Origin of the sequence: Streptomyces venezuelae (assembly GCF_008642355.1) — a bacterium.
Taxonomy (GTDB): domain Bacteria; phylum Actinomycetota; class Actinomycetes; order Streptomycetales; family Streptomycetaceae; genus Streptomyces; species Streptomyces venezuelae_B.
The window spans coordinates 4032564-4146968 of the sequence record NZ_CP029193.1 but is presented as its reverse complement, the minus strand read 5'-3'; the positions used below and the strand labels follow the sequence as shown (position 1 = coordinate 4146968).

Sequence of the window (114405 nt, the reverse complement as noted above, 5' to 3'; positions counted from 1 at the left end):
GGGCGGTTTGGTTCCCTCGCGGTACGCGCGGGTACGCGCAGGTCAGGCGTCGCGGGTCTCGATGACCACGGACTCGATGACCACGTCGTTGACCGGGCGGTCGGTGCGCGGGTTGGTCTGGGTGGCCGCGATGGCGTCCACGACCTTCTTGCCGGCGTCGTTGGCGACCTCGCCGAAGATCGTGTGCTTGCGCGTCAGCCACGCCGTCGGCGCGACCGTCACGAAGAACTGCGAGCCGTTGGTGCCCGGACCCGCGTTGGCCATCGCCAGCAGGTACGGCTTGTCGAAGGCGAGGTCCGGGTGGAACTCGTCCTCGAACTCGTAGCCCGGCCCACCCGTGCCGTTGCCCAGCGGGTCACCGCCCTGGATCATGAAGCCGCTGATCACGCGGTGGAAGACCGTGCCGTCGTACAGCCGGTCCGTCGTCTTCTTGCCGGTCTGCGGGTGAACCCACTCACGCTCGCCCTGGGCGAGCTCAACAAAGTTCTTGACCGTCTTGGGCGCGTGATTCGGCAGAAGCCGGACCTCGATGTCGCCCTGGTTGGTCTTCAGGGTGGCGTAAAGCTGCTCAGCCACGATCTGCCTTCCGTTGTCTTCTGTGACCCCCCGATCCTCGCACGGACCGGATTGGGACGAGTAGCCACCGACTGGGCGCGCGCCGGACCGATCCGTGGCATTGTCGGCCGAGAGCTCTCCGCTGCAGAGATTTTGCCTGGTTCAGAGACTGAAACGCTCAGAAAAAGGAACTCAGGATGCCGGGGTCAGCTTCCATGACCCGGATGCCCGCCCTCGCATGTCATCGGAGCGATCCGAAAGGCATGATCCCTGAAAGGGTGGAAAGGTGACATACCTATACGCCACCGAGGAGGAGGATCCCGTGACCCGCATCGACAGCGTGCGCGCCGCGACCGGCTCGGCCAAGGACAGCGTGCGTCACGCCGCGGACGCGGTGGCACCTTACGCCGACACGGCCAAGGACCGGGCCACTCACTACGCCCACGAAGCGCGCGTACGACTCGCACCCAAGGTGTCTTCTGCTGCCCAGCAGGCCGCCGAACAGGCCCGCGTGCAGTACAGCGCCCACGTCGCCCCCCGTGTCGAGCAGGCCCGCACCCACGTGCCGCCGAAGGTCGACCACGCCGCGCACGAAGCCGCTGCCCGCACCCGCAAGGCCGCCCGCCAGGCCGCCGACTACTCCAGGCCCCGCATCGAGCAGGCGGTCGCCGCCGCCCAGCCCGTCCGTGAGGAGGCCACTTCGCGCGGCACGGCGGCTCTCGCCGCACTGCGCGGGCAGGTCTCGGCGAAGGAGATCCAGCGTCTGGCCCGCAAGCACGAGCGCAGGGCCAAGAGGGGCCGCCTCGCCAAGCGGCTCGCCGTCCTCGGTCTGCTCGCAGGCGGCGCCGTGGCCGCGTGGAAGTGGTGGGACAAGCAGGCCAACCCCGACTGGCTGGTCGAGCCGCCCGCGGCCACGGAGGTACCCGACAGCACGCCGCTGACCTCGGTCGACGGCAGCGGCCAGGCCGCCCTCGACCCCGAGGTACAGGCCAAGCAGGCGGAAGCCGAGGCCGAGGCGAAGGACCAGGACAAGCGGGGCTGACGCCGCGTACGACGTCGTGGGGCGGGGGACCGGTTGGTCTGCCCGCCCCGCGTTGTTTCACGTGAAACACCGTCGCCGAGTGGTCCCGGGTTGTCCCACCCGGGTGGTCCCTGGTTGGTGCACGGAGGAAGGGGAACTGCTCCTGGCATGGCTGCGAACCAAAGCTTGAACCACGACGAGGCACCTGTCCTGGAAGCGCTGGAGCGCTACCACAAGGTCGACGAGCTCGCCTTCACCCCACCGGGTCACAAGCAGGCGCGGGGCGCCGACCCCCGGGTCAGGAAGGTGCTCGGCGAAGCGGTGTTTCTCGGCGACGTGCTCGCCACGGGCGGACTCGACGACCGGTTGAGCCGCCATCAGATCCTGGAACGCGCCCAACGGTTGATGGCCGACGCCGTCCACGCCGAGCACACCTTCTTCTCGACCTGCGGCAGCTCCCTGTCGGTCAAGGCGGCCATGCTGACGGTGACCGCGCCGCACCGTCGCCTGTTGGTCGGGCGTGACGCGCACAAGTCCGTGATCGCGGGCCTGATCCTGTCGGGCGTCGAGCCTGTCTGGGTGGAACCCGCCTGGGACCCTGAGCGCCACATCGCCCATCCGCCCCCGGCCGAGTCGTTCGAGAAGGCCTTCGCCGCCCACCCCGACGCGGACGGCGCGCTGGTCACGAGCCCCACGCCCTACGGCTCCGCTGCCGACCTCGGCAACATCGCGGACGTGTGCCACCGGCGCGGCAAGCCTCTGATCGTCGACGAGGCCTGGGGCGCGCATCTGCCCTTCCACAGCGATCTGCCGACCTGGGCGATGGACGCGGGCGCCGACATCTGCGTGACCAGCGTCCACAAGATGGGCAGCGGCCTCGAACAGGGCTCGGTCTTCCACCTCCAGGGCGACCTGATCGACCCCGCTGTCCTCGCGTCCCGCGCGGACCTCCTCGGCACCACCAGTCCTTCCGTCCTGCTCTACGCCGGGCTGGACGGGTGGCGTCGCCAGATGGTCCAGCACGGTGAGCGGCTCCTCGGCGACGCCTTGGACCTGGCCGCCCGCACGCGTGCGGCGATCGAGGACATCGACGGCCTGCACGTCGACGACGCCGACGACTACTGCGGCCCGGGCCGTGCTGCCGACCTCGACCCACTGCCCGTCGTGATGGACCTTTCCGCGCTCGGCACCACGGGGTACGCCGCGGCCGACTGGCTGCGCGAGCACCACCACATCGACATGCACCTCTTCGACCACCGCCGGATCAGCGCCCAGCTCACCCACGCCGACGACGAGGCCACCACCACACGCCTCCTCGACGCGCTGCGCGATCTGACCAGGCACGCCGACGAACTGGGCGACGCCCCGAAGGTCGACGTCCCCAGCCCCGCCGACCTGCGTATGCCTCAGGCCGACCTGCCGCGCGACGCCTACTTCGCCCACCCCGAGGACGTACCCGTGGACGAGGCGGCGGGACGCATCGCCGCGGAGATGATCACCCCGTACCCCCCGGGCATCCCCGTCGTCCTGCCCGGCGAGCGGCTGACGGAGCCCGTCCTGACCTATCTGCGGTCGGGCGTACGCGCCGGCATGAACCTTCCCGACGCGGCCGACAGCTCTCTGGAGACGGTGCGTGTCGTACGAGACGAGGGACGGTGAGCACGTGGCCCGCGACACGGACAACGCGGACGACGTGAGCGGCCAGGACGACACGGACGGTCTGCACGACGCTGATGATCTGAATGACGCGACTGGTCTGAGCGGCACGGACGGTCCGGGCGACACGGACGGTCTGGATGACGTGCAGAAGGGCATCGCGGCCTTCACCGCGCTCGCGGACTCGTCCGTGTACGTCGTCACCGCCGTCGCGGACGGGCAGCGCGCGGGCTGTCTGGTCGGCTTCGCGAGCCAGTGCTCCCTGGAGCCCGTCAGGTTCGCGGTATGGCTCTCCAAGGCCAACCACACCTACCGGCTGGCCCTGGCAGCGAGCGCTCTCGCCGTGCACCAGCTGCCACGGGCCCGACACGACCTCGCGGAGCGCTTCGGGTCGCTCTGCAGCGACAGGACCGACAAGTTCGCCGGGCTGCCCCTGGAGGAGGGGCCGGAGGGGACCCTCGTCCTGTCCGACTCCCTCACCTGGTTCGTCGGCCGTATCCACGACCGGTGTGACGGAGGCGACCACGTCGCGTTTCTCCTCGACCCGATCGCGGCCCACGCCCCGGACCCGAACTCACCCGAAACCGTTTCACCACTGACACTGCACGACGCGGGCGACATCACCGCGGGCCATCCCGCATGACGCGACCAGGGCCACCGTGGTCCGTGGTGATTTCCGTGCCGAGCACGGAGTCGGACCTCACCCTGCCCGGGTGAGGCTGGGGGCCACACCACGTCCTCGGCCCACAGGAGCACCCATGAGCACCCCGCCGCGTTCCCGCGCCCAGCGTCGCGACGACACCGAGCACCGGCTCGCCCACGACATCGACGTGTGGGTGGCGAGCGCCTCCCCGGAAGGCACTCCGTACCTGGTTCCGCTCTCCTTCGACTGGGACGGCGAGGCGCTGTGGGTGGCGACCCCGGCCGACAGCCCGACCGGCAGGAACCTGACCGCCACCGGGGCCGCCCGGCTGGCGCTGGGGACGTCCCGGGACGTGACCATGATCGAGGGGGCCGTCCAGACCTTCGAGATCGACGAACCGCCGAGCGGGCAGGCCGACCGGTTCGCCGCACGCACCGACTTCGATCCGCGCGAGCAGAGCGCCCCGTACAACTGGTTCCGCATCGTCCCCCACCGCATCCAGGCCTGGCGGGAGTCGAACGAGCTGCGAGGACGCGACCTCATGCGGGAGTCCGTCTGGCTCGACTGACCACCGGCAACCGGTCACGAAAAATGCCCTCCGACCTTACGTTTCCGCAGGTCGGAGGGCATATCTCGGGTGGAGCCTAGGGGAGTCGAACCCCTGACATCTGCCATGCAAAGACAGCGCTCTACCAACTGAGCTAAGGCCCCGCGACGGTACGCCGAACCGGAACAATCACGTCCCGACGCGCATCGCAGACCAGAGTACCGGGTCACCCCCCGGATCCCGCAAAAGGATTGGGGGTCCCGGTCCACGACCACTCTCCGTAAGATGCTCGACGTGGTTCGCGGCAGCGAACCACGGTCTTAGGGGAAGCGATGGGGAGACGCAATGGACGCCGCACAACAAGACACCACCGCGAGAGCACGAGAGCTCCAGCGGAATTGGTACGGGGAGCCGCTGGGGGCGCTCTTCCGTCGCCTCATCGATGATCTGGGCCTGAACCAGGCACGCCTCGCCGGAGTCCTCGGCCTGTCCGCGCCCATGCTGTCCCAGCTGATGAGCGGTCAGCGTGCCAAGATCGGCAATCCCGCGGTCGTCCAGCGCGTCCAGCTCCTCCAGGAGCTGGCGGGCCAGGTCGCGGACGGCAGCGTGAGCGCCGCCGAGGCCACCGACCGCATGGACGAGATCAAGAAGTCGCAGGGCGGCTCCGTCCTCACCAACACGGCGCAGACCGCGACCAGTTCGGGTGCCCCCACGGTCAAGCGCGTGGTGCGCGAGATCCAGTCGCTGCTGCGCTCCGTCGCGGCGGCCGGCGACATCATCGATGCCGCCGACTCCCTCGCCCCGACCCACCCGGAGCTGGCAGAGTTCCTCCGGGTGTACGGCGCCGGGCGCACCGCGGACGCGGTCGCCCACTACGAGGCGCACCAGAGCTGAGCCGTAGCTGAGCCGTCGACCGGGCCGCGCACGGTCCGGAGGGGGAGCGGAGCGCGACCATGGGTGAGGTCTTCGCCGGCCGGTACGAACTGGTCGACCCGATCGGACACGGGGGAGTCGGGGCGGTCTGGCGCTCCTGGGATCACAGGCGCCGCCGCTACGTGGCCGCCAAGGTCCTCCAACAGAGCGACGCACACGCGCTGTTGCGGTTCGTCCGGGAACAGGCACTGCGGATCGACCACCCCCATGTCCTCGCGCCCGCCAGCTGGGCCGCCGACGACGACAAGGTCCTGTTCACCATGGATCTGGTCGCCGGCGGCTCGCTGGCGCACGTGATCGGGGACTACGGCCCGCTCCCGCCCCCTTTCGTCTGCACCCTCCTCGACCAGCTCCTCTCCGGCCTGGCGGCCGTCCACGCCGAAGGCGTCGTCCACCGTGACATCAAACCGGCCAACATCCTGCTGGAAGCCACCGGCGCGGGGCGTCCTCATCTGCGCCTCTCCGACTTCGGCATCTCGATGCGCAAGGGCGAGCCCCGGCTGACGGAAACCGACTATGTCGTGGGTACGCCCGGCTACTTCGCGCCCGAACAAATGCTGGGCGCAGAGCCGGATTTCACCGCCGACCTCTTCGCCGTCGGCCTGGTCGCTTTGTACCTCCTGGAAGGCGCCAAGCCGGACGCCAAGGCACTCATCGAGTACTTCGCCGAACACGGCACGCCACGGGCCCCGCAGGGCATCCCGGAGCCGCTGTGGCAAGTCATCGCCACTCTCCTCCAGCCGGATCCCCAGACGCGCTTCCGCACCGCCACGGGTGCGCGCAAGGCCCTCGCCTCCGCCGCGGAGATGCTGCCCGAACCGGGCCCGGACGACGAGCTCATCGAGATCTTCGACCAACTCGCGCCACTGCCCGCCGGTTTCGGCCCGCACGGCCCCGTCGATGCCACCGACTCGTACCCGCACCCGCACCCGCGCCCCCGTTCCGCACCTCGCCACGCACGCCGCACCACCGCACCCGAAGTGCCCGAAGCGCCCTCTGCACCGCCCCCGCCTCCGCACCTCCCGCCTCCGCACCTCCCGCCACCGGCGACGGACCCCACGCCCACATCCGGGCCGCCCACATCCGGGCCGCCCACCCCTGCAACGCCCGCCGCCCCCGGGCCGTCACACACAAACGGTTTCCCACTGCCCCCGCCCGTGCAGCCCGAGCCGCCGCAACCGCCACAGCCCCGCTACTCTCCCCAGTCACCGCACACCGCACCTGTGGATCCACCCGCACAGTCACCCACACAGCTGCCCGCGCGCCCGCCCTCTTCCCGACCTCCCCAGCCGTCAACTCCCCCCACTCCGATGCCACTACGGACACCCGACCCCGGTCCCGGGCCCACGCCCCCCGCGCCTGATCCCACGTACGCCTCCGCACAAGCCGTGACGTCGTCAGCCCGCCGCAGCCAGGCCCTCACCCCCGCCGCAGCAGCTTCTACGTATCCGTACACCGCTCAAGCCGCCCAGGTTCCATCTCCGAACCCCCCAATTTCACAGCTCCGGGCGGCACCCCCCACCCCTGCGCCCGCCACCGCCCTCCCCGCCCCCCAACGGCGTCCGGGACCTCCCGCGAAGGTGGCGGTCCCGATGCTGCTCGTGGCGCTGGCCTGCCTCGCTATCGGCGTCTGGGCACTCACGCAGCTCTGAGGTCCTGGCCGAACTCCCTGACAGAAATCCTGACTGCCCACAAGTCCGCTCACCACTTCCGCGGTGGTCAGCGCCGCTCCTGCGGTGATCAGAACCGCTCGTGCGGTGGCCCGAACCGCGCACTCGCCCTCGCCCCGCGTCGCGCGACCAGCGTCCACACCCCGAGAATTCCGAGCAGCACCACTCCGGCCCCGATCCCACCGGCGGCGATCACCGCCATCAGCTCGTGATCGCGCTCACCGCCGCCGCCCCCGTCGTCATCCCCGGCCGCCGCTGTCTCCCCCCGCTGCGCCGCCTCCGCATCCTGCTCGGACACGCCGAAGTCGTCCGCGGGCCGAGGTGACCCCGCGTAAACAGGCCCCCGCCGCGGCGATCCGTCGACGTCCACCCGCAGCGTCAGGTCCAGCGGCGCCTCGCCGAACTTCTCCGCGACATCGGGGCTGAGATGGACCGACACGTAGTACCAGCCGGCGAACCGCATCGCGGCCACCTCATCGGTGAGAGCGAAGCGGTTCTCGTACGCGACCGGCGGCAGCGGCTTCAGGGACGACGACTTCTGCTCGCCGTCGTACGCGGTGTCGGAGTCCTCGACCTCGGCGCGCACAGGGTTGTGGAGTGATGTGACCAATGCGGACGAGACGTATCCCCTGTCCCGTCCAGGCCCGGCCCCCGTCGCCCCGGTTCCGGTCCCCCTCCCGCTCGAACTGCCGAGCTCCGCTGCGACGGAGAGTTGTTGCCCCCAGTCGACGGGTACGCGGTAGAAGAGGGTCTCTCCGGGCTCTATAGCGGCCCCCCAGACCCCCCTCCCCAGTCCTCGCGCGTCGTTGAAGCTCGTGCCGCCCTCGCGCAGGGTGCGCTCCCCCGTAGGCGGTACGGGCGACGCGGAATCCCAAGCTCGTGGCGGCGCCGTCCCACCTTGCCTCCGCGGCACGGGTTCTGACGCCACGTGGAGTTCCAGGTCCCAGTCCTCCCGCGTGGTCGTCGACCGGACGGTCCCCGAGGACCTGGTCCGCTCGACGAGCACGTAATACGTACCGGCGCCCGTACAGCTCTTCTCTCCGTGACCGACCCTGCGCGCCGCCGTTGCGGTGATCGGACGCGGGCTCTCCGAAGAGCCGAACCGCGCCTCTTCCGCATCCAGAGGACTGCAGTTGTTGCCGTCGGAGTCCTGGACGGACACCTCGACCCCGTCGGCGTAGGAGACGTCGGCGTCCGCCTTCGGGAGGGCCGTCACGGATACGTACGCGTTCTCCACCGCTGTCAGCTCCAGACGGTAAAAACGCTGTCCCACGCGCGGGAGGGAGCTTTTGTACGCCCTGCCGGGAGTCAGTCGGCGTCCTTCGACGTTGCTCCTCGCGCCCTCGACGGTCTCGGCTCCTTCAGCGAAGGCGTACGGGGACGAAGGGTCGGACACACCCACGGCTCCGGCCGGCCCGGGGAACAGTCCCACCGCGCACAGCGCGGCGGCCACCGCCACGGCCGGAGCGGCCCGCCCCGAGCCGAAACGCAGCCCTTGGCACCCGTTCAGCCGCCGCCCCATCGCGCGTCACCCCTCGCCGAACCGAACCAAGCCGTCCCACCCGTCCCGACCGTCCTGCCCGTCCGACGCGGCGCGGACACCACCACAGACCGACGACCGTCGCAACCGCGCCACCCCACCACCCCCGCCATTCACACCCGCAACCGATTTATTCGCAGGAGCGAAAGAGGAGGGGTGAACAGCCGGACAGCACAAAGCCCCGGCCGCAGAAGCGACCGGGGCTTGTGAAGTGACTGTGTCGGTACTCACGAACCCGTGGGCACGGAGTCAGTCGCCTCCGTCCACAGATCCTGCTCGGCGCGATCCGCCTGGATCTGGCGGTACACGAGGAGCCCGCCGATGGCGGCCAGTGCGACCAGGAGAAGCTTCTTCACCGCGCGACCTCGTCTTTCCTTGACGTAGGGGACTTCTGGCGCCCGACTATACACACCGAGCGATATCGATCGGTGACCTGGTTGGGCCTCAACTCAGGGCCCGCGGAGAGCAGTAGAAACGGACCCGACAGCTCCGCCAGGCGTTCCGCCGGGCACCCCATCCACTGTGACTTTCGCCGCTTTGACCCTTTCTCGGCACGCTTGGGGCCATCCGGGTGGTGTTCATCTGAACATCGACGCGCCACGAGCGTCGGTCCACCACTCTCGGCGCCGCATACACATGATGAGGAAAGTACGCAAATCGCCCAACCCGAAATGAGGGGCAATGACCGGCAGCAAGGCCAAGGCCATGAAGCTCTGGACCACGATCGTCACCGCTTTCCTCGCGCTCTTCGCCACGATGGGGCTCACCACGACGGCAAGCGCGGCCACGACGGCACAGGAGACCACGAACGCACGCAACGCCACGGTGTGCGCACCGACGCCGACGATGGCGCTCTGGTCGGCCGCGTACGAACGGTCCTTGCCCCCGACGATGAAGCAGCGCATCCGCGCCGAGGCCCATGGCTCGTCCCCCAGCTGCCGGCACCTGCCCACGGTGGACACCGAGGCCGAGACTGATGCCACCGCACAGGAACCAGGCCTCGCCCCGGAGCCGTAACCCCGGACCCGGCCTCAGGGCGCACGCCCCCCTGAATTTCAGAAGACCCCCGGCCACCACAGGCCGGGGGTCTTATTGCGTGCGCGGGCCGGGCGGGGCTTCTTGCGCTGGCGTCTGGCGTCTGGCGTGAGGCGTCTGGCGTGAGGCGTCTGGCCACTGTTGGACGTGGCGCACGCAAGGAAACCCCCGGTCTGCGCACAGCCCCTGGGACACATTCCTCCGAGACCCCCGCCGCCAACCGCGGACACACCCCTGGAAACGCCCGTGGAAACGCCAGAACCCCCAACCGGTCACGGTTGGGGGTTCTGTACTGGTGGGGCTAACAGGATTTGAACCTGTGGCCTCATCCTTATCAGGGATGCGCTCTAACCAACTGAGCTATAGCCCCGCCGCGCTGCGGTGTGTGTCCCGCGCGCTGACCTCTGAAGGTTAGCGCACCTGGGGGCCAGTCCCAAAATCGATACCCGCGCGCGGGAAAGCGAGCGCTACTCGTCCTCGGCCAGGGTCAGCTCGACGCCGCCCACGAAGCCCGCGGAGAGGTTGTAGATGAAGGCGCCCAGCGTCGCCAGAGCGGTCGCCAGGACGACGTCGATGACCGCGATGATCGTCGTGAACATCAGGACGCGCGGCAGCGACAGGAAGGACTGGAGGTCGAAGCCGTTGGACTCGTTCGAGCCCGTGGCCTCGGAGATCGTGCCGCCGACCGTCGAGAAGACACCCATCGCATCCATGACCATCCACAGGACGGCCGCCGCGACGATCGTGCAGATGCCGAGCGCGATGGAGAGCAGGAAGCTGACCTTCATCACCGACCACGGGTCTGCCTTGGCCACCCGCAGGCGCGCCTTGCGCGTGCGCGGGGTCGTGCGCGCTCCCGTGCGCGGCCGGCGCACCGAGCCCGTCTGGGAGCCCTGCTGGTACGCCTGCGGCGGGTGGTAGGGCTGGGACGACTGCTGCTGGGGCTGACGCTCCCCGGGCAACGCCCCACTGGCGCCCCCAGGACCGTTCACACCGCTGGTGCCGCTCACACCGTCGGCACCGCTCGTGCCACCCGCCCCGCTCGCGCCACCAGAGCCGTTCGACCCGCCCGAGCCGACCCCCGGCTTGCCCTTGCCCTTGTTCTTGCTCTTGCCTTTGCCCTTGCCCGCCACGTACGCGGTGTCGTACTGGTCGGAAGTCTGACCAGAAGTCCCTGGCCCTCGGGTGTCCGTCACAGTCCCCCCCTGGGATCCATGAGACTCGTCGGAGTCGTGTGCATCAGTGGCGGAGCCACGGGCACCATCCGTGCCGGTGGTGCCGGTTCGATTCGTCCCGGCGCCCGTGGCTCCGCTCACGATGACTCACTCCTCGCGCTACTCGGCCGAGGAGTCCACGCCCTCGTCCGTACCGGTGGCCGGCTCGGCGGCGTCCGATTCGTCGACGACGATGTCCCCGTCGACTTCCTCGGCCTCGCGCCCGGCCTCGGCGTTACGTGCGATGCCGACCACGGCATCGCGCTTGCCCAGGTTGATCAGTTGGACGCCCATGGTGTCACGGCCCGTCTCCCTGACCTCGTTGACTCGCGTACGAATCACACCGCCGGACAGCGTGATGGCGAGGATCTCGTCGGTCTCCTCGACCACCAGGGCACCGACGAGCTCGCCGCGGTCCTCCACGATCTTGGCGGCCTTGATGCCGAGGCCACCGCGACCCTGAACGCGGTACTCGTCGACGTTGGTTCGCTTTGCGTACCCACCGTCGGTGGCGGTGAACACGAACGTACCTGGACGAACGACATTCATCGAGAGCAGTTCGTCGCCGTCGCGGAAACTCATTCCCTTGACGCCCGAAGTGGCGCGGCCCATCGGGCGCAGCGCGTCGTCCGTTGCGGTGAACCTGATCGACTGGGCCTTCTTGCTGATGAGCAGCAGATCGTCCTCGGAGGAGACCAGCTCGGCGCCGATCAGCTCGTCGTCCGAACCGTCCTCCGTCTCACGGAGGTTGATGGCGATGACACCGCCCGAGCGGGGCGAGTCGTAGTCCTTGAGCGGTGTCTTCTTTACGAGGCCGCCCTTTGTGGCGAGCACCAGGTAGGGCACCGCTTCGTAGTCACGGATCGCGAGGATCTCGGCGATCTGCTCGTCCGGCTGGAAGGCGAGCAGGTTCGCGACGTGCTGTCCGCGGGCCTCGCGTCCGGCGTCGGGCAGTTCGTACGCCTTCGCGCGGTAGACACGGCCCTTGTTCGTGAAGAACAGCAGCCAGTGGTGCGTCGTCGACACGAAGAAGTGGTCGACGATGTCGTCCTGCTTCAGCTTCGTGCCGCGCACGCCCTTGCCGCCACGCTTCTGCGAGCGGTAGTCCTCGGTCTTGGTGCGCTTGATGTAGCCGCCGCGCGTGATGGTGACGACGATGTCCTCTTCGGCGATCAGGTCCTCCATGGACATGTCGCCGTCGAAGGGCACCAGAGCGGAGCGACGGTCCTCGCCGAACTTGTCGACGATCGCCGCGAGCTCCTCGCTGATGATCTGGCGCTGCTTCTCGGGGGAGGCCAGGATCGCGTTGTACTCGTTGATCTTCGCCTGGAGCTCGTCGTGCTCCGCGACGATCTTCTGGCGCTCCAGGGCGGCGAGGCGGCGCAGCTGCATCTCGAGGATGGCGTTCGCCTGGATCTCGTCGATCGCCAGGAGGCCCATGAGGCCCTCGCGGGCGATGTCGACGGTCTGGCTGCCGCGGATGAGCGCGATGACCTCGTCGATGGCGTCCAGGGCCTTCAGAAGGCCACGCAGGATGTGCGCACGCTCCTCGGCCTTGCGCAGCCGGAACTTCGTGCGCCGGACGATGACCTCGACCTGGTGCGTCACCCAGTGCCGGATGAACGCGTCCAGCGAGAGGGTGCGCGGCACGCCGTCGACCAGGGCCAGCATGTTGGCGCTGAAGTTCGACTGCAGGTCGGTGTGCTTGTACAGGTTGTTCAGGACGACCTTGGCGACCGCGTCGCGCTTCAGGACGATGACGAGGCGCTGGCCGGTGCGCGAGGACGACTCGTCGCGGACGTCGGCGATGCCGCCGACCTTGCCGTCCTTGACCAGGTCGGCGATCTTCTGCGCGAGATTGTCCGGGTTGGTCTGGTACGGCAGCTCGGTGACGACCAGGCACTGGCGGTTCTGGATCTCCTCGACCGCGACGACCGCGCGCATCGTGATGGAGCCACGGCCCGTGCGGTACGCCTCTTCGATGCCCTTGCGGCCCACCACGAGGGCGCCGGTCGGGAAGTCCGGGCCCTTGATGCGCTCGATGAGGGCGTCGAGGAGCTCCTCGTGCGAGGCCTCGGGGTGTTCGAGGGCCCACTGCGCGCCCGCCGCGACCTCGCGGAGGTTGTGCGGCGGGATGTTGGTGGCCATGCCGACCGCGATGCCCGCCGAGCCGTTGATCAGCAGGTTCGGGAAGCGCGCCGGCAGGACCGTCGGCTCCTGGTTGCGGCCGTCGTAGTTGTCCGTGAAGTCGACGGTCTCCTCGTCGATGTCACGGACCATCTCCATGGCCAGCGGCGCCATCTTGCACTCGGTGTACCGCATGGCGGCCGCCGGGTCGTTGCCCGGGGAGCCGAAGTTGCCGTTGGAGTCGACCAGCGGCATCCGCATCGACCACGGCTGGGCGAGGCGCACCAGGGCGTCGTAGATGGAGGAGTCGCCGTGCGGGTGGTACGTACCCATGACGTCGCCGACGACGCGGGCGCACTTGTAGAAGCCCTTCTCGGGGCGGTAGCCGCCGTCGTACATCGCGTACAGGACGCGGCGGTGGACGGGCTTCAGGCCGTCCCGTACGTCGGGCAGCGCGCGGGACACGATGACGGACATCGCGTAGTCGAGGTAGGAGCGCTGCATCTCCGTCTCGAGCCCGACGGGCTCGACACGCATGCCCACGCCGGGGACGGCGGGTTCCTCTTCGGGCGTCACAGGGGTGTTCTCGTCGGCCATTGCTGGTCAAAGTCCTTTCGAGGTGCGGCTTGTACGGGCCGACTCAGATGTCGAGGAAGCGAACGTCCTTGGCATTGCGCTGAATGAACGAGCGCCGTGCCTCGACGTCCTCTCCCATCAGCACCGAGAAGAGGTCGTCGGCCTGCGCCGCGTCGTCCAGGGTGACCTGTCCGAGCACGCGGTGTTCCTGGTCCATCGTCGTGATGCGCAGCTCCTCGGCGTTCATCTCGCCGAGACCCTTGAAGCGCTGGACCGAGTCGTCCTTGATGCGCTTGCCGGCCTGGCGGCCGAGCTCCACCAGGGCGTCGCGCTCGCGGTCCGAGTACGCGTACTGGAAGTCGTCCCGCGACCACTTGATCTTGTAGAGCGGCGGGCGCGACAGGTAGATGTGCCCGGCCTCGACCAGCGGCCGCATGAAGCGGAACAGGAACGTCAGGAGCAGCGTGTTGATGTGCTGACCGTCGACGTCGGCGTCCGCCATCAGGATGATCTTGTGATAGCGGAGCTTCTCGATGTCGAAGTCCTCGTGCACACCGGTGCCGAAGGCGGAGATGAGCGCCTGGACTTCCTGGTTGTGCAGGATCTTGTCGACGCGGGCCTTCTCGACGTTCAGGATCTTGCCTCGGATGGGCAGGATCGCCTGGTACATCGGGTTGCGGCCGGACTTCGCCGAGCCACCGGCGGAGTCACCCTCGACGATGAAGATCTCGCACTTCGTCGGGTCGTTCGACTGGCAGTCGGAGAGCTTGCCCGGCAGGGAAGCCGTCTCCAGGAGGCCCTTGCGGCGGGTCAGGTCGCGCGCCTTGCGGGCGGCGACGCGCGCGGTGGCGGCCTGGATGCCCTTGCGGATGATGTCCGCGGCCTCGTTGGGGTTCCGGTCGAACCAGTCCGTGAGGTGCTCGTGCACGACCTTCTGGACGAAGGTCTTGGCCTCCGTGTTGCCCAGCTTGGTCTTGGTCTGGCCCTCGAACTGGGGCTCGCCCAGCTTCACGGAGATGATCGCGGTCAGACCCTCGCGGATGTCCTCACCCGTGAGGTTGTCGTCCTTCTCGCGGAGGAGCTTCTTCTCGCGCGCGTAGCGATTGACCAGGCCCGTCAGTGCGGCCCTGAAGCCCTCCTCGTGCGTACCGCCCTCGTGCGTGTGGATCGTGTTCGCGAAGGAGTACACACCTTCGGTGTACTGCGAGTTCCACTGCATGGCGATCTCGGCCGAGAGGAGGCGCTCCTTGTCCTCGGCCTCGACGTCGATGACGGTCGGGTGGATGACCTCACCCTTGCGGGAGTTGAGGTACTTCACGAAGTCGACGATGCCGCCTTCGTAGTGGTACGTGACCGTGCGGGCCTCGGCGGCCTCGTCGTCGGTCGCCTCGGCCGAGTCCGCACCCGCTGTGGCCTTCGCCGACTCGCGCTCATCAGTGAGTTTGATCGTCAAACCCTTGTTGAGGAACGCCATCTCCTGGAAACGCCGCGCCAGCGTCTCGAAGGAGTACTCCGTCGTCTCGAAGACGTCCGGGTCGGCCCAGAAGGTGACCGTGGTGCCCGAGTCCTCGACCGCTCCGTGCTTGGCGAGCGGCGCCGTCGGGACGCCCAGCTTGTAGTCCTGGGTCCAGCGGTAGCCGTCGCGCTTGATCTCGACCGCGAGCTTGGTCGACAGTGCGTTCACGACGGAGACGCCGACGCCGTGCAGACCACCGGAGACGGCGTATCCGCCGCCGCCGAACTTGCCGCCCGCGTGGAGAACGGTCAGCACGACCTCGACGGCCGGCTTCTTCTCCACGGGGTGCATGTCGACCGGGATGCCACGGCCGTTGTCGACCACGCGCACGCCGCCGTCGGGGAGGATCGTGACGTCGATCGTGTCCGCGTGCCCCGCGAGGGCCTCGTCCACGGAGTTGTCGACGACTTCCTGCACCAGGTGGTGCAGGCCACGTTCACCGGTCGAGCCGATGTACATGCCGGGTCGCTTGCGGACCGCGTCCAGACCCTCGAGGACGGTGATCGCGCTGGCGTCGTACGAGGGCGGGGCCTCGCCGTTCTCGCCTGCGGCGGTGGACGGGATGTTCTCGTTGGGGTTGCCGGAATCGGCCACGAAGCGCCCTTTCTGGCACAGCACAAGCCAAGCTCCCGGCGGTGGCCGGAGCGGCTGCGTCGTTCAGCGATAGTCAGCGTTGCTCGGTGCGTCCCACAAGTGGGGCGGGATTAGCTTCCAGTCTACCGGTAGCGCTGACAGTGATGGGGGTTTGCCGGTACCTGAGTCCTCATGTGCCGCCCTGAACCGGCTGCGGCCGACTCCCCATATGGGGCCCAGGGCTCCAGAACGCTCACAGCGGCACTCAGCGCTTCGGGACGTCAACCCCCAGCTACCGTCGCCGACGGCCTCAGCCGTAGGTGTCTCCGGGGCCCGTGCTGCCGGGTGCGCGCAAGGGGCCGAAGCGGTGCGCGGGGCCCCCGGGGCCGAGGACCTTGATGAGGCGCACGGTGCCGTGGCCGAGGTCCTCGTTGAGGCGCGCGACCAGCTGCGGGGCCATGAGGCGCAGCTGGGTGGCCCAGGCCGTCGAGTCGCACTGCACGGTGAGGACGCGCTCGTCCTCGTCGTACCGCTGGGGGACACAGTGGTTCGCCAGGTCGCCGCCGACGATCTGCGGCCAGCGCCCCATCACACCGCCCACGGCGGCGGGCGTCTCCCAGCCGCGCTCGGTGATCAGACGGTTGATCGCGGAGCCGAGCGGCAGCGGATCGCGCCCGTCGGAGCGCGCGCCGGATCGCAGTCCGCCGCGCCGGGCCTGCTTCTTCTGCTGCGCGGCATCACCACGCGCGCGTGCCTGCTCCTTCGCGGCGCGCAGGGCGACCCGGGCGAGGTCGACGCCGGAGGGCTCGGGGGTCTTCGGGGCGGGCGTTTCCGGGGTGCCCGTGGAACCTGCTCCGGAGGCGCTCTCGAAGGGCTCTTCGGCGCTCATACGCGGTCCACCGTGCCGTCCGTCACATTGAAGCGCGTACCGGTGAGCACGCCCGGCACGTCGTCGTCCACGGCGGCGGTGACGAGGACCTGCTCGCCGGGGGCCACCAGCTCCGCGAGCCGCTCCCTGCGGCGGGCGTCCAGCTCCGCGAAGACGTCGTCGAGTACGAGCACCGGCTCGTTGCCCTCGGCCCTGAGCAGGTCGTACGAGGCGAGCCGCAGCGCCAGCGCGTACGACCAGGACTCTCCGTGGCTGGCGTACCCCTTCGCGGGGAGCTGGCCCAGCTTGAGCAGCAGGTCGTCGCGGTGCGGGCCGACCAGGGTGACACCGCGCTCGATCTCCTGCTTGCGGGCCTCTTCGAGGGCGGCGGTCAGCTGCTCGTAGAGCGCCTCACGCGTGTGGCCGTCGCCGGGAGCCGACGGCCTGTACTCAAGGGAGACCGGGCCCCCACCGGGTGCCAGCTGTTCGTACGCCTTGTCGGCGAGCGGCTGCAGTGCGGAGATCAGGTCGAGCCGCTGGGCGAGCAGCTCGGCTCCCGCGCGGGCGAGGTGCTGGTCCCAGACGTCGAGGGTGGACAGGTCCATGGAGCGGCCGCCGTGGCGCCGTGCGAGGGCGGCCGACTTCAGGAGGGTGTTGCGCTGCTTCAGGACCCGGTCGTAGTCGGAGCGGACCCCCGCCATGCGCGGCGACCGCGCGGTGATGAGCTCGTCGAGGAAACGACGCCGCTCACCGGGGTCGCCCTTGATCAGCGCCAGGTCCTCGGGCGCGAACAGCACTGTCCGCACGATGCCCAGTACGTCACGGGGTCTGACCTGCGAGGACCTGTTGATGCGGGCGCGGTTGGCCTTGCCGGGGTTGAGTTCGAGCTCGACCAGCTGCTGCCGTTCGCCCTGGCGGACCTGGGCCCTGATGACGGCGCGCTCGGCGCCCATCCGCACCAGCGGGGCGTCCGAGGAGACCCGGTGGCTGCCGAGCGTGGCGAGATAGCCGACGGCCTCGACGAGGTTGGTCTTGCCCTGGCCGTTGGGGCCCACGAACGCGGTGACGCCCGGATCGAGAGGGACCTCGACCCGGGCGTACGAGCGGAAGTCGGCCAGCGACAGATGCGTGACGTGCATGGTGTGCGCCGACCTCCCCCGGCCTACTTCTCTTACTGAAGCCTGTGCACAACCGTCGAGGTTGCGCACAGGCTGTGGATCAGTGCTCGCTCTTGGACTCCACCGCGTGGCCCCCGAACTGGTTGCGCAGCGCGGCGATCATCTTCATCTGCGGGGAGTCGTCCTGGCGCGAGGCGAACCGCGCGAAGAGGGAGGCCGTGATCGCGGGCAGCGGCACGGCGTTGTCGATGGCGGCCTCGACCGTCCAACGGCCCTCTCCGGAGTCCTGCGCGAAGCCGCGCAGCTTCTCCAGGTGCTCGTCGTCGTCCAGCGCGTTGACGGCGAGGTCGAGCAGCCAGGACCGGATGACCGTGCCCTCCTGCCAGGAGCGGAAGACCTCACGGACGTCCGTCACCGAGTCGACCTTCTCCAGGAGCTCCCAGCCCTCGGCGTAGGCCTGCATCATCGCGTACTCGATGCCGTTGTGGACCATCTTCGCGAAGTGGCCGGCACCGACCTTGCCCGCGTGGACGGAACCGAAGTCACCCTCAGGCTTCAGGGCGTCGAAGATGGGCTGCACCTTCGCGACGTCGTCCTTGTCGCCGCCGTACATCAGCGCGTAGCCGTTCTGGAGGCCCCAGACGCCGCCGGAGACGCCGCAGTCGACGAAGCCGATGCCCTTGGCCTTCAGCTCCTCGGCGTGCTTCTCGTCGTCCGTCCAGCGGGAGTTGCCGCCGTCCACGACGATGTCGCCGGGCTCCAGCAGCTCGCCCAGCTCGTCGATGGTGGCCTGGGTCGCGGCCCCTGCCGGGACCATCACCCACACCACCCGCGGGCCCTTGAGCTTGCCCACAAGCGCTTCGAGGCTGGGGACATCCGCGAGATCCGGGTTGCGGTCGTATCCGATGACGGTGTGACCTGCGCGGCGGATGCGCTCGCGCATGTTGCCGCCCATCTTGCCGAGGCCGACGAGACCGAGCTCCATCAGAGGTTCCTTCACTAGCGAGGTGGCGTTACGGCACTTTCGTACCTGCGTCCGAGCCTACGCCCGGACGCACGCACACACCTGTGGGCTCAGCCGCTCAGACGTACGGGCATGATCAGGTACTTGTACGCCTCGTCCGCCTCGGCGTCCACGGCCGGCTTGCCGCTCAGAAGAGCGGGCTTCGTCGACGTGGTGAACGACAGCTGGGCGACCGGAGAATCGATCGCGCTGAGGCCGTCGAGCAGGAACGTCGGGTTGAAGGCGATCGAGATGTCGTCGCCGTCCAGCTGGGCGTCGACCCTTTCCACAGCCTGTGCGTCGTCGCTGGAGCCCGCCTCCAGGATCAGCACGCCCTGCTCGAAGCTGAGCCGCACCGGCGTGTTCCGCTCGGCGACCAGGGCGACGCGCTTGACGGCCTCCACGAAGGGGGCGGTCTCGATCACGGCCACCGAGTTGAACTCGGTCGGGAACAGCGTGCGGTACTTCGGCAGGTCACCCTCGAGGAGACGCGTGGTCGTACGCCGTCCCGCACCCTCGAAGCCGATCAGGCCCTCGCCGGCACCCGAGCCGGAAAGGGCCAGGGTGACCGTGTCGCCGCTCGTGAGCGCCTTGGCGGTGTCCAGGAGCGTCTTGGCGGGCACCAGGGCCACAGCGGACGCCTCGGGGTTCTCCGGCTTCCACAGGAACTCGCGGACCGCGAAGCGGTAGCGGTCGGTGGAGGCCAGGGTGACCGTGTCGCCCTCGATCTCGATGCGGACACCGGTCAGCACGGGCAGCGTGTCGTCGCGTCCCGCGGCGATGGCCACCTGAGAAGCGGCAGAAGCGAAGACCTCGCCCGGGACGGTGCCCGTGGCGGTCGGCATCTGCGGCAGTGCGGGGTACTCCTCCACAGGGAGGGTGTGGAGTGTGAATCGCGAGGAGCCGCAGACCACCGTCGCCCGTACACCGTCTGTGGAGATCTCCACCGGGCGGTTGGGGAGCGCGCGGCAGATGTCCGCGAGCAGGCGGCCCGAGACGAGGACCGTGCCCTCTTCGTCGATCTCCGCGTCCACCGAGACGCGCGCCGAGACCTCGTAGTCGAAGCTCGACAGGCTCAGTGCGCCTTCCTCGGCCTTCAGCAGCAGGCCCGCGAGGACGGGCGCGGGCGGCCGGGCCGGGAGGCTGCGCGCCGCCCAGGCCACTGCCTCCGCGAGTACGTCGCGTTCAACCCGGATCTTCACCTAAGCCGCCTCCTGCTGTTGCTGGCTGCTCTCGCCCGCTGGGCCTGTGGCCCTCGTCGTCTGACTCGGTGTCTCTCAGCCATGCCGTGGGAAGGACACCGGGGACCAGTCTGACGCACCGCACTGACAGTCGGTGCCTGTCGGGGTCAAGTCGTGCCGAGAGGTGTCGGAGCTCCGGAGCGAGAGTTGTGCACAGCCCCAGCTTCGAAACCATTTCCCCGGTCTCTCTAGTTGGGAGTAGTAGTAGGGGCTGTGGAAACCGTGGATAACAGCGAAAGCGCTGGTCAGGCCCGGTTTTTTATCCACCGACCCTGTGGGCGGCACCCGTGGACAACCCGGCGTTTCTGTGGACGGGCGAAAGTTCTGCACACCCGGTGCACAGGAAGGGGTCACTTCTCCCCAGCGCTGTCCCCAGCTTTACCCAGCTTCCCCACAGGCCAACCGACCACCTTGGTGTGACGCCTTTCACTCGACTCGGTGAGAGGGCGCGTCGCGTTGCCGAACAGTGGACAGCCGTGTGGAGAAGCTGGGGAAAGCTGGGGACAACGCTCGCCGTCCTGTGGGTCGCCGGTGGACAACTTCATGCACAGCCTGTGGACGAGATTTTTCTCCACAGCCTGTGGACAGTCTTCGTCCACGAATCCACAGACACCTGACCTGGCCTGATGATCTCTCAGCAGGGTCCCCTGTGGACAGCGTCTGGACAACTTCCCGGTCCCCAGGGTGTGGAGGGAAAAAAGTTGCCCAATCTGTGGAGAACACCCGCCTGAGCAGGCGAAATCGAACACAGACGGCTCGCACGCGCGCGTGGGATGACCGCCACGCGCACGAGCCGATGCTGAAAGGGCACCAAAAAGGCGCCCCAGGAGGAGTCCTGGAGCGCCCTCGGCGACGTTCTGCGGAGGCTGTCAGCCGTTCTTGATGCGGTTGGTGAGCTCGGTTACCTGGTTGTAGATGGAGCGCCGCTCGGCCATCAGAGCGCGGATCTTGCGGTCGGCGTGCATCACGGTCGTGTGGTCACGGCCGCCGAACTGCGCACCGATCTTCGGCAAGGAGAGGTCGGTGAGCTCCCTGCACAGGTACATGGCGATCTGCCGGGCCGTCACCAGGACGCGGCTGCGCGAGGATCCGCACAGGTCGTCCACCGTGAGCCCGAAGTAGTCGGCCGTGGCCGCCATGATGGCCGGCGCGGTGATCTCCGGAGCGGCGTCCTCGCCGCCCGGAATGAGGTCCTTGAGGACGATCTCGGTGAGCCCCAGATCCACGGGCTGTCGATTGAGCGACGCGAAGGCGGTCACCCGGATCAGCGCGCCTTCCAGCTCACGGATGTTCCGCGAGATGCGCGACGCGATGAACTCGAGCACCTCCGGCGGGGCGTTCAGCTGCTCCTGCACCGCCTTCTTACGAAGGATGGCGATACGCGTCTCCAGCTCCGGCGGCTGGACATCGGTGATCAGTCCCCACTCGAAGCGGTTGCGCAGCCGGTCCTCCAGCGTGACCAACTGCTTCGGCGGCCGGTCGCTGGAGAGGACGATCTGCTTGTTCGCGTTGTGGAGCGTATTGAAGGTGTGGAAGAACTCCTCCTGCGTCGACTCCTTGTCCGCGAGGAACTGGATGTCGTCGACGAGCAGGATGTCCATCTCGCGGTAGCGCTTGCGGAAGCTGTCGCCCTTGCCGTCGCGGATGGAGTTGATGAACTCGTTGGTGAATTCCTCCGAGCTCACGTACCGCACGCGCGTGCCGGGATAGAGGCTGCGGGCGTAGTGCCCGATCGCATGCAGGAGGTGCGTCTTGCCGAGCCCCGACTCCCCGTAGATGAAGAGGGGGTTGTACGCCTTCGCCGGCGCCTCGGCGACGGCGACCGCGGCCGCGTGGGCGAAACGGTTCGACGCACCGATGACGAAGGTGTCGAAGAGGTACTTCGGATTGAGGCGCGCGGTGGGCTCGCCCGGCCCCGTCGCGGGCGCCGGCTGTGCGGCCAGCGGGCCGGGGGCGCCGCTCGACGAGGTGGGGCCGACGGGCCCGCCCCGGTGCACACCATGGCCGCCGTGCCCAGCGCCACGGGGGCCGCCGTGCTGCTCGGACATGTCATGACGCTCGCGCCGGTCCTGCGGCTCGGAGCGCTGCTGCTCGTACGGCGAGCGCTCCTGGGGCGGCTGCGAGCGGTAGTCGTGCTGAGGCTGCTGCACCGGGTTCGCGTACGGGTCGCGCTCGGGGAAGCCGAGCCGCTGCTGCTGCCAGCCGTAATCGTCCTGGGGCTGCGGCCAGGCGCCGGGGGCCGGGCGCTGATAGTCCGGGTAGGCGGGCCGTGCGGTCGGCATCTGGTCCGACCGGGAGCCGCCCTGGTGCTCATCCGAGGAGCGCCGTCCGTAGCCGTCGTACGTGTCGCGTCCCTGCCCCGAGCCGGGCGGCAGCTCGGGCTCTTCATAGCGGTGCTGATGAGACGGCTGCTGGTGGGACGGTTGCTGGTGGGACGGTTGCTGCGGCGCGGACTGATGCTGGACGGGCGGGGCCGGGGGGCCCGGCTCGCCCACGGAGTCGTCGACCGTGATGGCGATGCGGATCGGGCGCCCGCATTCCCGGCTCAGGGTCTCGCTGACCACCGGCGCGAGGCGGCCTTCCAGTACGCCCTTGGCGAATTCGTTCGGAACGGCGAGCAGCGCGGTGTCCGCGACGAGCGCCAGGGGCTGACAGCTCCGGAGCCACCGCTCGTCCTTCGCTTCGACGCCCTGCCCGCGGCCCTCACCCAGCAGATGTTCCAGAACTCGTGGCCACACTGCGGCAAGATCGGCAGGTACGTCAGCCACAGGGCACGCTCTCTCACGGGTCCCACGAACGTGTGGTTCCTGGGACGGAAATAGGGATGGGGAGAAGGAAGGGAACGAATCGGAGTTCCGTCACGGTAGTCAGGGCGACGGGTACGGTTCAAGTTGTTGTCCACAGGCTGTGCACAGTGTCTCTCCATCACGGTCGGTTTGACCGGATGGCGTAGCCCCGCGTACCGTGACCAGGTCGAGTTGTCGATGGCTGCTGCCGCCTGCCTCCGATGGGCAAAGATCACGATCTGTGATTGTGAAGCGGTGCACTCGGTGCGTATTCGCGAGCTTCTCGTGGGCGCACGGTGACAGCCAGGCGATGTCCCGCCACCACCGAATCATTTCTGGAGCCCCCGAGTGAGCAAGCGCACCTTCCAGCCGAACAACCGTCGTCGCGCCAAGACCCACGGCTTCCGCCTGCGGATGCGCACCCGTGCCGGCCGCGCGATTCTCGCGAACCGTCGTGGCAAGGGTCGCGCCAGCCTGTCCGCCTGATCTCAGTCAGGTCATGACGTCGTGCTGCCTACCGAGCATCGGCTGAGGCGGCGCGAAGACTTCGCGACCGCGGTACGCCGAGGACGCCGGGCCGGACGCCCGCTTCTCGTCGTCCATCTACGTAGCGGCGCAACCGACCCGCACGTGCCAGGGGAGAGCTCTCCCCCGACACGTGCGGGTTTCGTCGTCAGCAAGGCCGTGGGTGGAGCCGTCATACGCAACACCGTGAAGCGCAGACTCCGTCACCTCATGCGCGACCGGCTGGCCCTGGTGCCCCCCGGTAGCCTGGTGGTAGTACGAGCGCTGCCCGGAGCGGGCGACGCCGACCATGCACAGCTGGCCCGAGACCTGGATGCCGCCCTGCAGCGGCTGCTGGGAGGGGGCGCGCGATGAAGTACCCGCTGCTGGCTCTGATCAAGCTGTACCAGTGGACGATCAGTCCGCTCCTGGGCCCGGTGTGCAAGTACTACCCGTCGTGTTCCCGCTACGGCTACCTGGCCATCGACCGGCACGGTGCGATCAAGGGAACGGCGCTCACGGCCTGGCGCATCCTGCGGTGCAATCCGTGGTCGCTCGGTGGTGTCGACCATGTTCCGCCGCGCAAGCGTCCGCGGTGGCACGAGATGCTGCGCGCTTCCTGGCGCGAACGCAAGGGCGGGACCTCCGCCGCAAGCGAGCCGACCGGAGATCTTCCCCCGGGCACGGCCGCCGAGACCGAGACCCCGTCCCATGCTCAAGGAGCCTGATTAGTGGACACGATTGCCAGTCTCTTCAGCTTTATCACGACACCAGTTTCGTGGGTCATCGTCCAGTTCCACTCGGTGTACGGGAAGATCTTCGGTCCCGACACGGGCTGGGCCTGGGGCCTGTCCATCGTGTCCCTGGTGATCCTGATCCGGATCTGCCTGATCCCGCTCTTCGTGAAGCAGATCAAGGCCACTCGGGCCATGCAGACGCTGCAGCCCGAGATGAAGAAGATCCAGGAGCGCTACAAGAGCGACAAGCAGCGCCAGTCCGAAGAGATGATGAAGCTGTACAAGGAGTCGGGTACCAACCCGCTCTCCTCGTGCCTTCCCATCCTGGCGCAGTCTCCGTTCTTCTTCGCCCTGTACCACGTGCTCAACGGCATCGCGACGGGCAAGGAGATCGGCGTCATCGACGGCCCGCTCCTCGAGAGCGCGCGGAAGGCACACATCGTCGGTGCCCCGCTGGCCGCGAAGTTCACGGACAGCGCTGACAAGGTCGCGTCCCTCGGCGCCACGCTGACGGACGTCCGGGTCGTCACCGCGGTCATGATCGTCCTGATGTCGGCGTCGCAGTTCTTCACGCAGCGCCAGCTGATGACGAAGAACGTCGACACCACGGTCAAGACGCCGTTCATGCAGCAGCAGAAGATGCTGATGTACGTCTTCCCGATCATGTTCGCCGTCTTCGGCATCAACTTCCCCGTCGGTGTTCTCGTCTACTGGCTGACCACCAACGTGTGGACCATGGGCCAGCAGATGTTCGTGATCCGCCGGAACCCCACCCCGGGCTCCAAGGCCCAGGCCGCGTTCCTGGAGCGCCTGCAGAAGCAGGTCACCCACCACAAGAAGGTGCGCGGGCGTGGCAACACGAACGTGATCAAGGCGATTGTCGCCAAGGGCCGGGACCGCAACGAGTTCGAGCGCAAGTTCATCAACGGTCTGACCAAGGCGGGCCTCGCGGCCCAGGCCGACGGCACCGTGGTGGAGAGCGAGTCCTCCGTCCTCACCGAGACCGAGGACGGCACCCCCGCGAGCGGCGGCCCGAAGCGCCAGCAGCCCAAGCGTCAGAGCAAGGCCAAGCGCCAGTCCGGCGCCGTCCAGGGTGCGGCCGGAACCGGTGAAGCGGGCGCCACCAAGGCGACCGAGCCGTCCGACGCGAAGCCCTCGCTGGAGAAGACCGCGGCCGAGCCCAAGGACGACTCCCCCCAGACCAAGCAGGCCGGTGGCAACAAGCAGGGCACCCCGCCCGGCTCCGGTCAGCGCAGCCGAGCAAAGTCGGGACAGCGCAAGGGCCAGCAGCGGCCCAAGCACCCGTCCTCCAAGAAGTAGAAGGAGCCCATCCAGTGACGGAAGGCACCACCACCTCCGCCGCAGCTGAGGCCGGCGACACCCTGACCCGCCTTGAGCAGGAGGGGGAGATCGCGGCGGACTACCTCGAGGGTCTGCTGGACATCGCCGACCTCGACGGCGACATCGACATGGACGTCGAGGCCGACCGGGCCGCTGTCTCGATCATCAGCGACAGCAGCAGCCGCGACCTTCAGAAGCTGGTCGGCCGTGACGGTGAGGTCCTGGAGGCGCTTCAGGAGCTCACGCGCCTGGCCGTGCACCGCGAGACCGGTGACCGCAGCCGCCTGATGCTGGACATCGCGGGCTACCGCGCCAAGAAGCGCGAGGAACTCTCGGAGCTGGGCGCCAAGGCCGCCGCCGAGGTGAAGAGCAGTGGCGAACCGGCCAAGCTCAAGCCGATGACGCCGTTCGAGCGCAAGGTCGTGCACGACGCGGTCAAGGCCGCCGGTCTGCGCAGCGAGTCCGAGGGCGAGGAGCCGCAGCGCTTCGTCGTAGTGCTCCCCGCCTGATCGGCACAGCGTTAACCGGCCCCGTCTGTTCGCAGGCGGGGCCGATCTTTGTCAGCCTGATAGACAGCCACCCCAGTGCGGTACGGAAGGACGGTCCCCGTGACGGAGGCAGCGGAGCTCCCCCCGGCGCCGGAAGAGGCCCGGACGGTATTCGGCGAGCGCTTCCCGGACGCGGTCCGGTACGCGGAACTGCTGGCCGACGCGGGAGTCCAGCGAGGTTTGATCGGCCCTCGCGAAGTGCCGCGACTGTGGGAACGGCATCTGCTGAACTGCGCCGTGCTGTCCGAGGTCGTGCCCGAGGGCGTCACGGTCTGCGATGTCGGCTCCGGTGCCGGGCTGCCGGGTATCCCGCTGGCCCTGGTTCGCCCCGACCTGAAGATCACGCTCCTGGAGCCGTTGCTGCGGCGCACGAACTTCCTCACCGAAGTCGTGGAACTGCTCGGTCTCGACCATGTGACGGTCGTGCGAGGGCGTGCCGAGGAGGTCCTGGGCAAGCTGCCGCCCGTCCATGTGGTCACGGCCCGCGCCGTCGCGCCACTGGACCGCCTGGCAGCCTGGGGAGTCCCGCTGCTGCGTCCGTACGGGGAGATGTTGCTCCTCAAGGGCGACACCGCAGAGGAAGAGGTGAAGGCGGCCGGCGCCTCTCTGAGCAAGCTCGGTGCTGTGGACACTTCCGTGCTGCATGTCGGTGAGGGCGTCGTCGACCCGCTGTCCACGGTCGTACGGGTCGAGGTCGGGGAGAGTCCCGGTGGTGTGCGCTTCGCGGCGAAGCGCGCCAAGGCCGCGCGTACCGGTCGTGCACGCCGCCGCCGCTGATCCGTCCTGACGACGAGCCGTACTCCACAAAAGCTGCCAAACGTACCCATACCGGGGTGTCGCACCAGCGACACCCCGGCTGCCGTGCATCGTGTTTCACGTGAAACGTCGCTCACTGCTGCATGGCATCATCAGCCGCGGCCGCGCCGCGGAACCCCGCGACCGTCGACCACTCGGTTCCCTCGATAAGGGCACGGAGTTGTCCACAGAGGTGGATTCGTCCACAGAAGACCGGGCCTCGCTGGTTCACGACCCTCAAAGCATGGGAGGCTCTGTTCATTGCGAGCCTGATGTCGAGGAGAGTGAATCCTTGCGGTCCGACGCCAACATCGCGGGACCGATGACCGATCCGGTCCCCGGTCCCCGTACCGAGTCGGCGGGGGAGGATGTTTCACGTGAAACACCGACCCCGATGGACGACACACCCATCGGTCGTGCTGCCCAACTGGCGGTGGAAGCGCTCGGCCGCGCAGGCGAAGGTCTGCCGCGCCCCGAGCAGACCCGCGTCATGGTGGTCGCCAACCAGAAGGGTGGAGTGGGCAAGACGACGACGACCGTCAATCTCGCCGCTTCACTCGCTCTGCACGGCGCCCGCGTCCTGGTGATCGACCTGGACCCCCAGGGCAACGCCTCCACGGCTCTCGGTATTGACCACCACGCCGAAGTCCCGTCCATCTACGACGTGCTGGTCGAGAGCAAGCCGCTCTCCGACGTGGTCCAGCCGGTCGTCGACGTCGAGGGGCTCTTCTGCGCTCCGGCCACCATCGATCTCGCCGGTGCGGAGATCGAACTCGTGTCACTCGTGGCACGGGAGAGCCGACTGCAGCGAGCCATCCAGGCGTACGAGCAGCCGCTGGACTACATCCTCATCGACTGCCCGCCGTCGCTGGGCCTCCTGACGGTCAACGCCTTGGTGGCCGGCGCGGAGGTGCTGATCCCCATTCAGTGTGAGTACTACGCGCTGGAAGGACTTGGGCAGCTCCTGCGCAACGTCGATCTGGTGCGGGGGCACCTCAACCCGAACCTGCACGTGTCGACGATCCTTCTCACCATGTACGACGGCAGGACCCGGCTCGCCTCGCAGGTCGCGGACGAGGTGCGCAGCCACTTCGGCAAGGAAGTCCTGCGGACGAGCATTCCGAGATCCGTCCGTATCTCCGAAGCTCCGAGCTACGGACAGACGGTTCTCACTTACGACCCGGGGTCGAGTGGCGCCCTCTCCTATTTCGAAGCGGCACGCGAGATCGCGCTGCGAGGGATCGGGGTGCACTACGACGTCCAGCACGCCCACATGGGCGCTCAGAACGACCAGCACAGCATGACGGAGGGGATGCAGTGAGCGAACGACGCAGAGGACTGGGGCGAGGCCTCGGTGCCTTGATCCCTGCTGCCCCGACGGAGAAGCAGCCCCCGCACAGCGCGGGCGGAGGTTCGACCTCACCGACGGCCGTCCCGGTACTGACCGCTGAGCGTGGCGTGGCTGCCGCGAAGGTGACATCGCTCCCGCAGAGCCCTGTCTCACAGAACCCTGTCTCACAAAGCCCTGTTTCACATGAAACGGCGGAGCCACCACAGCAAGCCGCAGAGGCGTCCGAGAGTCAGACCGTGGCCGGTGCGCACTTCGCCGAGCTGCCGCTCGACGTCATCACGCCGAACCCGCAGCAGCCTCGCGTGGTGTTCGACGAGGACGCCCTCGCCGAGCTGGTCACCTCCATCAAGGAGGTCGGTCTGCTCCAGCCGGTCGTGGTGCGGCAGCTGGGTCCCGCGCGCTATGAGCTCATCATGGGCGAGCGGCGCTGGCGGGCGTGCCGTGAGGCGGGTCTTGAGCGCATCCCGGCCATTGTTCGGGCCACCGAGGACGAGAAGCTCCTCCTGGACGCCCTTCTCGAGAACCTGCACCGTGCTCAGCTGAACCCGCTGGAAGAGGCTGCGGCCTACGACCAGTTGCTCAAGGACTTCAACTGCACGCATGACCAGCTGGCGGACCGTATCGGCCGGTCGCGCCCGCAGGTCTCCAACACGCTGCGGCTGCTGAAGCTGTCTCCGGCCGTCCAGCGCCGGGTCGCCGCCGGAGTTCTCTCCGCGGGACACGCCAGGGCACTGCTCTCCGTCGAGGACTCGGAGGAGCAGGACCGGCTGGCGCACCGGATCGTCGCTGAGGGCCTATCGGTACGTGCTGTCGAAGAGATCGTGACGCTCATGGGCTCACGGCCTCAGAGCGCTCCAAAGGCCAAGGGCCCGCGCGCCGGCACCAGGGTCTCCCCGGCTCTCAGCACGCTGGCCACGCGACTGTCGGACCGGTTCGAGACCCGCGTCAGGGTGGATCTGGGCCAGAAGAAGGGGAAGATCGTCGTTGACTTCGCCTCTCTGGAGGACCTGGAGCGCATCCTCAGCACACTGGCTCCGGGAGAGGGACCCGTCCTGAAGAACGGTCTGGCCGAAGACTCCTCGGAGAACGACGGTCCCGAGGACGGCAAGGCCTGATACGCACAGGTCAGCACCGCGGGAGCGGGTCGTGTCCGGTCTGTCCGGAACACGGCCCGCTCTTTGCTTTCCTGCGCTTTCGATGCAATCTCATCGTGGATACGATGCGTTCGGGTATGGCGCATCCACCTGACGGCACCTCATTGGGGAGGCGGGGGCCATGCGAACGATGAGCCGCACCGGACTGATGACCGCGGGCCTCGGGCTGGGGGCGGTCGGCGGCTTCGTCGGCAGTCTGCTCAGGGAACGCAATGCGCTGACAGCCGCTCGCAGCGCGGCGGCCGACGGAAGTGAGGAACCGCCTACATGGGGCGCCGGCTCGTACCGCTCACACTGGACAACCTCCCGGACCTCCCCGAGCGGTGCCGAGGCTGCGTCTTCTGGGAGCTGGACCCGGTCAGCGGCCAGGCCGCGGTAAAAGCCGGAACGCCCGAGCTGGAGAAGGAGGCGTGGATCTCCGCCGTCCTGCTGGAATGGGGGTCCTGTGGCCGCATCGTCTACGTGGACGATGTACCGGTGGGCTTCGTGCTCTACGCCCCTCCGGCCTACGTTCCGCGCTCTACGGCGTTCCCCACGAGTCCCGTGTCGCCGGACGCGGTCCAGCTGATGACTGCCTGGATCATGCCGGGCTACCAGGGGCAGGGACTGGGTCGGGTCATCGTCCAGACGGTCGCGAAGGATCTGTTGCGCAGGGGCTTCAAGGCGATCGAGGCCTTCGGAGACGCGCGGTGGGAGAAGCCCGCATGCGTACTGCCTGCGGAGCATCTCCTGTCCGTTGGATTCAAGACGGTCCGCCCGCATCCTTCCTATCCACGACTGCGGCTCGAACTCCGTACGACGCTCTCCTGGAAGGAAGACGTCGAGCTGGCACTCGACCGGCTGCTGGGGGCAGTACAGAAGGAACCGGTGCTCAGACCGCTGTGACCGAGAAGCAGGACTCTGAACGGCGAATGGACCAGCCCCGGCGGGGACTGGTCCATTCGTGTTTCACGTGAAACATCGCCACTGATTACTCGGCGATGAAGTCCGCCAGGTCCTTCTCGATGGCGGCCTTCGGCTTGGCGCCGACGATGGTCTTGGCGACTTCGCCACCCTGGTAGACGTTCAGGGTCGGGATCGACATGACGCCGTACTTCGCAGCGGTGCCGGGGTTCTCGTCGATGTTGAGCTTGACGACCTGGATCTTGTCCCCGTGCTCCTTGGCGATCGCCTCGAGGGAGGGGGCGATCTGCCGGCACGGGCCGCACCAGGCAGCCCAGAAGTCCACGAGTACGGGCTTGTCGCTCTTGAGGACGACCTCCTCGAAGGAGGCGTCGGTCACGTTCTGCAGGTCGGCCACGGGAGGCTCCTTTTACTCGGTGGTGCGGTGGGGAAGAGGGGTCAGACGGTGACGGCTGCGGTCTCGCTGTCCACGAGGGCAGCGAGGAAGCGCTCGGCGTCGAGAGCGGCGGAGCATCCGGTGCCGGCCGCCGTGATCGCCTGACGGTACGTGTGGTCGACGACGTCACCGGCGCCGAAGACACCGGGCACGTTCGTCCGGGTCGAGGGTGCGTCGACCTTCAGGTAGCCCTCGTCGTCGAGCGTCAGCTGCCCCTTGAAGAGCTCGGTACGCGGGTCGTGGCCGATCGCGATGAACAGGCCCGTCACCGGAAGCTCGGACGTCTCGCCCGTCTTCAGGTTGCGCAGCGTCAGACCGGAGAGCTTCTGCTCACCCTTGATCTCGGCGATCTCGCTGTCCCAGATGAACTTGATCTTCGGGTCGGCGAAGGCCCGCTCCTGCATGGCCTTGGAGGCGCGCAGGGTGTCGCGGCGGTGCACGATGGTCACGGACTTGGCGAAGCGCGAGAGGAAGGTGGCCTCCTCCATCGCGGTGTCGCCACCGCCGATCACGGCGATGTCCTGGTCCTTGAAGAAGAAGCCGTCGCAGGTGGCGCACCAGGAGACACCGCGTCCGGAGAGGGCGTCCTCGTTGGGCAGGCCGAGCTTGCGGTGCTGGGAGCCGGTCGTGACGATGACGGTCTTCGCGCGGTGCACGGTGCCCACGGTGTCCGTCACGGTCTTGATCTCACCGGTCAGATCCACGGCGACGATGTCGTCCGGCACAAGCTCGGCGCCGAAGCGCTCGGCCTGGGCGCGCATGTTGTCCATGAGCTCGGGGCCCATGACGCCGTCCTGGAAGCCGGGGAAGTTCTCCACCTCGGTGGTGTTCATCAGCGCACCGCCTGCGGTGACGGCGCCCTCGAACACCAGCGGCTTCAGCGACGCGCGCGCGGTGTAGAGCGCCGCCGTGTAGCCGGCGGGCCCGGAGCCGATGATGATCACGTTACGGACGTCGGTCACGGCTTGATTCCTCGTCTCTGGGGACTGCTGCGTACTGCTGGTGGGTGCCTGTCTCAGGACTCTCACCCCACCCAACGGATCCTACGGGGCATGCATTCCCGTCCGGGTCCACGCACACGGAAGCCAGCGGAAACAGAGCGGGGAAAGAGACCCGGAAGAGACCTTGCAGTCAGCTCTGCGGGTAAGCGTGCGTCATCAGGACCTTGCCGGCGGGAGGCGAGGACTTGCCCACACAGGCCGCGTCGACGACGTACGCGGACACCTTGGTGCTGTCGGTGTCATGGGGCACCACGACTAGGTAGGCACGCTTGCCTTCGTACGAACCCTCTTCGGCGGCGAGCGGAGTCCTGTCGCCGATACCGCGTTGGATGCACTCCGGCACCTGCACCTGGACCGCGGTCTTCGGAGAGTTCTTCTCGGGGGACTCCGGGCTGGAGCGGGTGTCGAAGGACGGCGTCGAGGTGTCCGTTTTCCCGCCGGTCTTGTCGGAGCCGTTCTTCTTGAGGAGATCGGCGACGCGGCCCCCGATCTTCTGCCCGGAAAACGAGCTGCTCGCCGAGTTCTGTCGCTCGGAGGCCGTTCCTGTCGTCCCGTCGGAGTCGCCGCCCATGGTCTGGATCAGCAGGGACCCGAGACCGATCGCGGCGGCGGTGAAGACAGCGCCGAGCACTGCCGTACGCCGACGTGTGCCGCGCGATCGGCTGCCGCGACCCGGGCCTGTGGCTGCGCGGGCATGGCCCGCGGGACGATCGGGGCCCCCGGAGGAGGCAGGGTTAGACGTTGTTTCACGTGAAACACGTGTCCCGGCAGACGAAGAGGAACCAGGGGAGGAGGACGAGGCTGGCGCAGGAGAGGCGACGGACACCGGCTCGGATGCCTGGCCCTCCGCAAGCAGACCTGCGGAGGTGGTGGAGTCGAGCAGTGCTTCGGCTGCCAGCGCCGCGTCGATACGCCCGGCGACATCGTCCGGCATGCGCGGCGGCCCTGGCAGCGTGCCGAGCAGGCCTCGGATCTCTTCCAGGGAGGCGTGGACGTCGGCGCAGAGTTCGCAGCCGTCCAGGTGCCGACGTAGATCGCTCGTGCGCGACGGGGAGAGCAGGCCCTCGCTCAGATCCGAGATCTCAGCGACGTCCGGGTGTCCGGCCGAGTCGGTCGTATCTGTCACGCTCGCCCACCTCCGCCCTTCACGGCAGCTGAATCGCTTGGTCCTGTATCCCGTGGCCCTGCTGCCGGTGGGACGGATGTCCCCTGCGTCCGGTTCCTTCCTGAGACGGGTTTCCCACTTCTCCCTTCGCCGCTCTCCCCGTCACCGCTGTTCCCGTTGTCCGGAGGCGGATTCGTGCGGAGATGAGTGAGCAGCGGCAGGAGTCTGGCTCTGCCTCGGGCGCAGCGGCTCTTCACCGTGCCTGTGGGCACCTCCAGGACGCGGGCGGCCTCGGCCACCGGGTAACCCTGCATGTCGACGAGGACGAGTGCGGCGCGCTGATCGTGCGGCAGGGTGCCCAGAGCCTCCACCAGTTCCCGGTGGAGGTCGCCGCGCTCGACGGGAGCGGCAGCCGACTCCTCGGGCTCCAGGAGGCTCTCGAGGCGCTCGGCGTCGTCGATGGGGGAGGTCTTGCGGGAGGCCGCCTTGCGTGCCCGGTCCAGGCAGGCGTTCACGGTGATCCGGTGCAGCCACGTGGTAACGGCCGACTGCCCGCGGAAGGTGTGTGCCGCGCGGTAGGCGGAGACCAGGGCGTCCTGGACCGCGTCGGCCGCTTCCTCGCGGTCCCCGAGTGTGCGCAGTGCCACGGCCCACAGCCGGTCGCGATGGCGTCGCACCAGCTCGCCGAAGGCGTCCGTGTCGCCGGCGACGTGAGCGGCGAGGAGGTCCTGATCGCTCATATCTCCGTGCGTGGTGCTGTCCATCGTCGAACCCCCTCCCCCAGTGCGCCGCGGCGGGCCGAGCCCTCAGCCCTTGAGCTTCACGTCCGTGATGGCTTGCTTGTATCCCGCGCCGTAATACCCGTCGACAGGGGAGTTCGGCACCTCGGTCATCCAGAGAAGCACGTACCGCGACTTCACCGGCTTCTTGGCCTTGAGCTTCAAGGTCTGACTCGTCGTGGTGGCGGTCCCGATCTCCTTCATGGACTCGATGTCCGCCGAAGGGGTCAGCGAGTCCGTGGCGTACAGCGAGATCTTGGTTCGGTCACCGCCGTACCGGAGGGCCACCGACGCCTCGGAGACGTCCTGCTCCGAGCCGAGGTCGTAGACGATACCGACGCCGGCCTTGAAGGGGGCGAGCCTCGGGCCTTCTCTGAACGTCTTGGTGCGCCAGAGCGAGGACGCGTCCTTGTCGTACGTGTGGCTGACGCTCGACGGGTCCTGTGTCTTGCCCCCGACGACGAGTTCCTGACCGTTCTCGATATGGATCGGCTTCGTCGGCTTCGGCTGCCCCTTGTCGTCGCCGTCGTTGGTGTGCGTCGTCCCTGGGTCCCCGGAGTTCTCCCGGTCCATCAGGGCGTCCGCCAGCTGCCAGCTGCCGAGGCCCAACGCGGCGATGAGCAGCGCGGAGACTCCCCACTTCAGGACCCTGCCGGTGCGGCTCTGCAGCGGGGGCGGTGGAGTGGGTACGGGCTGGGTGACGCCGGGATGGGCCGCAGGACGGCCGTACGTGCCCTGCTGGTACGTGGTGCGCTGGTACTCGGGAGGCGCGGTGAACACCGGCTCAGGCGGGCGGATGCGGGGCATGTCGCCGATCGCCTTCACCAGCTCCTCCGGCGTCGTGCACGGAGGGTCCTGGCGGGAAGCGGTCGCGCCGTCGTTGACGAGCGCGCGCATGGCGAGCTCCGACAGACCGCGATGGACGCCCGCACGCACCTGATCGGGGGCGATCAGGCCTACGTCCTTGGGAAGCCCGGAGAGTCCGTACGCATCGTTCTCGTACGGCCAGCGCTGGGTGAGCGAGGCGTACAGGAGAGCGCCGATCGCTTCCGTGTCCGTGCGCTGGGGAGTCTCGGAGCTGATGCCGCGCAGCGCCGCGTTCACGGCGAGGCCGCGGATGCGGTACTGACCCGTGGAGGTGCGGAGCACGGCGCCCGGGGTCAGGCGCAGGTGCGCGAGACCCTCACGGTGTGCCGCGGCCATGGCCTGGGAGACCTGGCTGACCAGCTGGTAGGCGTCGTGGGCCTCCAGCGGTCCCGCGGCGAGCAGCGCGGTGAGTTCCGTGGCATCCGGCAGCCACTCGTGGACCACATAGACGAGGTCGTTCTCCTCGACGGCGTCCAGGACCTGCACGAAGCGCGGGTCGCCGAGCAGCGCCGAGGAACGGGCCGCCGCGAGGACCGAGCGGGCCCGCGGATGGTCGGCGGGCAGGAGATGCACCCCGACGGCACGGCGGAGTTTCTCGTCGACGGCACGCCAGCTGCTGAAACCGTCCAGACGGGTGACGCACTCCTCGAGCCGGTAGCGTCTGGCGAGCTTGTGGCCACTGTGCAGTTCTGGGGGTGAGGAGACCCCGCGGCTCTTTGACTTGTCGGTCTCCGCCGCCTCTTCTTCTGCTGCCGTGTCCCGCTCCCGGGTCTGGGCCACCCCGTCGGCCGTGGCCTGTTCCGCCTCTGCGGTCAGCGGCTCGTCGCCGCTGGTGTCTGCCACGTCGACGGCAGCCGTGCTCCGTTCCGCCACCGTCGTTCCTGCCTCCCCATCCATTGCGTTCGTCGGACGCCAAAGCCAATTGTGCCCACAGTCCGGCGCTATGCACGACACACGGTGGCCGACGATGGTTGTGCGGGCCCGCTCATCTCACCGACCGAGACGGCCGCGGACCATGCCGACCATGGAGTTGAGCTCCGCGATCCGCATCTTGCGGGCGGCCACGAAGAAGACACCGAGAAGTGCGATGCCCCCGGCGACCAGCGCCACGAAGGAGCTGAGCGCCCCGGTGCCCATCACCCTCAGGATGGCGAAGCCGATGCCGCCACCGACGATCGCCGCCGGGATCGAGGCACCGAAGAGTCGGGTGTACGTACGTGCCACCTGGGCGCCGTCCAGATCGCCGCCCAGCCGCACGCGCAGCCGACGCCAGGCCACACCGACGCCGACCGCGTAGGCGAGGCCGTAGGAGGCGGCCATGCCGACCACGGCCCACCGGGCGGGCAGGACGAAGAAGCACAGGGCCGAGGCCGCGGCGTTGACGGCCGCCACGATCACGGTGTTGTAGAAGGGCGTGCGGGTGTCCTCGTAGGCGTAGAAGCCGCGCAGGACGACGTACTGGACCGAGTACGGAATCAGGCCGAGCCCGAACGCCATCAGGGTGTAGCCGATGTTCTGTGCGCCCGAGCCGGAGCCCGCGTACAGCAGGGTGGCCATCGGAACGCCGAGGGCGAGGAAGGCGAACGCGCACGGCACGATCGCCACGGCGGAGGTCCGCAGGCCGTACGAGATGTCGTCCCGGACGGCTGCGGGGTCGTCGTCGTTCGCGGAGCGGGAGATGCGGGGCAGGACCGCGGTCATCACGGAGACCGTGATGATGGCCTGCGGCATTTGCCACAGCAGCAGCGCGTAGTTGTACGCGGTGATGCCGGTGCCCGAGTAGCCGTGGTCCTCGGCCGTCGCGCCGGCGCTGGTGGCGAGCTGGGTCACGACGATCATGCCGAGCTGGTTGGCGAGGACGAAGAAGAACGTCCACTTGGCGAGGCGCGCGGCCTTGCCGAGGCCCTGTCCGCGCCAGTCGAACCGGAGCCGCAGCTTGAAGCCCGCCTCGCGCAGGTACGGCAGCATCGACAGCGCCTGCACGGTCAGGCCGAGCAGGGTGCCGATGCCGAGGAGCCGTACGCCGTCGGGCGTGATGCTGCTCGCGTCGACCTCGGAATCGGTGAAGCTGCCGAAGGCCCAGATGAAGGCGCCGAACGTCGCGATGACCACGATGTTGTTGAGGACGGGGGTCCACATCATCGCGCCGAAGCGGCCGCGGGCGTTGAGGATCTGCCCGAGCACGACGTGCAGGCCCATGAAGAACATCGTGGGGATGCAGTACCGGGCGAAGGTGACGGCGACGTCCATCTTCGCGGGGTTGTCGGCGATCGTCGGTGACATCATGCGGATGAGCGCGGGTGCCGCGATCACGCAGATGACGGTGACGGCCGCGAGCAGGACCATCACGAGGGTCAGAAGGCGGTTGGCGTAGCCCTCGCCCTCGTCCTCGTCGTTCTTCATGGCCCGCACGAGCTGCGGGATGAACACCGCGTTCAGGGCGCCGCCTCCGACGAGGACGTAGATCATCGTCGGGAGGACGTTGGCGACCTGGTACGAGTCGTTGAGCGTGCCGACGCCGATCGCGGCGGCCATGACCAGGGTGCGCAGGAAGCCGGTGAGGCGGGAGACGATCGTCCCCGCCGCCATGAGCGCGCTCGACTTCAGCAGGCTGGATGCGCGCCCGCCCGACTTGGCCGAGGGTGCCGGCGCGGGCGCGGGCGCGGGCGCGGGCGCGGGAGCGGCCACGGGCGCGGCTGCCGGGGCGGCCGCGGGGTTCGGGACGATCGGCTGGTCGGCCGGCGTCTGTCCGCCGTGTGCGGGCTGTCGGTAGTCGTTGCCCTGGGGGTAGCCCTGGTCCTGGGGGTAGTTGTTGCTCTGGGGGTAGCCCTGGCCCTGGGGGTAGCCGTTGCCGTCCCCCTGCCCATAGCCGTCGTTCTCGGGGTAGCCGCCCTGCTGATACGCCCCTTGCGGGTATCCGCTCTGGTGGTACCCGGCCTGCGGGTGGCCGGGTTGTGGGTAGCCGCCCTGCTGCCGGTACTCGTCGTGCTGGTACTCGTCCTGCTGGTAGGCGGACTGCTGGCCGCGGTATCCGCCCGGTTGCTGGTCACGGAAGAGGTGAGCGAACGCGTCCGGCTCGTGGCGCTCCTCGCCGGCCTGGGTGACCAGGTCGTCGACGCCCACGAACTGGGTCGTGCGGGCGTCGTCGCCGTACGGGAGGTGCCGGGTCGGGCCCTCCGGCTCGGGAGCCGGGGTCTGTGCCCACACGCGCGGGTCGGGTGCGTGCTGCGGGGAGGGCGGCTGGGCGTAGAGCGGAGGCTGCTGCTGGTATGTGCCGGGCGGGGGCGGAGGGTGCGCCGCGCGGTCGTAGAGCGCCTCGGACACCGGGTCCTGGGCGGAGAGGTCCTGTGCCCGGTAGGGATCCTGGTCGTAGGCGTCCTGGAGATAGATGTCAGGCGCGGGCTGCGGGGGTACCTGCCCGTGCTCGGGGGAGCCGGGCGGCGGGCCTCCGGGCGAGGCGGAGCCGCCCGAGCCCTGGCCACGGTCACCGTCGTACGGCGCGTTCATGGTTACCCCACCTCATCGTCCCCGGGCCCACCGGCCACGACATCGCTCAACGGTCCACTCTCTCACCCGTGTCCGACGGGTCGGTGCTTTCGGGAGCGGTGTCCGGTGTCGGGTCACTCGGGTGCTCGGGGTCGTCCGCTGCGGGGCCGCCGCCGGATTCACCCTCCGGACCGTGGTCCGGACCGTCCTGTGAACCCTGTGCCGGGCCCTCGTCCGGACCCTCCTGCGCGCGCTTGCGGGCCGCACGCTTGCGCTGGGTGTACATGCGGAAGCCCGCGAGCACGAGCAGCAGGAGTCCGCCCGCGATGACAAGCATCACGGTGAGGGTGACCTCGGTGACGTTGACGTCGAAGCGCACGGCGTCGCCGTAGGGCTCTCCGTCCTCGGTGTAGAGCTGCGCGTACACAGGGACCGGGCCATTGGCATTGGCCGTGGTGGTGAACTTCACGGACTGGGAATGCCCGCCCGCGATCTTGATCTGCTTCTCCTCGAACTGCCCGCCGCCGATTTTCAGGCGAGTGGGGTTGTTGGAGGAGAGGCGCAGGACCAGGTGGTCGACGCCCTGCACGAGGTTGTTCTGCACGGACACCGGGATGGTCGCGCTGCGGCCGGAGAGCTTCGCGTCGGACCTCTGGACCAGCGACACCTGCTTGGTGAGCTCCTGGAGATACGCCCACACGCTCTGCCGGTAGGAACCCCCCTCTCGCGGGCGGCCGCGCCAGGATGTCGACATCTCGCGGTCTATGGCCCGCCCGAAGGGGGTCACCACTCGGTCCTTGGCGGTGAGGATCACCTGGAAGCGTTCGAGCGTGTTCTTGGTGTTCTGGATCTTCTCGAAGGCGGTACGAGGCAGTTCCTGCTTGCGCAGTGCGGCCGGGTAGGCGGCGGCCGAGGGCACCCGGGTGGTGGCCTGCGGGTCGGGCTTGGCCTTCGCGGCGGCGGTCAGGCCCTGCGACTGAGACCACTTTCCCTCCGCGAGCGAGCTGAGCGCCTTCGCCATGGTCTGCGCCTGGCTGACCGACGGCATGCGCTGCGGAGCGACCACGATGCTCCGCTGCCTGTCGGGGTCCTGCAGGTTGATCATCAGGCTCTGGGCGAGGAACTCCTGGACGGCCAGAGTCGAGTTCTCCCCCACGGTCATGTCGCCCTGGAAGGCGGTGGAAAGCCGCGCGTCGGCGACCACCGCGGTGGTGCCGCCGCCGATGGGCCGGGCCGCGGACGGCGAGTACTGCAGGCCGTTGGTCTCGCGCAGGCTGTCGCTGCGGGCGATGACCGTGTGGGCGCCGGCGGAGGTGGCCACGTCGACGATCGACGGGTCGATGGCTCCGTCGGCGGGCCAGGCGAAGTCGGTGCTGGGCGTCACCTGGAGGATCGTGGTGACCGCCTTGTAGCCCGCTTCGGTGGCCTCCTTGAGATGACCGAGGGAGCCGCTGACCGCCTTGCCGGTGTGCGCGAGGGAGGCGAGGTCGGGGTCGGCGTAGGGGAGCGCGACGACCTTCTTGTCCTTGACGGCGGTCTGGAGGTCGTTGAGCCACTGGCCGGCGACCGACTGCTGCTTGCCCGCCCGGGTGGTCTTTCCGTCGGGGTTCTCGATCCGGTAGTTCTTCGTCATCGCCTCGACCGAGGCGAGCAGGTCCGGATCGATGACCCACGTGACGTCCAGACGGCTGCCGAGAGACAGCAGCTGGTCCAGGCGTCCGCCGGGGGCCAGCTCGTCGGCGAGGTCGTCGTTCTTGAAGACGGGCGTCTGCTGTTCGTCGGAGCCGGTCCTCGCCGTGAGGTGCGTTGAGGTGGTGAGCGGCCACAGGTACGTGGTCTTCGTCTTGGTGTCCGGGGCGTCGGGCTGCCACGGCAGGAAGGTCCGCTCGATGCCGAGCACCTGGGGGTAGGGCTGAGCGGCGCTCTGGCCGGTGAGGGTGACACCCAACTGGTAGACGCCGCTGGTGCTCAGTGAGAGCGCCTTCACCGGCACGGAGATGCTGAAGTCCTGTCGCACGCCCGGCGTGAGCTTGGCGATCTTCTCGACGTACTTCCCGCCGACCTCCGAACCGTCAACACCTGGTTGAAAGCCCGTGCGCTTCGCGGCGCTGTCGATCTCGCTGCGGCTGCCGAGCGGCGACCCGACGCGGAGCCCGACCTGTGCCGCCGTCACTGTCTGCTTGCCGTTGTTGGTGACCGTGCCCGAGACCGTGAGGGTGTCGTCCTCACCGGGGGCGGTGGGGGTGAGCGCGTTCAGGGAGACATCGACGGTGCGGGAGCCGGTGGCATCGGCCTTCACACGTGACGCCGCGGTCTCCGCCTTGGCGCCGGGTCCTGAGGCATGCGCCACGGGGCCCACCGGCGTCTGCAGCAGTCCGGCCAGCAAAGGGGTTCCCACCAGCAGTGCTGCGGTGCGCCGCAGCCACCGGCGGGCAGGTGAGGGGCTCGTCCCCGGAAAGTCTGCCGCCTCGGCCACGCGTTCGCCCGTCCCTCGTCGTCAGTGGTCGTCGGTTGTGCGTCCACGCATGGTAACGATGCGCGCTGTGACGAAGTGCCGCGGACTGCTCCACGTGATGGGAAGACGCGCCGGGGCGGCTGCGCGGGGCCCGGCGGGCGCGGCGGTATTCGGGTCGGCCGCGGGCGCGCGGGGCACGTACCCTTTTCTGTTGTGCCGAACGCCAATGAAGAGAATCCCAGCGCCCTGAGCCAGGTGCAGCGCCGCGCGGTCAGCGAACTGCTGCGCGTCTCCCCTGTCGCGGACGACCTCGCCCGCCGTTTCCAGGAGGCCGGGTTCTCCCTCGCCCTGGTCGGCGGCTCGGTCAGGGACGCCTTGCTGGGCCGGCTCGGCAATGACCTGGACTTCACGACCGATGCCCGCCCCGAGGACGTGCTGAGGATCGTCCGGCCGTGGGCCGACGCGGTGTGGGAGGTCGGGATCGCCTTCGGCACGGTCGGCAGTCAGAAGGACGGCTACCAGATCGAGGTGACCACCTATCGGTCGGAGGCGTACGACAGGACCTCGCGCAAGCCCGAGGTGTCCTACGGCGACTCCATCGAGCAAGACCTCGTGCGCCGTGACTTCACCGTGAACGCGATGGCCGTCGCGCTCCCGGAGAAGGAGTTCGTGGACCCGCACGGTGGGCTCGACGACCTCGCGGACCGTGTGCTGCGCACCCCTGGCACGCCCGAGGACTCCTTCTCCGACGACCCGCTGCGGATGCTGCGGGCCGCGCGCTTCGCCGCGCAGCTGGACTTCGAGGTGGCTCCGGACGTCGTCGCAGCGATGAAGGCGATGGCCGAGCGCATCGACATCGTCTCGGCGGAGCGCGTACGGGACGAATTGAACAAACTGATCCTCTCCGCGCACCCGCGCAAGGGTCTCGCTCTCCTCGTCGACACGGGCCTCGCCGACCGAGTGCTCCCTGAGCTCCCCGCCCTGCGCCTGGAGCGGGACGAGCACCACCGTCACAAGGACGTGTACGACCACTCGCTGATCGTCCTCGAGCAGGCGATGGATCTGGAGACGGACGGCCCCGACCTGACGCTGCGGCTCGCTGCGCTGCTGCACGACATCGGCAAGCCGAAGACGCGGCGCTTCGAGGGCGACGGTCGGGTCTCCTTCCACCATCACGAGGTGGTCGGCGCCAAGATGGTCAAGAAGCGCATGACGGCGCTCAAGTACTCGAACGAGCTCGTGAAGGACGTTTCGCGCCTGGTCGAGCTCCACCTGCGCTTCCACGGCTACGGCACGGGAGAGTGGACGGACTCGGCCGTACGCCGCTACGTACGCGACGCGGGCCCCCTCCTGGAGCGCCTGCACAAGCTGACCCGCTCCGACTGCACCACCCGCAACAAGCGCAAGGCGAACGCCCTGTCTCGTGCGTACGACGGCCTGGAAGAGCGCATCGCCCGCCTCCAGGAGCAGGAAGAGCTGGACTCGATCCGTCCCGACCTGGACGGCAACGACATCATGAAGGTCCTGGACGTGAAGCCGGGCCCGGTGATCGGTCAGGCCTACAAGTTCCTCCTTGAGCTGCGCCTCGAGAACGGCCCGATGGAACGGGACGCGGCAGTCGCGGCGCTCAAGGAGTGGTGGGCCGCACAGAGCTGAGGGGCCGACGGTGTTTCACGTGAAACACCCACTCCCCGAAATATGCCGATGGGCGTTGTTTCACGTGAAACCGTGAAGCAACGCCCATCCTTCGTTCTCGTTACGCCTTCTTCAGGCAGAGTACGACGTTGTGGCCCTTGCCCGACTGGTAATAGGCGACCTCGGACGTCTTGACCGTCTCGCACTTGGAGCTGTCGCTCGTACCGTCGAACTTCTCGACGACCTCGAACTCGGCATCACTTGAGCCGCAGTCGACCTCTTCCAGCTCTGGCCGGATCTGCGTGCCCTTGTTGTGCATGCAGCTGCCGACGCTGGTGGACTCGGCGTCGCTCTTGCCCATGTACCACTTGCCGACGCCTATGAGAATCGCGACCAGGATGAAGCCGCCGATGCGCAGAAGCAGCTTCTTGGCGCCACCGCCACGACGGGGAGCAGGCGGCGGGGGCACGGGCCCGCCCTGGTTGAAGGCCGGGTAGGGGGCCGTCGGCCCGCCCGGCTGGCCCTGCTGCGGCGGGTACGGGGCCGGGGGAGCCTGACCGTACGGAGCGACACCGCCCTGGGGCTGGCCATAGGGGTTCTGGCCCTGGGGCGGGTACGGAGTCTGGCCCTGGGGCGGCGGAGTGGTCACTTTGGGGGTCCCCCTCGAACGAGAGCGCGATGGCGCGAATACGACGCCCGTAAGTTATCCGGGTCCACCGACATCTCTGTAGCCCAGAGGGGCTCTGTGTCACTGATGTGACACTTATTGCGCGCCGAAACGGGTCATACCGCCAGCAACCGCCGCGTAGAGCAGAGCCACCACCAGCACCAGCGGGACCGAGCGGCCGTCCGGTGGCAGCATCAGGGCCGCCACTCCTGCCGCGCCCACGAACGCGACATTGAAGAGCACGTCGTAGATCGAGAAGACCCGGCCGCGGAAGCCGTCGTCCACCGAGGACTGCACCACCGTGTCCGTGGCGATTTTCGCGCCCTGGGTCGTCAGACCGAGGAGGAAGGCGGCGACCAGGAGAGGGGCGGGTTCGAAAGGGAGACCGAGTGCGGGTTCGAGGAGCGCCGCCGTTGCCGCGCAGGTGACGATCCAGCCGCCTGGGCCAAAGCGTCCCACCGCCGCAGGCGTGACCACGGCTGCCACGAAGAACCCCGCACCGGAGATCCCCACCGCCAGACCGAGCAGCGCGAGCCCGTCGGCTTCCGTCGACGTCCAGGCGTACCGGCACAGCATCAGGACCATGACGGTCAGCGCGCCGTAGCAGAAGCGCAGCACCGTCATCGCGGCCAGCGCGCGGGCGGCCGCGGGGCGTTGCGTGAGATGGCGCACCCCCGCTCTCAGCCCGCGTGCCGTGCCGGCGAGCGCGGTCGCGAGCCGGGGCTGGACCAGGTCCGGGTCCGGGCCGAGCAGTTCGCGTGCCATGCGGAGCGAGGCGAGCGCCGCACAGAGATACAGGGCGGCGCCGCAGAGGACCACGGCCGCATCCGAGTCCGAGGCCACCAGACGGATCACGAAGGCGAGGCCGCCGCCCAGGGTCGCGGCGAGCGTGCCCGCGGTCGGTGAGAGGGAGTTCGCGAGGACCAGCCGGTCGGCGTCGACCACCCGGGGCAGGGCGGCCGAGAGCCCCGCGAGGACGAAGCGGTTGACGGCGGTGACGCAGAGGGCGGAGGCGTAGAAGAGCCAGTCGGGGACGTCGCTCAGCATCAGGACGGCGGTCAGGGACGCCAGGGCGGCCCGCAGGAGGTTGCCGTACAGGAAGACCTGGCGGCGCGGCCAGCGGTCCAGCAGGACGCCGGCGAAGGGGCCGACGAGGGAGTACGGGAGGAGCAGCACGGCCATGGCGGAGGCGATCGCTCCGGGCGAGGCCTGTTTCTCCGGGGAGAAGACGACGTACGTGGCGAGTGCGAGCTGGTAGACACCGTCCGCGCCCTGGGAGATCAGCCGTACGGCGAGCAGCCGTCGGAAGTCCCGCAGTCGCAGCAGTATCCGCAGGTCACCGACGACAGCCATGGATCACAGCCTCACATACGAGGAGGGTCCCCGGGCGGAATGCCCGGGGACCCTCGACAAGCGACAAGGAGAGGGCTGTTTAGCGCTCGACCTCGCCCTTGATGAACTTCTCGACGTTCGCGTAGGCCTCGTCGTCGAAGTACTGGACCGGCGGGGACTTCATGAAGTAGCTGGACGCGGAGAGGATCGGGCCTCCGATGCCGCGGTCCTTGGCGATCTTCGCGGCGCGCAGGGCGTCGATGATGACGCCGGCCGAGTTCGGGGAGTCCCAGACCTCGAGCTTGTACTCCAGGTTCAGCGGGACGTCGCCGAAGGCGCGGCCCTCGAGGCGGACGTACGCCCACTTGCGGTCGTCGAGCCAAGCGACGTAGTCGGACGGGCCGATGTGGACGTTCTTCTCGCCCAGCTCGCGGTCCGGGATCTGCGAGGTGACGGCCTGCGTCTTCGAGATCTTCTTGGACTCGAGGCGGTCGCGCTCGAGCATGTTCTTGAAGTCCATGTTGCCGCCGACGTTGAGCTGCATGGTGCGCTCGAGACGGACACCGCGGTCCTCGAACAGCTTCGCCATCACGCGGTGCGTGATGGTGGCGCCGACCTGCGACTTGATGTCGTCGCCGACGATCGGGACACCGGCCTCGGTGAACTTGTCCGCCCACTCCTTGGTGCCGGCGATGAAGACCGGGAGAGCGTTGACGAACGCGACCTTGGCGTCGATGGCGCACTGCGCGTAGAACTTCGCGGCGTCCTCGGAACCGACGGGCAGGTAGCAGACGAGGACGTCGACCTGGCGGTCCTTGAGGGTCTGGACGATGTCGACCGGGGCCTCGTCGGACTCCTCGATGGTCTGGCGGTAGTACTTGCCCAGGCCGTCGTAGGTGTGGCCGCGCTGGACGGTGACGCCCTTGTTCGGCACGTCGCAGATCTTGATGGTGTTGTTCTCGCTGGCGCCGATGGCGTCCGAGAGGTCGAGGCCGACCTTCTTCGCGTCGACGTCGAACGCGGCGACGAACTCGACGTCACCGACGTGGTAGTCGCCGAACTGGACGTGCATCAGGCCCGGGACCTTGGTGTCCGGGTCTGCGTCCTTGTAGTACTCGACGCCCTGGACCAGCGAGGCGGCGCAGTTGCCCACGCCGACGATGGCTACGCGAACCGAACCCATTCCGGTTGCTCCCTGTGTGATCTCGGTATTCCGGATGAGACCCGGCGGAACGCTGGGTCTCACTTGGCGGGGTCATCGGACGGATCCGGCGGCGGGTCGTTCTCCCGCCGCCGGGGCAGGCCCGCCGACTCCCCAGATGTGCTGTTCTGCTGAGCGGAGCTGCCGGGGGCGGGCCGTTGCTGGTCCCGTCCCGCTCGCTCGCTCTCGATGAGCTCGTTCAGCCAGCGCACTTCGCGCTCCACGGACTCCATGCCGTGCCGCTGCAGCTCAAGCGTGTAGTCGTCCAGGCGCTCCCGGGTACGGGCCAGGGAGGCGCGCATCTTCTCCAGGCGCTCTTCGAGGCGGCTGCGGCGGCCTTCGAGCACCCGCATCCGGACATCTCGCGAGGTCTGCCCGAAGAAGGCGAAGCGGGCGGCGAAGTGCTCGTCCTCGTACGCGTCGGGGCCGGTCTGCGAGAGCAGATCCTCGAAGTGCTCCTTACCTTCCGCCGTCAATCGATAGACGATCTTGGCGCGACGCCCCGCGAGCGGAGCTGCGAGGGCGTCTTCGGGGGCGCTGCCCGACTCCTCGATCAACCAGCCGTTGGCGACCAGCGTCTTGAGGCAGGGGTAGAGCGTCCCGTAGCTGAAGGCACGGAACACCCCCAGCGACGTATTGAGTCGTTTACGCAGCTCATAGCCGTGCATCGGGGATTCGCGGAGCAGACCGAGGACGGCGAATTCCAGGATGCCGGAGCGCCTGCTCATCTTCGCCTCCCGTCTTCCGCGGTCCCTCAGTACGGCCTTTATGCCGAGCTGATGTATCGACTCGATACATCGAGACGATAGAACGGCGATCCGGTTGAGACAAGAGGGGGCACGGTGAACGGCGTCACATCACCGATTCGTAGGAAGTAACTTGCCTGATTTGGGGTGAACTTCGGCTCTAAGAGGGTTTTGACGGTGCGTAGTCTGTGCGCCATGCATGCCGCCGGGAACCAAGTGACGTCAGGGAGCGTCGTGGTCCTCGGTGTAGTGCGGGCGCGTTCAGGAACGGGCGCTTCCGCACTTCGGGGGGACCGGAAACCAGCCGCCGTTTCCAGGCGTGGACAGCTGCGCCTGCCCGAGGAGTAATCGTTCGATGAGCGAGCACCGTCGCAAACCGCCGCAGCCGCAGGGCGGCGGACGCGCCGCGGCCAGGCGCGGCACCCCAGGGGCGCCGTCGGGTCGACGCGCGGCACCGCGGGGCGACACAGGATCACCCTCTGCCTCCTACGGAGGGCCGGGGCCCGGTTCCGGGGCACCCGACGACGGGGGCCGCCCTTATGGCGGCAGGGCCGAGGCCCGGCGCGCCGCACAGCGCAGCGGTTCGGTCGGCGCGGGCGGCGGACGCCGCAGGGCGCCCGACGGTGGCGGGCGCGCGGGTGGCGGTGGCGGTCGTCGTGGCGGTGGGTCCGGCGGATCGTCCGGGCCGGGCCGTGGCAGGGGCCGGGGTGCGGAGCCGCCCCGTAAGAAGCGGTTCATCGACTATCCGCGAGCGGGCAAGTCCGGAGGGCGCCGCTGGGTTCCCTCGTGGCGTCTGGTCACCGGCGTGTTCCTCGGCTTCTTCGGCGGTCTGATGGCGGTCGCCGGCATCTCGTACGCCCTGGTGGAGGTGCCGGAGGTCGACAAGGCGGCCAAGGCCCAGAACAACGTCTACTACTGGGCCGACGGCAAGCAGATGGTCGCGACCGGTGGTGAGCGCAACCGCCAGATCATCGACTACGACGACATCCCCAAGGAGATGCGCTTCGCCGTCATGTCGGCGGAGAACAAGACGTTCGAGAAGGACAAGGGCGTCGACCCGATGGGCATCACCCGTGCCCTGGTCAACATGGCCAAGGGCGGGCAGACCCAGGGTGGCTCCACGATCACCCAGCAGTACGTGAAGAACGCGCGGCTCGGCGATCAGTCGCAGACGTTCACCAGGAAGTTCAAAGAGCTCTTCATCTCCATAAAGGTCGGCCGGACGGTGTCCAAGGAGGACATCATGGCCGGCTACCTCAACACCGCTTATTACGGGCGTGGGGCGTACGGCATCCAGGCGGCGGCCCGGGCGTACTTCAACAAGGAAGCCAGCGAACTGGATCCGAGCGAGTGCGCCTTGCTGGCGACCGTGCTGAAGGGCGCCACGTACTACGACCCGGCCGGCTACCCCGAGATCGATCCCGCGGCCAACAAGCAGGACAACACCGCGCGCGCCAAGAAGCGCTGGCAGTGGATCCTGGACGAAGAGGTCAAGGACGGCCACCTGACGAGCGAGCAGCGGGCCAAGTACACGAAGTTCCCGAAGCTGCAGAACCCGCGGTCGAACATGGACCTGGCGGGCCAGACGGGTTACCTCGTGGACCTGGCCAAGGCGTACGTCATCAGGAACACCAACATCACCGCCGAGCAGCTCCAGCGGGGCGGCTACGAGATCCACACGACCTTCGAGAGGAAGAAGGTCGAGGAGCTTGAGAAAGCGGTGAACAAGGTCCGCAAGGAGAAGATCAAGCCGAAGGTGCGTCCGGAGAAGGACACGCACGTTCAGTTCGGTGGCGCCTCCGTGGACCCGAAGGACGGCGCGATCAAGGCCATCTACGGCGGTGAGGACGCGACCAAGCACTTCACCAACAACGCCGACCAGACCGGTGCCCAGGTCGGTTCGACGTACAAGCCGTTCGTGCTGGCCGCTGCGTTCAAGTACGGCGTGCGCGATCCCGACGGGCCGGAGGAGCAGAGCGAGTCCGAGCGCACCATCGTCAACCCGAAGAGTCTCTACAGCGGCAAGAACGAGCTGAAGATCCAGAAGTACAACGGTCAGGTCTGGACGGACCGCGACGGCAAGCAGTGGAACCAGAAGAACGACGGCAACCAGTCCTACAACCGTCCCAGCTTCCAGATCGACCTGCGCGAGGCGATGAGGGAGTCGGTCAACTCGGCGTATGTGCAGCTCGGCATGGACGTCGGCCTGGAGAAGGTGAAGCAGGCGGCCATGGAAGCCGGTCTCAAGGACGACAGCTCCATGGCCGGCGCCACGTACCCGTCCTTCTCCCTCGGTACTTCGTCGCCGAGCGCGATCCGGATGGCCGGTGCCTACTCGACCTTCGCGGCGAGCGGCAAGCAGAACGAGCCGTACTCGGTGAAGGAAGTCGAGCACGAGGGCGACACGGTCTACCGGCACGAGAAGCAGACCAAGCAGGCCTTCAGCCCTGAGGTCGCCGACAACGTGACCGACGTGCTGCGGACCGTCGTGGAGAAGGGCACCGGTACGTCCGCCAAACTCGTCGGCCGCCAGGTCGCCGGCAAGACCGGTACGACCGACGGCAACAAGTCCGCCTGGTTCGTCGGCTACACCCCGCAGCTGTCGACCGCGGTCAGCATGTACCGGCTCGACGACGACGAGAGCAACAAGAAGCGCAAGTTCCTGGAGATGTTCGGTACGGGTGGCGAGGAGAAGATCCACGGCGCCTCGTTCCCCGCGCAGATCTGGCACGACTACATGGAGAAGGCGCTCAGAGGGAAGCCCGTCGTGAACTTCCCGGTGCCCGGGCCGATCGGCAAGGTCGTCGGTGAGACTCCGCCTCCGCCGCCCACGCCGACGAAGACCGAAGAGCCGGAGGAGACCAACTCTCCGACGCCCACGGAGACGGAGTCCTCGAAGCCGCCGACGGAGTCGCCGGATCCCGGTGAGTCCTGTGACCCGTTCGACTGGGACTGCAAGCACAACGGCGGTCAGGAGAACGGCGGTGCCGACGGAGGCGTCGACGGCGGAACCGGCGGGGAGTCGCCGCCTCCGACGGAGGACCCGATCGGCGGTGGTGGCCCCAACGGCGGAAATGGCAATGGCAATGGAGGGGGCGGAATCTTCGGCGGTCCTTCGGACTGAGCCGAGGTTGCCGGAGCAGCCCGGCGGGTTGCCGGGGGCGCTCCCCCACGGACGTTTCACGTGAAACGAGGGCCGTCGCACCGATGGGTGCGGCGGCCCTCTCCGTGTTCCCAGTCGCGTACGGCAGGATGGCAGGCATGCCCAGTGCAGACCCCAGCGCAGAGACGCCGCGCACGAGCGCGTACGAGCCGGTGAGCCCGCAGGAGCAGGAGCCGGTACGTCCCACGAGAGAGGACGAGGTCGCCCGGTCCGGCAGTGAGCTGGTGGGCGGCCCGGTCGGCCGGAGAGTGCTGTTCGCGGCGTCCTGGTGGACCCCTGTGCGCGTCATCGCCCTCCTCGCGCTCGGGATGTTCGCGCTCGGGATGATCCAGAAGATGCCGTGCTACAACGGTGCCTGGTTCTTCGGGGCCAGCTCGCAGTACACGCACGCGTGCTACTCCGACATCCCGCATCTCTATCAGGGACGCGGCTTCGCCGACGGTCTGGTGCCGTACTTCGACCGGCTGCCCGGTGACATGGAGTACCTCGAGTACCCGGTCCTCACCGGGGTGTTCATGGAGATGGCGTCCTGGGTGACGCCCGGCAGCGGATCCATCCAGCACCAGGAAAAGATCTACTGGATGGTCAACGCCGGGATACTGATGGCCTGCACCGCGGTCATCGCCGTGTGTGTCGCCCGCACCCACCGGCGCCGCCCCTGGGACGCACTCCTTGTCGCCCTGGCGCCGGCCTTCGCGCTGACCGCCACCATCAACTGGGACCTGCTCGCCGTGGCGCTCACAGCCGCCGCGATGCTGATGTGGTCGCGCTCGCGTCCCGTCGCCTTCGGAGTGCTCCTCGGGCTCGCCACGGCCGCAAAGCTGTATCCGGTGCTCATCCTGGGGCCGCTGCTGATCCTGTGCTGGCGTGCGGGCAGATGGCGGGCGTTCGGCACCGCGCTGCTGGGCACGGTGAGCGCCTGGCTGGTCGTGAACCTGCCGGTGATGCTGCTCGCGAGCGACGGATGGTCGAAGTTCTACACCTTCAGCCAGGAACGCGGCGTCGACTTCGGCTCCTTCTGGCTGATCCTCTCCCAGCGGATGGACTCCCCGTTGACCACCGACACGGTCAACACCCTGGCCACCGCGCTGATGCTGCTCGCCTGTCTGGGTGTCGGGGCCCTGGGACTCACCGCGCCACGACGCCCGCGCTTCGCACAGCTGGCCTTCCTGGTGGTCGCCGCCTTCATCCTCACCAACAAGGTCTACTCGCCGCAGTACGTCCTGTGGCTGATCCCCCTCGCCGCTCTCGCCCGGCCACGCTGGCGCGACTTCCTCATCTGGCAGGCGTGCGAGGTCGCGTACTTCCTCGGCATCTGGCTGTATCTGGCGTACACGACGAGCGGAGACGCCCACAAGGGGCTGCCGACCGAGGGGTACCAGCTCGCCATCGTCGTGCACCTCGTGGGGACGCTGTACCTGTGCGCCGTGGTGGTGCGCGACATTCTGATGCCGGAGCGGGACGTGGTGCGGCTGGCAGGGGACGACGACCCCTCGGGAGGCGTCCTGGACGGCTCCCGGGACGTCTTCGTGCTGGGCACCGCCCGTTACGCGGGCAGGGCCGCCCTGCACACCGCACAGGCCCCCACCGTGAAGTGGGGGTCGGCAGCAGACGTGCCGCGCTGAGGAAGCCGCGCACACGCGGAAGGGCCGGTACGAAGCGTCGTCGTACCGGCCCTTCCGCGTGCTGGATCGATCCGCCTCAGCGGTCGATGATCCGGTCGAACTGCGTCGTGGTGTGCCGCAGATGCGCCACCAGCTCCTCGCCGACCTTCGGTTCCGGGGCGTCCGAGGGCACGAAGAGGATCGAGACCTGCATGTGCGGCGGCTCCGCGAACCAGCGCTGCTTACCTGCCCAGACGAACGGCGAGAGGTTGCGGTTGACGGTCGCGAGACCCGCCCGCGCCACGCCCTTGGCCCGCGGCATCATGCCGTGCAGCGCCTTCGGCGCCTCCAGGCCCACACCATGCGAGGTGCCGCCCGCCACGACGACCAGCCAGCCGTCGGACGCGGCCTTCTGCTGGCGGTAGCCGAAGCGATCGCCCTTCGCGACAGCGGTGACGTCGAGGACGGCACCGCGGTACTCGGTGGCCTCATGATCGCCGAGCCAGAGGTTCGTGCCGATGCGGGCACGGAACCGCGTCTGCGGGAACTGCTGCTGCAGGCGGGCCAGTTCATGCGCCTTGAGGTGGCTGACGAACATGGTGTGCAACGGCAGGCGGGCCGCGCGCAGACGGTCCATCCAGCCGATGACCTCCTCGACGGCGTCGGAGCCGTCGGTGCGGTCCAGCGGCAGGTGGATCGCGAAACCTTCGAGGCGTACGTCCTCGATGGCGGCGTGCAGCTGCGGAAGCTCCTGCTCGCTGACGCCGTGGCGCTTCATCGAGGACATGACCTCGATGACCACGCGGGCGCCCACGAGGCCGTGCACGCCGTCGATCGACGACACGGAACGGATGACGCGGTCGGGCAGCGGCACCGGCTCCTCGCCGCGCCGGAACGGGGTCAGGACCAGCAGGTCGCCGCTGAACCAGTCCTTGATCCGAGCGGCCTCATAGGTGGTGCCCACGGCGAGCACGTCGGAGCCGAAGCGCGTGGCTTCCTCGGCGAGGCGCTCATGACCGAAGCCGTAGCCGTTGCCCTTGCAGACCGGGACGATGCCCGGGAACTGCTCCAGCATGTGCTTCTGGTGTGCCCGCCAGCGCGCGGTGTCGACATAGAGCGTGAGCGCCATGGCTGGATCCCGGAACCTTTCTCGTGTCTGCGGTGTATCAGAGTTATGGAAGGAAATTGTGCGGGATCAGCGGCGCGACATGTAGATGTCCAGCGCCTTGTGCAGCAGCTTGTTGAGCGGGAAGTCCCACTCGCCGATGTACTCGGCGGCCTCGCCACCGGTGCCGACCTTGAATTGGATCAGGCCGAAGAGGTGGTCGGTCTCGTCCAGGGAGTCGGAGATGCCGCGCAGGTCATAGACGGTGGCACCCATGGCGTACGCGTCGCGGAGCATCCGCCACTGCATCGCGTTCGAGGGCCTGACCTCGCGCCCGATGTTGTCCGAGGCGCCGTAGGAGTACCAGACGTGCCCGCCGACGACGAGCATCGTGGCGGCCGACAGGTTCACGCCGTTGTGCCGCGCGAAGTACAGCCGCATGCGGTTCGGGTCCTCGGAGTTGAGGGCCTGCCACATCTGCTGGAAGTAGCCGAGAGGACGCGGACGGAACTTGTCGCGTACGGCGGTGATCTCGTAGAGGCGCTGCCACTCGGGGAGGTCGTAGTACCCACCCTGGACGACCTCGACGCCGGCCTTCTCGGCCTTCTTGATGTTGCGCCGCCACAGCTGGTTGAAGCCCTTCTGGACCTCGTCCAGCGAGCGGTTGGCCAGCGGCACCTGGAAGACGAAGCGGGGCTGGACGTCACCGAAGCCGGCGCCGCCGTCCTCGCCCTGCTGCCAGCCCATCCGGCGCAGCCGGTCGGAGACCTCGAAGGCACGCGGCTCGATGTGCGTGGCCTCGGTGTCCCGCAGCCGCTTCACATCGGGGTTCTGGATGCCCGCCTTGATCGCCGGAGCGTCCCAGCGGCGGATCACGACCGGCGGACCCATCTTCACGGAGAAGGCGCCCTGCTGCTTCAGATGCGCCAGCATCGGCTGCAGCCACTCGTCCAGGTTCGGGGCGTACCAGTTGATGACCGGGCCCTCGGGGAGGTACGCGAGATAACGCTTGAGCTTGGGCAGCTGCCGGTAGAGCACCAGGCCCACACCGACCAGCTGACCGGTCCTGTCGTCGAACCAACCCAGGTTCTCCGAGCGCCATTCGCTCTTCACGTCAGCCCATGCCGGGACCTGGCAATGACTCGCCGACGGCAGTGTCTGGATATACGCCAGATGCTGCTCGCGACTGATGGTCCTCAGGGTCAGACTCATTCGGGGCGCTCCTCGGGCTGGTGTGTCCCCATGGGTTCAGGGGCTCCGGCTCTCGCGCCGAAGCCTACTGCGCCCTGCGAGCGACCCGTCTGGGCGTACGGAACTAAGGCCCCCGGCCGCTCGCGCGACCGGGGTGCGTCGAGGGCGTCAGCCGACGACACCGCCGAAGAGCCCGCCGTGCGCCATGCCAAGGAAGAAACCGATCGCGGCGGCTCCGAGACCCAGGATCAGGCCGAAGCGCTCACGCGTCGTCACCGAGATGAACTGGCCGTATGCGCCCGTGACGATCCCGATCAGACCCGTCCACGAGCTGATCAGGTGGAGGTTGTGGAACATCGCCGTCACGAAGGCGATCACTCCGAGCACCAGGGTCACGCCGAGCAGCGCGTCCTGGAGCGGATGAGCCTTGCCGTCCGTGGCGAAGAGGGCGGAGTTCGGTCGCATTACCTGTGCCATGAGAGGCACCTCCTGCGGAAGGCGGCGCATCGTAGCGCCATAGACACCCGATGTGTACAGATTCTGCCCGTCCCCCGCCGGATTTCAACCGGAAGCCTCGGTGCGGGTACTCTGTACCGTCTGCACCGGTGTCTGCCCTGGCCACGACATGAACCCCGCTCGCGGGAGCCGATTGTCAGTGGCGGCCGATACCGTTGCGTACGCATCACGACCCTCCTGCCACGGAACGACCGTGGCCGCTGAGTCCAAAGGAGGTGGGTTCCACATGCGTCACTACGAAGTGATGGTCATCCTCGACCCCGATCTCGAGGAGCGCGCTGTCTCCCCGCTGATCGAGAACTTCCTCTCCGTCGTCCGTGAGGGCAACGGAAAGGTCGAGAAGGTCGACACCTGGGGCCGTCGTCGTCTGTCCTACGAGATCAAGAAGAAGCCCGAGGGCATCTACTCGGTCATCGACCTGCAGGCCGAGCCTGCGGTCGTCAAGGAGCTCGACCGACAGATGAACCTGAACGAGTCGGTCCTCCGGACCAAGGTCCTCCGTCCCGAGATGCACTGAGCTTCCAGCTCAGCAGCACCCGGGAATCGAGTAGCAGCAACAAGCAGCCAGCAGCAATCCCGCCGAGAGGTTCCCCATGGCAGGCGAGACCGTCATCACGGTCGTCGGCAATCTTGTCGACGACCCCGAGCTGCGCTTCACCCCCTCCGGTGCGGCGGTCGCGAAGTTCCGTGTCGCGTCCACCCCCCGCACCTTCGACCGTCAGACGAACGAGTGGAAGGACGGCGAAAGCCTCTTCCTCACCTGCTCGGTCTGGCGTCAGGCGGCGGAGAACGTCGCGGAGTCGCTCCAGCGAGGCATGCGCGTCATCGTGCAGGGCCGGCTGAAGCAGCGGTCCTACGAGGACCGTGAGGGCATCAAGCGCACGGTCTACGAGCTGGACGTCGAGGAAGTCGGCGCCAGCCTGAAGAACGCCACGGCCAAGGTCACCAAGACCACCGGCCGAGGCGGCCAGGGCGGTTACGGCGGCGGTGGCGGCGGCCAGCAGGGCGGCGGCTGGGGCGGTGGCTCCGGCGGCGGTCAGCAGCAGGGTGGCGGCGGTGCTCCCGCCGACGACCCCTGGGCGACCGGTGCGCCGGCCGGCGGCGGCCAGCAGCAGGGCGGCGGCGGTGGCGGCTGGGGCGGAAGCTCCGGCGGCTCCGGTGGCGGCTACTCGGACGAGCCCCCCTTCTAAGCCTCACGGCTTTTCGGCCTCCGGGCCGAGGGTGGGCCGTAACCCCACTTCTTGATCACACAGGAGAAACACCATGGCGAAGCCGCCTGTGCGCAAGCCTAAGAAGAAGGTCTGCGCTTTCTGCAAGGACAAGGTCACGTACGTGGACTACAAGGACACGAACATGCTGCGGAAGTTCATTTCCGACCGCGGCAAGATCCGTGCCCGCCGCGTGACCGGCAACTGCACGCAGCACCAGCGTGACGTCGCCACGGCCGTGAAGAACAGCCGTGAGATGGCGCTGCTGCCCTACACGTCCACCGCGCGATAAGGGAAGGGTGACCGACTAATGAAGATCATCCTCACCCACGAGGTCTCCGGCCTCGGCGCCGCCGGCGAGGTCGTAGACGTCAAGGACGGCTACGCCCGCAACTACCTGATCCCGCGGAACTTCGCGATCCGCTGGACCAAGGGTGGCGAGAAGGACGTCGAGCAGATCCGTCGTGCTCGCAAGATCCACGAGATCGCGACCATCGAGCAGGCCAACGAGATCAAGGCCCAGCTCGAGGGCGTCAAGGTCCGCCTGGCCGTCCGCTCCGGCGACGCCGGTCGTCTCTTCGGTTCCGTCACCCCGGCCGACATCGCTTCGGCGATCGAGGCTGCCGGTGGTCCGAAGGTCGACAAGCGCCGTGTCGAGTTGGGCTCGCCGATCAAGACCCTGGGCGCCCACGCGACGTCCGTGCGTCTGCACCCCGAGGTTGCCGCGAAGGTCAACGTCGAGGTCGTCTCCGCCTAAGCACTGCGCTTGGCAGAGCTGAAGCAATCGTTGGGCCGCACCCTCTGGGTGCGGCCCAACGTGTTTCGTGGAACGTGGTGCGCGCTCTGTTTCACGTGAAACAGAGCGCGGGCCCGCTTGTCGCGCTCAGCGCGTGGCGCCCGTGACGAGCCAGCGGCCGGAGCGGGAACGCAGCCACAGCGTCAGCATCCGGACCGCCATCATCAGCGTCATCGCGCCCCACAGAGCGGTCAGCCCGCCGCCGAAGGTCGGTACGAGCAGGGCGACGGGCGTGAAGACGGCCAACGTGGCGATCATTGCCCAAGCCAGGTACGGGCCGTCGCCCGCTCCCATCAGGACGCCGTCCAGGACGAAGACGATGCCGCAGATGGGCTGGGCGAGCGCGATGACGACGAGGGCGGGCAGGGCCGCGTCCTGGACGTCTCCGTCGCCAGTGAAGAGCGGGATGAACACGGGCCGCGCGAGGACGACCAGCAGGCCGAGGACCACCCCCGATGCGATGCCCCACTGGACCATGCGACGGCAGACGGCGCGGGCGCCGTCAGGATCATCGGCTCCCAGGTAGCGCCCGATGATCGCCTGCCCGGCGATGGCGATGGCGTCGAGTGCGAAGGCCAGCAAACTCCACAGGGAAAGAACGATCTGGTGGGCGGCCACGTCGGAATCGCCGAGGCGGGCGGCGACGGCGGTGGCGATCATCAGGATGGCGCGCAGCGAGAGCGTACGGACGAGAAGCGGCGCACCAGCTTGCGCGCAGGCCCGGATGCCGGCGGCGTCCGGGCGCAGTGAGGCGCCGTGGCGTTTGGCGCCGCGTACGACGACGTAGAGATACACGGTGGCCATGCCGCACTGGGCGATGACGGTGCCCCAGGCGGAGCCGGCGATGCCGAGGTCCGCGCCGTAGACCAGACCGACGTTCAGGACGCCATTGGCGACGAAGCCGCCGATGGCGACGTACAGCGGGGTCTTGGTGTCCTGCAGTCCGCGCAGTACACCCGTGGCGGCGAGCACGACGAGCATGGCGGGGATGCCGAGCGAGGAGATCCGCAGATACGTGACGGCGTACGGGGCCGCTGTGTCGGAGGCGCCGAAAAGGTCGACGAGAGCGGGGGCGGTGGGCAGGACGACCGCGATGACGGCCGCGCCGAGGAGCAGCGCGAGCCAGATGCCGTCCATGCCCTGCCGGATGGCGGCCTGGAGATCTCCGGCGCCGACCCGACGGGCGACGGCGGCCGTGGTGGCGTATGCGAGGAAGACGAAGATGCTCACCGCGGTGGTGAGGAGCGCCGAGGCGACGCCGAGGCCGGCCAGTTGGGCGGTGCCGAGGTGCCCGACGATGGCGCTGTCGGCGAGGACGAAAAGGGGCTCGGCCACGAGCGCGCCGAACGCGGGGACGGCGAGCGCGATGATCTCTCGGTCGTGCCTTCGCCGTGCGGCTTTGGGCGCCGCGGGAGCCTGTGTCATACACACCAATCTAATCTTCCACAGGTAAGAGATGCAATGGCACTGGGACCCTTACTCAGTCGCCTGTCGGGCGGGTCGTCGCGCGCCGTTTGCGGCGATCTTGGGCCGACTGGGAAAGTTTTTCTTCTGCACAGCCGGTGGACGGGAAACCAGCAGGTCAGGGTGGTTTTCAGGAACCTGCTGAGGGCTTGTTCACAGGCCTGTCCACCGGGCCGTGCACAGGTTTGGCGGAGTTCTCCACAGCATCGGGCCCGTCATCCACACCGCCTGTGGATAACCAGATTGGCTGACGGTGCCCACAGGCCTACCGTGGTCCGGCGCCCGCCTCGTCGTACGACCTCGGAAACCCCGGAGAACCGACGCGTCAGAACCGGAGTTGGGCCCGCTTATTTGTCAGTGTCGTGCCGTACGAAAGAGGGGCACGGCGAGGTCCGCGCGGCGGACGGGAGGAGGTGGCCCGGTGAGTATCTCCGAGCCTTTGGACGACCCCTGGGCCGACAGCGGTCCCAGTGACCGTCTGCCCGTCTCCCGCCAGCGCCGCGACGGCGGCGGCGGTCGGAGCCGCGACGAACAACACGATCGTGGCCGGGAGGGCGGCTGGGACAGCGGAGGCTCGTCGTTCGAGCGTGTTCCCCCGCAGGACCTCGACGCGGAGCAGTCGGTGCTCGGCGGCATGCTGCTGTCCAAGGATGCGATCGCCGACGTCGTCGAGGTCCTCAAGGGCCATGACTTCTACCGGCCGGCGCACGAGACGATCTACGCCTCGATCCTGGACCTCTACGCCAAGGGCGAGCCGGCCGACCCGATCACCGTCGCGGCCGAGCTCACCAAGCGGGGCGAGATCACCAAGGTCGGTGGCGCGTCGTACCTGCACACGCTCGTGCAGACGGTGCCGACAGCGGCGAACGCGGAGTACTACGCGGAGATCGTCCACGAGCGGGCGGTGCTGCGCCGCCTCGTCGAGGCCGGCACGAAGATCACCCAGATGGGATACGCGGCCGACGGCGACGTCGACGAGATCGTCAACAGCGCCCAGGCCGAGATCTACGCGGTCACCGAGCAGCGCACCACCGAGGACTACCTCCCGCTCGGCGACATCATGGAGGGCGCCCTCGACGAGATCGAGGCGATCGGTTCGCGGTCAGGCGAGATGACCGGCGTGCCGACCGGGTTCACCGACCTCGACCAGCTCACCAACGGCCTGCACCCGGGCCAGATGATCATTATCGCGGCACGTCCCGCCATGGGTAAGTCCACGCTGGCCCTCGACTTCGCACGGGCCTGTTCGATCAAGCACAACATGCCGAGCGTGATCTTCTCGCTCGAAATGGGGCGCAACGAGATCGCCATGCGTCTGCTCTCCGCCGAGGCGCGCGTGGCCCTGCATCACATGCGCTCCGGCACGATGACCGACGAGGACTGGACGCGCCTCGCCCGGCGCATGCCGGACGTCTCGGCCGCCCCCCTCTACATCGACGACTCCCCGAACCTGTCGATGATGGAGATCCGCGCCAAGTGCCGCCGCCTCAAGCAGCGGAACGACCTGAAACTCGTCGTCATCGACTACCTGCAGCTCATGCAGTCGGGCGGATCCAAGCGGGCCGAGAGCCGCCAGCAGGAAGTCTCGGACATGTCGCGAAACCTTAAGCTCCTCGCCAAGGAGCTGGAGCTGCCGGTCATCGCCCTCTCGCAGCTGAACCGTGGTCCCGAGCAGCGCACCGACAAAAAGCCCATGGTCTCCGACCTGCGTGAGTCCGGCTCGATCGAGCAGGACGCGGACATGGTGATCCTGCTGCATCGCGAGGACGCGTACGAGAAGGAGTCGCCGCGCGCGGGCGAGGCGGACATCATCGTGGGCAAGCACCGTAACGGCCCCACGGCGACGATCACCGTCGCCTTCCAGGGGCACTACTCGCGCTTCGTGGACATGGCACAGACCTGACGTGCCCACATGTAGACCCGGGGGGGGAATCAGATGACGATGACCCGGCGTCCGCGTGTGTGTCCGGCCTGACTGTCTGCCTGGGCCGCGGCCGCCTCGGTGAGCTGGTACGTCTTCTCGACCGGGATGTGGAGTCGTCCCCGCGCGATGAGGTCGGCGGCCTCGGCGAGGGCCTGCGGCACGTTGCCGGTCACGCCGGAGAACCGGACGCCGTGTTCCGGTGCGGTCAGATCGGCGATGGAGATCACCTTCTGGGGGTCTCCGGTCAGTTCGACGAGCTCGGGGATCACACCCGAGCCGGCCAGATCGAGCGCGGCGTCGACGTGGCCGAGTTGTCGGACTCGCTTGACCCAGCCCTCTCCGTAGCTCGTGGCGAGCGCACCCAGGCTGCGCAGGTAGTCCTGGTTGGCGGCTCCGGCCGTGCCGATCACCGTGATGCCACGATCACGGGCGATCTGCAGTACCGCTGATCCGACGCCCCCGGACGCGCCGCTGACCAGCAGCGTCTGTCCGGGCTGCACACCGGACTGACGAATGATGCGCAGCGCGGTCTCCACCACGGAGGGGTACCCGGCCGCTTCTTCGAAGGTCAGGTTCTCGGGCATGCGGGCCCAGGCCGACAGCACGGCGAATTCGGCGTACGTGCTCGATCCGCGCCCGAACACGCGGTCGCCGACCTCGACCGTGGTGACGCCCGGGCCGATTTCGTCGACCAGTCCGGCGGCGTCCTGCCCCGTTCCTGAGGGCAGGACGCTCGGATGGGTCTGGCGAGCCTGGCGGGACTGATCGCGCTGATCAGGCTGGTGGAACTGGCCTTCGCGAATCCGCCAGTCGACGGGGTTCACCCCCGCTGCGCGCACAGCGACCCGTATCTGGCCGGGGCCCGCGTGGGGTTCCTCGGCCTCGGTGAGGTGCAGGACTTCGGGACCGCCGAACTCGGCGAAGCTGACTCTCTTCATGCCGCCGAACGTAACACTAACGGTTAGTGTTTCGGAACAGTTGCACCTTTGGATTTGATAGCGTCAATGCCATGACCGCCCCGACGACGCCGTCCGGATCTGCCTTGCCGAGCAGGCCCACCGCCCAGCCCGGACCGGGCACACCGACCGGACGGCGGGAGCGAAAGAAGGCCGCCACCCGTCAGAAGATCGCCGACACCGCTATGCGGCTCTTCTTGGAGCGCGGCTACGACACGGTGGGCATCCGGGACGTGGCAGCCGAGGCCGACGTCGCCGTCACCACGCTCTTCTCCCACTTCGCCTCCAAAGAGGCTTTGGTGTTCGAGCGGGACGACCATTTCGAGCAGCGCCTCACACAGGCCGTCACCGGCAGGGGGCCCCATGAGCCGCTCATCCCCGCGCTGCGCCACGAGATCCACGCGATGGTCCGGCACTGCACGGCGGACGGGACCGCCGCGATCTACCGCATGATCGACGAGACCCGTGCGCTGCGGGAGTACGAGGAGTCGATGCGGCTGCGCCACGCGGAGTCCCTGGCGACGGCCATCGCCGCCGATCCCGAGCTGTCCAGGACCACGACGGCCTGCCGCGCGATCGCGCGGTTCGTGGTCGACGCCTACGCCCTGGCCCGCGAGGCATCCGACCCGCAGGCCGCCGTGGACGAGATCTTCCGGATGATCGAGGCGGCCTGGGAGATCGCCTGATCCCCGCCGTTCGATCCCCGGGAAACTCCGGGCTCAGAACGCGCTGAGCCCGGTGAGTTCGCAGGAGAGGTCCCAGAGCCGCGCCGCCGCCCCGGGGTCGACGGCCCACGGCTTTACGCCACCGATCAGCATGTCGTCGGTGAGGGCCGGTTCGGCGATGTCGCAATCCTGGCAGTACGCCCCTCCCCGGTTCTCCAGCAGTGGTGAGGTCGCCGCCCACACAGTCGTCGCCGCGCCCTGCTCGGGGCTCTTGAAGCCGACGGCGGGTGTCCCGCCCGGAGTCACCCAGCCCTGCGCGAGCCACTCTTCGCGCGGGATGTGGCGCTGCAGCGGGGTGAGGATGCTGCCGGGGTGCACGGCGAAGGCGCGCAGGCCGTGGTCGGCGCCCAGGCGGTTCAGGTGCACGGCGAAGAGGGCGTTGGCGGTTTTGGACTGGGCGTAGGCCAGCCAGCGGTCGTAGCTGGCGTCGAAGTGCGGGTCGGTCCAGCGGATGTCGGAGAGGAAGTGTCCGGAGGAGGCGACGGTGACGACGCGGGCGCCGTCCGGAGCGAAGGCGGGACGCAGGCGGTGGGCCAGCGCGAAGTGCCCGAGGTGGTTGATGGCGAAGTGCGCCTCCCAGCCGGGACCGACGCGTGTCTCGGGGCAGGCCATCACACCCGCGCCGTTGATGAGGATGTCGAGTGGGCGGCCGGTGCCGACGAAGCGTTCGGAGAAGACGCGGACACTGTCCAGGTCCGCGAGGTCGAGGGCGTGCACCTCGGTCCGCGGCAGACCGCGCAGAGCGTGTTCGGCCGTTTCCGGGCGCCGAGCGGGGACCACGACGTGGGCGCCGGCGTGGACGAGAGCGCGGGTCGTGGCGAGCCCGAGGCCCGAGTAGCCGCCGGTCACGAGAGCCGTGGTGCCCGCCAGGTCCATCCCTGCGAGGACATCGTCGGCCGTGCTGTGGGCGCCGAAGCCCGTACCGAGCCTCCGCTGTTCGGTGATCATGTTCTCGACGCTAAAACCTAGACTGTGCGCTAGGTCAAGAGCCGTCTGATGCGCGGCGTACGGTCCCCTCATGAGCGAGTATCCGGGCGCTGTGCCCGTGGAGAACGGCGGTAGCGGGGGTGGCCTGTCCATAGGGAAGGTCGCCGAGGCGACCGGCCTGAGCGTGCACGCCCTGCGGTTCTTCGAGCGGGAAGGGCTCTTCCTGCGCGAGATCCCGCGGACCGGCGGAGGACAACGGATCTATGAGCAGGCGGATGTGGACTGGCTCCTGCTGTGCGGGCGGCTCCGTGTCTCCGGCATGCCGATCGCCACGATCAAGAAATTCGCGGCGCTCGTGCGGTCCGGCCCCGGCAACGAGCGGGAACGCCTGGCGCTGCTACGGGAGCACGAGCGCGATGTACGCACGAAGATCGACGACCTGAACGCCTGCCTGGAGGTCATCCATGGCAAGGTCACCACCTACGAGCAGCACCTACGCGACGGGACGGCCGTCGGCCTGTGGTCGCCCCGGCCACTCACATCTCCGCGTCGCGATTCGTCGGTGCAATGACGGACCACAACGACGCCTCTGCGGCCAACAGCGGCGCCGGGCAGACGCTTGAGGAGAAAACTCATGCAGGCTCGTATGCAGAACCCCGCCTTGATCATCCCTGAGGCCATGACAGCCTTGCTGAGCCTGTCCCAGATCTCCAGGAAGCAGGGGCTGTCCCAGGCGACGATCGAGCTGGTGCAGCTGCGCGTGAGTCAGATCAACGGAAGCAGCGTCTGTGTCGAGGGGAACGCGCGCAGTGCCGTCGCAGCGGGCGCCACAGACATGCAGTGTCTTTCGGTGGCTGCCTGGCGGAGTCTCCCGTGCTTCACGCCTGCGGAACGCGCCGCCTTCGCCCTCGCCGAGGCCGCCACCCGACTCGCGGACCGTCCCGATCCGGTGCCGGCGGCGGTCTGGGACGAGGCTGCGCGGCACTTCACCGAGCGGGAGCTGGCGGCACTCGTCCTCGCCATCGGCGTGGCCAACATGCTCAACAGGATCAACGTCCTCACGCGGCGCCACGCCGGATCGCAGCCCTGGGAGTGTTGACGGATCCTGGGCGTGCTGACTGACAGGTCCTGGGGGGGGGCGACAGGTCCTCGGCATGCTGAGAGGGGCCGAATTCGCTCGACGGACGGGCGTCACCCGGGTGAACTGGTCCCATGACAACACCCCGTGAAGAGCTGCTCCCCTCCACCCGCCGAGCCCTGCTGCACCGCGTCGCCACCGCTCAGACAGAGGGCCGGTCTCCCTCGCTGGTGGCCGCGGTGGCCCGGGACGGCGAGTTGGTGTGGGCCGGCGGCCGCAGCATGGTGGACGGGCACGAGCCGGACGAGAACGTCCAGTACCGGATCGGTTCGATCACCAAGACCTTCACCGCCGTACTGGTGATGCGGCTGCGCGACGAGGGCGTACTGGACCTCAACGACCCGCTGGAGAAGCACCTGCCGGGCACCGGAGCAGGAGAGGCCACCATCGCCGAACTCCTGGCGCACACCGGCGGGCTGGCCGCCGAGACCCCCGGCGAGTGGTGGGAGCGCACCCCTGGGACAGATCGACCGGAGCTCGCGGACGTCCTCGGCGAGGCGCCCTTCAAACATCCCGTCGGCAGGCGCCACCACTACTCCAACCCCGGTTACACGCTGCTGGGTTCGCTGGTCGAGGCGTTGCGGGGCGCTCCGTGGGAGGACGTGCTGCGCCGCGAGGTGCTCGAGCCCCTGGGGCTGACCCGTACCAGTGCGCAGCCCCAGGCTCCGCACGCCGACGGCTGGGCCGTGCACCCGTGGGCGGACGTGATGATGCCGGAGCCCGCGGAGGACCTGGGCCTGATGGCTCCGGCCGGGCAACTCTGGTCCACGACGGCCGACCTCGTGCGGTTCGGGCACTTCCTGGTGACGGGCGACGACCGGGTCCTCGGCGCCGATTCCGTACGGGAGATGCGGACTCCGGCAGCACCGCTGCCGACCGGTGAATGGGACAGGGCGTACGGCCTGGGAGTGGACCTGCTGCGGTGGGACAAGGGCAGCCTGGCGGGGCACGGCGGGTCACTGCCGGGCTTCCTGGCCGCCCTGTGGGTGAGCGAGGCGGACGGTGTGGCCGCTGTCGCGCTCGCCAACTGCACGTCCGGACCGCCGGTGGCGGCGCTGGCCATCGACCTCGTGAAGATCGTTTCCGAGGCCGAGCCGCGGATTCCCGAGCCGTGGCGGCCGCTGTCCGAAGTCGATCAGAAGGTGTTGGAGCTGGCGGGCCCCTGGTACTGGGGGACTCAGGTGCTCGTGCTGCGTCTGACGGCCGAGGGCGGTGTGGAGCTGGGGCCGTTGTCCGGTTGGGGGCGCCAGGCTCGGTTCCGGCCCAACGGTGACGGCACCTGGACGGGGCTCAACGGGTACTACGCGGGGGAGCTGTTGGAGGCCGTGCGGCGGCCCGACGGTTCGGTGAGCCACCTCGACCTGGGGTCGTTCGTCTTCACCCGGGAGCCGTACGACGAAGGGGCACCGATCCCGGGCGGCGTGGACCCGCAGGGGTGGCGCGGCTTCTAACTCTGCGGTTTTTCCTCCGGGTCTTTGCTCTGTCGCGATGCGATCGAGGAGGCGGGCCTGTTTCACGTGAAACAGGCCCGGCCGCACGGCTGTCATGGCTGAGGTGGCCTCAGAGGGGCATCTTGAACCCGACATGCGAGGCCTGGAATCCGAGCCGTTCGTAGAAACGGTGGGCGTCGGTGCGTGTGACATCGGACGTCAGCTGCACCAACTGGCAGTTCTGGCGCCGGGATTCCGCTATGGCCCATTCGATGAACCGGGTGCCGAGCCCGCTGCCGCGCTCGTCGGCATGCACGCGCACCCCTTCGATGATCGAGCGGGTGGCACCCTTACGGGAGAGTCCCGGAACGATTGTGAGCTGAAGCGTGCCGACGACGCGGCCCTCGCGTTCGGCTACGACCAGATGCTGGTTCGGGTCGCCGTCCAGTCGCTCGAATGCCGTGACGTACGGAGTGAGGTCGTCCGGTGATTCACGTGTCGCCCCCAAGGGGTCGTCGGCGAGCATGCCCACGATGGCAGGCAGGTCCGCGGCAACGGCGGGGCGTATCTCAAGATCTCCCATGGTGCGCAGCCTAAGGGGGCACCTAGGCGTGTGGTGCGCAGCCTATGGGCACCTACGCGCGCAGTGTTTCGACAGCCTTGACCAGCGGGGCGAGCTCCGGGTTCCGCGCGGCCTCGTCGAGCGCCTCGCGCAATGCCGCGTCGTTCGTGGGGCGCGCTTGCGCGAGAAGCGCGGCACCGGCCTCACTGACGTCGGTGTAGATGCCACGGCGGTCCGTGGGGCACAGATAGCGGGCCAGTAGGCCGCGCTCCTCGAGCCGGGTCACCAGGCGTGTGGTCGCGCTCTGGCTCAACACCACCGCATCGGCGACCTGCTTCATCTGCAGGTGGCCACCCTCGCCGTCGTGCTGGCGGTTGAGCACGTCCAGAAGGCTGTACTCCCGCACGCTCAGGCCGTGCTTGGCCTGCAGGGCGCGCTCTACATGCGCCTCGATCTTGCCGTGGAGCAAGGAAAGGGCGCACCAGCTTTGGGCGAGCGCGGTCAGTGCGGGGTCTGTCGCTGTCATGGCTCTTGGTCCTCCGTCCCGGAGCGGCTGCACCCAGAGTAGTCCACCGATGCAATATCCAGCGGTTGCATATAGCCCGCGTCTGCAACTATTGTGGACGCACGTTAAGCGCACCTGCAATCGTTTGGAAGGTAGATCCATGCCTCTCGCGCTTCTGGCCCTCGCGATCGGGGCTTTCGGAATCGGAACCACCGAGTTCGTGATCATGGGGCTGCTTCCCGAGGTCGCGGGTGACTTCGGTGTCTCCATCCCGACGGCCGGCTTCCTCGTGACCGGCTATGCCCTCGGCGTCGTGCTCGGCGCCCCCCTGATGACCGCTCTCGGCACGAGGATCCCGCGCAAGCGGATGCTGATGCTGCTCATGGGCCTCTTCGTCGTCGGCAACCTGCTCTCCGCCGTGGCTCCCGTCTTCGGCGTGATGCTGGCCGGCCGCGTCGTCGCCTCGCTCGCCCACGGTGCCTTCTTCGGCATCGGCTCGGTCGTCGCGGCCGAGCTGGTGGCCCCCGAGAAGAAGGCCGGAGCCATCGCCATGATGTTCTCCGGTCTCACGGTCGCCAACGTGGTCGGCGTTCCGCTCGGGACGCTCGTGGGCCAGGCCATCGGCTGGCGGATCACCTTCGTGATCGTCGCCGCCCTCGGCGTGCTCGGCCTGTTCGGCATCGCCCGGCTCGTACCGGACCTGCCCAAGCCCGAAGGCGTACGGCTGCGTGACGAGTTCGGTGCCTTCCGCAACGTACAGGTGCTGCTCGCCATGGCGATGACGGTGCTCGGCTTCGGCGGCGTCTTCGCGGCCATCACCTACATCACGCCGATGATGACGGACGTCGCCGGTTACGCGGACTCCTCGGTCACCTGGCTGCTCGTACTCTTCGGGCTCGGCATGGTCGGTGGGAACCTCGTCGGTGGCCGGTTCGCGGACCGCGCGCTGATGCCGATGCTGTACGTGTCGCTCGGCTCCCTCGCCCTGGTGCTCGCCCTGTTCACCCTCACCGCGCACAACAAGGTCACGGCCGCCGTGACGGTGCTGCTGATCGGAGCACTGGGCTTCGCGACGGTGCCGCCGCTGCAGAAGCGCGTCCTGGACTACGCCTCGGGCGCCCCGACGCTCGCCTCCGCCGTCAACATCGGCGCCTTCAACCTGGGCAACGCGCTGTCGGCCTGGCTCGGCGGCCTCGTCATCTCCGCCGGCCTCGGCTACACCGCTCCCAACTGGGTCGGCGCGGTGCTCGCTGCCTCCGCCCTCGTCCTGGCCTTCGTCTCCGCCGCCCTCGAGCGCCGCTCCACGGCGCCCGGCCCGATCGTGGCCGGTGCGGTACCTGTCGAGCAGCGGACGCCCGTCCACCACTGACCCCACGCTCCCGAACCACTTCCCCCACAGCCCCCTTCAGTCCCCCCAGCACAACCCCGCTAGGAGAACCCCCTCATGAGCACCACCACCCCCACCGCTGCTGCCCCGCTCACCATCGGGGATGCCGAGGCCCTCGTCACCGCGGCCCACCGTGCCGCCGAGGAAGCCGGTGTCACGGTCAGCGTCACCGTCCTCGACGCGGGAGGCCACCTCCTCGCCTTTCGACGCGACGACCGGGCCGTCCTGATCTCCGGTGAGACCAGCACCCGCAAGGCGTACACGGCCCTCCAGTTGAACGCTCCGACCGCCGACCTGGTGGACGCGGTCCAGCCCGGCGGTCTCTTCCACACCCTTCCCACCGCGCTCGACCGCCCCCTGCTCTTCATCGCGGGCGGCGTTCCGGTCCACCGTGACGGCCGACTGATCGGTGCGGTCGGTGTCGGTGGTGGCGCGCCCGAGCAGGACCACGGCTTCGCGACGGCCGCCGTCGAGGCCCTCGTCTAGCAGTCCGAGGTGTACGCGTAGGGGCGTACGAGAAGGCCCGCTACCGGTGCACCCGGGAGCGGGCCTTCTGCTTGGGGGAGGAGGGCTGCGACCCGTGGTGGGATCAACCCGCCGCGACGGTCAGTGGCGCGAAGCGACGGGTCCAGTCGCCGGGCAGCTCCGGCACGCCGTACGCCATCACGGCGTTGAAGGCGACGGATTCGAGGCCGTTCTCCTTCACCCAGGCCAGCAGTTCCTCGTGCCGTACGTCGATGTCGGTGCGGAGCGGCCGGTCGGTACCGGCGCCGAGGGAGGTGATCAGGGCCTTCGCGGTCTCGGTGTCCCGCGCGACGAGCGGACCCACGACATGAGTCGCCATGTTGGGCCAGGCACCCGCGTATCCGACGATCTCGCCGTCGGCCTCCGCGACCCGCAGCTGATCCGTGAAGGCGGGGAGCCGGGTGATCACATGCATGCGGTCGTGACCGAAGACCTCGGTATCGAGGCGGAGGATGGACGTCAGGTCTTCCGCGGTGGCCGGCCGGGTGGCGACATCAGTCTGGGCGTCCGTATTTCCGGCCGGGGTGAAATGTCCCATGACCATCTCGGCCCGGCCGATCACCTCGAATCCCAGCTGTTCGTAGAGGGGGCGGCCGTTCGGGGTCGCGTGCAGGGTCAGCGGGATGGAGCCCGCTTCCTCGACCGCGTTCTGCATCAGTCTGCGGCCGACGCCCCGGCGGGCGTACCGCTCGGCTACGAGGACCATGCCGATCGCCGCGAGGGCGGGACGCCCGGGAGGGCCGTACTGGGTCACTACGTAGGCGCCCATGAGGCCGTTGCCGTCAGGGGCGTCGATGCCGTAGCCCGTTCCGGCCGACAGCAGCAGGCCCCACTTGTGTTCTTCACGGGGCCAGCCCCGGTCCTCGGACAGATCGGCACAGACCTGCAGATCGCGGGGGGTCAGTCGGCGGATGGGCGGTGCGGAGAGGGAAGGTGTCGACACGCGGGCCAGGCTGTCTGACGTACATCCTCTGCGTCCAGCCGTTTGTGGGCAGAACCACGTAGCTTTCGGCCACGGTTCAGCTGCTCGTTTCACGTGAAACATCACGGCGAGCGCCAACCGCGACCAGTAGCCTCGGCCTACATGGCACGCCTACACCTCTTCGACTTGGACGGGACGCTGCTGCACGGCACAGCAGCTCCGGTGGAGATATCGCGGCAGCTCGGCTTGGACGCGGAGATTGCGGAACTGGAACGGGAGTTCGTGGCGGGGCACCTGGGCTCGCCCGAGTACGCCGAGCGCGTGCACGCCCTGTGGGCAGAGCTCACGGAGGCGCAGGTGACGGCAGCCTTCGAAGGAGCGCCCTGGCTCGACGGGATCCGGGAGACCTGGGCCGAGATCCGTGACGGCGGTGACTACTGCGCGGTTATCTCCCTCTCACCGTCTTTCTTCGTGGAGAGGCTCGCCGGGTGGGGTGCGCACGCCGCGCACGGGTCGCTCTTCCCGACCGTGCCGTTCACCGAACCCGTGAATCCGACGGGCATTCTCGACGCCGCGGCCAAGGTGAAGATCGCGGACCGTCTCTGTGAAGAGTTCGGGGTGGGCAGGAGCGACTGTGTCGCGTACGGCGACTCGCTTTCCGACCTCGAGTTGTTCGGAGCAGTGCCGGTTTCCGTGGCGGTCAATGCGGATCAACGGCTGGTGAGCCTGGCCACCCACTCCTACGTCGGGCGTGATCTGCGCAAGGCGTACGAATTGGTCCGGCACGACCGGTAATTGAGGCAATTGACAGGCAGTCCCCTTGAATTCGAGGCCGAGGAGACGGGGACTTGTGCGTTCGGCGGCTGCCGGTATGGTCGATCAAGGTCTGTGCCGGGTGCGTCTCCTCACACTCCGGAGCGCGGCGCGCAGGTGAATGAAGCCTAACGGGGCATAGAGATCGAGAACCCGTACTTCCTGTTATGCGACCGAGGCGTCTGCGAGGAATGGGATGCTGCGATGAGGGGACTGCGGGCAATGTCACATTTTCGACCTACTTGTCCGTAGGGTCCGGGGGCCCGGGGTTCAATGTGGCCCTATCGACCACCGGGGCAGAAGAGCGGGAAGAGCGCGGCCAGAAGGGGCAGACGCAGAGCGGGGACAGCAGGCAGCTTCCGGCAGGGAGTGCCCAGACCGACCGAGAGATGTTCGAGGCGAGGCACAACATGGACGCTCCGACCACCACGTCGGCCGATGACGGCACGCCAGGCGAGGGCGGCGGCTGGTTCACCCCGCGCAAGCCACCGAAGGGACCGGAGGACGAGCGAATAACCACTTCCCCGGAAGCTCCGGAGAACCGTGAGGCTCGGGAAGTCGCGGCCGCGGTGGCTCCGGATATCCGTAGAGCCTCGCAAGCCCCAACAGCTCCCGAACCCCGTGAGGCCCCGCAGGCTCCTGAACCACAGGCTCCGGGACCACAGGCTCCGGGACCCCCGCAGGCGGCACAACACCGGGTGCCGCCCCCGCAGGCCCAGTCCACCGCGCCCCCGATATCCGTCCAGCAGGCGAAACCGGAGGGGAAGGTCTCCGCGGACGCCCTCCTGGTGCAGCGCACGATGGCCGAGATAGAGCCCGTCGCCGACAAGGTCACCTCGTACTTCTACGCGCTGCTCTTCACCCGCCACCCGGATCTCCGCGCCCTGTTCCCCGCGGCGATGGACACCCAGCGGGACCGCATCCTCAAGGCACTGCTGACCGCGGCCGAGCACATCGACCACACCGACGTGCTCGTCGCCTATCTGAAGAACCTCGGGCGCGGACACCGGAAGTACGGCACCCAGGCCGAGCACTATCCGGCCGTCGGCGAGTGCCTGATCGGTTCGCTGAGCCGGTACGCGAGCGCGACCTGGAACGAGGAGACGGAGGCCGCCTGGGTCCGGACGTACACGACGATCTCCCAGATCATGATCGACGCGGCGGCCGAGGACGAGCTGCGCGCCCCTGCCTGGTGGTTCGCCGAAGTCGTCTCGCACGATCTCAGGACCCCTGACATCGCTGTCGTCACGGTCCGGCCCGACCAGCCGTACCCCTTCCTCGCAGGGCAGTACACGAGCCTGGAGACCCCCTGGTGGCCCCGGGTCTGGCGGCACTACTCCTTCGCGTCGGCCCCACGCCCGGACGGACTGCTCTCCTTCCACGTCAAGGCCGTGCCGGCCGGCTGGGTCTCGAACGCCCTGGTGCACCACGCCCGCCCCGGAGACATCCTGCGGCTCGGCCCGGCAACCGGTTCGATGACCGTCGACCACACCACCGACAGCGGACTGCTCTGTCTGGGCGGTGGCACGGGCATCGCACCTATCAAGGCCCTCGTCGAGGACGTCGCCGAGCACGGCAGACGGCGCCCCGTGGAGGTCTTCTACGGAGCACGCACCGACCATGACTTGTACGACATCGACACGATGCTGCGCCTACAGCAGTCCCACCCCTGGCTCGCTGTCCGGCCGATCGTCGACCAGCGGGCACAACTGCCGGACGCCGTCCGCGAGTACGGCCCGTGGAACGAGTACGACGCGTACCTCTCGGGACCGCCCGGCATGATCCGCAACGGCGTGGACGCCCTGCGGGACATCGGCATTCCGGAAGGCCGGATCCGCCACGACTCGGTAGAGGAACTGGTGGCCTCGGACTAGGCAGACCTAGCCCAGGTCGGGGGCGTGCATCGCGCGGACGCCCTCGATGTTGCCGTCCAGATAATGCCGCAGGGACAGCGGTACGAGATGGACCGAGGCGATTCCGACTCTGGTGAACGGCACATGCACGACCTCGTACTCGCCGCACGGCTCCTCGACCTCGGGGCCGTGCCGCTGACCGAGGTCCATGGACTCCAGGCGGCAGACGAAGAAATGCTGCACCTTTACGCCGGTCGCGCCGCCGTCCTCACCAATGTGCTCGACGGTGTCGACGAAGCACGGCACAACGTCGGTGATCTTGGCGCCCAGCTCCTCATGGACCTCACGGTGGAGCGCGTCGACGACAGAGTCGTCCTCCGCCTCCACACCGCCTCCCGGAGTGATCCAGTACGGATCGACGCCCGGCTTGGTGCGCTTGATCAGGATCAGGTCGTCTCCGTCCAGCAGGACGGCACGTGCGGTGCGCTTGACCACGGGTCGGACGGTCATGGGGGAAATGTGGCCCGGACTGTTCCACGTGAAACATCGTGAACCAGCCGCGCCCCCATCAAGCCCAGTCGGTTGCGGCACGCACCAACCATTCGTGCGCCCGCGCGATATGCGGCATGACGAGTGTCCCGGTGCGCACCGACAGGAAGTATGTACGCAGAGGGGGCACGGCGGGGTCGTGCAGCGCCACGATGTCGCCCCGTTCCAGAGCCGGCGCGCACAAGTAGCGGGGCAGCACGGCAAGCCCCGCGCCTGCGGTCACACAAGCTAGGACGGCCCTCAGGTCCGGCACGATGACGAAGCCCGACGCCGTGGGGCGTGCGTCGAAGACAGCCGTCCAGTAGCGGGAGACGAATGGCAGCGACTCGTGGACCTCGACCACCGGGATGTCCCGGAACGACGCCGCTGTCCGGCGCCCCAGCCTTCCGTCCGCGATACGGGCCGCCCAGCACGGCTCTGCGACCAGGACGTGCTCCTCGTCGCAGAGCGGCGTCGCGGTGAGCAGCGGGCCGCGTGGCCGAGCCGTGGCGATGGCCAGGTCGTGGTGACCTGCTGCCAGCCCTTCCAGGGCCTCCTCCGCGTTGCCGAACGAGGTACGCAGAGCGTAGCTGTGGCCGTCCTGAGAGGTCAGGGCAGTGAGGGCAGGCAGGGCACGCTCAGCGGTGAACTCCGGGGGTCCCGCGAGGTGCAGGGTGCGTACCGCAGAGCCCGAGTCGAGTCCGGTTTCGGCAATCTCCACCAGAGCGTCCAGATGGGGTGCGGCCTTGTGCGCGAGTTCGTCGCCGATGCTCGTGGGCGTCACCCCGCGGGCCTGACGCAGGAAGAGCGGGCGGCCCAACTGCCGCTCCAGAGTGCGTATCTGAGAGGTGACCGCGGGCTGCGAAAGACCGAGCAGCGCTGCGGCACGCGTGAAGGACCCGGCCCGGTGCACCGTCACGAAGGTGCGCAGCAGGGCCAGATCCATGGCGACGCGCCTCCCCTTCGTGCCCTCAGGGTGCGTCCAACCATAAATATGCCGATAGCTTTCTGTCGCTACTGTGATTGGACACTGACACAGAGTCAACTAGCCTTGTTGGCGCGGTTCTCCGCGCGCAGAACCGGAACGGTCCGAGCCACGAGGGGGGAGGCTCGGACCGTTCGTTGTGCGTAGCCGCAGCGAGTCCCTCGCACGGGGCTGCTTCTGCCCCGCGCGGTAGGCCTCCCCGCCGTCCCGATGGGCTTCCGCGCCGCACGGTTGGCCCCCCGCCTCACCGGCGGGCTTCCGCGCCGCACGGTTGACTCCCCCGCCTCACCGGCGGGCTTCCGCGCCGTACCGGCTGCTCCTCGCACCGGTCGGCGCGACTGCCGAATCCGCTCAGTCGGCCGCTTCGGCCGACTCGTCCAGCGCACGCAGCACGTCCGCCACGAGGTCGTCGGGATCCTCGGCGCCCGCGGAGAAGCGGATGAAGCCCTCCGGAACGGCGTCGCCACCCCAGCGTCCGCGGCGCTCGGCCGTCGACCGCACACCGCCGAAGCTCGTCGCGTCGTCGACCAGTCGCAGCGACTCCAGGAAGCGCTCGGCACGCTCCCGCGTGGACAGCGTGAACGAGAGCACGCACCCGAAGCGGCGCATCTGCCGCGCGGCGACCTTGTGGGAGGGGTCGTCGGGCAGCCCGGGATATCGCAGTCCGGCCACTTCGGCGCGCTCGCGCAGGGCCTGGGCGAGGACGAGGGCGTTCGCGTTCTGCCGGTCGGCCCGCAACTGGAGCGTGGCCAGCGAGCGATGCGCGAGCCAGGCCTCCATCGGACCCGGAATCGCACCGACGATCTTGCGCCAGCGCCGCACCGACGTCGTCAGTTCCGCGTCACGGCAGGCGACGTACCCCAGGAGGATGTCGCCGTGACCGGTGAGCATCTTGGTGCCGCTGGCCACGGCGAAGTCCGCGCCGAGTTCGAGTGGACGCTGGCCGAGCGGCGTCGCCAGGGTGTTGTCGACCGCCACCAGCACGCCACGTGCGTGTGCCGCTTCGGCCAGGCGCCGCACGTCGCACACGTCGAGGCCGGGGTTGGACGGCGTCTCGATCCACAGCAGCTTGGCACCGTCCAGGACGTCGAGCTGCGCGTCGTCGCCGGTCGGGGCGGTGCGCACCTCGATGCCGTATGCCGTGAGCTGCTCGCGGACCAGCGGAAGGACCTGATAGCCGTCGTCCGGCAGGACCACCGCGTCCCCCGCGCGCAGTTGCGAGAAAAGGACCGCCGAGATCGCCGCCATGCCGGAGGCGAAGACCAAGGTCTCGACGTCCGACCCCGCGTTCGACCCCGCGTCCGGCGCCTCGAGCTCGCCTATGGCGCGCTCCAGGTGTGTCCAGGTGGGGTTCTCGTCACGCCCGTACGCGTAGCCGCCTGTGGGGTCGCCCGGCAGATGAAAGTGCGCGGCGAAGACAGGACCGGGCAGCGTCGGCTCGTGTTTCACCGGGGCGGGCAGCCCGACCCGGACCGCCCGCGTGCCGTCGCCGAGGACCGCACGGCTGTCGTCACCGGAGGCCGCCCGTGTGTCCTCGCCGGGGACCGCGTGCGTACTGCCGCCCGGCACCGCCCGAGTGCCGTCACTGCAGGCCATGCGCGTGTCGTCACCGGAGGCCGCCCGCGTGCCGTCGCCGAGGCCGGCTCCGCTGCCGCCCTTGCGTCCCGATTCCGTCATGCCGCCCGCCTCTCCACTGCTGCACGTACAGCGTCGAGCAGGCCTTCGCTCGCCGCCTCCACCATTCTCGGACACACCCCGGACTGCTCGGTCAGTCAGTCGTCGTCGGGCAGGACGACATGCAGCGCCCAAGACACGATCGAGATGATCAGGCCGCCCAGAACGGCGGTCCAGAAGCCCTCGACGTGGAAGCTGACATCGAGCTTGTCGGCGAGCCACGAGGTGAGCAGCAGCATCAGGGCGTTGACCACGAGGGTGATCAAGCCGAGGGTCAGGATGAACAGAGGGAAGGTGAGGACCTTCACCACCGGCTTGACCAGGAAGTTCACCAGCCCGAAGAGCAGGGCGACGACGATGAGCGTGCCGACCTTCTTGCCCGTGCTGTCCCCGGTCAGGGTGATCTTGTCGAGCAGCCACACGGCGACGGCCAGGGCCGCAGCGTTGGCGATCGTCTTGACTACGAAATTCTTCATGTGTCTGATCGTGGCAGACACGGGCCCGGAACGGTCGGCCCGTGAAAGCCCGCGAAGGACCGCGAGCAGCCCACGGCGAGCAGCGGCAACACGGTCATCAGCAAGGGGAGTACGAAGGCGATGAAGGCTTTCCGACTGGACGAGCTGGAGGCGGAGCGCGCCGCGAACGACGGCGCGTATCTGCAGTTCCTGCGGGAGAGAAACATGTCGGTCGGGCTGTACGCGCTGAACGCCGGCGACACCGACCCGCAGCAGCCGCACCGGCAGGACGAGGTGTACATGGTCGTCAGCGGTCGCGCGGCGATCACTGTGGGAATGGAGACGACGCAGGTGGCGCGGGGCAGCGTCGTCTATGTGCCGGCCGGTGTCGCCCACAAGTTCCACCACATCAGCGAGGATTTGAGGGTGCTGGTCGTGTTCTCTCCCCCGGAGTCCTGACGAGCCCTTACCTCGTCCGCCGTCCACCACGGACTGCTCCGCTCTCCCCCTCAGGTCGACCTCCTCAGGGCTGCGACCTCGGGGTTCCCTAGGGGTTGGATCAGGGGAGGACAAGGGATCCGAGGCCCCCGCGGAGCCCGTCGGCGCTCTAGCATCGAATGCAAGAAGCCGGGAACCCTGCGGAGATTCAGGAAGCAGAGCGGAGAGAGGTAAGGACGATGGCAACCAAGGAGATCTTTGCGGGAATGCCGTGGTGGGTGAAGTGGGTGGCCGTTCCGGTCGTCGCACTCGTCGTGTTCGGCAGCTTGATAGCGACCGTGGTCGGATTCGTGGTCGGTTTGCTCTTCAAGGCGCTCATATTTGTAGCCTTGGTCGGCGGACTCATCTATGTCGTACGGAAGTTCATATCCGGCTCGTCCTCCTCCCGCACGGACTGGTGAATTTCCCCGAAAGTTCCCTCGGACGGGGGAAGTTTCCCGGTGAGGCACCGTAAGACGGCTGCCGAGGATTAGAGTCCGAAATCCGACGTGGGGGTCGACCCCCCACGGACGGGCGCACGTACGTACACCGCTCCTCCCTCGCTACCGGGCACGGGCGGGCGGGCTTCACGCGCTTCGGGAGTGAACCTTGGCCGCGGTCGACACCACCAGCTCACCGGTGGACACCACCAGCTCACCGGTCGACACAAGCACCGACCCCGCCGTCGGCCCCACCCTCATCGGCTCCGTGCAGCGGGCGATGCGGCTCCTGGAAGCCGCCGCGTCGCACCAGAGCGGGGCACCCGCCAAGCAATTGGCGCGAGAAGCGGGCCTCGCCCTCCCCACCGCGTACCACCTGCTCCGCACCCTGACCCACGAGGGGTATCTGCGCCGGGACAAGGGCCTGTTCGTGCTCGGTGAGGCAGCCGAGCGGCTGAGCAGCAGCGGAGCTCAACAGAAGCGGCACGCACGGATCAACGAGACTCTGGCGCACCTGCGGGACACCCTCGGCGTCCCCATGTACTTCGCCGTCTACCGAGAGGGGGAGATCGATGTCGTGGCTGTCGCGGACACCCCGGGAAACCCCGCCGTCGAGGAGTGGGCGGACTTCCGGGAGACCGGGCACGCCCACGCGATCGGACAGTGCCTGCTGGGCCAACTCGACGACGAGGCACGGCAGAACCACCTCGACCGCTACCCGGTTCAGTCGATCACGCGCTACACGGTCCGGGACGATCGGACGTTCATCCGGCGGCTCGACTCCATGGAGCGCATGCGGCCCGTCCTGGAGCGGCAGGAGTACGCGCTCGGGACACTCTGCGCGGCGGTCCCGATCATGGCCGGCGACACCGCGGCGACCATGGCCATTTCTGTCTCCTCCTCGCAGGCCGACCGACTGCTGCCGGCAGCTGAGAAGTTGCAACGGGAGATCGGAAAGCTACTAGGGACACTCGCTTTCTCTATCAGCATCTGAAAACTCACTCCTTGTGATGCGGCGTTCACGTTAAGCAAGATGCGGAGGGTGTCAGGGAGCTGGTTCCTGGCCGCTTGAGGGCCATGAGGGCCAAGTGACGGGGTAGGGCGCGCGATGGGCGAGACCGAGACGGTACAGGCAGAGGTCATGATGAGCTTCCTCGTTTCCGAGGAGCTGTCGTTCCGCATCCCGGTGGAGCTGCGCTACGAGCTCGGGGATCCCTATGCCGTGCGGCTGACGTTCCACCTGCCGGGGGATGCCCCGGTGACCTGGGCCTTCGGGCGGGAGTTGTTGATCGACGGGGTGGGCAGGCCGTGCGGGGACGGAGATGTGCGCGTCGAGCCCACCGATTCCATGATGTTGGACGAAGCCCTGATCAGACTTCAGGTCGGCGGGGACCAGGCGCTGTTCAGGGTGGGCATCCCCCCGCTGCTCGCCTTCCTCGACCGGACGGACAAGTTGGTGCCGCTGGGGCAGGAGCGGGCGCTCGCCGACTTCGATGCGCACCTCGACGAGACGCTCGACCGCATCCTCGCGGAGGCCCAGAGCGCGGGTTGAACTACTGACGTCAACGGGCGCAGGGCGACAGCATTTTGGTGCATTTTCGCGAGGCCGACGCTCTGTGAGTTCGGAAGCTAACGCTTGCGGCGCCGTCCCTTCCCTCCGCGGGAAGCTCGGGTCGCCCCGGCCGTCGAAGGCCGGCCGGGGGCAGTGGAATGGCCGGGGGCGGTGGAGCGGCCGGGCACGGTGGAGCGGTCGGGGATGGTGGAGCGGTCCGCCGAGACGACCAGGGCGGCCAGCGCGGTCGTCACCGGTACCGAGGCGACCAGGCCGATGGAGCCGATCAGAGTGCGCACGATCTCCTCGGCGACCAGCTCACTGTTGGCCACCGTGCCCACGCTGGACTGGGCGATGGAGAAGAGGAGGAGCAGGGGCAGCGCGGCGCCCGCGTAGGCGAGGACGAGGGTGTTGACGACCGAGGCGATGTGGTCGCGGCCGATGCGGATGCCCGCGCGGTACAGGCCGCGCCAGCCCATCGTCGGGTTGGCCTGATGCAGTTCCCATACCGCTGAGGTCTGGGTGACCGTCACGTCGTCGAGGACGCCGAGCGAGCCGATGATGACGCCCGCGAGCAGTAGACCGCTCATGTCGATGGACGGATACAGGCCGTGGATGAGGCCGGTGTTGTCATCAGTGTTGCCGGTGAGAGCGGCCCAGCCGATGAAGAGCGAGCCGAGCAGGCCGATGAGGAGGAGGGAGATGAGCGTGCCGAGTACCGCGACGGAGGTCCTGGCCGTCAGGCCGTGGCAGAGATAGAGCGCGATCAACATGATGGCGCTCGCTCCGATCACCGCCACGACCAGGGGATTCGAGCCCTGAAGGATCGCCGGCAGGATGAAGAACGTGAGGACCATGAAGCTGATGGCGAGGGCGACCAGGGCCATCACGCCACGGAGCCGGCCCACGACGACGACGGCGAGCGCGAAGATTCCGGCGAGCAGCGCCATCGGGATCTTGCGGTTCACGTCGGTGACGGAGTACTGCAGTCCTTCGGGGGCCTTGGGCTCGTAGGCGACCACCACCTCTTGGCCCTGCTTCAGCTGGCGCGGAGAGTCCGGCTGGATGATCTCCGTGAAGGTGCGTCCCTTGTCCTCACCGCTGGTGACCTCGACGGTGGCCTTCTTGCAGATGCCCGTGGCCGTGGACTGCGCGGACTGGCCCTCGGCGGTGGAGGTGTCGCCGTTCGGCGGGGTCTGCGAGGGGCTGAGGTCCTTGCAGGGCAGCTCCTGCACCTTCGTGACCTTCGCCGCCTGTGTCTGCCGGTCGAAGCCGACGCCGGTGCGTTCGTGGCTCGGCGTGCCTCCGGGCCAGAGCACCACGAGTCCGACGACTACGGCGGTGGCGAAGGGGATCAGTACGGCCGCGATGACCTTGCGGAGGTGCTGGGAGACCGGCGCGGCCGGGCCGTGGCTGTGGGAATGCCCGTGTCCGTGGCCGTGTCCATGGCCCTCCGGAGGCGTCCCGGAGACGGGCGGCTGCGGGGGTGGCGGGGGCGGCGGCTCTGTGGTGGTCACTGCCCGATCATCGCAAGAACGGGAGGGGCCCTCTGTTCAGCGCGCCCGACATGACGCTAGCGTGGAGCCACCTTTGCAATCGCGGGAGCTCGGAGCACCGGGCTGAGAGGGCGCTGACCTCCGTACGAAGCGGCACAAAAGTGCACGAGCCGTACGGGATTCGCTGCGTCGACCGCCGAACCTGTTACCGGGTAATGCCGGCGTAGGGAGTAGGTCTCATGACCACATCGGACGCACGCACGCCTGCCTCGACGCAGAACGACCAGAAGGACCAGAACGGTCAGGTCCGGAGCGACGAGGCCGGGAAGTCCATCGGCTGGCACAAGGCGTATGTCGAGGGTTCGCGCCCCGACCTGCGTGTGCCGGTCCGCCAGGTGCACCTCACCAATGGCAAGGCCGTCACCCTGTACGACACTTCAGGTCCGTACACCGACCCGTCGGCCGAGACCGACGTCCGCCGCGGGCTGCCGCCGCTGCGGGAGAACTGGATCATCGCCCGCGGCGACACGGAGGAGTACGTGGGCCGTCCGCCGCGTCCCGAGGACGACGGCATCAAGCACACCTCGCCCCGCGGCGGGCTCAAGAACCTCGACGCGGTCTTCCCCGGCCGCCCCCGCCAGCCGCGGCGCGGCCGCGACGGTCAGGCGGTGACGCAGCTCGCGTACGCCAGGCGCGGCGAGATCACGCCCGAGATGGAGTTCATCGGGATCCGCGAGGGCATGGACCCGGAGATCGTGCGGGAAGAGGTCGCCGCGGGCCGCGCGGTGATCCCCGCCAACGTGAACCACCCGGAGATCGAGCCGATGATCATCGGCAAGAAGTTCCTGGTGAAGGTGAACGCGAACATCGGCAACTCCGCGGTGACCTCCTCCATCGAGGAGGAGGTGGACAAGATGACCTGGGCGACCCAGTGGGGCGCCGACACGGTCATGGACCTCTCCACCGGCCGCAACATCCACACCACTCGCGAATGGGTCCTGCGCAACTCCCCCGTGCCGATCGGCACCGTCCCCCTCTACCAGGCCCTGGAGAAGGTCGACGGCAAAGCCGAGGAGCTGACCTGGGAGATCTACAAGGACACGGTCATCGAGCAGGCCGAGCAGGGCGTGGACTACATGACGGTCCACGCGGGCGTGCGCCTGCCGTACGTACCGCTCACCGCGCGCCGCAAGACCGGCATCGTCTCGCGCGGCGGTTCGATCATGGCCGCCTGGTGCCTCGCGCACCACAAGGAGAGCTTCCTCTACGAGCACTTCGAGGAGCTCTGCGAGATCCTCGCGGCGTACGACGTGACGTACTCGCTCGGTGACGGCCTGCGGCCCGGCTCGATCGCGGACGCCAATGACGAGGCGCAGTTCGCCGAGTTGCGGACACTCGGGGAACTCAACACGATCGCCAAGCGTCACAACGTACAGACGATGATCGAAGGCCCCGGTCACGTCCCGATGCACAAGATCAAGGAGAACATCGACCTCCAGCAGGAGATCTGCGAAGAGGCGCCGTTCTACACGCTCGGCCCGCTGACCACGGACATCGCGCCCGCCTACGACCACATCACCTCCGGCATCGGCGCCGCGATGATCGGCTGGTGGGGCACGGCGATGCTCTGTTACGTCACGCCGAAGGAGCACCTGGGCCTGCCCAACCGCGACGACGTGAAGACGGGCGTCATCACGTACAAGATCGCGGCGCACGCGGCGGACCTCGCCAAGGGGCATCCGGGCGCGCAGGACTGGGACGACGCCCTTTCGGACGCACGCTTCGAGTTCCGCTGGGAGGACCAGTTCAACCTGGCCCTCGACCCGGTCACGGCGCGGGAGTTCCACGACGAGACCCTGCCGGCCGAGCCCGCGAAGACGGCGCACTTCTGCTCGATGTGCGGGCCGAAGTTCTGCTCGATGAAGATCTCGCAGGACATCCGGCGCCAGCATGGCGGTGACCTCGGCTCCGAGGACATCGAGGCGGGCATGGAGCAGAAGTCCAAGGAGTTCGCAGCCGCGGGCAACCGGGTCTATCTGCCGATCGCCGAATAAGAGCGATCGTCGACTGAGAGCGATCGCCGACCGAAGCTCCGTGGTCCCGCCCCAGAGGGGCGGCGGGGCCACGAAGCGGGTGGTACAGCCCCGTAGCGGTGCGGTTCGGCCGACCCGCTACTCCGGCTTGTGGTCGGGCCCGCCGAAGTCGGGGCTGGAGAAGTCGGGGCTCGAGTAGCTCGGGCGCGGGCCCGCCGGGCCGCCCTCCGGGCTGCTGAACCCCGGCCTGTGGTAGCCGAGTTGGGGCATGCGGCCGGCTGCGCCGGTGCCGCCGGGCTTCCCCGACGTCGTACGGGCGGGAGCACTGCCCGGCTCCGTCAGGGCCTCCCGGAGGAACGGCACGACGCCCCGCTCGAGGAGCGCCCGGCCCCAGTCTTCCCTGGCCCGGGACACCTCCTCGTGCCGCTCGCCGTGGAGCCCCGCCGGGAGCGAGGTGGACCCGTTGCGCAGGGCGGTCAGGAGCAGACCGACCGCTGCGACCAGGATGCCCCCCGCGGTGAGCGCGCCGAACAGCCATCCCGCGGTGAGCAGGGTGTCCGCGAAGGCGGGCTCGGGGTTGAGCATCTTCAGGATGTAGCCGACGAGCAGGAATATCGCGGCGGCCGTCCCCGCGAGAACGGGTGCGAGGACCGCGACCACGGCGATCGCCCCGGCGCCCGCGGCTGCCGCCGGTTCGGCGACCTCGCCCATCGTGGTGGCGAGGCCTACGCCGCCGGAGCCCGACTCCGCGGCGCTCTGTCCGCTCCCTTCGCGGATCGAGGTGGATGTCGGTCGAGGTTCGCGCAACTCCTCGCGAACCTTCACGTAGTGCGCGTACTCGGCCGCGGCGGCGGCCGTGATCAGTGCTGTCGCGTTCAGGGCCATGGTGCGCAGTTGTTCGGTGTTGAGCCGCCGGCCCACTGCGGCGAGTTCGGGACGGTCAGGTGCGGTGCGCAGCGCCTCGTCGAGGATCCGCTCGTACTCGGGGCGGTCCTCATTGAGCAGGTGTGGAGCGCTGTTCATGTGCATCCCCCGATGCTCCGTAGGGCTGAGGCTCGCATGGCTACGAGCCGTTGGGCAGAAACGGAGGGGAGCCTGCTACGGATAAGCCGATGGTAGAGCCGTGACGGCACGCGGTGACAGGGGGTTTCCGGAAATTGCCCCCCTGGCCAGCGTGATCGTGTAGGGGGGCGCCTGCTCGCTGAACGGTCAGACAGACAGCGGGAGTTGGCAGACCAGCAGCTTTCCGGCCATGGTCACTCCGCCGTCCATGGCGATGGCCAGACCGTCGGCGTAGACGTGCGGTCCCTCGATGACCGGACCCGCGCCGTCCGACTCGTCCTCGGAGCCGACGTCACCCAGGAGGTAGGGGATGGGGCTGTGGCCGTGGACGATGCGCGTGCCGCCGTACATGTCCAGGAGTTCGCGCACGGCCGAGGGGCCCGACTCGTCGCGGAACGCGAAGCGCTTGGTGAACTTGCGGAAGAGGTCCCAGCATTCGTCCGCGTCGTTGCGCGTGAGGGTCTCCCGGATGGTGTCGTTCACCGCCTCGATCGAGTCACCGTAATCCAGATAGGCGGTCGTGTCGGAGTGCACGAGCAGGTGGCCGTCGGCCTCCTCCATCGCGTCGAGGCGTGCCATCCACTGGAGGTGGTGGTCCTCCAGACGCTCCATGTCGGTCTTCTGCCCGCCGTTCAGGAGCCAGGCGGCCTGGAAGGTGGCGGTGCCGGCGCCCGAGTTCACCGGGGTGTCGCCGAAGCGTTTGGCGCCGAGCAGGAGCAGCTCGTGGTTGCCCATGAGCGCCTTGCAGTAGCCGCCGGCGGCGGCGGCCTCCGCGGAGAGACGCATCACGAGGTCGATGACGCCGATGCCGTCGGGCCCGCGATCGGTGAAGTCGCCGAGGAACCAGAGGCGCGCGTTGCCCGCGGACCAATTGCCCTCGGCGTCGAGGAGGCCCTGCTCCTGGAGGGCCGCGACGAGCTCGGCGAGGTAGCCGTGGACGTCGCCGACGACGAACAGCGGGCCGTACTCCTCGCTCGCCCGCGGCTGCGGGGGCTCCGGCATGACCTGCACCTGGACGGTGTCGCCGCGGTTGATGACGGGCAGGTCGCGCTGGGTCGGGGTGTATCCCTCGTCCGGCGCGGTGCCTGGCGCGCCGGGGTTCACCGGGGCGGGTCCGGTCGTCTCATGGATGTACGCGGGAACGCGGAAGTCGCGCAGCGTCGCCGTCCGCACATCGGGTCCCTGACCGGCCCCCTGAGTCATCGACCCCTCCACCACCATTGCGCCGCATCTGCACCGAGATCGGACTGCTTGGTCGCAGCGGCCCGCGGTGTCGTCCGCCCATCATAGGAATGCGGCTCCCGCTGTGTGGTGCACCAGGGGTGGTGAATCGGTGCCGGACCCTGTTTCACCGCGGTTTTCTCCCGAATTGGGCAGAGGTTTCCCCGCTGGTGGCGGATTGGATGCCTGCCTCTGCCCGCGTCGGGGTGGGGGCGGGAGCGATCAGCCGGAGCCGGGCGAGCGGGGCGGGCTGACCGTCGTGCGCGGCGGCCGTCGCTCGGACGAGGTGCGCACGATGAGTTCGGTCGGTATCACCTGCTCGACCGGACGGCCCGAGTCGAGGCCTTCGATGGCGTCGATCAGCAGCTGTACGACGGCTGTGCCGATGCGCCGCGGCTTGAGGGAGAGCGTGGTGATGGGCGGTTCGGTGGTGGCGTACACCGTCGACTCGCTGCAGCAGACGAGCAGCAGGTCGTCGGGGACGCGCAGGCCGTACCGCCGGGCGGCGGCGAGCAGATCGGTGCCGTTGGGGTCGAAGAGTCCGTAGACGGCGTCGGGCCGGTCGGGCCTGGCGAGCAGCCGGTCGGCGGCGACGGCGCCCGCGCACGGGTCGTGCGCGGGATAGGACTCGTAGACCGGGTCCTGCCCGACGCGTTCGCACCAGCGCAGGTAGGCGGTCGTGGACAGGTGGGTGTACGTGTCCGTGGTGGTGCCGGTGAGCAGGCCGATCCGGCGGGCGCCGGCGGCGGCCAGGTGGTCGAGGATCTCCAGGACCGCGGCCTCGTGGTCGTTGTCGACCCAGGCGGTGACCGGCAGGGACCCTGCCGGGCGGCCGTCGGAGACGACGGGCAGGCCCTGTCGGACCAGCTCGCTGACCACGGGGTCGTGGTCGGAGGGGTCGACGACCACGGTGCCGTCGAGCGCGACGTTGGACCACACGTCCACGGGGCTGCGACGGGAGGTGGCGGGCAGGATGACCAGGGCGTAGCCCCGGGCGAGGGCGGCCGATGTGGCGGCTCTGGCCATCTCGGCGAAGTAGGCGAATTCGGTGAAGGTGAAAGGTTCATCCCCGTACGTCGTCACGGTCAGGCCGATGAGGCCGGACTTGCCGGTACGGAGGGTGCGGGCCGCGGCGGACGGGCGGTAGCCCAGCCGTTCTGCGACCTCGCGGACGTGGCGTCGGGTGGCGTCGGGCAGCCGACCCTTGCCGTTGAGGGCGTCGGAGACAGTCGTGATGGAGACACCGGCGGCGGCGGCGACGTCTCTGATGCCCGCTCGACTCTGCCGGTTGCCCCGGCGTGCGGTCTCCGCTCGGCTCACCTGGTGCTTCCCTGCTGCTGTCATGGCAGGCCGATAGTAGGGCTCATGGGGGTGGGTAGCAGGGGCGCATATTCACTCGTTGACAGGCACGTTTCTGCATGGCTGGAGCGGGTCAATGACCTTGGAATGCAAGGGAGTTATGGGGTTCAAGGGGTTGCTGCCCCTGATCGTCACGCGCGGGCCTGCCAAAGGTGTCAGGTCTCGAAGAGGTCTCAACTCACCTTCACGAGGGACGCGCGCCACGGAGTGAGCCACCGGCGCGTGGGGGAGCAGGGGGCGCTCCCCCCTCTCCGCGCGCCTCGCGAAGGGGGCGGATCCGGAGGGTTCGTACGCGGATTCCGGCAGCCCATTCGCAGCGGGGCCGAATCCTCATAAGGTGAGCAGTATTCGAACTGATGTGACGGCAAGAGTGTGAACGGCCCAGAGGAGGACTGCGGTGAGCGAGACGAACCCGAGGCTGCGCGCCGAGCTTGAGGGGATCCCCACCTACAAGCCGGGCAAGCCCGCTGCGGCGGCCGACGGTCCCGCGGCCTACAAGCTGTCCTCCAACGAGAACCCCTATCCGCCGCTGCCCGGCGTGATGGAGAGCGCACTCGCCGCCGCCGGGTCCTTCAACCGCTACCCCGACATGGCGTGCACGGCCCTGATGAGCGAGCTGGCCGACCGCTTCGGGGTGCCCACGTCGCACATCGCCACCGGCACCGGTTCCGTCGGCGTCGCCCAGCAGCTCCTCCAGGCCACCTCGGGGCCGGGCGACGAGGTGATCTACGCGTGGCGTTCCTTCGAGGCGTACCCGATCATCACGCAGGTCAGCGGTGCGACATCGGTGCGGGTACCGCTGACGGACGGCGAGGTGCACGACCTCGACGCGATGGCCGACGCCATCACCGACCGCACCCGGCTCATCTTCGTCTGCAACCCCAACAACCCCACGGGCACCGTCGTCCGTCGGGCCGAGCTGGAGCGGTTCCTCGACCGCGTGCCGAAGGACGTGCTGGTCGTCCTGGACGAGGCGTACCGCGAGTTCATCCGCGACCCCGAGGTGCCGGACGGCATCGAGATCTACCGCGACCGCCCGAACGTCTGCGTCCTGCGTACGTTCTCGAAGGCGTACGGTCTCGCGGGGCTGCGCGTCGGCTTCGCGGTCGCCCACGAGCCGGTGGCCGCCGCGCTGCGCAAGACCGCGGTGCCCTTCGGCGTGAGTCAGCTCGCGCAGGACGCGGCGGTGGCGTCGCTGCGCGCCGAGGACGAGCTGATGGGCCGGGTGGGTTCGCTGGTCAACGAGCGCACGCGGGTGGTCGAGGCGCTGCGCGGGCAGGGCTGGACGGTGCCCGAGACGCAGGCGAACTTCGTGTGGCTGCGGCTCGGGGACCGTACGGCGGACTTCGCGGCGGCGTGCGAGAAGGCCGGCGTGGTCGTGCGGCCGTTCGCGGGCGAGGGAATGCGGGCCACGATCGGCGAGACCGAGGCGAACGACATCTTCCTGCAGGCGGCGGAGGCCTTCCGCAAGGAGCTGTAGGGCTTACTCCGTAGGGGACCTGCGGAAGCCCGGCCTGTGGAGCGCTCAGACGCGTTCGACCCGTACGGGGTCGCCGGCGCGCACCGAGGCCAGCGTCCCCGGGTCGCCGTCGATCTGCCCCAGGAGGTTGCAGGGGCTCGCCAGCCGGCACTCGGCGCCGTGTGAGATCGGGGTCGGCCCGTAGGGGAGCGCGAGGGCGTCGCCGTCGGTCCAGAAGGCGACCGTGCCGGGCTCGACGACCTGCCGGGCGTCGGATTCGCGGGGGACGCTGACGCCCGTGTCGAAGTAGACCTCTTCGCCCCAGGTGTTGGCGGTGGCGGAGAGCGGCAGGACCTTGCCGAGCGCCTGACTGGTCGGAGTCTCGGCGAGGGTCGCGGTGACGTGGCCTGCGGGCCAGGAGATCCGTATCTGCATGGCGCGGATTCAACAATATGTTGAAGTTCTTGGGAAGGCCCCGGGCGGTGTCCGGGGCCTCTTCCGTGTCCTCCTTCGATGCTCCGACGGCGCGGATCGACCGTTTCCGTCGGTAAGGGGGACCCCCTTTCGGGTTTCGACGGCCCGTACGACATAATGCTTGTGAATGTGAACGCGTTCACAAGCGTGCCCCGGTTCGTCCCGAGATCGGTGGGAAAAAAGGGACGACTGATCGCTGTGGGCACGGCGAGTAAGGAGAGACGCAGTGGACCTGGCTCTGGCGCCGGAAACCCTGGCGCGATGGCAGTTCGGCATCACGACCGTCTACCACTTCCTGTTCGTCCCCCTGACGATCTCGCTCGCCGCGCTGACGGCGATCCTCGAGACGGCATGGGTGCGGACGGGCAAGGAGCACTACCTCAGGGCGACGAAGTTCTGGGGAAAGCTGTTCCTGATCAATATCGCCATGGGCGTTGTCACGGGCATCGTGCAGGAGTTCCAGTTCGGCATGAACTGGTCCGACTACTCCCGCTTCGTCGGTGACGTCTTCGGGGCGCCGCTCGCCTTCGAGGCGCTGATCGCCTTCTTCTTCGAGTCGACCTTCATCGGCCTGTGGATCTTCGGCTGGGACAAGCTGCCGAAGAAGCTGCACTGCGCGACGATCTGGATCGTCTCGATCGGCACCATCCTGTCGGCGTACTTCATCATCGCCGCCAATGCCTTCATGCAGCACCCGGTCGGCTACAAGATCGTGGAACGGGACGGCACGAAGCGCGCGGAGCTCACCGACTTCGCGAAGGTGCTGTTCCAGGAGACGACGCTCGTCAACTTCTTCCACGTCATCTCGGCGGCCATTCTGGTCGGCGGCGCCTTCATGACCGGCATCGCCATCGTCCACCTGCGCAAGAAGCAGCACATCCGCACCATGCGGATGTCGATGCGGCTCGGCCTGGTCACCGCGTTCGTCGGCACCCTGCTCACCGTCGTCAGCGCCGACACCCTCGGCAAGGTGATGTACGAGCAGCAGCCGATGAAGATGTCGGCCGCCGAGGCGCTGTGGGAGACAGAGAAGCCGGCGCCGTTCTCGCTCTTCGCGTACGGCGATGTGGCCAAGGGTCACAATGACGTCGCCATCGAGGTGCCCGGTGTCCTGTCCTTCCTCGCCAAGAACAACTTCGACGCCGAGATCCCCGGCATCAACGACCTCAACAAGCAGGCGCAGGAGAAGTACGGGCCCGGCGACTACCGGCCCAACATCCCCACCGCCTACTGGTCGTACCGCTGGATGATCGGCTTCGGCGGGGTCTCGATGGCGCTGTGCACCGCGGGCCTGTGGCTGACGCGTAAGAAGTTCTGGCTCGCGCCCGAGCACCGCACAGGCGCCGACGACATCCCCAAGCTGATGCTCACCAAGAACACGGAGCTCTCGCCGAAGCTCGGCACCTGGTGGTGGCGGCTCTCGCAGTGGACGTTGATCTTCCCCCTCATCGGCACCGCCTGGGGCTGGATCTTCACCGAGACGGGACGGCAGCCCTGGGTGGTCTACGGAGTCCTGCGCACCCGGGACGCGGTCTCCCCCGGGGTCTCGCAGGGCGAGGTGCTCACCTCACTCATCGGATTCACGCTGATCTACGCCATCCTCGCCGTGATCGAGGTGAAGCTGCTGCTCAAGTACGTCAGGAAGGGCCCGCCCGAGCTGACGGAGGCGGACCTCAACCCGCCCACCAAGATCGGCGGTCCCGGCTCGGGCAAGGGCACCGGTTCGGACTCCGATTCCGATTCCGACGCCGACCGGCCCATGGCCTTCTCGTACTGAAGGAAGGAGCGACGCGGACATGGAACTCCACGACGTCTGGTTCGTACTGATCGCCGTCCTGTGGATCGGCTACTTCTTCCTGGAGGGCTTCGACTTCGGGATCGGCGTTCTGACCAAGCTGCTCGCCCGCGACCGGGTCGAGAAGCGGGTCCTCATCAACACCATCGGCCCCGTCTGGGACGGCAACGAAGTCTGGCTGCTCACCGCGGGCGGCGCGACCTTCGCCGCCTTCCCCGAGTGGTACGCGACGCTGTTCTCAGGCTTCTACCTGCCGCTGCTGATCATCCTGATCTGCCTGATCGTGCGCGGTGTCGCCTTCGAGTACCGCGCCAAGCGACCCGAGGAGCGCTGGCAGACCAACTGGGAGCACGCGATCTTCTGGACCTCGCTGATCCCGGCGGTGCTGTGGGGCGTCGCGTTCGGCAACATCGTGCGAGGCGTGAAGATCGACGCCAACAAGGAGTACGTGGGCACCTTCTGGGACCTGCTCAACCCGTACGCGATCCTTGGCGGCCTGGTCACCCTGACGCTCTTCACGTTCCACGGCGCGGTGTTCGCCTCGCTGAAGACCGTGGGCGACATCCGGATGCGGGCGCGCAAGACGGCGCTCGGCCTGGGACTCGTCACGGCTGTTCTCGCCCTCGGTTTCATGATCTGGACCCAGGCCGACAAGGGCGACGGCAAGAGCCTCATCGCGATGATCGTGGCGGCGGTCGCCCTGGTGGGAGCCATCGCGGCGATCAGAATCGGCCGTGAGGGCTGGTCGTTCGCGCTGTCGGGGATCACGATCGCGGCGGCCGTCGCGATGCTCTTCCTCACGCTCTTCCCGAACGTCATGCCGTCGTCGCTGAACGAGGAGTGGAGCCTCACGGTCACCAACGCCTCGTCCAGCCCGTACACCCTGAAGATCATGACGTGGTGCGCGGGCATCGCGACGCCGGTCGTGCTGCTCTACCAGTCGTGGACGTACTGGGTGTTCCGCAAGCGGATCGGGACGCAGCACATCGCGGACGCCGCGCACTGACTTGCTTGACGATGCCGCGCACTGAGGCCGTTCACCGTTTCTGTTGGAGGGTGTGTTTCACGTGAAACCGATCGACCCGCGCCTGCTCCGGTACGCCCGCGCCACTCGCTTCTTCCTTGTCGCGGTCGTGGTCCTGGGGCTGGCCGGGGCGGGCCTGGTCGTCGGGCAGGCGATGCTCATCGCCGAGATCGTGGTGGGCGCCTTCCAGGAAGGGCGTTCCGTAGGTGACCTGAGCACTCCCCTGGTGCTGCTCGCGGTGGTCGCGGCGGGGCGGGGGCTGGTCTCCTGGCTGACCGGGCTCGCCGCGCACCGGGCGAGCGCGGCGGTCAAGTCCGAGCTGCGGGGACGACTCCTGGAGCGGGCGGGGGAGCTCGGACCGGGGTGGCTGACCGGACAGCGGACGGGTTCGCTCGTCTCGCTGGCGACACGTGGCGTGGACGCGCTCGACGACTATTTCTCGCGGTACCTGCCGCAGCTGGGGCTCGCGGTGGTGGTGCCGGTGGCGGTGCTCGCCCGCATCGTCACCGAGGACTGGGTGTCGGCGGCGATCATCGTCGTGACGCTGCCGCTCATCCCGGTCTTCATGATTCTGATCGGCTGGGCCACGCAGAACCGGATGGACCGCCAGTGGCGGCTCCTCTCGCGCCTGTCGGGGCACTTCCTCGACGTGGTCGCGGGACTGCCGACGCTGAAGGTGTTCGGCCGGGCCAAGGCGCAGGCAGAGTCGATCCGCAAGATCACCGGTGAGTACCGGCAGGCCACCATGCGGACGCTGCGCATCGCCTTCCTCTCGTCGTTCGCCCTGGAACTGCTCGCGACGATCTCGGTCGCGCTGGTCGCGGTGACCATCGGCATGCGGCTCGTCCACGGCGAGATGGAGCTGTACGACGGACTCGTCGTCCTCGTCCTCGCCCCTGAGGCCTACCTGCCGCTGCGCCAGGTCGGTGCGCAGTACCACGCGGCGGCGGAGGGGCTCTCGGCCGCCGAGGAGATCTTCGAGGTCCTGGAGACCCCGTTGCCGGCTGCCGGGACGGCGGCGGCGCCGTCCGGTGTCCTGAGCGTGGAGGGCGTCACGGTCCGGTATCCGGGGCGGACGGCCGATGCGGTCTCGAAGGCGTCCTTCGAGGTGGCACCCGGGGAGACCGTGGCGCTCGTGGGGCCCAGTGGAGTGGGCAAGTCGACGCTGCTGAACGTGGTGCTCGGCTTCGTGCGGCCCGTAGAGGGGCGGGTGTGTGTCGGGGGCGTCGATCTGGCGGATGTCTCGCCGGAGCGGTGGCGCGAGCGCGTCGCGTGGGTGCCGCAGCGGCCGCACCTGTTCGCCGGGAGCGTCGCGGAGAACGTACGGCTCGCGCGGCCGGACGCGGACGACGCGCAGGTGCGGGAGGCGCTTGGGGACGCGGGTGCGCTGGAGTTCGTGGACGCGCTGCCCGACGGGGTGGAGACCCTTCTCGGAGAGGACGGTGCCGGGCTCTCCGCAGGACAGCGGCAGCGCCTCGCGCTGGCCCGCGCGTTCCTCGCGGACCGGCCCGTGGTGCTCCTCGACGAGCCGACGGCCGCGCTGGACGGCGGGACCGAGGCGGGCGTGGTGGAAGCGGTGCGCCGGCTGGCGGTCGGCCGGACGGTGCTGCTGGTCGTTCACCGGCCCGCGCTGTTGGCCGTGGCGGATCGTGTGGTGCGGCTGGAAGTCGGGGAAGGGGAGGCCTCACCGGTTGGTGACGGCGGCGGAGTCGTCTCACCGGCTGCCCGCGCCGAATCCGGGTCGGCGGTTCGTGGCGCAGAGGGCGTCGCCGGGGACGTGGTGACGCCTGGCGTTCCGAAGAGCCGGCTCAGGAGCGGGTCGGAGGCATCCCGTTCGGGGACCGGGGTGCTGGCCAGGGTCCGGGACGCCGCCCAGGCACGGCGCGGACAGCTGGCGCTCGCGCTGCTCCTGGGAAGCCTCGCGCTCGCGAGTGCCGTCGGGCTCATGGCCACTTCCGGGTGGCTCATCTCGCGGGCCTCGGAGCAACCCCCGGTGATGTACCTGATGATCGCCGTGACGGCGACCCGCGCCTTCGGCATCGGCCGTGCCGTCTTCCGGTACGCCGAGCGCCTCGTCTCGCACGATGCCGTGCTGCGGATGCTGGCCGACACCCGGGTCGCCGTCTACCGGCGCCTGGAACGGATCGCCCCGGCGGGACTGCGCGGGGCGCGGCGCGGCGACCTCCTCTCGCGGCTGGTCGCCGACGTCGACGCGCTGCAGGACTACTGGCTGCGCTGGCTGCTTCCCGCCGCCTCGGCGGCCGTCGTCGGCGCGGGAGCCGTCGGGTTCACCGCCTGGCTGCTGCCCGAGGCGGGCGCCGTGCTCGCCGCGGGGCTGCTCGCCGCGGGTGTCGCCGTACCGCTGGTGAGCGGTGCCGTGGCGCGCCGTGCGGAGCGAAAGCTGGCTCCCGCGCGCGGGGTGCTCGCCACGCGTGTCGCCGATCTGCTCACGGGAACGGCCGAGTTGACCGTCGCGGGTGCGCTGAAGCGGCGTACCGCCAAGGCCCGCGAGGCCGATGCCGAGCTGACCCGCATCGCCTCCCGGGGCGCCACCGCGACCGCCCTCGGCGACGGACTCGGCGCCCTCGTCACCGGGCTCACCGTGGCCGCGGCCGCGCTCGTCGGCGTGCAGGCCGTCCACGACGGGCGGCTCAGCGGTGTCGCCCTCGCGGCGGTCGTCCTCACCCCGCTCGCCGCCTTCGAAGCGGTGATGGGCCTGCCGCTCGCCGTGCAGTACCGCCAGCGGGTCCTGAAGAGCGCTGAGCGGGTCTACGAAGTCCTCGACGCACCCGTACCGGTACCCGAGCCCACCGAGCCCGCCGAGGCGCCACAGACGCCCTTCCCGCTGCGCGTCCAGGGACTGCGCGCACGGTACGAGGGTCAGGACCGGGACGCGCTCGCGGGCGTCGGCCTCACGCTGGAACGGGGACGTCGGATCGCCGTCGTCGGTCCCTCCGGATCGGGCAAGACGACGCTGGCGCAGGTGCTCCTTGGATTCCTCGGCGCGTACGGAGGGACGTACACGCTCGGCGGGACGCGCGCGCTCGGAGGCGATGGTGCGGCCGCGCTGGACGGGGACACCGTGCGCCGCATGGTCGGCCTGTGCGCGCAGGACGCCCACATCTTCGACAGCTCCGTGCGCGAGAACCTGCTGCTCGCCAAGAGGGACGCCACGGACGACGAACTGCGCGACGCCCTGGAGCGCGCGCGGCTCGACCGCTGGGCCTACGCGCTGCCCGACGGGCTCGACACCCTCGTCGGTGAGCACGGAGCACGGCTCTCCGGAGGACAGCGGCAGCGGCTCGCGCTGGCCCGCGCGCTCCTCGCCGACTTCCCCGTCCTCGTGCTCGACGAGCCCGCCGAACACCTCGACCTGCCGACCGCCGACGCCCTGACCGCTGACCTCCTGGCCGCGACCGAGGGGCGCACGACGCTGCTGATCACGCACCGGCTGGCCGGGCTCGACGCCGTGGACGAGGTGATCGTCCTGGACGCGGGCCGGGTGGTGCAGCGTGGCACCTACGCGGAGCTGGCGGCGGAGGAGGGGCCGCTGCGGCGGATGCTGGACGTGGAGAGGGCGGCGGATCTGCTGGTGGCCGGGTGATGGCGGCTCGTGGCGAACGGTTGCCGGACACGGTGCGGGTGGCTGCGAACGGTTTCGACTTTCCCCTGTAAATAGGACTTACTAGGCTCAAAGGCATGTCAGCACCCTCGGCCTCCGCCGACTCCCCGCTCCCCGACGGCTCACCGGATTCGGTGGAAGCCGCGGCGGCGCGGGCGACCCACAGCCTCCAAGGGCTGTCCCCCGAGCTGACGTCGCGGGTGCCGCAGCTCCTCGAAGCGATGCGGTCGGTCGGCACCGGCCTCGAACTGCACACCACCCTGGACCGCATCTGCGAGACCGCCGCCGAACTCGCGGACGCGCACTACGCCGCGATCGGCGTCGTCGCCGAGGACGGCGAAGGCCTCTCCGACTTCGTGTACCACGGCATCGACGAGGCGACCGCGGAACGCATCGGGCGCCTGCCGGACGGGCACCGCGGGCTCCTCGGCGCCCTCATCCACCAACCGAGGACGCTGCGCCTCGCGGACCTCTCCGCCGACCCGCGCTCCTGCGGCTTTCCGGCCCACCATCCACCGATGCGGACGTTCCTCGGCGTCCCCATCCGCGTCCAGGGGGAGATCTTCGGAAACCTCTACCTGACCGAGAAGCGCGACGGCGCCGAATTCAACGACTACGACGTGCACATGGTCCGTGTCCTCGCCACGGAGGCGGGCATCGCCATCGGCAACGCGCGCCTCTACGAAGCGGCCAAGCAGCGCGAACGGTGGATCGACGGCTCCGTGGCCGTCACCACCGCGCTGCTGTCCGGCAGCGACGCCGAGGAGGCGCTCGCGGTCGTCGCCGAGCAGGCCAGGCACCTCGCGGACTCCGCCGCAGGCATCGTTCTGCTGCCCGACGACGAGGGCGGCATGGAGGTCGTCGCGGTCTCCTCCGACGAGCCCAACGGGGCACTGGGCCTGGTCGTCCCCCCGGAGAGCCGCATCGTCGCCGACCTCCTCGAAGGAGAGTCGGTCTTCATCGACGACGCGGCGTCCGACCCCCGCATCATGACCGAGATCGCCCGCGCCTACGGGCCCGTCATGATGCTGCCCCTCCAGAGCGACGGCCGCGTCCTGGGGACACTCGTGACGCCCCGCGCGCGTGGGGCGCGCCCTTTCAGCGAGGCCGAGCGGACCCTCGCGACCCAGTTCGCCTCGCAGGCCGCGCTCGCGCTGATGATGGCCGAGGCCCAGCGGGACCGGGAACGGCTCGCGGTGTACGAGGACCGCGACCGGATCGCGAGAGACCTGCACGACCTCGTGATCCAGCGGCTGTTCGCCACCGGGATGATGCTGGAGAGTGCCCAGCGCAGGTCCGTCGTGCCGGAGGTGCAGGTCGGTGTCGGCAGGGCCGTCGACGAGCTCGACGTGACGATCCAGGAGATCCGCACGGCGATCTTCGCGCTGCAGCAGGGCCCCGCGGAGGCGCCGTCCGGGCTGCGCACGCGCGTCCTGCGGGAGATCAACATGGCCGCCGTGCCCCTGGGCTTCAAGCCCTCACATCACTTCGTCGGTCCGGTCGACGCGGTGGTCGGCGAACTGACGGGCAAGAACCTCATCGCGGCGCTGCGGGAAGCGCTGTCCAACGCCTTCCGGCATGCGCAGGCCGCCCGTATCGACGTCGTGGTGGACTCGACCGTGGTCCTCGCGGACGGGCAGCACGGCGTGCGTCTGACGGTCGCCGACGACGGGGTGGGCATCGCGGAGGGCGGTCGGCGCAGCGGCCTGAAGAACCTCAAGAGGCGTGCCGAGTCGCTGGGCGGCGACAGCTGGTACGGGGCGGGCATCGGTGAGGACGGCGGCGGCACGACGGTGGTGTGGGAAGCGCCGTACTGAGCTCGCTCCGGCGCTGTGCCGGCCGCCCCTGTTCGGCGGTAGGCGTCTGGGCCGTACGGGGCACCGCACCGCCTGGTGCACGGGCCCGACGGGACCCGTGCCGCCCCGGCCTGCGCTACGGCTCGGGGCAGGGTCAACGGGTTCTCGACAGTCACTGCAGGCATGGTCGGTACCTTCTGTCTGGCGGAGCGTGGGGTCACTGTGTGAACCCTGAGCCGCCGCCAGCCGCCAGCCGCCAGCCGCCAGCCGCCAGCCGCCAGCCGCCAGCCGCCAGCCGCCAGCCGCCAGCCGCCAGCCGCCAGCCGCCGTCAACCGTCATCGAGCCGCCGTCGGCCGTCGTCAGGCGCCGTCCGAAGCCCGCCGGTCCGCCACGATGCGCTCGATCACGACCGCCACTCCGTCGTCGTTGTTGGCGACCGTGCGCCCGGAAGCCGCGGCGATGACGTCCGGATGTGCGTTGCCCATCGCGTACGACGTGCCCGCCCAGGCGAGCATTTCGATGTCGTTCGGCATGTCTCCGAAGGCGACGACCTCCTCGGGGGTGATGCCGCGCTCGGCGCAGCACAGTTCCAGGGTGCTCGCCTTGGAGATGCCCGGGCCGCTGATCTCCAGGAGTGCGCTGGGGCTCGACCGGGTGACCGTCGCCCGGTCGCCGATGGCGGCGCGGGCGAGGACCAGGAACTCGTCGGGCGCGAGACCGGGGTGGAAGGCGAGCACCTTCAGGACGGGCTGCTCGGCCACCGCGGGGTCCGCGAGGGTCTCGGCGAGGAGCTTCTCCGCGGGCGCGACGCTCTCGCCCGGCTCCATGTGCAGCGGCGGGTACGTCTCCTCGTGGTGCAGCCCCCCGGTCCGCTCGATCGCGAAGGACGTGCCCGGCGCGGCGGCGCGCAGCCGGCGCACGACGTCGAGCGCGCACGCCCGCGACAGCTCGCGGACCTTGACGAAACTGTGCGTGCCGGGGCCGCCGTGCAGGTCGACGACCGCGGCGCCGTTGCCGCAGATGGCGAGGCCGTGGCCGTGGACGTGGGCACTGACGACGTCCATCCAGCGGGCCGGGCGGCCGGTCACGAAGAAGACCTCGATCCCCGCTGCCTCCGCCGCGGCGAGGGCGGCGACCGTACGGTCGGAGACCGTCTTGTCGTCGCGCAGCAACGTTCCGTCCAGGTCCGTCGCGATCAGCCGGCACCGCGGCCGCGGTGCGGCCGGGCTGCCGGCTGCGGGGGCGAAGGGGGCCGGGGCCCGGGGCCCAGGGGTAGCTGAGGTCACGCCGTCGATTGTCCCGCACCAGGCTGCACGGGCGTGCGCTGGGGCGCACATCTGAGTGGGCGGGCGCACTCCGGGCCCCCGTAAGCTCTGAGGCATGAGTCTGCGCCTGAGCACCGTGATTCTCCCCGTGAACCGCTGGAACGAGGGCGGCCGCGATCAGTGGCTGCGGGCCGAGGAGCTCGGCTTCCACACGGCGTACACGTACGACCACCTGGCCTGGCGCACGTTCCGCGACGGCCCGTGGTTCGGCGCGCTGCCGACGCTGACGGCCGCCGCGGTGGTCACCGAGCGGCTGCGCCTCGGGACACTCGTCACGTCGCCCAATTTCCGGCACCCCGTGACGCTCGCCAAGGAACTCATCTCACTCGACGACATCTCCGGCGGACGGATCACGCTCGGCATCGGAGCGGGCGGCAACGGCTTCGACGCGACGACCCTGCTCAAGGCCGACGAGGAGCCGTGGACCCCGCGCGAGCGCGCCGACCGCTTCGGCGAGTTCGTGCCGCTGCTCGACCGGCTGCTCACCGAGGACGCGGTGACGTACGAGGGGACCTTCTACTCGGCGCGCGAGGCGCGCAACATCCCTGGCTGCGCGCAGCGGCCGAGGCTGCCCTTCGCGGTCGCCGCCACCGGCCCGCGCGGACTGCGGCTCGCGGCACGGCACGGGCAGGCATGGGTGACCACGGGGGACCCGAAGCTCTACGAGTCGGGGACGCCCGAGGAGTCCCGCGAGGCGATCCGCGGCCAGGTCGACAAGCTGGGCAAGGCCTGCGCGGAGGCCGGCCGCGACGTGACCGAACTCGACAAGATCCTTCTGACGGGCTTCACCCCGGACCGCAACGGCCCGCTGCAGTCGCTGGACGCCTTCGTGGACTTCGCGGGCCGCCACCAGGAACTCGGCTTCACCGAGCTCGCCGTCCACTGGCCGATCCCCGGCTCCGACTTCGCCGCCGACCAGTCGGTGTTCGAGCGGATCGCCACCGAGGCGACCGCCCAACTGGGCTGAAGCGGCCCCCGGGGCTGAAGCGGCCCCCCGGGGGGCCCGGTCTCGTCCGGGGGGCTCTCAGCGCGGCTCCGGGAACCGCAGGAAGCCGGGCGGCACCGCGGCCGTGAGCCAGACTCCGTTGGCGCTGACCTGGAAGACGTGTCCGGCGCGGTGCATGGCGCCCGCGTCGACGGACAGGACGACGGGCCGTCCCCGGCGGGCACCGACGCGGGTCGCGGTCTCGCGGTCGGGCGAGAGGTGCACGGCGTGCCGGTTCATGGGCCGCAGGCCTTCGGCGCGGATCGCGGCCAGGTGGGCGGCGACGGTCCCGTGGTAGAGGTACGCGGGCGGGGCCGCCGGGGGCAGGTCCAGATCGACCTCGACGGAGTGGCCCTGACTCGCGCGGATCCGGCCGCCCTCGACGGCGAAGCGCTGCTTGTCGTTGACGGCCACGACGTGGTCGAGCTCTGCCCGGGTGACGGGGAAACGGTGGGCTGCGGCCGCGGCGAGAAGCGCGTCGATCTCCACCCAGCCGTTCGCGTCGAGGGTGAGGCCGATCCGTTCCGGACTGTGGCGCAGGTGTCTCGACAGGTACTTGGACACCTTCACGGTGCGCTGTTCGTCCGCGGTGCGGGGTCCCTTTCCTGCGGGACGTCCTTCTTTCATGGGTTCAGCGTCTCGGTCATCCGTTCTCCGCGCACTCGATTTTCGTCCATCGATTTTTCATCGAGAGATTCCGGCCCAAAGGTTTGATCCACAGCCAAGTCAAGTTATCCACAGGCCAGTTGGCGATTCTGGGGACAACTGCCGTGCCATTGGCGGCATTTGCCCAATTCAGCTAATTCTGCCCGGGTTTCCGGCAAAGGCGTCCAACCGGCGTGTCTGTACTTCGCGTTCAGCGGCCGCGGCGATGAACGCAGCGGCGTTGTCCTCGCCAACCAGCGCTCGCACGGCCTGCATTGTGGATGCCGGAAGGGCCACATAGTGCGGCTCCTCCGCCGCGCGCGGCGCCTCCCCCGTCTCCAAGTGCTGACGCAAATGCTTTGTGGCGAACAGCCGCATGGCACGGGCGAGTTCGGCGTCCACCGACTGCTGGGCGAGCGGGCGCAGTTTGCGTACGAGGGAAGCCGCTTCGGCCGCGTCCGCCTCCGTCGGCGGATGATGGTCGAGGTAGCGCGCGAAGACGTGCTCGGTCGTGAACTCCAGGAAACGCGCGGCTATGTGCTCGACCTGGCCCCTCAACTCCCGCAAATGCCCCGATATTGCGAGGAGTGGTACACCGGCCGCGTACAACTCCACGGCCACGGACAGCTCTTGCGGGCTCGGCACCAAGTACTCGTCCTCGCGTCCCGGAACCGGCTCCAGCACACCGAGCGCGACCGCGTCGGCCACCGCCGCCTCGTCCGGAGTGCCGCCGAACGCCGCGTCGAGCTCGGCCCGGGTGATCCGGTCGGCCTTCTCGTCCGTCCACGGCCCGTCGACCTCGGCGACCAGCCCGAGCACCCCGCCGAGGCCGCGCCCGGCGTCCCAGGCCTCCAGGAGCTCCTTGATGGAGGCCAGGGTGTAACCGCGATCCAGCAGGTCCGCGATCTGCCGCAGCCGTGCCAGGTGCGCGTCCCCGTACACGTTGGCCCGGCCGCGGCGCTCCGGGCGGGGGAGCAGACCGCGGTCCTGATAGGCGCGGATGGTCCGGACCGTCGCGCCGCTGTGGTGCGCCAGATCCTCGATGCGGTACTCCACGCTGCCCGTCCTCCGTGCTGACTCGTGCCGAAACCCTGCGCCGAAAGCCGGGCCGGGCGGCGGGGGCCGACCCACGCGGCGCCCCCTATGCGGTGGCCGTCCGGCCGATGGCGCCCGCCGCCACCCGCGCCGCGGGCGACTGCGCCAGGTACTCGACGGCCTTGCGCAACGAGCCTTCCTGCGAGGGATGGTACGACCGTCGCAGGTAGCGCGGTATCGCCGTGCCGAGCTCACGCCAGGTGGGCAGCAGACCCTTCCCGACCGCCCGGTTGTGCTCGGCCAGTGAGTACCGCGGACGGCCAGCGAGTCGAGGGTCGTGGCGGATCAGACAGGCAGTGCCCCACACCCACAGGTACAGCATCACCGGCGCCGTGACCGTCATGCCCGCGACGCGTCGGGCATATCGGGGCAGGCCCCGTCCGCCGCAGTGCTGGAACATGTCGAAGGCGACCGCGCGGTGCTCGACCTCCTCCGCGCCGTGCCAGCGCAGGAGGTCGAGCATCACCTCGTCGGACCCCGCGCGGTCGAGGCCCTCGGCGTGCAGGACCCAGTTGCCGAGGACCGCCGTGAACTGCTCGATCGCGGCGATGATCGACAGCCGGAAACGCAGCCACTCCTGCGTCGGCACCGGCGCGCCAAGCGGCGGCCGCTCCCCGAGGAGCTTCTCGAAGAGGAAGTCGACGTACTTCGTGAAGGCGGTCGTGTCGAGGTGTTGGGCCGCCAGGTGGTCCAGCACGTGCGCGTGCTGCACGCTGTGCGTGGCCTCCTGGCCCATGAATCCCTTCACGTCGGCCCGCAGCACCGGATCGGTGATCAGCGGCAGGCCTTCCTTGAAGACCTTCACGAACCACCGCTCCCCCGCGGGGAGCAGCAGGTGCAGGACGTTGATGACGTGCGTGGCGGTCGGCTCGTCCGGTATCCAGTGCAGCGGTGTCCCGTCCCATTCGAACGAGACCCGGCGCGGAACGATCGCGTAGTGCTCCTCGGCGCCTGTGCCCGGCCCCTTCTCCGTGTTCACAACGGCGGCTCCAGTCGGGCGATCGCACGCAGGGCCTTCGGGCTGAGGCGCGACATGAAGCGGGCGCCGCGCGCCTCGGGGGTGACCGGGACCACCGCCTGGTTCTTGACGACGGCGTGCAGGATCGCGTCGGCGACCTTCTCCGGCGGATAGTTCCGCAGGCCGTACAGCCGGGCGGACTTCTTCTGGCGGCGCTTCTCCTCGTCCGCCCCGACGCCGACGAACCGGGACGTCGACGTGATGTTGGTGTTCACGAAGCCCGGACAGATCGCGGAGACGCCGATGCCCTGGTCCGCGAGCTCCGCGCGCAGGCACTCGCTGAGCATCAGGACCGCGGCCTTCGAGGTGCTGTAGGCGGGAAGGGACTTGGACGGCTGGTACGCCGCCGCCGACGCGGTGTTCACGATGTGGCCGCCCTGCCCGCGCTCTGCCATCTGCTTGCCGAAGAGGCGGCAGCCGTGGATGACGCCCCACAGGTTGACGTCGAGGACCTTCTTCCAGTCGTCGCCCGTGGTGTCGAGGAAGGAGCCCGCGAGACCGATGCCCGCGTTGTTCACCAGGACGTCCACCACGCCGTACTCCGCGGCGACCCGGGCGGCCAGCTTCTCCATGGCCTGCTCGTCGGAGACGTCGACCGCCTCACCCCAGGCGTCCGGGGCGCCTATCAGGCGGGACATCTCCGCGGTGCGCGCCGCGCTCTCGGCGTCCCGGTCGACGGCCACCACGCGCGCGCCCGCCTCGGCGAACGCGAAGGCGGTGGCCCGCCCGATGCCGCTGCCCGCCCCGGTGACCAGGACGAGCTGACCGCCGAAGCGGTCGGCGTGCTTCCCGGTGGCGGCGCTGTCCCGGGTGGGCAGGCCTTCCTCGTTGGACGTGACGAACTCCCCGATCCACGCGGCCAGCCGGTCGGGCCTGGTGCGCGGCACCCAGTGCTTGGCGGGCAGGGTGCGCCGGACCAGCCGCGGGGCCCACATCTCCAGCTCGTCGTAGAGCCGCTCGGACAGGAAGATGTCCCCGGAGGGCGTGATGAGCTGCACGGGTGCGTGCGCGTACGCATCGGTGCGCGGCCTGCGCAGTCGCGCGCGGATGTTGTCCCGGTAGAGCCAGGCGCCGTGCGCGGCGTCCTGGGGCAGCGACGCCGTCGGATAGTCGCCCGCGGGGACCTTCTCCATGCGTTGCAGGATCTTCGGCCACTGCTTGCCGAGCGGACCGCGCCAGGCGAGCTCGGGGAGGGCGGGGGTGTGCAGCAGGTACACGTACCAGGACTTGGCGCCCTGGCCGAGGAGCTGGCCCACCTTGCGCGGCGTCGGCCGGGAGACGCGCTTCTTGATCCAGTGGCCGAAGTGGTCCAGCGAGGGCCCCGACATCGATGTGAAGGACGCGATGCGGCCCTCCGTCCGCTTGACCGTGACGAACTCCCAGGACTGCACCGAACCCCAGTCGTGCCCGACCACGTGCACCGGCCTGTCCGGGCTGACCGCGTCGATGACCGCCACGAAGTCATCGGTCAGCTTCTCCAGGGTGAAGCCGCCGCGCAGCGGCCGCGGAGCCGTCGACCTGCCGTGCCCCCGGACGTCGTACAGCACGACGTGGAAGTGGTCGGCCAGGCGCTCCGCGACCTCGGACCACACCTCCTTGGAGTCCGGATACCCGTGTACAAGCACGATCGTGGGCCGCTCCGGGTCGCCGAGCTCGGCGACGCACAGCTCCACGCCGCCCGTCCGGACCCACCGCTCACGCGCGTCCCGCAGGCCCCTGCCTCCGGCCGTGCCCTCGCCGGTGCCCTTGGTGCTGTCTCCGGTCGTCATGCGGCGGCCCTCTCCTCAGCCCAGCGCCGCACATGCGGCAGATCGTCGTCCAGCCAGAACGCGCTCTGTTCGGGGTCCTTGGAGTCGGTGACGACGAGGATCTCCTCGAACTTCGCGCCCGTACCCCGGAAGCCGAGGTGCGGTTCGACCGCCCAGAGCCCCTTTCGGGGCGGGTGGTCGGAGAATTTGTACGGGGACCACAGCGGCGACCAGCCGTCCCTGTGCCCGTGCAGGGCGTCGCTCGCCAGGCCCTTCAGCGACTGCGTACCGAACCCGAACAGGTGCGGCGTGAAACGGCGTTCCCTGACCCGGTCGACCTTGTGCGCGATGACGCCGAAGGGATACGCCCGATGCCGGTTCGCGTATCCCTGGCGGACCATGAGGCGGTCCACGTCCTCGTAGATCTCACGGAGCGGGCGGCGCTCGCGGACCTCGCGCAGGATCAGCTCGCGGTGCGCCTCCAGGTCGGCGAGGAGCTTGTCGTGCACCGGGTTGAGGCCGAGACAGCCGGAATAGCCGATGTCCGCCGTGAACCCCTTGTACACCGGGGCCATGTCGAGGATGAACGGCATCCCCGGCTCCAGCCTGCGGTTGGTCGGGAAGAACTGCAGCGGGACACGGAAGTTCACGAACGCCGTACGGTCGCCGAACCAGGCGAAGGGCAGATGGAACCAGTCCCGTACGCCCCGCTCGCGCAGCCACTCGCGCTGCATCCGCGCCGCCTCGCGCTCCGTCACACCCGGTTTGAGCTGTGCCGCGACCGCCTCCGCGCACGCGTACGCCAGGGTCTGAACCTCTCTGAACCCCCGCAGTTCCGCGGAGAGTTCGCCTGTCACTGCTGAGGTCATGCCACCGTCCGTCCCGAGTCCGGTCTTCCCGTGTCCGGTCCATCGCCGTACGCGGTCGTAACTTGACACTGATGAATGTGACAATGCCCGGCGGCTACGTCAATAGTTCTGTCCAACCCCGCGGGGAAGGTCCGGAAGAACCCTCAGGGGTCGACTTCAGGACGACCCTTACGGGCCCGTAATACTCCAGAGTGAGAGCGGGTCAGGCCCATGGTCTGACGACCCGTTGTGGTGTGCGCCACTACGTTCGAACCGTGACTGTGATCGCGACCGAAAGCCTGAGCAAGCGGTTCCCCAGGGTGACCGCGCTTGACCGGCTCTCCATGGACATCGGGCCCGGTGTGACCGGACTCGTCGGAGCCAACGGAGCCGGTAAGTCCACACTGATCAAGATCCTGCTGGGTCTGTCCCCCGCCACGGAGGGCCGCGCCGCCGTGCTCGGACTCGACGTCGCCACCCGAGGCGGCGAGATCCGCGAGCGCGTCGGCTACATGCCGGAGCACGACTGCCTGCCCCCCGACGTCTCGGCCACCGAGTTCGTCGTCCACATGGCACGCATGTCCGGCCTCCCGCCGACCGCCGCCCGCGAACGCACCGCGGACACCCTGCGCCACGTCGGCCTCTACGAAGAGCGGTACCGCCCCATGGGCGGCTACTCGACCGGCATGAAGCAGCGCGTGAAGCTCGCCCAGGCGCTCGTCCACGACCCCCAGCTGGTCTTCCTCGACGAGCCGACGAACGGCCTCGACCCGGTCGGACGCGACGAGATGCTCGGCCTGATCCGCCGCGTCCACACCGACTTCGGCATCTCGGTCCTCGTCACCTCGCACCTCCTCGGCGAGCTGGAGCGCACCTGCGACCACGTCGTCGTCATCGACGGCGGCAAGCTCCTGCGGTCCAGCTCCACCACCGACTTCACGCAGACCACGACGACACTCGCCGTCGAGGTCACGGACAACGACGAACACCCCGACGGCACCCGGGCGCTGCGCGACGCGCTCCAGGCACGTGGCATCGACACCGAGACCGGCGGCGAACTGCCCGGCGCCGGGCACACGATCCTGCTCACCGCGGAGGGCGAGGAGACGTACGACATCGTGCGCGACCTCGTCGCCGACCTCGGCCTCGGCCTGGTCCGCATGGAACAGCGCAGGCACCACATCGCCGAGGTCTTCAAGGACGAGCCGCGGCAGGAGCCCGAGACCGAACGCGCGGCCGCATGGGCGGCCACCGCCGCCGCACAGCAGAAGGAGGGAGGGGCGCGATGAGCACCGAGTCCACCCAGATCCACAACATCGGCTACCGGAACTACGACGGCCCCCGCCTCGGCCGCGCCTACGCCCGCCGCTCGCTCTTCTCGCAGAGTCTGCGCGGCGCGTACGGACTGGGGCGTTCCGCCAAGTCCAAGGTCCTGCCGATGATCCTCTTCGCGGTGATGTGCGTGCCCGCGGCGATCATGGTGGCTGTCGCCGTGGCCACCAAGGCCGACGACCTCCCCGTGGACTACACGCGCTACGCCATCGTCATGCAGGCCGTCATCAGCCTCTTCCTGGCCGCCCAGGCCCCCCAGACCGTGTCGCGCGACCTGCGCTTCAAGACCGTCCCGCTCTACTTCTCACGGCCCATCGAGCGCGGTGACTACGTCCTGGCGAAGTTCGCCGCGATGACCTCGGCCCTCTTCGTCCTCACGGCCGCCCCGCTCCTCGTGCTCTACGCGGGAGCCCTGCTCGCCAAGCTCGACTTCACCGACCAGAGCAAGGGCTTCGCACAGGGACTGGTCTCCGTGGCGCTTCTCTCCCTGTTCTTCTCCGGCATCGCGCTCGTCATCTCGGCGATCACCCCCCGCCGCGGCTTCGGCATCGCCGCCGTCATCGCCGTCCTGACCATCACCTACGGAGCGGTGTCCACCGTCCAGGCCATCGCGTTCGAGCAGGACAGCAGCGCCGACGCCATCAGCTGGCTCGGGCTCTTCTCGCCGATCACGCTCATCGACGGCGTGCAGACCGCGTTCCTCGGCGCGACCTCCGCCTTCCCCGGAGGGGAAGGCCCCTCGTCCGGCGTGGGCGTTGTCTACGTAGTCGTCGTCCTCGGCCTCATCGCCGGCTGCTACGGCGCGATGATGCGCCGCTACCGAAAGGTCGGGCTGTGAGCACGATCAATATTGACCATGCCTCCCGCTGGTTCGGGAACGTGGTGGCCGTCAACGACATCACCATGAACATCGGCCCCGGCGTCACGGGCCTCCTCGGCCCGAACGGCGCGGGCAAATCAACCCTCATCAACATGATGGGCGGCTTCCTCGCCCCCTCCACCGGCAGCGTCACCCTCGACGACAAGCCGATCTGGCGGAACGAACAGATCTACAAGGACATCGGCATCGTCCCCGAGAGGGAGGCCATGTACGACTTCCTCACGGGCCGCGAATTCGTCGTCGCCAACGCCGAGTTGCACGGACTCGACGAACGGGCCGCCAAGAAGGCGCTGGCCACGGTCGAGATGGAGTACGCGCAGGACCGCAAGATCTCCACGTACTCCAAGGGCATGCGCCAGCGCGTGAAAATGGCGTCCGCACTGGTCCACGACCCGGCCGTGCTGCTGCTCGACGAACCCTTCAACGGCATGGACCCGCGCCAGCGCATGCAGCTGATGGAGCTCCTGCGCACCATGGGGGGCCAGGGCCGCACGGTCCTCTTCTCCTCGCACATCCTCGAGGAGGTGGAGCAACTGGCCTCCCACATCGAGGTGATCGTCGCCGGACGCCACGCGGCCAGCGGCGACTTCCGCCGCATCCGCCGGCTCATGACCGACCGGCCCCACCGCTATCTGATCCGCTCCAGCGACGACCGCGCCCTGGCCGCCGCGCTGATCGCCGACCCTTCGACGGCCGGCATCGAAGTCGACCTCAAGGAGGGCGCCCTGCGCGTCCAGGCGGTCGATTTCGCGCGGTTCACCACGCTGCTGCCCCGGGTCGCCCGGGAACACGGCATCCGGCTCCTCACGGTCTCGCCCTCGGACGAGTCCCTCGAGTCGGTCTTCTCCTACCTCGTCGCGGCCTGAAGGGAGCCCTCATGTACGACCCCACTGTCGCCCGGCTCACCTACCGGGCCCTGCTCGGCCGCCGCCGGGCACTCATCCTCTTCGCCCTGCCCGTTCTGCTGATCGCCATCTCCGCGGCGGTACGCGGCTTCAGCGGCGCCGACGACCAAGTGGCCGTCGACGTCCTCGGCGGCTTCGCGCTCGCCACGATGGTGCCGATCATCGGCGTCATCGCGGGCACGGGCGCGATCGGCCCGGAGATCGACGACGGCTCCGTCGTCTACCTGCTCTCCAAGCCTATCAAGCGGCCCGCGATCATCTTCACCAAGCTGATCGTCGCCATCGCCGTGACCATGGCGTTCTCCGCGATCCCCACGTTCGTCGCGGGGATGATCCTCAACGGCAACGGCCAGCAGATCGCCGTCGCCTACACGATCGCGGCCCTCGTCGCCTCGATCACGTATGCCGCGATCTTCCTGCTCCTCGGCACGATCACCCGGCACGCCGTGGTCTTCGGGCTCGTCTACGCCCTGGTGTGGGAGGCCCTCTTCGGCTCGCTGGTCTCCGGAGCGCGCACCCTCAGCGTCCAGCAGTGGTCCCTCGCGGTGGCGGAGAAGGTCGGCAAGGGCGACCTGATCACCTCGGACGTCGGGCTGACGACCGGGGCGGTCCTGCTGCTCGCGGTCACGGTGGCCACCACCTGGTACGCCGGCCAGAAGCTCCGCTCGCTGACGCTGGCGGGCGAGGAGTAACCGGCTTCTTGAAGAAGTGACCGACTTTTATTCGGTGGCGGTGAAGTCGGCGCGCGGGCAGAGTAGTTGGTGCCACCGCGCCGGGGGAACCCGGCGCTCACCTTCTGGGAGAGGAGCCGGCGCGACCGCCACCACGGTCCGTCGAGTTCCCGGCAGGGCAGTCGTGAGAGGCTCCGGAGCGGTTGTCCGCTCCGTCGAGTCCGCGCACGGGGGAACTGCCCGGGGCGGCCGCTTCGAGCGCGCAGAATCCGCATCGCTGCGCGGGCCGCCCCCCCCAGAGGGGGCCAAAAACTCGGCGGAACAGGACCGGAGCGGGCCTCAGCCCAGCAACCGCTCCAGCACCACCGCGATGCCGTCCGCCTCGTTCGACGTCGTCACCTCGTCGGCGACCGCCTTGAGTTCGTCGTGGGCGTTGGCCATGGCCACGCCGTGCGCCGCCCAGGCGAACATCGGGATGTCGTTCGGCATGTCGCCGAACGCGATCGTGTCCACGGCCTTCGCACCCAGGCGCCGCGCGGCCAGCGAGAGGCCCGTCGCCTTGGAGAGGCCCAGCGGCAGGAGTTCGACTATGCCCTCGCCCGCCATGGTCACGCCGACGAGATCCCCCGCGACCTGGCGTGCCACGTCGGTGAGCGCGTCGTCACCCAGACCGGGGTGCTGGATGTACAGCTTGTTCAACGGCGCCGCCCACAGGTCGGCGATGTCCGTGAAGGGCGTCGCGGGCAGCGGGCCGTCCTGGACCGTGTACCCCGGGCCGACCAGGACCTCGCCGTCGATGCCGTCACGACTCGCCGCGAGCGCCAGCGGGCCGATCTCCGCCTCGATCTTGGCGAGCGCCAGACCGGCCAGCTGCCGGTCGAGCGTCACCGAGGTCAGAAGACGGTGCTCCCCCGCGTGGTAGACCTGCGCGCCCTGACCGCAGACCGCGATGCCGTCGTAGCCGAGGTCGTCGAGGATGTGGCGGGTCCAGGGCACCGCACGGCCGGTGACGACGATGTGCGCCGCGCCCGCCGCGGTCGCCGCGGTGAGCGCGTGGCGCGTACGTTCCGACACCGTGTCGTCGGGGCGCAGCAGCGTCCCGTCGAGGTCGGTCGCGACCAGCTTGTACGGGAAGGAGGGCGTGACCGGAGCTGGGTGGCTCACTTGGCGATGGGCTCCAAAATCTCTCGACCCCCGAGGTACGGACGCAGGACCTCGGGCACCACCACGGAGCCGTCGGCCTGCTGGTGATTCTCCAGGAGGGCCACGATCGTCCGCGGGACGGCGCACAGCGTGCCGTTCAGCGTCGCGAGAGGCTGCACCTTCTTGCCGTCGCGCATGCGCACCGACAGGCGGCGGGCCTGGAAGCTGTCGCAGTTCGAGGCCGAGGTCAGCTCGCGGTACTTGCCCTGGGTGGGGATCCACGCCTCGCAGTCGTACTTGCGCGAGGCCGACGCGCCGAGGTCACCCGTCGCCACGTCGATCACCTGGAAGGGCAGACCGAGGCCGGTAAGCCACTGCTTCTCCCACTCCAGGAGACGCTTGTGCTCGTTCTCCGCGTCCTCCGGGTCGACGTACGAGAACATCTCGACCTTGTCGAACTGGTGGACGCGGAAGATGCCGCGGGTGTCCTTGCCGTACGTGCCGGCCTCGCGGCGGTAGCAGGGCGAGAAGCCCGCGTACCGGAGCGGGAGCTTGCCCGCCTCGATGATCTCGTCCATGTGGTACGCCGCGAGGGGGACCTCGGAGGTGCCGACCAGGTAGTAGTCGTCCTTCTCCAGGTGGTACACGTTCTCCGCGGCCTGACCGAGGAAGCCCGTGCCCTCCATCGCGCGGGGACGGACCAGCGACGGCGTCAGCATCGGGATGAACCCGGCCTCCGTCGCCTGGGCGATCGCCGCGTTGACGAGGGCCAGCTCCAGGAGGGCGCCGACACCTGTCAGGTAGTAGAAGCGCGAGCCGGAGACCTTCGCGCCGCGCTCGACGTCGATGGCGCCGAGCGCCTCGCCGAGCTCCAGGTGGTCCTTGGGCTCGAAGCCCTCGGCGGCGAAGTCGCGCGGGGTGCCGATGGTGTCGAGGACGACGAAGTCCTCCTCGCCGCCGACCGGGACGTCCGGGTGGACGAGGTTGCCGAGCTGCTGCAGGAGCCGCTTGGTCTCGTCATCGGCCTCGTCCTGGGCGGCGTCGGCGGCCTTGACGGCGGCGGAGAGCTCGCCCGCCTTCTTCAGGAGCTCCTGCTTCTCCTCGGGCGCCGCCTTGGGGATCAGCTTGCCGAGCGCCTTCTGCTCGGCGCGGAGCTCGTCGAAGCGGAGGCCGGACGACCTGCGCCGCTCGTCGGCGGAGAGCAGGGCGTCGACGAGCGCGACGTCCTCTCCACGGGCGCGCTGGGAGGCGCGAACACGGTCGGGGTCCTCACGGAGCAGGCGAAGGTCAATCACCCCTCAAGGCTACCGTCGCCCGGTTCCGGCCCACGACTCGATATTCCGTTGCGTACGTTATGCCCGTTTTGCCGGAATGTGAATTTATGGGTCAATAAAAAGGGCGGCATTCCCCGAAACGGGGCAGAGTGTGCGCGCCGCTTTGACCGGAACCCCTTGCGGGGAGCGGAACTTGGGCTGCCCGTCCACCGCTGTTGTCCACAGGAATCAGGGGGTCCGGACGGTTATCCACAGGGTGTGCGAAAGATCTGTGGATGTTGGAACATCCCATTCCGTGAGCTGTTCATGCGCCCGGGGAATCCCTTCCCAAACCACCCGCACACCCACTTTCGAGTGGAAATACCTCGCTCCAAAGAGTTGATCAATGGAAAAGAGTGGACGAGGGGTGACGTGCGGGACTGTGGACGTTCTTGGGCGCTCCAGGGCGATTTGTCGACCATGTCACGCTTCGTTGTCGACTTGTCCCCAGGTCGAGACACAAGCCTGTGGATAACTTCTGTGGATAACGTAAATCTGCAGGTAGGACCGGAGTACGAGCGCGGGGGCGGCTAGAAACGTCCGTCCTGGCAGCGCGTCAGCCAGTCCGACGCGGCCATGAACTCGGGGTCCGTCGTACCGGGCCGCGGCGGCGTGACGTCCTCCGTCGCCACCCCCGCCCTCGGATACGACCCGAGGAAGCGCACCTGCGGGCAGATCCGCTTGAGCCCCATCAGGGCCTCGCCGACCCGGCGGTCCGTGATGTGCCCTTCGGCATCCACCGAGAAGCAGTAATTGCCGATGCCCTGACCGGTGGGCCGCGACTCGATCCGCATCAGGTTGACGCCGCGGACCGCGAATTCCTGGAGCAGTTCGAGCAGGGCACCGGGGTGGTCGTCGCCCAGCCAGATGACGACCGAGGTCTTGTCGGCGCCCGTCGGCGCGGCGGGGCGGGCCGGACGGCCGACCAGCACGAAGCGGGTCTCGGCGTTCGCCGCGTCGTGGATCTCGCTGACCAGTGCCTCCAGGCCGTACGTGGCCGCCGCGAACTCACCCGCGAAGGCCGCGTCGAACCGGCCCTCCTGGACCAGCCGGGCACCGTCCGCGTTCGACGCCGCCGACTCCCACACGGCGTCCGGCAGATGAGCGGCCAGCCAGTTGCGGACCTGCGGCTGGGCCACCGGGTGACCCGTCACCGTCTTGATGTCCTTCAGCTTCGTGCCGGGCCGCACGAGGAGCGCGAAGGCGATCGGCAGGACGACCTCGCGGTAGATCATCAAGGGCGCACCCTTGGCGAGCTCGTCGACGGTGGTCGTGACGCCGCCCTCGACCGAGTTCTCGATCGGCACCAGCGCGGCCGCCGCCTCACCGCTGCGGACCGCGTCCAGCGCGGCGGGGACGGAGACCATCGGGACGAGCTCCCGGGTGGCCGCCTCGGGCAGCGTACGGAGAGCCGCCTCGGTGAAGGTGCCCTCGGGGCCCAGGTACGTATAGCGCGTCGCCGACATACCGTCACCCTAATGCGCCGCGCGTGGCGTGGCTCACGCGTCTCACCCAGCGACCCGGCTCACCCCTCCAGCAGCCGCTGCCCCACATACTCGCCCTTCCCCGCCCCGCCCGGCACCGCGAAGAGCCCGCTCGCCTCGTGCCGGATGAACTCCGACAGGGCGTCCCCCCGGTCGAGCTTGCGCTGCACCGGGACGAAGCCGCGCATCGGGTCCGCCTGCCAGCAGACGAAGAGCAGCCCCGCGTCCGGCTCGCCCTTGTCGTCGAAGCCGTCGTGGTACGAGAACGGGCGGCGCAGCATCGCGGCGCCCCCGTTCTGGTCGGGCCGGGTGATGCGGGCGTGCGCGTTGGCCGCGATGACGACCTTGCCGTCCGGGCCCGTCTTGTCGAGCTTCGGCTCGGTGGTCTCCGTACCGCCGGTCAGAGGGGAGCCATCCGACTTGTGCCGGCCGATCACCGCCTCCTGCGCCTTGGTGCCGAGCTTCTCCCAGTCGTCGAGGAGCATCCGAATGCGGCGTACGACGACGTAGGAACCGCCCGCCATCCACGCGGGGTCACCGTTCGAGGGCACGAAGATCCGCTCGTCGAAGTCCTTGTCCGAAGGCTTCGGGTTGTTCGTGCCGTCGACCTGGCCCATCAGGTTGCGGGTGGTCATCGGCCGCGCGGTGGCGCCCGGCGAGCGGTTGAAGCCGTTCATCTGCCAGCGCACCCGCGCCGTCCCCGACGCCTCCTGCTGGATCGCGCGCAGGGCGTGGAACGCGACCAGCGGGTCGTTCGCGCCGATCTGCACCCACAGGTCGCCGTTGCTGCGCGCCTTGTCGAGGTGGTCGGAGGAGAAGTCGGGCAGCGGGTCGAGCGCGGCCGGGCGCTGCTTCTCCAGACCTGTGCGGGAGAAAAAGGAGGCGCCGAATCCGAACGTGACGGACAACGAGGACGGGCCCGCGTCCCGGGCGACGGCCGTGTCCCGGCCGTCGGCGGGCTCGCCCGCCATCAGCCGCTCTGCCGTGGCCGACCAGCGGCGCAGCAGCGCCGATGCCTCCTTTCGGCCCGCTCCCGCCGTCAGGTCGAAAGCGATCAGATGGCCGCGGGACTGCAGAGGCGTGGTGATGCCGGGCTGATGTTTCCCGTGAAACATCACCTGATCGGAGCCCAGGGAGGCCAGCTCCGTCTTCGCGCCGGCGGCCGCGGCATCCGCGGTGTCGGAGGGCGCCGCCGCGTACCCGACGGCACCGCCCGCCGCGCCGAGCGCGAGGCCCGTCGCGCCGGCGGTGCCGAGCAGCCGCCGCCTGGAAATCCCGTTGTCCGCCATGGTGGTTGTTCCGTTCAGCCGATCTGCGCGTTCTTCTTCACGGTGACCTGGTCGATGTCGGAGGTCCGCACCGTCACCGCGATCTTCCATGTGCCTGCCATAGGGACCTGCACGCCGTTCGCACTCCAGTGTCCGGTGGCGATGTGGTCCGGAGCGACGGGCAGCGGGCCGACGTCCTTGGCCTCGTTGGTGAGGGAGACCTTCACCTCGGGGACGTCGAAGGCGCTGCCGTTGGGCCGCTTCACATAAAGGTGCAGGGTGTTGCTGCCGGTGCGGCCGGGGTCGAGGTCCAGCTGCACGGTGCCCTTGCCGTCGGTGCCGCCCGTGTCGAACGGCACCTTGAGCTGGAGGGGGCCCGAGCGCTGCGCGGCCGCCGCAGTCGTGGCGTTGGCGGCCTCCTCCTCGGTACGGCCCGGCTCGGTCGCGGTGAGGAACGTCGTCACGCCCAGCAGGACCACGGCGATGCCCGCCTCGGCGAGCACCGAGCGGCGCAGACCGGAGCGGTACGGGTCGGCGTCACGGATGCGCTTCTCGCGGGCGCTGTCCATGGCGGCCTGCTGGCGCGCCAGCTGGGCGGAGCGCTCGGGGTCGTCACCGTCCTGTCCGGAGGCCGGCACGGTGACCGGCTTCATGGCGGGCTTCGCGGCCGGTTTTCTCTGGGGCTTCTTCGACGTCTGCCTGGACGCTTGCCCGGACGTCTGCTTCGTGCGCTGTTCGACGACCACGGCGGCCGCGGCCTCCGGGGCGAGACCGCTCGCCTCGGTGGCGATCCGCCCGGTCCACCGCCGCGACACGGAGGCGACGCCCACCAGGACGACGACCAGTCCGATCTTGACGAGGAGCAGCTGCCCGTACGAGGTGCCGGTCAGCGCAGACCACGAGCCGACCTGCCGCCACGCCTGGTAGGTGCCGGTGGCGGCGAGCACGACGACGCTGGTGAACGCCACGGTCGAGAACCGCTGCACGGCCGAGGCCTCCACCGCGGTCGTCCGGAACAGCGCGACGAGCAGCGACGCGAGCCCGCCGAGCCAGGCGGCGACGGCCAGCAGGTGCAGCACGTCGACGGGCATCGCGATGCCCGCCTGGATGCCGGTCGAGGCGTGCTCTGCCATGGCCCACGTCGCCGCGATGCCGAGGGCGACGACAGTGCCGCCGATGGCGAGCCCGAAGGTGAGGTCCTTCTTCTCGGCGGCCTGACCGGGCCCCTCACGCTTCACGTACGCCCCGAAGAGCACCGCGATGAACAGCGCGGCGGCGGCGAGCAGCAGCAGCCGGGAGACCAGGGCCGCGCCGGTCTTGGTGTTCAGGACGTCGCCGAGCTTGGCCATGTCGAAGGCGTCCCCGAGCTTCCCGGAGCCCGTGTAGGGGGCGCGCAGGAGCAGCAGGACGAGGGTGGAGGCGGTGAGTGTGACCCAGCCGGCCGTCACGAGCCGCTGCACGGGCCGCACCCCCGCGCCCCGCGGCCAGCAGCCGAGGACGAACGCGGCACCTCCGACGAGCAGGATGAACCCGGCGTACGACAGGTAGCGCGCGGTGTCGTAGAGGCCGCCGACGAGGCCGCCGCCCGCCTCCTGGTCGGGCAGCGCGACCTTTGTGTCGGAGGGCGCGCCGATGGAGAACGTGTAGGCGCCGGCGACCGGGTGGCTGTCGGCGGAGACGACTTGGTAGGCGACGGTGAAGGTGCCGTCGGGCAGGCCCGGACGCAGTTTCACGCCGTACGTGTTGGCGCCCAGGTCGGTCGTCTTGTCGGTGTCGACGCGTTTGCCGGACGGGTCGAGCACCCGCACGGACCCGTCCGACATGGCGACCTTCTCGGAGAAGGTGAGCTTGACCTGGTCGGGGGCCCGGTCGACCACCGCTCCCTGCTTCGGGTCGCTGCCGGTCAGCGCGGCGTGCGCGGACGTGGGCGCGGCACCGGCGAGGAAGAGCCCGGTCATGGCGAGGAGCACCAGCAGAAGCTGCCAGAGGCGCGGGGGCCTGGAGCGGGGAGCGATGGTCTGCATCAACGGTCCGTCCCTCAGTGCGACTTGTGCGACGTGTGCGAGGCGTTGCTGTCGTGCTGCCCGGGGTTGTACGTCGCTTCCTTGACCGGAACCTCGACCGTGATCGGGTCCGACTTCTGGAAGTGCAGTGTCAGAGCGACCTTCTCGCCCTTCTTGAGCTTGTGGTCGAGCTTCTCGAACATGACGTGGTTGCCGCCGCTCACGAAGGAGAGCTCGCCGTTCGCGGGCACGTCGAAGGACTTCTCCTCCTTCATCGCGCCGCCCTTGGTGCTGTGCAGCGTGACGGCTTTCGCGATGTCGCTGGTGGCGGAGGTGAGCTTGTCGGCGGCGCCCTTGTTGTCCAGCGTGAAGAAGCCCGCCGCCATGTCGGCCATGGTGGGCTCGGGGACGTAGGCCCCGCTGACCTCGATCGCGGGCTTCTTCGCGGTGTTCTTGGAGCCGGAGCCCGAGTCGTCACCGCAGCCGGTGAGGGCGAGGGCGGCGGTCAGTGCCAGGGCTCCGCCGGTGAGTGCGCGGTGCTTGGTGGTGCGGTGGTTCACGGGGTCTGTCCCTTGAGGAGCTTGGGGAGGTCCTTGGTGTAGTCGCCTGCGGTGGCGTCCTCTCCGTAGAGGACGTATCCCGCGTCGTTCTTCGGCGAGAACGCGAGGACTTGCGTGCCGTGCATCGAGACGATCTTGCCGTTCTTGTCCTTCTTGGACGGCTCGATGCTGATGGCGAGCTGGCGTGCGCCGGCCTGGATGGTGGCGAAGTCGCCCGTCAGACCGACGAAGTCGGCGTCCACGCCCTTGAGCCACTTGCCGAGCTCGGCGGGGGTGTCGCGCTCGGGGTCGGTGGTGACGAAGACGACCTCGAGCTTGTCCTGGTCGGCCTTGGGCAGTGCCTTCTTGGCGACCGCGATGTTGTTCATCGTGAGCGGGCAGACGTCGGGGCAGTGCGTGTAGCCGAAGTAGATCAGTGTCGGCTTGCCCTTCGTCTCCTCGCGCAGGTCGTACTTCTTGCCGTGCGTGTCGGTGAGGACGAGGTTCGGCTTCTTGTACGGCTTGTCGAGGACCGTGGCGGCCTTGCCGGAGTCGGTCTCCGCGGAGACCTCGGCGACCGGTTTCTTGTCGTCACCGCCGCCGCAGGCGGTCAGGGTGAGGGCGGCCACGGCCAGCAGGGCAGCGGCGGCGAGCTTCTTGTCGGTGCTCTTGGGGCTCTTGGTGCTCTTGGTGCGCATACGAAAATGTCCCAGATGTGAGGGGGCCGGGGTGCGCCGGGGCGGCTGTGTGCCGCGTCGGCGCACCCCGAGGGGGCTCAGCCTGCGGCTCAGCTCGTGGCGCGGCGACGGCCCGCGAGCACGCCGAACGCGACGCCCGCGACACCGATGACGATGCCGACGATGCCGAGCACGCGCGCGGTGGTGTCACTGCTGTCGGAGGAGTCCGCCGACGCGCTCTCGGTCTTGCCGCCCTTGTCGTCCGCCTTGGCGGGGTCGGCGGCGGCGCCGTGCCCGTCGGACGCGGCGGTCAGGGCGAGGGCGGGGGCCGGGTGCTCCGGCTCCTCCTGGCCCTTCTGCTGCGGCTCGATCCAGCGGACGACTTCCTTGTTGTCGTACGTCTGGACGGCCTTGAAGACGAGTTCGTCGGCGTCCTCGGGGAGCTGGCCCATGGAGACCGGGAACTTCTGGAAGGTGCCGGGCTGGATGCCCTTGCCGTCGGCGGTCCAGGTGACCTTGGAGACGGCCTCGTCGATCTTCTCGCCGTGGATCTCCAGCGGCTTGTCGAGCTTGGCCTTGGTGACCTTCGCGGTCCAGCCGGGAACGGGCTGCGTCATGACGGAGGCGAGCGGGTGCTCGCTCGGGAAGGACACTTCGAGCTTGTTGGTCGAGGCGTCGTCCATCTCGTTCGGCA

General features: G+C 69.0%; 101 protein-coding genes, 2 tRNA genes and 1 riboswitch (1 of these 104 cut by a window edge). Of the genes, 47 read left to right on the top strand and 56 right to left on the bottom strand.

Annotated elements, in window-relative coordinates; genetic code table 11:
* Positions 1-42: 42 nt before the first annotated feature.
* Positions 43-576: a peptidylprolyl isomerase gene (locus DEJ47_RS19190; RefSeq protein WP_150169968.1), complete on the bottom strand. Its 534-nt coding sequence runs from the start codon at positions 574-576 to the stop codon at positions 43-45.
* Between the two features lie 301 nt (positions 577-877).
* Between DEJ47_RS19190 and DEJ47_RS19185 the strand changes: the two genes are divergently transcribed.
* The 4 genes from DEJ47_RS19185 (at position 878) to DEJ47_RS19170 (ending at position 4443) form a co-directional block, all read left to right on the top strand.
* Positions 878-1597 carry a DUF5324 family protein gene (locus DEJ47_RS19185; RefSeq protein WP_150169966.1) on the top strand — a complete coding sequence of 240 codons (720 nt, stop codon included), beginning with the start codon at positions 878-880 and terminating at the stop codon, positions 1595-1597.
* A 147-nt stretch (positions 1598-1744) separates the two neighbouring features.
* Positions 1745-3235 carry an aminotransferase class I/II-fold pyridoxal phosphate-dependent enzyme gene (locus tag DEJ47_RS19180; protein ID WP_150169964.1) on the top strand — a complete coding sequence of 497 codons (1491 nt, stop codon included), beginning with the start codon at positions 1745-1747 and terminating at the stop codon, positions 3233-3235.
* Positions 3210-3875 carry a flavin reductase family protein gene (locus DEJ47_RS19175; protein ID WP_317850819.1) on the top strand — a complete coding sequence of 222 codons (666 nt, stop codon included), beginning with the start codon at positions 3210-3212 and terminating at the stop codon, positions 3873-3875. The genes DEJ47_RS19180 and DEJ47_RS19175 overlap by 26 nt, the downstream gene beginning before the upstream one ends.
* A gap of 115 nt (positions 3876-3990) precedes the next feature.
* Positions 3991-4443, top strand: a complete 453-nt coding sequence (locus DEJ47_RS19170; protein ID WP_150169962.1) for a pyridoxamine 5'-phosphate oxidase family protein — start codon at positions 3991-3993, stop codon at positions 4441-4443.
* Between the two features lie 70 nt (positions 4444-4513).
* Here DEJ47_RS19170 and DEJ47_RS19165 read toward each other — a convergent pair.
* Positions 4514-4586 (bottom strand) — tRNA-Ala (locus tag DEJ47_RS19165).
* Positions 4587-4767: 181 nt separating this feature from the next.
* On the opposite strand from DEJ47_RS19165, the gene DEJ47_RS19160 reads away from it, so the two are divergent.
* Complete coding sequence (locus tag DEJ47_RS19160; protein ID WP_055527494.1) at positions 4768-5316, top strand: helix-turn-helix domain-containing protein; 549 nt, start codon at positions 4768-4770, stop codon at positions 5314-5316.
* A gap of 59 nt (positions 5317-5375) precedes the next feature.
* Positions 5376-7007 (top strand): serine/threonine-protein kinase, encoded by a 1632-nt coding sequence (locus tag DEJ47_RS19155; protein ID WP_150169960.1) that lies wholly within the window; start codon positions 5376-5378, stop codon positions 7005-7007.
* Positions 7008-7095: 88 nt separating this feature from the next.
* On the opposite strand, the gene DEJ47_RS19150 is transcribed toward DEJ47_RS19155, so the two are convergent.
* Positions 7096-8298: a hypothetical protein gene (locus DEJ47_RS19150; protein ID WP_150169958.1), complete on the bottom strand. Its 1203-nt coding sequence runs from the start codon at positions 8296-8298 to the stop codon at positions 7096-7098.
* Positions 8299-8792: 494 nt separating this feature from the next.
* Positions 8793-8921 (bottom strand): DLW-39 family protein, encoded by a 129-nt coding sequence (locus tag DEJ47_RS19145; protein ID WP_003999697.1) that lies wholly within the window; start codon positions 8919-8921, stop codon positions 8793-8795.
* Positions 8922-9246: 325 nt separating this feature from the next.
* Between DEJ47_RS19145 and DEJ47_RS19140 the strand changes: the two genes are divergently transcribed.
* Entirely contained in the window at positions 9247-9582 is a 336-nt protein-coding gene (locus DEJ47_RS19140) for a DUF6344 domain-containing protein (protein ID WP_150169956.1), read from the top strand.
* Positions 9583-9893: 311 nt separating this feature from the next.
* Here DEJ47_RS19140 and DEJ47_RS19135 read toward each other — a convergent pair.
* The 9 genes from DEJ47_RS19135 to dnaA all read right to left on the bottom strand — a co-directional run bounded on the left by DEJ47_RS19135 (position 9894) and on the right by dnaA (position 22604).
* A tRNA-Ile gene (locus tag DEJ47_RS19135) sits at positions 9894-9970 on the bottom strand.
* Positions 9971-10067: 97 nt separating this feature from the next.
* A complete protein-coding gene (locus DEJ47_RS19130; RefSeq protein ID WP_150169955.1) occupies positions 10068-10916 on the bottom strand; it encodes a DUF3566 domain-containing protein in 849 nt (282 codons plus the stop codon).
* Positions 10917-10934: 18 nt separating this feature from the next.
* Positions 10935-13538, bottom strand: a complete 2604-nt coding sequence (gene gyrA, locus DEJ47_RS19125) for a DNA gyrase subunit A (protein WP_150169953.1) — start codon at positions 13536-13538, stop codon at positions 10935-10937.
* Positions 13539-13581: 43 nt separating this feature from the next.
* Positions 13582-15651: a DNA topoisomerase (ATP-hydrolyzing) subunit B gene (gene gyrB / locus DEJ47_RS19120; protein WP_150169951.1), complete on the bottom strand. Its 2070-nt coding sequence runs from the start codon at positions 15649-15651 to the stop codon at positions 13582-13584.
* 265 nt (positions 15652-15916) lie between these two features.
* Complete coding sequence (locus DEJ47_RS19115; RefSeq protein ID WP_150169950.1) at positions 15917-16495, bottom strand: DUF721 domain-containing protein; 579 nt, start codon at positions 16493-16495, stop codon at positions 15917-15919.
* Positions 16492-17613, bottom strand: coding sequence for a DNA replication/repair protein RecF (recF, locus tag DEJ47_RS19110; RefSeq protein WP_150169948.1), 1122 nt, complete (start codon positions 17611-17613; stop codon positions 16492-16494). Before recF ends, DEJ47_RS19115 begins: the two co-directional genes overlap by 4 nt.
* A 79-nt stretch (positions 17614-17692) precedes the next feature.
* Positions 17693-18577: a phosphogluconate dehydrogenase (NAD(+)-dependent, decarboxylating) gene (gene gnd / locus DEJ47_RS19105; RefSeq protein WP_150169946.1), complete on the bottom strand. Its 885-nt coding sequence runs from the start codon at positions 18575-18577 to the stop codon at positions 17693-17695.
* A gap of 89 nt (positions 18578-18666) precedes the next feature.
* On the bottom strand, positions 18667-19797 hold the full coding sequence (gene dnaN, locus DEJ47_RS19100; protein WP_150169944.1) for a DNA polymerase III subunit beta: 1131 nt from the start codon (positions 19795-19797) through the stop codon (positions 18667-18669).
* A gap of 908 nt (positions 19798-20705) precedes the next feature.
* Positions 20706-22604 (bottom strand): chromosomal replication initiator protein DnaA, encoded by a 1899-nt coding sequence (gene dnaA, locus DEJ47_RS19090; RefSeq protein ID WP_150169942.1) that lies wholly within the window; start codon positions 22602-22604, stop codon positions 20706-20708.
* 366 nt (positions 22605-22970) lie between these two features.
* Here dnaA and rpmH point away from each other — a divergent pair, with 366 nt between their 5' ends.
* The 9 genes from rpmH (at position 22971) to DEJ47_RS19045 (ending at position 29937) form a co-directional block, all read left to right on the top strand.
* Entirely contained in the window at positions 22971-23108 is a 138-nt protein-coding gene (rpmH, locus tag DEJ47_RS19085; protein ID WP_006381191.1) for a 50S ribosomal protein L34, read from the top strand.
* Between the two features lie 21 nt (positions 23109-23129).
* Positions 23130-23501: a ribonuclease P protein component gene (gene rnpA / locus DEJ47_RS19080; RefSeq protein WP_150169940.1), complete on the top strand. Its 372-nt coding sequence runs from the start codon at positions 23130-23132 to the stop codon at positions 23499-23501.
* The gene (yidD, locus tag DEJ47_RS19075; protein ID WP_150169938.1) at positions 23498-23854 is read left to right on the top strand and encodes a membrane protein insertion efficiency factor YidD; all 357 of its coding nucleotides are present in this window, start codon (positions 23498-23500) and stop codon (positions 23852-23854) included. Before rnpA ends, yidD begins: the two co-directional genes overlap by 4 nt.
* 3 nt (positions 23855-23857) lie before the next feature.
* Entirely contained in the window at positions 23858-25183 is a 1326-nt protein-coding gene (gene yidC / locus DEJ47_RS19070; protein WP_150169936.1) for a membrane protein insertase YidC, read from the top strand.
* A gap of 14 nt (positions 25184-25197) precedes the next feature.
* Positions 25198-25713 carry a protein jag gene (locus DEJ47_RS19065; RefSeq protein ID WP_150169934.1) on the top strand — a complete coding sequence of 172 codons (516 nt, stop codon included), beginning with the start codon at positions 25198-25200 and terminating at the stop codon, positions 25711-25713.
* Positions 25714-25812: 99 nt separating this feature from the next.
* Positions 25813-26529 carry a 16S rRNA (guanine(527)-N(7))-methyltransferase RsmG gene (gene rsmG, locus DEJ47_RS19060; protein WP_150169932.1) on the top strand — a complete coding sequence of 239 codons (717 nt, stop codon included), beginning with the start codon at positions 25813-25815 and terminating at the stop codon, positions 26527-26529.
* A gap of 262 nt (positions 26530-26791) precedes the next feature.
* Entirely contained in the window at positions 26792-27868 is a 1077-nt protein-coding gene (locus DEJ47_RS19055; RefSeq protein ID WP_150169930.1) for a ParA family protein, read from the top strand.
* Complete coding sequence (locus DEJ47_RS19050) at positions 27865-29013, top strand: ParB/RepB/Spo0J family partition protein (RefSeq protein WP_150169928.1); 1149 nt, start codon at positions 27865-27867, stop codon at positions 29011-29013. Before DEJ47_RS19055 ends, DEJ47_RS19050 begins: the two co-directional genes overlap by 4 nt.
* 306 nt (positions 29014-29319) lie before the next feature.
* Positions 29320-29937, top strand: coding sequence for a GNAT family N-acetyltransferase (locus DEJ47_RS19045; RefSeq protein ID WP_150169926.1), 618 nt, complete (start codon positions 29320-29322; stop codon positions 29935-29937).
* An 85-nt stretch (positions 29938-30022) separates the two neighbouring features.
* On the opposite strand, the gene trxA is transcribed toward DEJ47_RS19045, so the two are convergent.
* The 7 genes from trxA to DEJ47_RS19010 all read right to left on the bottom strand — a co-directional run bounded on the left by trxA (position 30023) and on the right by DEJ47_RS19010 (position 40105).
* Positions 30023-30352 (bottom strand): thioredoxin, encoded by a 330-nt coding sequence (trxA, locus tag DEJ47_RS19040; protein ID WP_055565802.1) that lies wholly within the window; start codon positions 30350-30352, stop codon positions 30023-30025.
* A gap of 41 nt (positions 30353-30393) precedes the next feature.
* A complete protein-coding gene (gene trxB / locus DEJ47_RS19035; RefSeq protein WP_150169924.1) occupies positions 30394-31353 on the bottom strand; it encodes a thioredoxin-disulfide reductase in 960 nt (319 codons plus the stop codon).
* 169 nt (positions 31354-31522) lie between these two features.
* Positions 31523-32023, bottom strand: a complete 501-nt coding sequence (locus DEJ47_RS37535; protein ID WP_317850818.1) for a hypothetical protein — start codon at positions 32021-32023, stop codon at positions 31523-31525.
* Positions 32024-32514: 491 nt separating this feature from the next.
* Positions 32515-33261, bottom strand: a complete 747-nt coding sequence (gene sigM, locus DEJ47_RS19025) for an RNA polymerase sigma factor SigM (RefSeq protein ID WP_150169920.1) — start codon at positions 33259-33261, stop codon at positions 32515-32517.
* Positions 33262-33303: 42 nt separating this feature from the next.
* Entirely contained in the window at positions 33304-35016 is a 1713-nt protein-coding gene (locus DEJ47_RS19020) for a protein kinase family protein (protein ID WP_150169918.1), read from the bottom strand.
* Between the two features lie 117 nt (positions 35017-35133).
* Positions 35134-37650 (bottom strand): murein biosynthesis integral membrane protein MurJ, encoded by a 2517-nt coding sequence (murJ, locus tag DEJ47_RS19015; RefSeq protein ID WP_150169916.1) that lies wholly within the window; start codon positions 37648-37650, stop codon positions 35134-35136.
* Between the two features lie 46 nt (positions 37651-37696).
* The gene (locus tag DEJ47_RS19010) at positions 37697-40105 is read right to left on the bottom strand and encodes a DUF6049 family protein (protein ID WP_150169914.1); all 2409 of its coding nucleotides are present in this window, start codon (positions 40103-40105) and stop codon (positions 37697-37699) included.
* A gap of 192 nt (positions 40106-40297) precedes the next feature.
* Here DEJ47_RS19010 and DEJ47_RS19005 point away from each other — a divergent pair, with 192 nt between their 5' ends.
* Positions 40298-41740, top strand: a complete 1443-nt coding sequence (locus DEJ47_RS19005) for a CCA tRNA nucleotidyltransferase (protein WP_150169912.1) — start codon at positions 40298-40300, stop codon at positions 41738-41740.
* A 100-nt stretch (positions 41741-41840) separates the two neighbouring features.
* On the opposite strand, the gene DEJ47_RS19000 is transcribed toward DEJ47_RS19005, so the two are convergent.
* The 4 genes from DEJ47_RS19000 to DEJ47_RS18985 all read right to left on the bottom strand — a co-directional run bounded on the left by DEJ47_RS19000 (position 41841) and on the right by DEJ47_RS18985 (position 45647).
* On the bottom strand, positions 41841-42368 hold the full coding sequence (locus tag DEJ47_RS19000; protein ID WP_150169910.1) for a hypothetical protein: 528 nt from the start codon (positions 42366-42368) through the stop codon (positions 41841-41843).
* A 114-nt stretch (positions 42369-42482) separates the two neighbouring features.
* On the bottom strand, positions 42483-43739 hold the full coding sequence (locus tag DEJ47_RS18995; protein ID WP_150169908.1) for an MFS transporter: 1257 nt from the start codon (positions 43737-43739) through the stop codon (positions 42483-42485).
* 79 nt (positions 43740-43818) lie between these two features.
* Positions 43819-44901 (bottom strand): inositol-3-phosphate synthase, encoded by a 1083-nt coding sequence (locus DEJ47_RS18990; protein WP_150169905.1) that lies wholly within the window; start codon positions 44899-44901, stop codon positions 43819-43821.
* Positions 44902-44960: 59 nt separating this feature from the next.
* Positions 44961-45647, bottom strand: a complete 687-nt coding sequence (locus tag DEJ47_RS18985; RefSeq protein WP_150169903.1) for a PadR family transcriptional regulator — start codon at positions 45645-45647, stop codon at positions 44961-44963.
* 373 nt (positions 45648-46020) lie between these two features.
* Between DEJ47_RS18985 and DEJ47_RS18980 the strand changes: the two genes are divergently transcribed.
* Positions 46021-48789 (top strand): transglycosylase domain-containing protein, encoded by a 2769-nt coding sequence (locus DEJ47_RS18980; RefSeq protein WP_150169901.1) that lies wholly within the window; start codon positions 46021-46023, stop codon positions 48787-48789.
* Positions 48790-48917: 128 nt separating this feature from the next.
* Positions 48918-50453 carry a glycosyltransferase 87 family protein gene (locus DEJ47_RS18975; protein WP_161236626.1) on the top strand — a complete coding sequence of 512 codons (1536 nt, stop codon included), beginning with the start codon at positions 48918-48920 and terminating at the stop codon, positions 50451-50453.
* Positions 50454-50529: 76 nt separating this feature from the next.
* Here DEJ47_RS18975 and DEJ47_RS18970 read toward each other — a convergent pair whose 3' ends face one another.
* The 3 genes from DEJ47_RS18970 to DEJ47_RS18960 all read right to left on the bottom strand — a co-directional run bounded on the left by DEJ47_RS18970 (position 50530) and on the right by DEJ47_RS18960 (position 53205).
* Positions 50530-51561 (bottom strand): alanine racemase, encoded by a 1032-nt coding sequence (locus DEJ47_RS18970; RefSeq protein ID WP_150169897.1) that lies wholly within the window; start codon positions 51559-51561, stop codon positions 50530-50532.
* Positions 51562-51627: 66 nt separating this feature from the next.
* Positions 51628-52749, bottom strand: a complete 1122-nt coding sequence (locus tag DEJ47_RS18965) for a lipid II:glycine glycyltransferase FemX (protein WP_150169895.1) — start codon at positions 52747-52749, stop codon at positions 51628-51630.
* A gap of 147 nt (positions 52750-52896) precedes the next feature.
* Positions 52897-53205, bottom strand: coding sequence for a hypothetical protein (locus DEJ47_RS18960; RefSeq protein WP_150169894.1), 309 nt, complete (start codon positions 53203-53205; stop codon positions 52897-52899).
* A 265-nt stretch (positions 53206-53470) separates the two neighbouring features.
* On the opposite strand from DEJ47_RS18960, the gene rpsF reads away from it, so the two are divergent.
* The 4 genes from rpsF to rplI all read left to right on the top strand — a co-directional run bounded on the left by rpsF (position 53471) and on the right by rplI (position 55209).
* Positions 53471-53761, top strand: coding sequence for a 30S ribosomal protein S6 (gene rpsF / locus DEJ47_RS18955; protein WP_016644628.1), 291 nt, complete (start codon positions 53471-53473; stop codon positions 53759-53761).
* Positions 53762-53837: 76 nt separating this feature from the next.
* A complete protein-coding gene (locus tag DEJ47_RS18950; RefSeq protein ID WP_150169892.1) occupies positions 53838-54434 on the top strand; it encodes a single-stranded DNA-binding protein in 597 nt (198 codons plus the stop codon).
* Between the two features lie 73 nt (positions 54435-54507).
* A complete protein-coding gene (rpsR, locus tag DEJ47_RS18945; protein ID WP_003949403.1) occupies positions 54508-54744 on the top strand; it encodes a 30S ribosomal protein S18 in 237 nt (78 codons plus the stop codon).
* An 18-nt stretch (positions 54745-54762) separates the two neighbouring features.
* Complete coding sequence (gene rplI / locus DEJ47_RS18940) at positions 54763-55209, top strand: 50S ribosomal protein L9 (protein WP_150169890.1); 447 nt, start codon at positions 54763-54765, stop codon at positions 55207-55209.
* A 126-nt stretch (positions 55210-55335) separates the two neighbouring features.
* Here rplI and DEJ47_RS18935 read toward each other — a convergent pair whose 3' ends face one another.
* Positions 55336-56673: an MATE family efflux transporter gene (locus tag DEJ47_RS18935; RefSeq protein ID WP_150169888.1), complete on the bottom strand. Its 1338-nt coding sequence runs from the start codon at positions 56671-56673 to the stop codon at positions 55336-55338.
* A 460-nt stretch (positions 56674-57133) separates the two neighbouring features.
* Here DEJ47_RS18935 and dnaB point away from each other — a divergent pair, with 460 nt between their 5' ends.
* Positions 57134-58615: a replicative DNA helicase gene (dnaB, locus tag DEJ47_RS18930; protein WP_150169886.1), complete on the top strand. Its 1482-nt coding sequence runs from the start codon at positions 57134-57136 to the stop codon at positions 58613-58615.
* Between the two features lie 29 nt (positions 58616-58644).
* Here dnaB and DEJ47_RS18925 read toward each other — a convergent pair whose 3' ends face one another.
* A complete protein-coding gene (locus tag DEJ47_RS18925) occupies positions 58645-59574 on the bottom strand; it encodes an NADP-dependent oxidoreductase (protein WP_150169884.1) in 930 nt (309 codons plus the stop codon).
* Between the two features lie 71 nt (positions 59575-59645).
* Here DEJ47_RS18925 and DEJ47_RS18920 point away from each other — a divergent pair, with 71 nt between their 5' ends.
* Positions 59646-60278 carry a TetR/AcrR family transcriptional regulator gene (locus DEJ47_RS18920; RefSeq protein WP_150169882.1) on the top strand — a complete coding sequence of 211 codons (633 nt, stop codon included), beginning with the start codon at positions 59646-59648 and terminating at the stop codon, positions 60276-60278.
* A 33-nt stretch (positions 60279-60311) separates the two neighbouring features.
* On the opposite strand, the gene DEJ47_RS18915 is transcribed toward DEJ47_RS18920, so the two are convergent.
* Positions 60312-61265 (bottom strand): SDR family NAD(P)-dependent oxidoreductase, encoded by a 954-nt coding sequence (locus DEJ47_RS18915; protein ID WP_150169881.1) that lies wholly within the window; start codon positions 61263-61265, stop codon positions 60312-60314.
* A gap of 70 nt (positions 61266-61335) precedes the next feature.
* Between DEJ47_RS18915 and DEJ47_RS18910 the strand changes: the two genes are divergently transcribed.
* The 3 genes from DEJ47_RS18910 (at position 61336) to DEJ47_RS18900 (ending at position 63833) form a co-directional block, all read left to right on the top strand.
* The gene (locus DEJ47_RS18910) at positions 61336-61815 is read left to right on the top strand and encodes a MerR family transcriptional regulator (RefSeq protein WP_150169879.1); all 480 of its coding nucleotides are present in this window, start codon (positions 61336-61338) and stop codon (positions 61813-61815) included.
* 63 nt (positions 61816-61878) lie between these two features.
* Positions 61879-62343 carry a carboxymuconolactone decarboxylase family protein gene (locus DEJ47_RS18905; protein WP_150169877.1) on the top strand — a complete coding sequence of 155 codons (465 nt, stop codon included), beginning with the start codon at positions 61879-61881 and terminating at the stop codon, positions 62341-62343.
* Positions 62344-62456: 113 nt separating this feature from the next.
* On the top strand, positions 62457-63833 hold the full coding sequence (locus tag DEJ47_RS18900) for a serine hydrolase domain-containing protein (protein WP_150169875.1): 1377 nt from the start codon (positions 62457-62459) through the stop codon (positions 63831-63833).
* A gap of 109 nt (positions 63834-63942) precedes the next feature.
* Here the strand turns inward: DEJ47_RS18900 and DEJ47_RS18895 are convergent, their stop codons facing one another.
* Both DEJ47_RS18895 and DEJ47_RS18890 read right to left on the bottom strand, forming a co-directional pair.
* Positions 63943-64395, bottom strand: coding sequence for a GNAT family N-acetyltransferase (locus DEJ47_RS18895; protein ID WP_150169873.1), 453 nt, complete (start codon positions 64393-64395; stop codon positions 63943-63945).
* A gap of 52 nt (positions 64396-64447) precedes the next feature.
* Positions 64448-64900, bottom strand: coding sequence for a MarR family winged helix-turn-helix transcriptional regulator (locus DEJ47_RS18890; RefSeq protein ID WP_150169871.1), 453 nt, complete (start codon positions 64898-64900; stop codon positions 64448-64450).
* Between the two features lie 139 nt (positions 64901-65039).
* Here DEJ47_RS18890 and DEJ47_RS18885 point away from each other — a divergent pair, with 139 nt between their 5' ends.
* Together DEJ47_RS18885 and DEJ47_RS18880 are read left to right on the top strand one after the other, a co-directional pair.
* Positions 65040-66248 carry an MFS transporter gene (locus tag DEJ47_RS18885; protein ID WP_150169869.1) on the top strand — a complete coding sequence of 403 codons (1209 nt, stop codon included), beginning with the start codon at positions 65040-65042 and terminating at the stop codon, positions 66246-66248.
* 75 nt (positions 66249-66323) lie between these two features.
* Positions 66324-66752, top strand: a complete 429-nt coding sequence (locus tag DEJ47_RS18880; RefSeq protein ID WP_150169867.1) for a GlcG/HbpS family heme-binding protein — start codon at positions 66324-66326, stop codon at positions 66750-66752.
* Positions 66753-66855: 103 nt separating this feature from the next.
* Here DEJ47_RS18880 and DEJ47_RS18875 read toward each other — a convergent pair whose 3' ends face one another.
* Complete coding sequence (locus DEJ47_RS18875) at positions 66856-67734, bottom strand: GNAT family N-acetyltransferase (protein WP_190415459.1); 879 nt, start codon at positions 67732-67734, stop codon at positions 66856-66858.
* A gap of 141 nt (positions 67735-67875) precedes the next feature.
* Between DEJ47_RS18875 and DEJ47_RS18870 the strand changes: the two genes are divergently transcribed.
* Both DEJ47_RS18870 and DEJ47_RS18865 read left to right on the top strand, forming a co-directional pair.
* A complete protein-coding gene (locus DEJ47_RS18870; RefSeq protein WP_150169863.1) occupies positions 67876-68508 on the top strand; it encodes an HAD family hydrolase in 633 nt (210 codons plus the stop codon).
* Positions 68509-68915: 407 nt separating this feature from the next.
* The gene (locus DEJ47_RS18865) at positions 68916-70400 is read left to right on the top strand and encodes a globin domain-containing protein (protein WP_150169860.1); all 1485 of its coding nucleotides are present in this window, start codon (positions 68916-68918) and stop codon (positions 70398-70400) included.
* A 6-nt stretch (positions 70401-70406) separates the two neighbouring features.
* On the opposite strand, the gene DEJ47_RS18860 is transcribed toward DEJ47_RS18865, so the two are convergent.
* The 4 genes from DEJ47_RS18860 to DEJ47_RS18840 form a co-directional block, all read right to left on the bottom strand.
* Complete coding sequence (locus DEJ47_RS18860) at positions 70407-70889, bottom strand: NUDIX domain-containing protein (RefSeq protein ID WP_150169858.1); 483 nt, start codon at positions 70887-70889, stop codon at positions 70407-70409.
* A 58-nt stretch (positions 70890-70947) separates the two neighbouring features.
* The gene (locus tag DEJ47_RS18855) at positions 70948-71853 is read right to left on the bottom strand and encodes a LysR family transcriptional regulator (RefSeq protein ID WP_150169856.1); all 906 of its coding nucleotides are present in this window, start codon (positions 71851-71853) and stop codon (positions 70948-70950) included.
* A 390-nt stretch (positions 71854-72243) separates the two neighbouring features.
* The gene (locus DEJ47_RS18850) at positions 72244-73569 is read right to left on the bottom strand and encodes a cystathionine gamma-lyase (protein ID WP_223828409.1); all 1326 of its coding nucleotides are present in this window, start codon (positions 73567-73569) and stop codon (positions 72244-72246) included.
* Between the two features lie 95 nt (positions 73570-73664).
* Entirely contained in the window at positions 73665-74042 is a 378-nt protein-coding gene (locus tag DEJ47_RS18840) for a phage holin family protein (protein WP_150169854.1), read from the bottom strand.
* A 120-nt stretch (positions 74043-74162) separates the two neighbouring features.
* Here DEJ47_RS18840 and DEJ47_RS18835 point away from each other — a divergent pair, with 120 nt between their 5' ends.
* The 4 genes from DEJ47_RS18835 (at position 74163) to DEJ47_RS18820 (ending at position 76490) form a co-directional block, all read left to right on the top strand.
* The gene (locus tag DEJ47_RS18835; protein ID WP_150169852.1) at positions 74163-74480 is read left to right on the top strand and encodes a cupin domain-containing protein; all 318 of its coding nucleotides are present in this window, start codon (positions 74163-74165) and stop codon (positions 74478-74480) included.
* Positions 74481-74698: 218 nt separating this feature from the next.
* Positions 74699-74920, top strand: coding sequence for a DUF5326 family protein (locus DEJ47_RS18830; RefSeq protein WP_150169850.1), 222 nt, complete (start codon positions 74699-74701; stop codon positions 74918-74920).
* A 298-nt stretch (positions 74921-75218) separates the two neighbouring features.
* Positions 75219-75932 (top strand): IclR family transcriptional regulator, encoded by a 714-nt coding sequence (locus tag DEJ47_RS18825; RefSeq protein ID WP_190415792.1) that lies wholly within the window; start codon positions 75219-75221, stop codon positions 75930-75932.
* A gap of 114 nt (positions 75933-76046) precedes the next feature.
* Positions 76047-76490: an SsgA family sporulation/cell division regulator gene (locus tag DEJ47_RS18820; protein ID WP_150169848.1), complete on the top strand. Its 444-nt coding sequence runs from the start codon at positions 76047-76049 to the stop codon at positions 76488-76490.
* 77 nt (positions 76491-76567) lie between these two features.
* Here the strand turns inward: DEJ47_RS18820 and DEJ47_RS18815 are convergent, their stop codons facing one another.
* Positions 76568-78007 carry a YibE/F family protein gene (locus DEJ47_RS18815; RefSeq protein WP_150169846.1) on the bottom strand — a complete coding sequence of 480 codons (1440 nt, stop codon included), beginning with the start codon at positions 78005-78007 and terminating at the stop codon, positions 76568-76570.
* A 71-nt stretch (positions 78008-78078) separates the two neighbouring features.
* Positions 78079-78233, top strand: a riboswitch (TPP riboswitch).
* Between DEJ47_RS18815 and thiC the strand changes: the two genes are divergently transcribed.
* Complete coding sequence (gene thiC, locus DEJ47_RS18810; protein ID WP_150169844.1) at positions 78226-80040, top strand: phosphomethylpyrimidine synthase ThiC; 1815 nt, start codon at positions 78226-78228, stop codon at positions 80038-80040. It overlaps the preceding riboswitch by 8 nt.
* 117 nt (positions 80041-80157) lie before the next feature.
* Here the strand turns inward: thiC and DEJ47_RS18805 are convergent, their stop codons facing one another.
* From DEJ47_RS18805 to DEJ47_RS18795, 3 genes are all read right to left on the bottom strand, one after another.
* On the bottom strand, positions 80158-81048 hold the full coding sequence (locus tag DEJ47_RS18805) for a hypothetical protein (protein ID WP_150169842.1): 891 nt from the start codon (positions 81046-81048) through the stop codon (positions 80158-80160).
* A 180-nt stretch (positions 81049-81228) separates the two neighbouring features.
* A complete protein-coding gene (locus tag DEJ47_RS18800; RefSeq protein ID WP_263398922.1) occupies positions 81229-82299 on the bottom strand; it encodes a metallophosphoesterase in 1071 nt (356 codons plus the stop codon).
* 225 nt (positions 82300-82524) lie between these two features.
* Positions 82525-83646: a LacI family DNA-binding transcriptional regulator gene (locus tag DEJ47_RS18795; RefSeq protein ID WP_055565761.1), complete on the bottom strand. Its 1122-nt coding sequence runs from the start codon at positions 83644-83646 to the stop codon at positions 82525-82527.
* A 412-nt stretch (positions 83647-84058) separates the two neighbouring features.
* On the opposite strand from DEJ47_RS18795, the gene hisC reads away from it, so the two are divergent.
* Positions 84059-85141, top strand: coding sequence for a histidinol-phosphate transaminase (hisC, locus tag DEJ47_RS18790; RefSeq protein WP_150169838.1), 1083 nt, complete (start codon positions 84059-84061; stop codon positions 85139-85141).
* Positions 85142-85186: 45 nt separating this feature from the next.
* Here the strand turns inward: hisC and DEJ47_RS18785 are convergent, their stop codons facing one another.
* The gene (locus tag DEJ47_RS18785; protein WP_150169836.1) at positions 85187-85555 is read right to left on the bottom strand and encodes a cyclophilin-like fold protein; all 369 of its coding nucleotides are present in this window, start codon (positions 85553-85555) and stop codon (positions 85187-85189) included.
* Between the two features lie 265 nt (positions 85556-85820).
* Between DEJ47_RS18785 and DEJ47_RS18780 the strand changes: the two genes are divergently transcribed.
* The 4 genes from DEJ47_RS18780 (at position 85821) to DEJ47_RS18765 (ending at position 93852) form a co-directional block, all read left to right on the top strand.
* Positions 85821-87371, top strand: coding sequence for a cytochrome ubiquinol oxidase subunit I (locus tag DEJ47_RS18780; protein WP_150169834.1), 1551 nt, complete (start codon positions 85821-85823; stop codon positions 87369-87371).
* 19 nt (positions 87372-87390) lie between these two features.
* A complete protein-coding gene (cydB, locus tag DEJ47_RS18775; protein WP_150169832.1) occupies positions 87391-88395 on the top strand; it encodes a cytochrome d ubiquinol oxidase subunit II in 1005 nt (334 codons plus the stop codon).
* Between the two features lie 61 nt (positions 88396-88456).
* Positions 88457-92017: a thiol reductant ABC exporter subunit CydD gene (cydD, locus tag DEJ47_RS18770; RefSeq protein WP_150169830.1), complete on the top strand. Its 3561-nt coding sequence runs from the start codon at positions 88457-88459 to the stop codon at positions 92015-92017.
* Positions 92018-92112: 95 nt separating this feature from the next.
* The gene (locus tag DEJ47_RS18765) at positions 92113-93852 is read left to right on the top strand and encodes a GAF domain-containing sensor histidine kinase (protein WP_202459372.1); all 1740 of its coding nucleotides are present in this window, start codon (positions 92113-92115) and stop codon (positions 93850-93852) included.
* 339 nt (positions 93853-94191) lie between these two features.
* Here the strand turns inward: DEJ47_RS18765 and DEJ47_RS18755 are convergent, their stop codons facing one another.
* Complete coding sequence (locus DEJ47_RS18755; protein ID WP_223828408.1) at positions 94192-95118, bottom strand: Cof-type HAD-IIB family hydrolase; 927 nt, start codon at positions 95116-95118, stop codon at positions 94192-94194.
* Between the two features lie 94 nt (positions 95119-95212).
* Here DEJ47_RS18755 and DEJ47_RS18750 point away from each other — a divergent pair, with 94 nt between their 5' ends.
* Entirely contained in the window at positions 95213-96124 is a 912-nt protein-coding gene (locus DEJ47_RS18750) for an LLM class flavin-dependent oxidoreductase (RefSeq protein WP_150169826.1), read from the top strand.
* Positions 96125-96181: 57 nt separating this feature from the next.
* Here DEJ47_RS18750 and DEJ47_RS18745 read toward each other — a convergent pair whose 3' ends face one another.
* The 5 genes from DEJ47_RS18745 to DEJ47_RS18725 form a co-directional block, all read right to left on the bottom strand.
* Complete coding sequence (locus DEJ47_RS18745) at positions 96182-96769, bottom strand: RNA 2'-phosphotransferase (protein WP_150169824.1); 588 nt, start codon at positions 96767-96769, stop codon at positions 96182-96184.
* A gap of 168 nt (positions 96770-96937) precedes the next feature.
* Positions 96938-97843: a MerR family transcriptional regulator gene (locus DEJ47_RS18740; protein WP_150169822.1), complete on the bottom strand. Its 906-nt coding sequence runs from the start codon at positions 97841-97843 to the stop codon at positions 96938-96940.
* Between the two features lie 85 nt (positions 97844-97928).
* The gene (locus DEJ47_RS18735; RefSeq protein ID WP_150169820.1) at positions 97929-98861 is read right to left on the bottom strand and encodes a metal-dependent hydrolase; all 933 of its coding nucleotides are present in this window, start codon (positions 98859-98861) and stop codon (positions 97929-97931) included.
* Positions 98858-100669 carry an SDR family oxidoreductase gene (locus tag DEJ47_RS18730; protein ID WP_150169819.1) on the bottom strand — a complete coding sequence of 604 codons (1812 nt, stop codon included), beginning with the start codon at positions 100667-100669 and terminating at the stop codon, positions 98858-98860. Before DEJ47_RS18730 ends, DEJ47_RS18735 begins: the two co-directional genes overlap by 4 nt.
* Positions 100666-101517 (bottom strand): M24 family metallopeptidase, encoded by an 852-nt coding sequence (locus DEJ47_RS18725; protein ID WP_150169817.1) that lies wholly within the window; start codon positions 101515-101517, stop codon positions 100666-100668. The genes DEJ47_RS18730 and DEJ47_RS18725 overlap by 4 nt, the downstream gene beginning before the upstream one ends.
* A 260-nt stretch (positions 101518-101777) precedes the next feature.
* Here DEJ47_RS18725 and DEJ47_RS18720 point away from each other — a divergent pair, with 260 nt between their 5' ends.
* Genes DEJ47_RS18720 through DEJ47_RS18705 form a run of 4 tightly spaced genes read left to right on the top strand, consistent with a single transcriptional unit; the run spans position 101778 to position 105305 of the window.
* Complete coding sequence (locus DEJ47_RS18720) at positions 101778-102785, top strand: ABC transporter ATP-binding protein (RefSeq protein WP_150175727.1); 1008 nt, start codon at positions 101778-101780, stop codon at positions 102783-102785.
* Complete coding sequence (locus DEJ47_RS18715) at positions 102782-103666, top strand: ABC transporter permease (RefSeq protein WP_150169815.1); 885 nt, start codon at positions 102782-102784, stop codon at positions 103664-103666. Before DEJ47_RS18720 ends, DEJ47_RS18715 begins: the two co-directional genes overlap by 4 nt.
* On the top strand, positions 103663-104574 hold the full coding sequence (locus DEJ47_RS18710) for an ABC transporter ATP-binding protein (RefSeq protein WP_150169813.1): 912 nt from the start codon (positions 103663-103665) through the stop codon (positions 104572-104574). Before DEJ47_RS18715 ends, DEJ47_RS18710 begins: the two co-directional genes overlap by 4 nt.
* An 11-nt stretch (positions 104575-104585) precedes the next feature.
* Complete coding sequence (locus tag DEJ47_RS18705) at positions 104586-105305, top strand: ABC transporter permease (protein WP_150169812.1); 720 nt, start codon at positions 104586-104588, stop codon at positions 105303-105305.
* Positions 105306-105623: 318 nt separating this feature from the next.
* Here the strand turns inward: DEJ47_RS18705 and DEJ47_RS18700 are convergent, their stop codons facing one another.
* From DEJ47_RS18700 to DEJ47_RS18665, 8 genes are all read right to left on the bottom strand, one after another.
* Positions 105624-106448: an HAD family hydrolase gene (locus DEJ47_RS18700; protein ID WP_150169810.1), complete on the bottom strand. Its 825-nt coding sequence runs from the start codon at positions 106446-106448 to the stop codon at positions 105624-105626.
* Complete coding sequence (serS, locus tag DEJ47_RS18695; RefSeq protein ID WP_150169808.1) at positions 106445-107722, bottom strand: serine--tRNA ligase; 1278 nt, start codon at positions 107720-107722, stop codon at positions 106445-106447. Before serS ends, DEJ47_RS18700 begins: the two co-directional genes overlap by 4 nt.
* Positions 107723-108270: 548 nt before the next feature.
* On the bottom strand, positions 108271-109206 hold the full coding sequence (gene pheA / locus DEJ47_RS18690; RefSeq protein ID WP_150169806.1) for a prephenate dehydratase: 936 nt from the start codon (positions 109204-109206) through the stop codon (positions 108271-108273).
* Between the two features lie 59 nt (positions 109207-109265).
* Complete coding sequence (efeB, locus tag DEJ47_RS18685; protein ID WP_223828407.1) at positions 109266-110513, bottom strand: iron uptake transporter deferrochelatase/peroxidase subunit; 1248 nt, start codon at positions 110511-110513, stop codon at positions 109266-109268.
* A gap of 14 nt (positions 110514-110527) precedes the next feature.
* Complete coding sequence (locus DEJ47_RS18680; RefSeq protein ID WP_150169802.1) at positions 110528-112516, bottom strand: copper resistance CopC/CopD family protein; 1989 nt, start codon at positions 112514-112516, stop codon at positions 110528-110530.
* A gap of 14 nt (positions 112517-112530) precedes the next feature.
* Positions 112531-113055 (bottom strand): copper chaperone PCu(A)C, encoded by a 525-nt coding sequence (locus DEJ47_RS18675; protein WP_150169800.1) that lies wholly within the window; start codon positions 113053-113055, stop codon positions 112531-112533.
* On the bottom strand, positions 113052-113732 hold the full coding sequence (locus DEJ47_RS18670) for an SCO family protein (RefSeq protein ID WP_150169798.1): 681 nt from the start codon (positions 113730-113732) through the stop codon (positions 113052-113054). The genes DEJ47_RS18675 and DEJ47_RS18670 overlap by 4 nt, the downstream gene beginning before the upstream one ends.
* 89 nt (positions 113733-113821) lie before the next feature.
* Positions 113822-114405 carry the 3' portion of a YcnI family protein gene (locus DEJ47_RS18665; protein WP_150169796.1) on the bottom strand. Its footprint extends 142 nt past the window's final position, so only the last 584 of its 726 coding nucleotides appear in the window; its start codon lies beyond the right edge, outside the window; its stop codon occupies positions 113822-113824.

Excerpts from the sequence above, each read along its gene's own strand:
- DEJ47_RS19045 (WP_150169926.1), top strand. The coding sequence starts at position 29,320 with ATGGGGCGCCGGCTCGTACCGCTCACACTGGACAACCTCCCGGACCTC.
- DEJ47_RS18795 (WP_055565761.1), bottom strand. The coding sequence starts at position 83,646 with ATGACAGCAGCAGGGAAGCACCAGGTGAGCCGAGCGGAGACCGCACGC.
- DEJ47_RS18920 (WP_150169882.1), top strand. The coding sequence starts at position 59,646 with ATGACCGCCCCGACGACGCCGTCCGGATCTGCCTTGCCGAGCAGGCCC.
- DEJ47_RS18865 (WP_150169860.1), top strand. The coding sequence starts at position 68,916 with ATGTTCGAGGCGAGGCACAACATGGACGCTCCGACCACCACGTCGGCC.
- murJ (WP_150169916.1), bottom strand. The coding sequence starts at position 37,650 with ATGAACGCGCCGTACGACGGTGACCGTGGCCAGGGCTCGGGCGGCTCC.
- DEJ47_RS19115 (WP_150169950.1), bottom strand. The coding sequence starts at position 16,495 with ATGAGCGCCGAAGAGCCCTTCGAGAGCGCCTCCGGAGCAGGTTCCACG.
- DEJ47_RS18670 (WP_150169798.1), bottom strand. The coding sequence starts at position 113,732 with ATGCGCACCAAGAGCACCAAGAGCCCCAAGAGCACCGACAAGAAGCTC.
- rpsR (WP_003949403.1), top strand. The coding sequence starts at position 54,508 with ATGGCGAAGCCGCCTGTGCGCAAGCCTAAGAAGAAGGTCTGCGCTTTC.
- DEJ47_RS18900 (WP_150169875.1), top strand. The coding sequence starts at position 62,457 with ATGACAACACCCCGTGAAGAGCTGCTCCCCTCCACCCGCCGAGCCCTG.
- DEJ47_RS18915 (WP_150169881.1), bottom strand. The coding sequence starts at position 61,265 with ATGATCACCGAACAGCGGAGGCTCGGTACGGGCTTCGGCGCCCACAGC.
- DEJ47_RS18910 (WP_150169879.1), top strand. The coding sequence starts at position 61,336 with ATGAGCGAGTATCCGGGCGCTGTGCCCGTGGAGAACGGCGGTAGCGGG.
- DEJ47_RS18750 (WP_150169826.1), top strand. The coding sequence starts at position 95,213 with ATGAGTCTGCGCCTGAGCACCGTGATTCTCCCCGTGAACCGCTGGAAC.
- DEJ47_RS18965 (WP_150169895.1), bottom strand. The coding sequence starts at position 52,749 with ATGAGTCTGACCCTGAGGACCATCAGTCGCGAGCAGCATCTGGCGTAT.
- DEJ47_RS18715 (WP_150169815.1), top strand. The coding sequence starts at position 102,782 with ATGAGCACCGAGTCCACCCAGATCCACAACATCGGCTACCGGAACTAC.
- DEJ47_RS18970 (WP_150169897.1), bottom strand. The coding sequence starts at position 51,561 with ATGGCGCTCACGCTCTATGTCGACACCGCGCGCTGGCGGGCACACCAG.
- DEJ47_RS18830 (WP_150169850.1), top strand. The coding sequence starts at position 74,699 with ATGGCAACCAAGGAGATCTTTGCGGGAATGCCGTGGTGGGTGAAGTGG.
- DEJ47_RS18990 (WP_150169905.1), bottom strand. The coding sequence starts at position 44,901 with ATGGGTTCGGTTCGCGTAGCCATCGTCGGCGTGGGCAACTGCGCCGCC.
- DEJ47_RS18680 (WP_150169802.1), bottom strand. The coding sequence starts at position 112,516 with ATGCAGACCATCGCTCCCCGCTCCAGGCCCCCGCGCCTCTGGCAGCTT.
- DEJ47_RS19180 (WP_150169964.1), top strand. The coding sequence starts at position 1,745 with ATGGCTGCGAACCAAAGCTTGAACCACGACGAGGCACCTGTCCTGGAA.
- DEJ47_RS18850 (WP_223828409.1), bottom strand. The coding sequence starts at position 73,569 with ATGACGGAATCGGGACGCAAGGGCGGCAGCGGAGCCGGCCTCGGCGAC.
- DEJ47_RS18825 (WP_190415792.1), top strand. The coding sequence starts at position 75,219 with ATGCGGCTCCTGGAAGCCGCCGCGTCGCACCAGAGCGGGGCACCCGCC.
- sigM (WP_150169920.1), bottom strand. The coding sequence starts at position 33,261 with ATGGACAGCACCACGCACGGAGATATGAGCGATCAGGACCTCCTCGCC.
- recF (WP_150169948.1), bottom strand. The coding sequence starts at position 17,613 with ATGCACGTCACGCATCTGTCGCTGGCCGACTTCCGCTCGTACGCCCGG.
- DEJ47_RS18835 (WP_150169852.1), top strand. The coding sequence starts at position 74,163 with ATGAAGGCTTTCCGACTGGACGAGCTGGAGGCGGAGCGCGCCGCGAAC.
- DEJ47_RS19140 (WP_150169956.1), top strand. The coding sequence starts at position 9,247 with ATGACCGGCAGCAAGGCCAAGGCCATGAAGCTCTGGACCACGATCGTC.
- DEJ47_RS18890 (WP_150169871.1), bottom strand. The coding sequence starts at position 64,900 with ATGACAGCGACAGACCCCGCACTGACCGCGCTCGCCCAAAGCTGGTGC.
- DEJ47_RS18860 (WP_150169858.1), bottom strand. The coding sequence starts at position 70,889 with ATGACCGTCCGACCCGTGGTCAAGCGCACCGCACGTGCCGTCCTGCTG.
- DEJ47_RS18895 (WP_150169873.1), bottom strand. The coding sequence starts at position 64,395 with ATGGGAGATCTTGAGATACGCCCCGCCGTTGCCGCGGACCTGCCTGCC.
- DEJ47_RS18960 (WP_150169894.1), bottom strand. The coding sequence starts at position 53,205 with ATGGCACAGGTAATGCGACCGAACTCCGCCCTCTTCGCCACGGACGGC.
- DEJ47_RS18725 (WP_150169817.1), bottom strand. The coding sequence starts at position 101,517 with ATGACCTCAGCAGTGACAGGCGAACTCTCCGCGGAACTGCGGGGGTTC.
- DEJ47_RS18785 (WP_150169836.1), bottom strand. The coding sequence starts at position 85,555 with ATGCAGATACGGATCTCCTGGCCCGCAGGCCACGTCACCGCGACCCTC.
- DEJ47_RS18765 (WP_202459372.1), top strand. The coding sequence starts at position 92,113 with ATGTCAGCACCCTCGGCCTCCGCCGACTCCCCGCTCCCCGACGGCTCA.
- DEJ47_RS18925 (WP_150169884.1), bottom strand. The coding sequence starts at position 59,574 with ATGAAGAGAGTCAGCTTCGCCGAGTTCGGCGGTCCCGAAGTCCTGCAC.
- gnd (WP_150169946.1), bottom strand. The coding sequence starts at position 18,577 with ATGGAGCTCGGTCTCGTCGGCCTCGGCAAGATGGGCGGCAACATGCGC.
- DEJ47_RS18935 (WP_150169888.1), bottom strand. The coding sequence starts at position 56,673 with ATGACACAGGCTCCCGCGGCGCCCAAAGCCGCACGGCGAAGGCACGAC.
- DEJ47_RS19160 (WP_055527494.1), top strand. The coding sequence starts at position 4,768 with ATGGACGCCGCACAACAAGACACCACCGCGAGAGCACGAGAGCTCCAG.
- rplI (WP_150169890.1), top strand. The coding sequence starts at position 54,763 with ATGAAGATCATCCTCACCCACGAGGTCTCCGGCCTCGGCGCCGCCGGC.
- DEJ47_RS18880 (WP_150169867.1), top strand. The coding sequence starts at position 66,324 with ATGAGCACCACCACCCCCACCGCTGCTGCCCCGCTCACCATCGGGGAT.
- DEJ47_RS18855 (WP_150169856.1), bottom strand. The coding sequence starts at position 71,853 with ATGGATCTGGCCCTGCTGCGCACCTTCGTGACGGTGCACCGGGCCGGG.
- DEJ47_RS18870 (WP_150169863.1), top strand. The coding sequence starts at position 67,876 with ATGGCACGCCTACACCTCTTCGACTTGGACGGGACGCTGCTGCACGGC.
- DEJ47_RS18820 (WP_150169848.1), top strand. The coding sequence starts at position 76,047 with ATGGGCGAGACCGAGACGGTACAGGCAGAGGTCATGATGAGCTTCCTC.
- rpsF (WP_016644628.1), top strand. The coding sequence starts at position 53,471 with ATGCGTCACTACGAAGTGATGGTCATCCTCGACCCCGATCTCGAGGAG.
- DEJ47_RS18980 (WP_150169901.1), top strand. The coding sequence starts at position 46,021 with ATGAGCGAGCACCGTCGCAAACCGCCGCAGCCGCAGGGCGGCGGACGC.
- DEJ47_RS18975 (WP_161236626.1), top strand. The coding sequence starts at position 48,918 with ATGGCAGGCATGCCCAGTGCAGACCCCAGCGCAGAGACGCCGCGCACG.
- DEJ47_RS18985 (WP_150169903.1), bottom strand. The coding sequence starts at position 45,647 with ATGAGCAGGCGCTCCGGCATCCTGGAATTCGCCGTCCTCGGTCTGCTC.
- DEJ47_RS19055 (WP_150169930.1), top strand. The coding sequence starts at position 26,792 with ATGGGAGGCTCTGTTCATTGCGAGCCTGATGTCGAGGAGAGTGAATCC.
- pheA (WP_150169806.1), bottom strand. The coding sequence starts at position 109,206 with ATGTCGGCGACGCGCTATACGTACCTGGGCCCCGAGGGCACCTTCACC.
- DEJ47_RS18840 (WP_150169854.1), bottom strand. The coding sequence starts at position 74,042 with ATGAAGAATTTCGTAGTCAAGACGATCGCCAACGCTGCGGCCCTGGCC.
- DEJ47_RS18705 (WP_150169812.1), top strand. The coding sequence starts at position 104,586 with ATGTACGACCCCACTGTCGCCCGGCTCACCTACCGGGCCCTGCTCGGC.
- DEJ47_RS18995 (WP_150169908.1), bottom strand. The coding sequence starts at position 43,739 with ATGGCTGTCGTCGGTGACCTGCGGATACTGCTGCGACTGCGGGACTTC.
- thiC (WP_150169844.1), top strand. The coding sequence starts at position 78,226 with ATGACCACATCGGACGCACGCACGCCTGCCTCGACGCAGAACGACCAG.
- cydB (WP_150169832.1), top strand. The coding sequence starts at position 87,391 with ATGGAACTCCACGACGTCTGGTTCGTACTGATCGCCGTCCTGTGGATC.
- efeB (WP_223828407.1), bottom strand. The coding sequence starts at position 110,513 with ATGGCGGACAACGGGATTTCCAGGCGGCGGCTGCTCGGCACCGCCGGC.
- DEJ47_RS18905 (WP_150169877.1), top strand. The coding sequence starts at position 61,879 with ATGCAGGCTCGTATGCAGAACCCCGCCTTGATCATCCCTGAGGCCATG.
- yidD (WP_150169938.1), top strand. The coding sequence starts at position 23,498 with ATGAAGTACCCGCTGCTGGCTCTGATCAAGCTGTACCAGTGGACGATC.
- DEJ47_RS19170 (WP_150169962.1), top strand. The coding sequence starts at position 3,991 with ATGAGCACCCCGCCGCGTTCCCGCGCCCAGCGTCGCGACGACACCGAG.
- DEJ47_RS18885 (WP_150169869.1), top strand. The coding sequence starts at position 65,040 with ATGCCTCTCGCGCTTCTGGCCCTCGCGATCGGGGCTTTCGGAATCGGA.
- DEJ47_RS18805 (WP_150169842.1), bottom strand. The coding sequence starts at position 81,048 with ATGCACATGAACAGCGCTCCACACCTGCTCAATGAGGACCGCCCCGAG.
- DEJ47_RS18730 (WP_150169819.1), bottom strand. The coding sequence starts at position 100,669 with ATGACGACCGGAGACAGCACCAAGGGCACCGGCGAGGGCACGGCCGGA.
- DEJ47_RS19155 (WP_150169960.1), top strand. The coding sequence starts at position 5,376 with ATGGGTGAGGTCTTCGCCGGCCGGTACGAACTGGTCGACCCGATCGGA.
- DEJ47_RS18950 (WP_150169892.1), top strand. The coding sequence starts at position 53,838 with ATGGCAGGCGAGACCGTCATCACGGTCGTCGGCAATCTTGTCGACGAC.
- DEJ47_RS18745 (WP_150169824.1), bottom strand. The coding sequence starts at position 96,769 with ATGAAAGAAGGACGTCCCGCAGGAAAGGGACCCCGCACCGCGGACGAA.
- gyrA (WP_150169953.1), bottom strand. The coding sequence starts at position 13,538 with ATGGCCGACGAGAACACCCCTGTGACGCCCGAAGAGGAACCCGCCGTC.